Source organism: Duganella margarita, from assembly GCF_009857535.1.
Classification (GTDB): Bacteria; Pseudomonadota; Gammaproteobacteria; order Burkholderiales; family Burkholderiaceae_D; genus Rugamonas; species Rugamonas margarita.
Window position 1 is genome coordinate 1 of record NZ_WWCS01000005.1, and the last position, 113,489, is coordinate 113,489.

Consider the following 113,489-nt stretch of genomic DNA (forward strand, 5'->3'; position numbering starts at 1 on the left):
ACGCTGGCAGCGGCCGTGCCGACAGCGCTGCCGGCGGCATGACTGGCAACGCTGGCAGCGGCGGCGCATCGTCGGCTACGGCGTGGCGGCGGCGGCCAGCGTCGCCACCGCGCTGCTCACCACGCCGTTGCTGGCCTGGCTGGACCTGGCCAACATCGCCATGCTGTTCCTGCTGGTGGTGGTGCTGGTGGCGGTGCGGTTCGGGCGCGGGCCGTCGGTGCTGGCCACCTGCGTCAGCGTGGCCTGCTTCGACTTCTTCTTCGTGCCGCCGCGCTTCACCATGGCGGTCAGCGACTTCCAGTACCTGATCACCTTTGTGGTGATGCTGGCGGTGGGCCTGATCACCGGCCACCTGACGGCCGACCTGCGCTTCCAGGCGCGCGTGGCCGCGCAGCGCGAACGGCGGGCGCGGGCGCTGTACGAATTCGCCCGTGAACTGTCCGGCGCGCTGCAAACCGACCAAATCTACGACACCACCCGGCGCGTGATCCAGCAGGCGTTCCGCGCGCGCGCCACGCTGCTGCTGCCGGACGAGGCCGGCCGGCTGCAACTGCCGCCGCCGGAACTCGCCAACCCGGCGGCCGAGGCCAGCGTCGACGGCGCAGTAGTCGGCGCCGGTCCCGGTACAGGTCCCGGCGGCCAGCACGGCGTGCACCTGGCGGCGCTCGACACCGGCATCGCCCAGTGGGCCTATGACCGCGCCGAGCCGGCCGGCCTGGGGACCGACACCTTGCCGGCCAGCCGCATCTTCTACCTGCCGCTGGTGGCGCCGATGCGCACCCGCGGCGTGCTGGCGATCGAACCGCAGCAGCGGCGCTGGATGCTGATCCCCGAGCAGCGGCAACAGCTGGACACCTTCGCCGCGCTGGCCGCCATCGCGCTGGAGCGGGTGCACTACATCGAAGTGGCCCAGGGCGCGCTGGTCAGCATGGAAACCGAACGGCTGCGCAACTCGCTGCTGGCGGCGCTGTCGCACGATCTGCGCACGCCATTGACCTCGCTGGTCGGCCTGTCGGAAGCGCTGACCGGCTCGCGTCCGGCGCTCAGCGACGCCCAGCAGGACACCGCGCGCGCGCTGCACGACGAAGCGCTGCGCATGAGCACCATGGTCGCCAATCTGCTGGACATGGCGCGCATCCAGAGCGGCGAAGTGCAATTCAATCTGCAATGGCAGCCGCTGGAAGAAGTGGTCGGCAGCGCGCTGCGCGCGGCCGGCAGCGCGCTCAAAGGGCACCAGCTCAGCACCAAACTGGCGCCCGGGCTGCCGCTGCTGCGCTACGACGCCGTGCTGATCGAACGGGTGCTGGTCAACCTGCTGGAAAACGCCGCCAAATACACGCCGCCCGGGGCCCATATCGAGATCGCCGCCGCCCTGCATGGCGCCTGGCTCAACGTCACCGTGCACGACGACGGCCCCGGCCTGCCGGCCGGCCGCGAAGAAGCGCTGTTTGAAAAATTCACCCGCGGCGAGCGCGAATCGGCCAAGCCGGGCGTCGGCCTGGGGCTGGCGATCTGCCGCGCCATCGTCGAAGCGCACGGCGGCACCATCCGCGCCGGCCGTGGCCCGCTGGGCGGCGCCGCCTTCACCTTTACCCTGCCTCTTGGCACACCCCCGGCCATGCCGGACGAGGAAGTCCATGACTGACACCGCACCGACCGCCTTGCTGGTCGAAGACGAACCGCAAATCCGCCGCTTCGTGCGCGCCGCACTGGAAGAGGAGGGCTGGCAAGTATTCGAAGCGGGCGGCCTGCAACGCGGCCTGATCGACGCCGGCACCCGCAAGCCCGACCTGATCGTGCTCGACCTCGGCCTGCCGGACGGCGACGGCATCGACTTCGTCACCGACCTGCGCAAATGGTCGGCGGTGCCGGTGATCGTGCTGTCGGCGCGCGTCAACGAAGCCGACAAGATCCGCGCGCTGGACGCCGGCGCCGACGACTACCTGAGCAAACCGTTCGGCGTCGGCGAACTGCTGGCGCGGGTGCGGGCCACCTTGCGGCGGCAGCGCCAGCCGGCCGCCGACCAGAGCGGGCTGGTGCAGTTTGGCGAGGTCGCGGTGGATTTGCAGAACCGGCGCGTGACGCGCGGCGGCGCCCACGTGCACCTGACGCCGACCGAATACCGGCTGCTGGCGGTGCTGGTGGCCAACGCCGGCCGCGTGATGACCAACCCGCAGCTGCTGCGCGCCGTGTGGGGGCCGTCGCAGTCGGAGAACGGCCACTACCTGCGCATCTACATGGGCCACCTGCGCCACAAGCTGGAAGCCGACCCCACCCAGCCGCGCTACCTGCTGACCGAAACGGCGGTCGGCTACCGCCTGCAGCTGCCGTAGGCCTTAGTCGCACCTCAGTCGCACCTCAGTCGCGCTTCAGTCGCGCACCATGATGTCGTAGCCCTTGTCGCTGGTGAGCTGCTGGAAGTTGCGGCGCACCAGCATCTGCATCATCTGCGAGCCGGCCTTGGTGGCGACCACCAGACGCCGCTGCTGATAGCGGGTGCAGAAAAAATTCACCATCGCCGACCCGAGGCCGGTGTTGCGGAAGGGGGGCGCCACTGCCAGCGCATGCAGTTCGCGCTCCGGTCCCTTGTTGCCGTCCAGTCCCAGCACCATCATGTAGGCGGCCAGTTGGCCATGCAGCTCGGAGACCCAGAACTCGATCGGCACCACCGTCTGCCCGCCATTCCAGACATCGCGCAGCGCGGCGCCGTCGATAATGCCCTGGCTGAAGGTGGTAGTCAGCGCGGCCTGGCGCACCGCGTCCATCACATTCTGGTCGAACGCGCCGTCCTCGCCGCCGGTACTGGTCAGCGCGATAATGGCGGGCACATCGGCGACCACCGCACGGCGGATGGTGGCCTCCAGCCGGCGCCGGCGCCGTTCGCGGCGCGCCTGGCGCTGGAAATGCCGGGCATGGCGCGCCGTGCGCTCGAACAGCAGGCGGCCCTGCCAGGCCAGCAGCGCCGCCAGCCCGTACCCGGCCGCGCTTTGCAGCAGATCGTAGAGCAGCATCAGGGCGCCGTCGTGATGGCGGTTCAGGTAGAAATCGGCGACGCGGGCGACACTGGCGCCCACAACCGCCAGCACGGTGGCGGCGCGTCCCAGCCGCCACGCCACCAGCACCACCGACAGCGTATAAAACAGCCCGAAGGAAATGGTCGGGCCGCTGCCCAGATCGAGCACGAAAAACCCGGCCAGCAGCAGGGCGGCCGCCGCAGCAATGCTGCGCGGGCTGGCGGTGCGCAGGCGCACGCGCAGGCGACGAAAGGCAAGCAGAATAGACATAGCCGCTAGGCTAAGGGCTGCACCGGCGCGCTACAACTTAAGATTTGTAGCAATTTGTTTCGCAAATTTCAATATATTTAACAAAGTTTCTTTTTGTTAATCACTCATTTGCTCAGCGTGCGCATCGCCTGTTCCAGGCCGTTCATGGTCAGCGGGAACATGCGGTTGTTCATCAGCTGGCGGATGATGTCGATCGACTGGCGGTACTGCCAGATGGTGTCCGGCTCCGGATTGAGCCAGACGAATTTCGGAAACGCCGCCGTGAAGCGCGCCAGCCAAGCGCTGCCGGCTTCCTCGTTGTTGTACTCGACCGAACCGCCCGGCTGCACAATCTCGTACGGACTCATGGTGGCGTCGCCGACGAAGATCAGCTTGGTGTCGGGCGGGTATTTGCGCAGGATATCCCAGGTCGGAAAGCGCTCCGCATGGCGGCGCCGGTTGTTCTTCCACAGGTAATCGTAGACGCAGTTATGGAAGTAAAAAAACTCCATGTTCTTGAACTCCGACTTGGCGGCCGAAAACAGCTCCTCGGTGCGCTCGATATGGTCGTCCATGGTGCCGCCGACATCGAACAGCATCAGCACCTTGATATTGTTCTTGCGCTCCGGCTGCATCTTGATATCGAGGTAGCCGGCGTTGCTGGCGGTGGCGCGGATGGTGGCGTCCAGCGCCAGTTCCTCGGCCGCGCCCTGGCGCGCGAACTTGCGCAGCCGGCGCAGCGCCACCTTGATGTTGCGGGTGCCGATCTCGCGCTCGCCGTCGTAATCCTGGTAGCTGCGCGCCTCCCATACCTTGACGGCCGTGCGGTTGCCGCCTTTGCCGCCAATGCGCACGCCCTCAGGATTGGTGCCGCCATGGCCGAACGGCGAGGTGCCGCCGGTGCCGATCCACTTGTTGCCGCCCTCGTGGCGAGCTTTCTGCTCGTCCAGCAGTTCCTTCAGCCGGTCCATCAGTTTGTCGTAGCCGAATTTTTCCAGCGCGGCGATCTGCTCCGGCGTCAGCTCGCGCTTCATGCGCTGCACCAGCCAGTCCAGCGGCACATTGCCCTGCTGGTCGAAGGCGGCGCTGATGCCCTTGAAGTACAGGCCGAAGGCGCGGTCGAACTTGTCGAAGTGGGCCTCGTCCTTGACCAGCGTCAGCCGGGCCAGGTAGTAGAAATCGTCCAGCGAGTTGCTGATCACCTGCTGCTGCATGGCTTCCAGCAGCGTCAAAAACTCCTTGATCGTGACCGGGATCCTGGCGTCTTTCAGCGTAAAGAAGAAATCGATCAGCATCTCAGCGCACTCCGTGGCGCGCCAGCTTGTCGCGCAGATGGGCCTTGATCTCCGGCCACTCGCCGGCCGTGATGCTGTACATCACGGTATCGCGCACGGTGCCGTCGCGGCGCAGCGCGTGGTGGCGCAGCACGCCGTCCTTTCTGGCGCCGAGGCGCTCGATGGCCGCTTGCGAGGCGTGGTTGAAATTGTCGGTGCGCAGGCCCACCAGCGCTGCGCCCAGCGTCTCGAAGGCGTGCGTCATCAGCAGAAGCTTGCAGGTGGTGTTGACGTGGGTGCGCTGCCAGCGCTTGGCGTACCAGGTGTAGCCGATCTCGGCGCGGCCGATGGCCGGCACGATGTCGTGGTAGCTGGTGGTGCCGATCAAAACGCCGCTGGCGCTGTCGATCACGGCGAACGCCAGCCGGACAGGGCGCTGCTCGATGGCCTTGAAGATATAGGCGTCGACCTCGTGCGGCTCCGGCACCGAGGTCACGCGCAGCTGCCACAGCTCGCCGTCGCTGGCGGCCGCGCGCAGGCCGTCGGCGTGGTGCGGGGCCAACGGTTCCAGCCGCACGCCGTGCAACTCCAGCGTGACCGGCAGCGGCGTGTCGAACTGCGTGCTCATCGGTTATGGCGCGCCATGGCGATCAGGCGTTCGAACAGGTGGATGTCCTGCTCGTTCTTCAGCAGCGCGCCGTGCAGCGGCGGCACGATGGCCTTCTGGTCCTGGCTGCGCAGCGCTGCCGGCGGGATGTCTTCCGCCATCAAGAGCTTGAGCCAGTCGAGGAATTCCGACGTGGACGGCTTCTTCTTCAGGCCCTGGACCTCGCGCACCTCGTAGAAAGTCTGCAGCGCCTGCGCCAGCAGTTCCTGCTTCAGGTGCGGATAGTGCACCTGGACGATCTGCGCCATCGTATCGCGGTCGGGGAACTTGATGTAGTGGAAGAAACAACGGCGCAGGAAGGCGTCCGGAAGCTCCTTCTCGTTGTTGGAGGTGATGATCACCAGCGGCCGGTGGACCGCCTGCACCATTTCGCGGGTTTCGTAGACATAGAACTCCATGCGGTCCAGCTCGCGCAACAAATCGTTGGGGAACTCGATGTCGGCCTTGTCGATTTCATCGATCAGCAGCACCACCGGTTCCGGCGCCGTGAAGGCTTGCCACAGCACACCTTTGACGATGTAGTTGTGGATGTCGCGCACCCGTTCGTCGCCCAGCTGCGAATCGCGCAGGCGCGACACGGCGTCGTACTCGTACAGGCCCTGCTGCGCCTTGGTGGTGGACTTGATGTGCCATTGCAGCAAGGGGCGGTCGAGCGCGGCGGCGACCTCCTCGGCCAGCATGGTCTTGCCGGTGCCGGGCTCGCCCTTGATCAGCAGCGGACGCTGCAAGGTGAGGGCGGCGTTGACGGCCAGTTTCAGGTCGGCGGTGGCGACGTATTGGGCGGAACCTTCAAAGCGAGCGGCGGTCATGCGGATATCCCGGAGAGAAAAGATAAAACAGTATAGAAGGAAACGCTAGAGTGGGGGCTCGGTCCGCATGGCGGCGCGTGTTGTTTCTAAAAAGTACTTGGGTTAGAATCCGTGAGCATATAGAACAAAAGTCAATACACTTGACCCGTGGTAGTAGTATCCGAGATCGCAGTACCGCGCTTGTCCGATTACTTACTTAGAGACACCATGAAAAAACTCACCGCACTCCTCGTGCTCGCTGCGATCATCCCAGTCGCCCACGTCGCCGTCGCAGCGGAAGTTGTGGGCAACGTCCAGAACGCCAAAGCCAAGATCGAAATGTGCATCGGCTGCCACGGCATCCCCGGCTACAAAGCCACCTTCCCTGAAGTGTTTCCGGTGCCGATGATTGGCGGCCAGTCCGCCAAGTACATCGAAAGCGCGCTGCAGGATTATAAAAAAGGGGCGCGCAAGCACCCGTCGATGCGCGGCATCGCCGCCAGCCTGAGCGACCAGGACATCGCCGACGTGGCGGCGTTCTACTCGCAGCAGACCCGTATGGCGGACCCGAAATGAGGAGTGCATTCATGAAAAACACCATTGCTGCGGTCGCCTGCGCCCTGTTCGCCGCCAGCGCCCACGCGGCCGGCAACATCGACGCCGGCAAGGCGTTGACCGAGAAATACGCCTGCTTCAGCTGCCACGGCAAGGACTTCAACACGCCGATCGACCCCAGCTATCCGAAGCTGGCCGGCCAGCACAAGGACTATCTGGTGCACGCGCTGAAAGCCTACCAGCGCGGCGACACCGCCAACGGCCGCAGCAACGCCATCATGACCGGCCAGGTCAAGCCGCTGAGCAACCAGGACATCCAGGACCTGGCGGCCTACCTGCACAGCCTGCCGGGCACCCTGGCCACCCACCGCTAAACCTCCGGGTTTACAGGCGGCGCCGGATGGCTTCGAGGTAGGCGGCGGCGTCCGGCGGGGTGCCGCTGCGCTGGGCGTTCCAGATCATCTCGCCCAGGCATTCCATGATTTCGTGCTGCGCCGCGTGGGCGTCGTCCAGCTTCAGCGTCAGCGCCGTCGCCAGCGCGCGGATGCCGGGCGGCTGGTCGATCGAGATCTGCTCGTCAATCGACAGGTGCATCGACAGGTGCAGGAAGGGGTTGGCCTGCGCGCCTTCGACCTGGTAGTCGCGCGTCAGCGCCGTTTCGACGTCGGCCAGCACGTCGTGGTATTCGGGGTGGTGGCGGATCCAGTCGGCCGCCATGGTCTCGATCGGGCTCAGGATGGCGTTGGCCTGCTGCTTGCGGTAGGCTTCGCAGAAGAAGCGGCGCACATCGTCGGATGAAGGATTGAACATAGACCGTCATTGTACGGAAAAAAAGCGGGACAGTCAGACTGTCCCGCTTTTTTGGCATCATGCGCTGTTGGTGTCGCCTTCCGGCTTGTCGTCGCAGCCGCAGTCGCCCACAGCCGTTTCCAGCGCCGGCTTGGCGCCATTGACCCCGGCCGCGCCCTGGGGAGCGCGCGGCGCGTGCGGCTGGCGCAGGTAGCGCGAGCCGTGTTGACGGCGGTCGTGGCCGTTCGCCGGCCAGGTCAGGAAGCGCGACAGTTCCTGCAAGGCGCGCTGGTAGACGTCGCGCTTGAACTCGATCACCACGTCCAGCGGCACCCAGTAATCGTGCCAGCGCCAGGCGTCGAACTCCGGGTGGTCGGTCAGGCGCAGGTTGACGTCGTTGTCGCGCGCGCACATCCGCAGCAGGAACCAGATCTGCTTCTGGCCGCGGTAATGGCCGCGGATTTCCCGCTTGATGAAATGGTCCGGCACCTCATAGCGCAGCCAGTCGCGGGTGCGACCGACGATCTTGACGTGCTCGGCCCGCAGACCGATTTCCTCCTCCAGCTCGCGGTACATCGCCTGCTCCGGCGTTTCACCGTATTTGATGCCTCCTTGCGGAAACTGCCATGAGTGCTCACGCACCCGCTTGCCCCACCACACCTCGTTCTGGGCGTTCAGCAGGATGATGCCGACGTTGGGCCGGAACCCTTCACGATCGAGCATATTGCACCTCAAACTTTCTGCGACCGTGCTCCCTGTCTTATATTTTTGCCCACAAAACGGCACACCGGCGCGGTTTTCGGGGTACGAAAACGGCCGGAGGGCCCTGATTTGAACGCATTTGTATAAAGTATGGGTGCATCAGCCAGCTAATCCTTTAAAATTAGGTTGATTATAACTCTCTCTTTTTAAAAAGAATTCACCGTATGCGCGCGTCACGTTTTTTTATTTCCACGCTTAAAGAAGCTCCGTCCGATGCCGAAGTCGTCAGCCATCAGTTAATGATGCGCGCCGGCATGATCAAACGCCTCGGTTCCGGTATCTACACCTACATGCCGATCGGCCTCAAAATCATCCGCAAGGTGGAAGCCATCGTGCGTGAAGAAATGAACCAATCGGGCGGCATCGAGCTGCTGATGCCCCTGATCCAGCCGGCCGAGCTGTGGCAGGAAACCGGCCGCTGGGACAAGATGGGCGCCGAACTGCTGCGCATCAAGGACCGTCACGGCCGCGAATTCGCCTTCCAGCCGACCGCCGAGGAAGTGATCACCGATGTGGTGCGGTCGGAAATCAAATCGTACCGTCAACTGCCGTTGAATTTTTACCACATCCAGACCAAATTCCGCGACGAACGCCGCCCACGCTTCGGCCTGATGCGCGGCCGCGAGTTCACCATGAAGGATGCGTACTCGTTCGACCGCGATCTGGCCGGCATGCAGGCTTCGTACAAGATCATGTATGACGCCTACACCCGTATTTTCAACCGGTTCGGTTTGAAGTTCCGTGCGGTAGCAGCCGATAACGGCGCCATCGGCGGCAGCGGCTCGCACGAATTCCACGTCATCGCCAGCACCGGCGAAGACGCGCTGGTGTATTGCCCGACCTCGGACTACGCCGCCAATATGGAAGCGGCCGAAGCCCTGCCGGTCAACGCCACCCGCCCGGCCGCCGCGCAGCCGCTGAGCAAGGTCGAGACGCCCAACGCCACCAAGTGCGAACTGGTGGCCGAGCAGCTCAAGCTGCCGCTGGCGCAGACCGTCAAGACGCTGGCGCTGACCGTCGAGACCGACACCGACGGCAAATTGGCTAAACAGTATTTCATGTTGTTGTTGCGTGGCGACCACGAACTGAACGAGGTCAAGGTCGGCAAAGTGCCGGGTCTGGCCGCGCACCGCTTCTCGACCGAAGCCGAGATCCTGGAAGTCTACGGCTGCGTGCCGGGCTACCTGGGGCCGATCGGCACCAAGGCGCCGGTCACCGTGGTGGCCGACCGCACGGTGGCCAACATGGCCGACTTCGTCTGCGGCGCGAACGACGCCGGCTACCACTACACCGGCGCCAACTGGGGCCGCGACTGTGCCGAGCCGGACCTGGTGCTGGACCTGCGCAACGTGGTCGAAGGCGACGCCTCGCCGGACGGCCAGGGCGTGCTGGCGATCGAGCGCGGCATCGAAGTCGGTCACGTGTTCCAGCTGGGCACGGCGTACTCGGAAGCCATGAAAGCCACCTTCCTGGACGAGAACGGCAAGCCGGCGCCGCTGCAGATGGGCTGCTACGGCATTGGCGTAACGCGCATCCTGGGCGCCGCCATCGAGCAGAACTTCGACGACAAGGGCATCATCTGGCCGGCCTCGCTGGCGCCGTTCGAGCTGGTGCTGTGCCCGATGGGCATGGACCGCAGCGAAGCGGTCAAGCAAGCGGCCGAGCAGCTGTACGCCGACGCGGTGGCGGCCGGCATCGACGTCATCATCGACGACCGCGGCCAGCGTCCGGGGCAGATGTTCGCCGACTGGGAACTGATCGGCGTGCCGCACCGCGTGGTGATCGGCGACCGTGGCCTGAAGGAAGGCAACCTGGAATACCAGGGCCGCCGCGACACCGAAGCGACCGCCGTGCCGGTGGCCGAGGTGCTGGCCTTCATCAAAGGCAAAATGGCGCAGTGATGTACCGCAGCCGTCATTCCCGCGCAGGCGGGAATCCATGCGGCGCCACTGCGGCCGCCCGGCATGGGCTCCCGCGTGCGCGGGCGCGACGGTGGTGGCTGGCGCTGGTGCTGGCATGCGCCGCACCGCTGGCGCTGGCCGGCAACCAGAAGGAAGAAGCGCTGGCCGACTCGGTGCGGCTGGCGCTGTCGAACGCGATCAAGGATGCGACGCCGCCGACCCCGAGTTTCCGCAACCCGTCGGACGAGGCGCGCTACCGCAACTGGCTCGACACCATGTCCTACCGTCTCCAGCGCAAGCTGGCCGACCAGCAGACCCGCACCGAATTCCTCGCCACCGTCTGGTATGAAGCGCGCCGCGCCGGGCTTGATCCGGGCATGGTGCTGGGCCTGATCCAGGTGGAGTCGGCCTACCGCAAGTACGCGGTGTCGATCGTCGGCGCGCGCGGCTACATGCAGGTGATGCCGTTCTGGACCAATGTGATCGGCGACCGCAACCGCAGCGCGCTGTTCAATATGCAGACCAACCTGCGCTACGGCTGCTCGATCCTGCGCATGTACCTCGACATGGAAGCCGGCAATGTCTACCTGGCGCTGGGCCGCTACAACGGCAGCCGCGGCAAGCCGGAATACCCGAACGCGGTGCTGGCCGCGTGGAATAACTGGAAATAAAAAAACCGGGGTCAGTTCTGCCAAACGTACACGAGCTCATGTACAAATGGCAGAACTGACCCCGGGTTTTACGCGCGGGCGCGCGGTGCTTATTTCAGGTGATCGGAAATGAGCTTGGTCATTTCGAACATGGAAACCTGGGCTTTGCCGCCGAAAACGGCTTTCAGCTTGTCGTCCGCATTGATGTTGCGACGGTTGGCCGGGTCTTGCAGATCGAGCTTCTTAATGTAATCCCACACTTTTTTGGTCACTTCGGTGCGCGGCAGAGGCTCGGCGCCGACGATCGCGGCCAGCGATGCGGATGGGGTCAACGCTTTCATGAAGGCGGCGTTTGGCTTGCGTGCTGCCGGTGCTGCTTTTTTCACTGCTGGCTTCGCTGCAGGTTTCGCTGCGGCTGGTGCTGCTGCTTTCTTTGCGGCCGGTTTGGCCGCAGGCTTCTTAGCGGGTGCTGCTGGGGTTTTTTTGGCTGTTGCCATATTCGAGCCTCCTTAACGAACACATGGAAAATTGCGCAATTGATCGCACCGGCTAATATTGGTGGGGATTTAACCTGCACGCAAGTGTTTTTCGCGTTTTTTCCCGGAAACACCACGTAAACACGGGGCGTACGCCCGGTTTACGTGGGGCAGCGCGCTTTCGGCGCGGCTGTGTCGCCCTTAAGGGAGGGCTTAGCGCATGCCCGGCATCATGCCCTTCATCGAGCGCATCATCTTCATCATGCCGCCGCCGGACAGTTTTTTCATCATGGTCTGCATCTGTTCGAACTGGTTCAGCATGCGGTTGACCTCTTGCACCTGCACCCCGGCGCCGGCCGCGATGCGGCGTTTGCGGGTGGCCTTGATCAGTTCCGGCTTGGCGCGTTCAGCCTTGGTCATCGAGTCGATGATGCCGACCATGCGCCGCACCTGCTTGTCGGCCTGGTCCATGTTGGCGTTGCCGGCGGCCTGCTGGAACTGCGCCGGCAGCTTGTCGACCAGGCTGGCCATGCCGCCCATTTTCTTCATCTGGCCCAGCTGCGCCTTGAAGTCGTTCATGTCAAATTTGCCACCCGATTTGACCTTGGCGGCCAGGTCGGCGGCGGCCTTGGCGTCGACGCCCTTGCGCGCTTCTTCCACCAGCGCCAGGATGTCGCCCATGCCCAGCACGCGGTTGGCCATGCGGGTCGGGTCGAAGGCTTCCAGCCCGTCCAGCTTTTCCGAGACGCCGGCAAACTTGATCGGCTTGCCGGTAATGTGACGCACCGACAGCGCCGCACCGCCGCGCGAGTCGCCGTCCAGCTTGGTCAGCACGATGCCGGTCAGCGGCAGCGCGTCGTTGAAGGCCTTGGCGGTGTTGATGGCGTCCTGGCCCAGCATGGCGTCGACCACGAACAGGGTTTCGATCGGCTTGACCGCGCTGTGCACGGCGGCGATCTCTTTCATCATCTCTTCATCGATACCCAGGCGGCCGGCGGTGTCGATGATCAGTACGTCGTGGTAGTGCTTCTTGGCCCAGTCCAGCGCCGCCAGCGCGATGTCGACCGGCTTGTCCTGCGCGGTGGACGGGAAGAAGTCGGCGCCCACTTGCGCGGTCACCGATTGCAGCTGGGCGATCGCGGCCGGACGATACACGTCGGCCGAGACGGTCAGCACTTTCTTTTTCTTTTCTTCCTTCAGGTACTTGGCCAGCTTGCCGACGGTGGTGGTTTTACCCACACCTTGCAGACCGGCCATCAGGATGATGGCGGGCGGCTGCTGGGCAAAGCTCAGCTGCGCCGCTTCCGGACCGAGGTCGGCGCCCATCAGGGCGGCCAGCTCGCGCTGTACCACGCCGACCAGCGCCTGGCCGGGCGACAGCGAGGACAGCACTTCCTCGCCGAGGGCTTTTTCCTTGACGCGGGCGATGAAGTCGCGCACGGCCGGCAGGGCGACGTCGGCCTCCAGCAGCGCCATGCGCACTTCGCGCAGCATTTCGGCGGTGTTGGTTTCGGTCAGGCGGGCCTCGCCGCGCATGGTCTTGACGACCTTGGCGAGGCGTTGAGTCAGATTATCTAGCATGGTGATCGATCGCTTGGTGATGGCGCCGGCCGCAGGGCCGGACAATGGTCGCCATTTTACCGCATCGTCCGGCCGCCGGTCGATTTGCGGGATTGCAAAAAAAGTACGGTTTCCCGTTGACAATAAAAGTCGGCTGGCGCATGGTGTTGCTTTCTATTTAATGAGCCGGGAGAGGTGTATGGAGCAGTTACTGGAGCCGGCCGCGCCGGCCGCAGGCCGTGTGGCGCTGGACGTTCCGCAGCGCATCAAGTTTCACGCCAGCGGCAGCGAGTATTTCCGCATCTGGATCGTCAATTTGCTGCTGACGATCGCCACGCTGGGTATTTATTCGGCCTGGGCCAAAGTGCGGCGCAACCAGTATATGTACTCGTGCACCGAGCTGGCCGGCGCCAGCTTCGAGTACCACGGCCGGCCGATGGCCATCCTTAAGGGGCGCATCATCGCGCTGCTACTGATCGGCGGCTACAACCTGGCGCTGCGGGTGTCGCCGCTGGCCGGGCTGGTGATGTTCGTGCTGCTGGCGGCGGTGATGCCGTGGCTGGTCTGGAACAGCCTGAAGTTCCGCCTGTTCTACACCAGCTACCGCGGTATTCGCTTCGGTTTCGGCGGCTCCACCAAGGCGGCGTACTTCCACTTCCTGGTGCTGCCGCTGCTGTACCTGGTGACGCTGACGCTGGCGCTGCCGTTCGTGCACCAGCGCATCAAGCGCTTCCAGCACACCGAAAGCCGTTACGGCACCCAGCACTTCGGCTTCGACGCCACGGTGGGCAGCTTCTACAAGCGCTACGGCATTCTGCTGGCGCTGATCGCCGGCGGCGGCGTGCTGTCCGCCGTGGTCGGCGCGCTGTTGCGCGGCGCGGGCCAGCCGGCGCCGGTAACCATTGTGGCCTCAATCGCGGTCGGCTACGTGTGGCTGTTCCTGCTGATTCCGCTGTTCATGAATATGATCCAGAACCTGATCTGGAACCACACCAGCCTGGGAGTACACCGCTTCAGCTCGGACATGAAGTGGGGCAAGGTGGTGGCGATCACGCTGAACAACGTGCTGGCCATCGTCGTCACGCTAGGCCTGTTTACGCCGTTCGCGGTGGTGCGCTGGCAGCGCTATCACCTGGAGTCGATCGCGCTGCTGCCGGGCGGCAGCCTGGACGAATTCGTCTCCGGCCAGGATGACGCAGTGTCGGCTACCGGCATCGGCGCCACCGACATGCTGGACTTCGACCTGTCGATGTGATGGACGAACGTCTTCTGAGCCCGGCCGTGGAAGCGAGCTACTTCGACGGCCGCACGTCGCGCCTGTACCGGGTGACGCTGGCGGTGCACGACGGCGTGGCGCAAGTGCGCGGCGAAGCCAGGCGCGACAGCCCGCTGGGCGAGTTACGCGTCTCCGAACGCAGCCAGCGCGCGCTGCGCAAGGTGACGTTCCCGGACGGCGCCTACCTGGAAGTGCGTGACCTGGCCGGCATGACGGCGCTGCTGCATACCACCGGCCACAGCGACAGCTGGGTGGTGCGCATCCAGCACAGCTGGCGCGGCGCGCTGGCCGCCGCCGCCGGCACGCTGGCGCTGGTGGGACTCGGTTATGTCTACGTGCTGCCGGTGGCGGCCGACTGGCTGGCGCGCATCATGCCGCCCAGCATGGAGCACCAGCTGGGGCAGGGCGTGCTGGCCTTGCTGGACCAGCGCGTGTTCCAGCCGTCGCGCTTTTCCGATCAGCGCATGGCGGAGCTGACCGCACGTTTCCGCCAGCTGCAACCGCCAACTGGCGGCGCCCCCGACTGGCGGCTGGTGTTTCGCCACAGCCGCATCGGCCCCAACGCTTTCGCGCTGCCGTCGGGCGACATCGTGCTGACCGACGAAATGGTGCGCCTGCTGAAGGACGACGAGGCGGTGATGGGCGTGCTGGCGCACGAGCTGGGCCATCTGCACCAGCACCACATGACGCGCCGCGTCATCCAGGGCGCGGTGGTGACGGCCGGCGCGGCGATGCTGTTCGGCGACGTGTCGTCGCTGCTGACGACGGCGCCGGCCGCGCTGCTGGACATGAAGTATTCGCGCGACGCCGAACGCGAGGCCGACGACTACGCGATCGCCATGCTGCGCCACAACGGCATTCCACTGGCACACCTGGCGGCCGTGTTCGAGCAGTTCCAGAAGCTGGAGCACGAGCACGGTGTGCAGATGAACGCCTACCTGTCCAGCCATCCGGCCACCGACGAGCGCATCGCCCATGTGCGCGCCGCCATGCGGCAGTAGCGAGGCGCTGCGGCGATAGGCAAGACCGGTTGACCTTGGTATGATTTCCGAACAACACATACAGGAGAGACGGATGAACCTCAAAGCAATCTGCATCGCGGCGGCCATCGCTGCCGCGTCGGCCCCGGCCTCGGCCCAGGAAGTGGTCCGGCTGGGCAACCTGAAATTCGCCCACTACGGCGCCGTCTCCTATATCAAGGAAATCGCCCCCAAGTGCGGCATCAAGGTCGAGGAGCGGGTGTTTGCCAAGGGCCTGGACGTGATGCAGGCGATTATCGCTGGCGAACTCGATGTCGGCACCACCGCGTCCGAGGCGGCGATTTCCGGCCGCGCCGGCGGCGCACCGATCTACGTGGTAGCCGGCTTCGCCAAGGGCGGCGCCATGCTGGTCGGGCGCGCCGACCTGAAGCTCAAGGCTGTCAAGGACCTGAAAGGGAAGAAGGTCGGCGTCACCCGCGGCGGTATTCAGGAAGTGCTGCTGCTGGCCGAACTGCAGCAGAACGGCCTGACCTTTTCCGATCAGCCCGGCAAGGATGTGCAGCTGGTGTTTCTGGCCTACGCCGATCTGAACCAGGCGCTGCTGGGCAAGCAGATCGACGCCATGATGCAGTCCGAACCGCAATCATCGCAGGCTATCAACAAGGGCTTCGGCAGCGAGATCATCAAGCCCTACGACACGCCGATCGGCGAGCCGGTGCGCACCATGGTGATGACCGAGAAGTTCTATAAAGAGAAGCGGCCGCTGGCCGAGAAGTTCATGAACTGCTTCGTCCAGGCCACCAAGACCTTCATCGACAACAAGGCCGTCGCCGAAAAGTATGTGCGCGAGGTGGTGTTCAAGGGCCAGATCACCAAGGACGATTTTGACGATGCCATCGGCAACTCGCCATACAGCTACGACATCACGCCGGAGCACATCCAGACCACCACCGACGTCATGGTCAAGACCGGCGTCGGCCGCATGAGCAAGCCGCCGGTGGCCAAGGATTGGGTCAAGACCGATTTGCTGGAAGCGGCCAAGAAGTCGCTGGGCGTTAAATAATGGCAGCCGCTTCTTCGTCGTGGCGGCAGCTCGCCATCGGCCTGGTGCTGCCGGCCGTGGTGGTGGCCTTGTGGCAGACGGTGGCGGTGATGGGCTGGGTCAATCCGCAGGTGCTGCCGTCGCCGCTGGCGGTGGCGGAGAAGTGGGTCGCCTATCTGCTGCCGTTGCAGCCTTACGATGCGGCGGCCGGCAGCTGGCTGCACTGGGCCGTCTCCGGCGAGCTGATCACCGACTCCATCAGCAGCCTGTACCGGGTAGTGGTCGGCTTCCTGATCGGCGGCGGGCTGGCGCTGCCGCTCGGTCTGGCCATGGGCATGAGCAACCGCGTCTACGACTGGTTCAACGTGTTGGTGCAGATGGTGCGGCCGATTCCGCCGATTGCCTATATTCCGCTGTCGATGCTGTGGTTCGGGCTGGGCAATCCGCCGGCGGTGTTTTTGATCGCGCTGGGGGCGTTCTTCCCGGTGCTGATGAATACCATTGCCGGTGTGCGCCAGGTCGACGGTATTTATATCCGCGCTGCCCGTAACCTGGGCGCGTCCGGCTTCACCATGTTTACCCGGGTGATTCTGCCGGCAGCCGTGCCCTACATCCTGTCCGGCGTGCGGATCGGCATCGGCACCGCCTTCATCGTGGTGATCGTGGCCGAGATGGTGGCGGTGAATAACGGCCTCGGCTTCCGCATCCTGGAGGCGCGCGAATACTTCTGGTCCGACAAAATCATCGCCGGCATGATCACCATCGGCCTGATCGGCCTGGCGATCGACGTCGCCATGAACAAGCTGAATAACCATCTGCTGCGCTGGCACCGCGGCCTGGAGAACTGATGAACGCGCACATCGTGGTTTCGCAAGTCAACAAGGTGTTCCAGACCGCCGAGCGCGAGGTGGTGGCGCTCAAGGACATCAACCTGGAGATTCCGCAGGGCCAGTTCGTCTGCCTGCTGGGGCCGTCCGGCTGCGGCAAGTCGACCTTGCTGAACGCGGTGGCCGGCTTTGCGCCGCCGTCGTCCGGCAGCATCACCGCCGATGGCAAGCTGGTCACCGCGCCGGGTCCCGAGCGCGGCATGGTGTTCCAGGAATACGCGCTGTTTCCGTGGATGACGGTGGCCGACAACGTCGCCTTCGGCTTGCAGATCAAGGGCCAGCGCAGGGAGCAGATCGACACCACGGTCGACAAGCTGCTGACCATGCTGTCGCTGCAGGATTTCCGCAACCGCTATCCGAAAGACCTGTCCGGCGGCATGCGGCAGCGGGTGGCGATCGCCCGCGTGCTGGCGCTCGATTCGCCGATCATGCTGATGGACGAACCGTTCGGCGCGCTCGACGCGCTCACGCGCCGCAACCTGCAGGACGAGCTGCTGCGCATCTGGGCCGAGCTGAAAAAGACCATCATCTTCGTCACCCACTCGATCGAGGAGGCGATTTACCTGGCCGACCGCATCGTGGTGATGACCTACCGCCCCGGCACCGTCAAGCGCGACCTGCTGGTGGAGCTGCCGCGCCTGCGCGACCCGGCCGCCGCCGAATTCAATGCGCTGAAACGCGAGCTGGGCCAGCTGGTGATGGAAGAACAGCAACGCCATCACCGCGACGAGCTGCGCCTGGCCGCCGTGGACTGAGGCGATAGTGTAAACTGCGGGGATGCAGATCTATTCCTTTATCGCAGCCATTGCGCTGTACATCCTGTGCGCCGCGCTGCCATCGCGCCGTGGCGGTCTGATTTCAGCCGTTACCCTGGCCGCCTGGCTGCTGCACGGGGTCGGCCTGTGGGCCGACATTGCCGGCGGCGGCGAGCTGCGCTTCGGCTTTGCCGCCATGCTGTCGTCGGCGCTGTGGGTGTCGGTGGCCGCGTATTGGGTGGAAAACCGCAATTTCAGCCTGGACGGCATGCGCCGGCTGGTGATGCCGTTCGCCGCCGGCGCCGCCGCGCTGCAGCTGGTCTTCCCCGGCAACCTGGTGCCGCTGGAGGGCAAGTCGCCGCTGTTCGGCTGGCATATCGCCATCGCCACCATGGCTTACAGCACCTTGACCATCGCCGCCTTCCACGCCGTGCTGATGGCCTTGCAGGAGTCGCGCCTGCATGCGCGCAGCGACAAGAAATCCTTCCTGTCCGGCGCGCTGGACCAGCTGCCGGCGCTGCTGACCATGGAAAAGCTGTTGTTCCGCATGATCGGCTTCGGCTTTACTTTGCTGAGCCTGACCGTATTGTCTGGTATCGTGTTCTCGGAGCAGTTGTTCGGCCAGGCGCTGAAGTGGGATCACAAGTCGGTGTTTACGCTGCTGTCATGGGTGCTGTTCGCCGCGCTGCTGGCCGGCCGCCGGTTCCGCGGCTGGCGCGGCAAGACCGCGCTGAGCTTCACGCTGGCCGGGTTTGCGACGTTGTTGCTGGCGTATGTCGGCAGCCGTTTTGTGTTTGAAGTGGTTTTGCATAAAGGTTGGGCATGAGCCGTATTATTTTTTGGCTGGGACTGGTTTTTCTGGTGATTTTCGCGGTCCGCTCGAAGATCCGCGCGGCGCAGAAGCGCCATCAACAACAGTTCCGCCAGCCGCCGCAGCAGCAGGCGCAGCCGCAACCGGCGCCCACCTACAAGGCGCGCGCCGCCACCCAGGCCGCCAATGACGCCGAGGTGATGCTGCAATGCGCGCATTGCGGCGTGTTCTATCCTGCCTCGGAAACGGTGCAGGCCAACGGCCGCGACTATTGCAGCGCGGCCCATGCCGCACTGCCGTCCGCTTAGCGCGGCCTGTCCCCAGCACCCCATGTTCGCGCGCCTGCAAGCCCTGACGGCCGACTCGCGCGCCACCTTCTGGCGTTCGCTGCAGACGCTCAGCGCCACCCGCGTGGTGATCGCGCTGGTGCTGCTGGTCTACCTGAGTTTCGACAGCCGCGGCCTGCACGCGGCCAGCCAGTACTTCTACCTGCAAATCTGCCTGGCCTACCTTGGACTGGCGCTCGGCTTCGCGCTGGCGGCGGTGTATGTGCAGCGCCGCTTCGTGGTGCAGCTGCTGGCGCAGATCGCCTGCGACCTGGCCATCATCTCGGTGCTGTACCTGGCCGGCGGCGGCATGCGCAGCGGGCTGGCGATCCTGTACCTGTTCCCGCTGGCCGGGCTGGCCATCCTGGCGCCGCTGGTGATCGCGCTGTTCTGCGCCTCGCTGGTGACCCTGTTCCTGCTGGGCGACAGCACCTGGCAAATCTTCCTGACCGATAACGACCGTGATGTGATGCAGGCCGGCCTGTACGGCGCCGCCTTCCTGTCGGCGGTGCTGGTGGTCAACCGCATGGCGGCCAAGCTGATCGGCCAGGAAGAACTGGCCAGCCGGCGCGGCGTTGAAATCAATGTGCAGCAGGCCGTCAACCGGCTGGTGATGGCGAACATCGGCGACGGCATCCTGGTGGTGGATGCGAATGGGCAGGTATTTGCCGGCAATCCGGCCGCGCAGCAGATGCTGGGGCTGGTCGGGCCGGAATTGACATTCAAGCTGTCGGCGGCCGCCTCGCTGTCGCCGCTGACGCAAGCGTACGAAGAGTGGCGCGCCGACGCCACCCGCTCGACCGCCTTCGTCACCATCAAGCCGTTCAATGACGCCGCGCTGGAGGGCCTGACCGCCGCCTGGAGCGCGCGCCGCGACCTGGCCGCGCATCTGAAGGTGCGCTTCGCCGCCGCCGACACCGACGGCCTGGGGGCCGAACGCAGCGTGATCTTCCTGCAGGACGTGACCGCCATCGAGAACCAGGCGCAGCAGCTCAAGCTGGCGTCGATGGGGCGCCTGACCGCCAGCATCGCGCACGAGGTGCGCAATCCGTTGTCGGCGATCGGCCACGCCACCGCGCTGCTGGGCGAGGACCTGAGCGACCCGGTGCATCAGCGCCTGCTGAAGATCGTCGGCGACAACGTGGCGCGCGTCAACCGCATGGTGGAGGACATCCTGCAACTGTCGCGCAAGGTGCAGCCGCACAGCGAGCCGCTGGCGCTGGATGGCTTTCTGGCCGAGCTGCGCAGCGAATTCATCGAGACCCACGGCCTGGCGCCGGACATCCTCGGTCTGACGGCGGCACCGGGCACGCAGGTGCGCTTCGATGCGCTGCACCTGCGCGAAGTGGTGCTCAACCTGCTCAACAACGCGGTGCGCTACGCCAGCGGCGGCCCGGACTCGATCCGGCTCAACGTGGTGCGCGACAGCGCGCAGCGGCTGGAACTGCACGTGCAGGACGACGGCCCCGGCATTTCGCCGGAAGTGCGGGCGCACTTGTTCGAGCCGTTTTACACCACCTCCAGCAAGGGCACCGGGCTGGGGCTGTATCTGGCGCGGGAATTGTGCTTGAATAACGAGGCGCGGCTGGACTATGAGTATCGTTTCGACAACCACACCGGCGCCGAGGGCAGCCCGTCGTTGAGCGGGCGCTTTGTCATCACCTTCGCCTGGCCGGGGCGCAAGCAAGGAAAGGCTGTCTGATGAGTGCTCATACGCCACGCTCGCCGCGTGTTCTGGTGGTCGACGACGAGGCCGACCTGCGCGAACTGCTGGAATTGACCTTGCTGAAAATGGGACTGGACGTCGACAGCGCCGCCACCCTGGGCGAAGCCCGCGCGCTGCTGGCGGGCACCGAGTACCAGCTGGTGCTGACCGATATGCGCTTGCCGGACGGCCTCGGACTGGAGCTGGTGCGCGAGATCGCGGCCGCCTGCAAGAACACGCCGGTGGCGGTGGTCACCGCCTTTGGCAGCGCCGACAACGCGGTGGTGGCGCTGAAGGCCGGCGCCTTCGATTACATCTCCAAGCCGGTGGCGCTGGACCAGTTGCGGCTGATGGTGCAGTCGGCGCTGCGGCTGAACGCCGCGCCGGCCGCGGGGCAGGCGCCGGCCGCGTCGCCGACGGCCAGCCGGTTGCGCGGCGAGTCGGCGGTGATCCAGGCGCTGCGCGCGCAGATCGCCCGGCTGGCGCGCTCGATGGCGCCGATCGCCATCAATGGCGAATCGGGCAGCGGCAAGGAGCTGGCGGCGCGCGAAATCCACGCGCAAAGTTCGCGCGCGGCGCAGCCTTTCATCGCCGTCAACTGCGGCGCGATTCCGGAAGCACTGATGGAGGCCGAGTTCTTCGGCTACCGCAAAGGCGCTTTCACCGGCGCGGCCGACGAGCGCGAAGGCTTTTTCCAGGCCGCCAACGGCGGCACCTTGATGCTGGACGAAGTGGCCGATTTGCCGCTGGCGATGCAGGTCAAGCTGCTGCGCGCCATCCAGGAACGGCGCGTGCGCAAGATCGGCGCCACCGCCGAGGAGCCGGTCGATGTGCGTATTATTAGTGCGACGCATAAAAACCTGGCGCAGTGCGTGGAGCAGGGCAGCTTCCGCCAGGATCTGTTTTACCGTCTGAACGTGATCGAGCTGAGCCTGCCGCCGCTGCGCGAACGGCTGGACGACCTGGGCGTGCTGACCGACGCCATCCTGGCCCGGCTGGGCACGTTTGAAAACCGGGTGGTGCTGGGGCAGGGCGTGCTGGACGCGCTGCGCGGCTATTCCTTCCCCGGCAATGTACGCGAGCTGGAAAACATCCTGGAAAGGGCGCTGGCCTTTGCCGACGATGGCGTGATCGAAGTCGGCGACCTGTCGCTCAAAGGCGCGCGCCTGACCGAACCGACGCCGGTGCTGGAACCACAGCCGTCGCTGGCCACGGCCGCAGCGGCAGTGCCGCCGCAACCGGACGCGCTACCGGCCAACCTGCCTGACTACCTGATCCAGGTCGAACGCGACATCATCCTGCGGGCGCTTGCGCAGACCCAGTTCAACCGCACCCAGGCGGCGCAGCTGCTGGGCATCAGCTTCCGCCAGCTGCGCTACCAGATGCAGAAGCTGAATATCCAGGAGCCGGAGGCGTGAGCGGGTTCGACGGCTGGCTGCCGCAGGCCACCCGCTACGACAGCCCCCACTTCGACGCCCGCCCGGGCCTGGTGCCGGCCGACATCACGCTGCTGGTGGTGCACAACATCTCGCTGCCGGGCGGCCAGTTCGGCGGCCCGCACGTGTCCGACCTGCTGACCGGCCGGATGGACTATAATGCTGACCCCTCGTTCGCCGACCTGCGCGGATTGAAGGTCTCCAGCCACTTTTTTATCCGCCGCGATGGCCGCGTCATGCAGTATGTTTCTGCCAACGACCGCGCCTGGCACGCGGGCCGCTCCTGTTTTCGCGGCCGCGAAAAATGCAATGACTTTTCAATCGGCGTGGAGCTGGAAGGCAGCGATGTGGTGGCGTTTGAAGCGGCGCAGTATGCGGCGCTGGCCGACCTGACGGTGGCGCTGAAGCGGCACTATCCGTTGACGGATATACAAGGCCACGAACACATCGCACCGGGTCGAAAAACCGACCCCGGGCCATTATTCGATTGGGAATATTATCAAAATCTGCTTAAGAAAGAAGCAATGTTAGTAGCCGCTAGCGCTGAACTTGGCTTGCTGATAGGGCTTCCTTAAAGTCAAGAGCAAAATTGCTGGAAACATCAAAATTTCTCACTTGCCGTGCTCCGGTGTGACCACTACAATCAGTGGATAGGTTCTGGCCTGTCACTAGATCTAGTGGTTCGCAAGACACTGAATCTTAAACTGGTGGCAACTATGCCTGGTCGGTTTAACACGGTTTTTTTACACTACACACGCGGCGCAGCACTGACTGCACGTTGTTATCGGGGAGCTTAAATGCAATCTACTCAAGACATCACCATCAACCCAGCGGTGGTACCAGCCGCCGCTGCGAGCACCGCCAGCAGCCCAGCCGTCGCTGCCAGCGCGCTCGGTGATTACCGCATCATCCGCCGTAACGGCGCGGTCGTCGCGTTTGAACCGTCGAAAATTGCAGTGGCCGTGACCAAGGCCTTCCTGGCCGTCAACGGTGGCCAGGGCGCCGCCTCGGCCCGTATCCGCGAACTGGTGGAAGAGCTGACCGCCAGCGTGGTCGCCGCCCTGGTGCGCCGCCAGCCATCCGGCGGCACCTTCCATATCGAAGACGTGCAGGACCAGGTGGAACTGGCGCTGATGCGCTCGGGTGAACATGACGTCGCCCGCGCTTACGTGCTGTATCGCGCCAAGCACATGGAAGAGCGCCGCGCCGCCAAGGAAGCCCAGGGCGCCGCCGCCACCGTCAATGCGCCACAAATCAGCGTGCTGGAAAACGGCGAGCGCAAGCCGCTGGAACTGTCGCGCGTTACCGGCCTGATCAATGCTGCCTGCATCGGCCTGGAAAAACACGTGGATGCCGACGCCATCGTCGCTGAAACCCTGAAAAACCTGTACGACGGCGTGCCGGTCGAAGAGCTGCACAAATCCGCCATCCTGGCTGCCCGCGCGCTGATGGAAAAGGACCCGGCTTATTCGCAAGTGACCGCCCGCATCCTGCTGCACACGATTCGTAAAGAAGTCTTCGGCAAGGAAGTGGCGCAAGCCAACGCCGCCGCCGAGTACGTGACCTACTTCCCGCAATATATCGCCAAAGGTATCGCCGCCGAGCTGCTGGACACCAAACTGGGCGAGTTCGACCTGGCGCGCCTGTCGAAAGCCCTGGTGGCCGACCGCGACCTGCAATTCGGCTACATCGGCCTGCAAACCCTGTACGACCGCTACTTCCTGCACATCCGCGACACCCGCATCGAAATGCCGCAGGCGTTCTACATGCGCGTCGCCATGGGCCTGGCCCTGAACGAAAGCGACCGCGAAGCACGCGCCATCGAGTTCTACAACCTGCTGTCGACCTTCGACTTCATGTCGTCGACGCCGACCCTGTTCAACTCGGGCACCCTGCGTTCGCAGCTGTCGTCGTGCTACCTGACCACCGTCTCGGACGACCTGGAAGGCATCTACGACGCGATTAAAGAAAACGCGCTGCTGGCGAAATTCGCCGGCGGTCTGGGCAACGACTGGACGCCAGTCCGTGCACTGGGCGCCCACATCAAGGGCACCAACGGCAAGTCGCAAGGTGTGGTGCCGTTCCTGAAAGTGGTCAATGACACCGCCGTGGCGGTCAACCAGGGCGGCAAGCGCAAGGGCGCGGTCTGCGCCTACCTGGAAACCTGGCACATGGACATCGAAGAGTTCCTGGACCTGCGTAAAAACACCGGCGACGACCGCCGCCGCACCCACGACATGAACACCGCCAACTGGATTCCGGACATGTTCATGAAGCGCGTGATGGAAAAAGGCGAGTGGACCCTGTTCTCGCCATCCGACACCCCGGACCTGCACGACCTGGTCGGCAAGGCTTTCGAGAAAGCCTACCTGGGCTATGAAGCCAAGGCCGCCGCCGGCGAAATCCGCGTGTTCAAGAAAATCCAGGCGCTGGACCTGTGGCGCAAGATGCTGTCGATGCTGTTTGAAACCGGCCACCCATGGATCACCTTCAAAGACCCATGCAACATCCGTTCGCCGCAGTCGCACGTGGGCATGGTGCACAGCTCGAACCTGTGCACCGAGATCACGCTGAACACCGGTCCGGACGAAATCGCGGTCTGCAACCTGGGCTCGGTCAACCTGCCGGCGCACATGAAAGAAGGCAAGCTGGACCACGTCAAGCTGCAGAAGACCATCCGCACCGCCATGCGCATGCTGGATAACGTCATCGATATCAACTACTACGCCGTCGAAAAAGCACGTAACGCCAATATGCGTCACCGTCCGGTCGGCCTGGGCGTGATGGGCTTCCAGGACTGCCTGCACATGATGCGCGTGCCGTTCTCGTCGATGGAATCGGTGCAGTTCGCCGATACCTCGATGGAAGCCGTCTGCTACTACGCCTATCTGGCGTCGACCGAACTGGCGGAAGAACGCGGCCACTACGCGTCGTACAAGGGTTCGCTGTGGGATCGCGGCATCCTGCCGCAGGACTCGATCAAGCTGCTGGCCGAAGAGCGCGGCGGCTATCTGGAGCAAGACCTGTCGTCGGCCATGGACTGGACCCCGGTGCGCGAGCGCATCGCCAAGTTCGGCATGCGTAACTCGAACTGCGTGGCAATCGCGCCGACCGCGACCATTTCGAACATCATCGGCGTGTCGGCTTGCATCGAACCGACCTTCCAGAACCTGTACGTGAAATCGAACCTGTCGGGCGAGTTCACCGAAATCAACGCCTACCTGGTGCGCGACCTGAAGGCGCGTGACCTGTGGGACGAAGTGATGATCGCCGACCTGAAATACTTCGACGGCTCGCTGGCCAAGATCGACCGCATCCCGAACGACCTGCGCGACATCTACGCCACCGCCTTTGAAGTGTCGCCAAGCTGGCTGGTGGAAGCGGCTTCGCGCCGTCAGAAGTGGATCGATCAGGCCCAATCGCTGAACATCTACATGGCTGGCGCTTCGGGCAAGAAACTGGACGAGACCTACAAGCTGGCCTGGCTGCGTGGCCTGAAAACCACCTACTACCTGCGCACCACCTCGGCCACCCATACCGAGAAGTCGACTTCCAAGACCGGCGCGCTGAACGCGGTGGCGGTGGACGGCGGCATGTCGGCCAGCGCCAAAGCGGCCGCCCCGGCGCCAGTCGCTCCGGTTGCAGCCGCAGCCGTGACGGCCGAAGCCGATGGCGAAGCCTGCTACCTGCGTCCAGGCGACGACGGTTTCGAGGAATGCGAAGCCTGCCAATAAATCCCACCGTCGTCCCCGCGCAGGCGGGGATCCATGCTAAGTATGGATTCCCGCCTGCGCGGGAATGACGGAGGTACTAATATATACAGATAGAATTTAGAAGGAATTAACTATGTCGCTGTCCTGGGACGAAGAGGCCGCACCGGCCAAAAAAGCCATCAACCAAGCCGCGCTGGAAAGCGAAGGCACGGCTGAGCAAGTCGCGCTGCGCGTCAACGCCGACGACAAGCGCATCATCAACGGCAAAACCGACGTCAACCAGCTGGTGCCGTTCAAGTACAAATGGGCCTGGGACAAATACCTGGCCGGCTGCGCCAACCACTGGATGCCGCAGGAAGTCAACATGCAGCGCGACATCGAGCTGTGGAAGAACCCGAACGGCCTGACCGACGACGAGCGTCGTCTGGTGAAGCGCAACCTGGGCTTCTTCGTCACCGCCGACTCGCTGGCCGCCAACAACATCGTGCTGGGCACCTATCGCCACATCACCGCGCCGGAGTGCCGCCAGTACCTGCTGCGCCAGGCATTCGAGGAAGCGATCCACACCCACGCCTACCAGTACATCGTCGAATCGCTGGGCCTGGACGAGCAGGAGATCTTCAACGCCTACAACGAAGTCAAATCGATCCGTGACAAGGACGAGTTCCTGATCCCGTTCATCGACACGCTGACCGACCCGGCCTTCACCACCGGCACCGTGGAAAACGACCAGAAACTGCTGAAATCGCTGATCGTGTTCGCCTGCCTGATGGAAGGCTTGTTCTTCTACGTCGGCTTCACCCAGATCCTGGCGCTGGGCCGCCAGAACAAGATGATGGGCGCCGCCGAGCAGTACCAGTACATCCTGCGCGACGAATCGATGCACTGCAACTTCGGCATCGACCTGATCAACACCATCAAGATGGAAAACCCGCTGCTGTGGACGCCTGCGTTCAAGGAAGAGATCAAGCAGCTGTTCCTGCAGGCGGTGGATCTGGAGTACGCCTACGCCGAAGACACCATGCCACGCGGCGTGCTGGGCCTGAACGCCACCATGTTCAAAGGCTACCTGCGCTTCATCGCCAACCGCCGCGCTACCCAGATCGGCCTGGAAACGCTGTTCGATCAGGAAGAAAATCCATTCCCATGGATGAGCGAGATGATCGATCTGAAGAAAGAGCGTAACTTCTTCGAAACCCGCGTCATCGAATACCAGACCGGCGGCGCGCTAAACTGGGATTAATCCCCAGTCGCACCTCCTCAAGCCCCGCATTGCGGGGCTTTTTCATTTGGGGTAGATCAATATCGGTTTTGCGGCTGGGCGTAAGAGTGATCTCTGGTGTAGCCACCGGGGAGAACGACTATGGATAACTCTGAAGGGGTACTGGCAAAAGAGCTGGAGTCTTTGCATGCGGAGCTGCGCGCGCTGATTGCCTCCAGCCGGCAGCGCTTGGCCGTAACGGTTAATGCAGAGCTGAGCCAGCTTTATTGGAGCGTAGGGCGGCGGTTGTCTGTAGAGGTGCTTGCAGGAGAGCGGGCCCGGTATGGCGTGCAACTGATGAAGCGATTGGGCGAGCGGCTTGAGCGGGAGTTTGGCCGGGGTTTTGAGGTGCAGAATCTGCGGCGGATGGTGCAGTTTTCACAGGCGTTTTCCAGAGCGGAAATTGTCGCACCACTGATGCGACAATTGAGCTGGAGCCATTTTGTACTGCTGATTCCCATGAAGTCGGAAGCGGCTCGTATGTATTATGCTCAGCAAAGTGCTGCCGACTACTGGGGCGTGATGGAGCTGCGTCGCCAGATTGAGCGGAAGCCGTACGAGCTAACGCACTAGGCGATCGATGTATTCCTTCAGCACGGGACTGTGTTCGTCGTGGGAGAGGGCGGCGAGGTAGCCGTCGGGGCGGAGCAGGGCGATGTCGCCGGGGGTGAAAGCGTAGGCGGTGCGCAGGTGGTTCTCTTGGTCGCGCAGTTCGGCGTGCTGGCCGACGGTCACGATGCGCAGGCTGCGGCGCGGCGCGATCGACGGCGTGACGTTTGCGTCCGGCTCATAGCGCAGCATTATCCAATCTCCCGATTTCAATAGCGAAAACAAACGCAGCGGCTGGCCACCGGCGCCGACGCATGGCGCGTCCGGTGCGCGGTAGCCGGCGCGCAGTGGTGCGTCATCGTTACGTTCGTCGAGCGACAGTGATGAATCTGGATAGCCGAGATCCAGCTGCTGCTGTTCGCGTCCGCGTCGCAGGTCGCCGCGTTGGCGGGCGGCGTCCAGCAGCTGCGTCGACATGCCCAGCATTTCGGCGGCGATCGCTCGACGCTCCGCTTCATAAGTGTCGAGCAGAGCGTCGTCGGCGCCGTGCAGCACCGCCGCCAGTTTCCAGCCGAGGTTCCACGCATCCTGCACGCTGGTGTTCAGTCCCTGGCCGCCGGTTGGCGGATGCACGTGCGCCGCATCGCCGGCGAGGAGCACGCGGCCGACTCGGTAGCGCTCTGCTAGCCGCGCGCTCATCGCGTAGTCGGAGCGCCAATGCACCGCATGCACTTGGATATCCGGACGGCCGGTGCGCTCGGCGATGACGGCGGCGAGACCGGCGTCCGACAGATCGAACGCGCCGTCGAGCGGGATCGGCATCTGCAATTGGAACAACTCGGTGCCCTGCAAAGGACAGAGGCTGATCTGCTTCGAGCCGCTTCCCCAGCGATGCCACACGTCGCGCGTCAGACCGCTGAGCGACAGGTCGGCCACTACCGCGCGCGCATTCAGCGACTCGCCAGGAAAGTCGATGGCCAGCGTTTTGCGCACCAAGCTGCGGCCACCATCGGCGCCGATCAGGTAGCGCGCCCGCACCACGATCTCGCCGGCCGCCGACGTCACGCGCGCGGTGACTGCGCAGTCACTCTGTTCAAAGCCGGTCAGCGCGTGACCGTAGCGCGGCGCATGGCCCAGCTCCGCCAGCCGCGCGCGCAGTATGCCTTCGGTCAGATGCTGGGGCAGCATCAGCGGCTGGCCGTAAGGTTCGGCCGGCGTGGCGGCGTTGGCGGCGATGCTGGCTTCATCGCGGTAGCTGCCGTCGGCGGCGTAGTGGCGCTGGGCTGGATAGTAGCCGCCGGCGGCGATCATGCGGTCGGCGACGTCCAGCGCTTCGAAGATTTCCAGCGTGCGTGGCTGGATGCCTTTGCCGCGCGAACCGGCGAACGGCGTCTCCGCCTGGTCGATCAGCACGAAAGGAATGTGGCGGCGCGCCAGGTCGATCGCCAGTGTCAGGCCGGCCGCGCCGGCGCCGCAAATCAGAACGTCTGTATTCATCAGGTGCTCCTTGATATGTGTATTTTGCACATAATATTCCGCCCCTAAAATCGTGTCAATAATTATGTGTACAATGCACATATGAATAAAGATATCCGCGAAATGCATGACGCGCTGCTCGACATCATCGGCTTCATGAGCCGCCCCGAGCCCGACGTCACCCTGATGTCCGAGATGGCCATGCCGCTCGAACGCGCGCTGCTTCCTCTGCTGGTGCGCATCGACCGCCGCGGTCCGATCGGCGTGGTGGAGCTGGCCGATGTGGTGGGACGCGACTACACCACCGTCAGCCGCCAGGTGGCGCGGCTGGACGAACTGGGTCTGGTGGTGCGCCGTGCCGGCACGCGCGACAAGCGGGTGCGCGAGGCAGAGGTGACGCAAGCGGGGCGCGAGATGGCCGACGCCATCGACCGCATGCGCGAAGAACTGGTCGGCGAGTTGATGGCCGATTGGACCAACGCCGAGCGCCGCGACCTCGCGCGCCTGCTCAAACGGATGGCTTCCGACATGAACCAATGGATGGTCCACCGTAAGTCGGAAGACGCCGGCTAGGCGTCGCCGCATTTCAAACGCCGCCTGTCGCGGCTTGCCTTAACGCCGATTTACATCGCCACGCGCGCGCATTTCGAGGCGCGATCGGCGTTCGATCACCTCCTCTAAAACGCAGGCGCGATGCGGTGCACCGCTGTATTCCGCTTGCTATTCGCCTTACTCTGTCTCATAATCGCGACGAATTAAAAACAGCGAGTGGTTGCGGCGCGTACGCGATGCGCAAGCGCTCTCGGATTCGGAAGCGGGTGATGCGATTGTTCAGCCAAAAACGGCGGCGTCGAAGAAACCCAGGCAGCATAAGGCTTACTTTGAAGTGCGATTTTTCCGGCGCGACGCGCGCGGCACTTCCCGAACCCGATTGAGCGCGCGTGAAGAGTGCGCGGTGACGCAAACGAGTACGTTGAAGCGGCATGTGAATGTGAGATGGCGAGCGTAAGTCGATAAAAAGCGCGCGAATATCTAACGTGCCGGTTGCGTAACGATGAGGTTTTCGTGTACTTTACGAAATTGAAAATACGTGTTTAAAAGTGCGTTGAAATTTGAGAAGTGCGCACCACGTAGTGAAGACCGAGCAGTGAAGACCGAACACGGGATATAGATTCACACCATATGCACAAGACCACGTCGTCGTTTTTGTTCAACCGTCTTGCCTGATCTGATTCAGGCCGGGCGGTTTTTTGTTTGAAAACGAAAACCGCGACGTGGCTGCGACGCAGGTTCCTGGAGCTGAGTACACGCCCGGACCACCGCAAAACGTCGCGACAAGATTTGTGTCCGCACGCTGTTCCAGCTATGGAGAGCGGGTGGATCGATGGCTGAAGCGCTGCACTTGTGAGGAGATGCAGCAGTTCAGCTAGTGCCGAATTCATTAGCGCAAACCGCGTTGGTTTGCGCCGATGAATAATTCGCCTGGCCCAATTCCGGGTCGGACGGGTTTAAATCTTGTAATGAATTTTTTCCCATCCCCGATGAAGGAGAACTAAACATGGCTACCGCCGCAAAGAAACCAGCAGCTAAGAAAGCTGCCGCACCAGCAAAAAAAACCACCGCCGCTAAAGCAGCTGCGCCTGCAAAAAAACCAGTTGCTGCCAAAGCCGCTGCCAAGCCAGCCGCCAAAGCTGCTGCCAAGCCAGCAGTGAAAAAAGCTGCCGCTAAACCAGCAGTGAAAAAAGCCGCCGCTAAACCAGCAGCTAAAGTCGCCGCTAAACCGGCAGCGAAAAAAGCCGCCGCCAAGCCGGTCGCTAAAAAAGCTGTCGCTAAAGTAGCAGCAAAACCAGCAGCTAAAGCAGCAGCCAAGCCAGCAGCGAAAAAAGTCGCCGCTAAGCCAGCAGCCAAGAAAACCGTCGCTAAAGCCGCCGCTAAACCAGCAGCGAAAAAAGTCGCCGCCAAGCCAGCAGCCAAAAAAGTAGCCGCTAAACCAGCAGCGAAAAAGACCGTTGCCAAAGCCGCCGCCAAGCCAGCCGCTAAAAAAGTCGCCGCTAAACCAGCAGCGAAAAAAGTCGCTGCTAAACCAGCTGCTAAAAAAGTAGCTGCCAAAACTGCCGCCAAGCCAGCAGCTAAAAAAGCCGTTGCCAAGCCAGCTGCTAAAGTCGCTGCCAAAAAACCAGCAGTAAAAGCAGCAGCCAAGCCGGCTGCAAAGGTCGCGGCTAAGCCAGCAGCAAAAAAGCCAGTTAAAGCCTCGACTGCGAAGTCGAGCGCCAAGCCAGCTGCTAAAGTCGCTGCCAAGCCAGCCGCTAAACCAGCTGTCAAGAAAGCTGCTAAACCAGCCGCCAAGCCAGCCGCCGCTCCGGCCGCAGCACCAGCAGCCGCTCCAGCAGCAACTGCTCCAGCCGCCAAGCCAGAAGTGAAAAAAGCTGCGCCGAAAAAAGCTGCTCCAAAAAAGGAAGCCGCTAAACCAGCCGCCGCTCCTGCTCCAGCTGCCGCTCCGGCCGCTGCTGCTCCAGCTGCGAAAACCGTTCTGGCGCCGGCCGCTGCATGGCCGTTCCCAACCAGCACGCGTCCGTCCTAAGCTAACGCTTGGACGCCTGCTAAGGCAAATGGCCGCTGTGTGAGACAATCACACAGCGGCTTTTTTATTGGAGGGGTTCCGTGCTGATTAGTATTCTCAAGTTGATTGTCGACGCCATCGCTGTGCTGCTGGGCGGCGCCTTGCTGCTGCGTTTCTGGATGCAGGCGATCCGCGTGCGGCCACCGTCGTCGGTGGCGCAGTTCACCTTCCAATTGTCGGACTGGCTGGTGCGGCCGCTGCGGCGCATCGTGCCGGGCGTGGGCGGCTATGACTGGGCCAGTTTGATTGGCGCGTTTGTGATCGTGCTGGCGGCGACGTCGGTGATGTTTTTGGCTGGCTGGCCAGCACAGTTGGTGCTGCTGGCGGCGGTGCAGCGCTTCCTGGAATGGATACTGTACGGTTTCATGGCGCTGCTGGTGGTCGAGGCGATCTTCAGCTGGGTCAATCCGCATGCGCCGCTGGCGCCGTTCGTGCGCGCGCTGAATGAACCGCTGCTGCGGCCTATCCGTCGCGTGGTGCCGCTGGTGGGGAATCTGGATCTGTCGCTGCTGGTGGCGATCATCCTGCTGCAGATCGCGCAGCTGCTGCTCGGTGTGGCGTTTAGCGGGCATTGATGATTTACGCCGACGTCAAAAGCAAAGGCAGGTCATTGGCCTGCCTTTTTTTACCCAGGTACAGCGGGGTCTGACCCCGTACGGGGTCAGACCCCAGGCTTGACGCGGTGCGGGTTAGAAGCGGTAGCCGAAGGCTGCTTCGAACTTGTCGGCGATTTCCGCCGCCGTGAAGCTGTGATTCTGCGCGCCGCGATGGGCGATCTTGATCGCGCCCAGCAAACTGGCGAGGCGGCCGGTGGTCTCCCAGCTCCAGCCATTGGTGATGCCGAACAGCAGACCGGCGCGATAGGCGTCGCCGCAACCGGTTGGATCCAGCGCTTCCGCCACCGGCACGGCCGGGATGTCGATGCGCTGGCCCTTGGTGTAAATCTCCGAACCCTGCTCGCCACGCGTGATGATCAGCGCTTCCACGCGGCTGGCGATGTCCGCCTGCGTCAGGCCGGTGCGCTCGGTCAGCAGCTCGATTTCGTAATCGTTGGTGGTCACGTAGGTGGCTTTGTCGATGAATTCAATCAGCTCTTCGCCATTGAACATCGGCAGCTGCTGGCCCGGATCGAAGATGAACGGGATCTGCAGGTCGGCCAGGTCGACGGCGTGCTTCTTCATGCCCAGGTGACCGTCCGGCGAGATGATGGCGATGCGCGCCGGGCCGGCCTTGGCGATGTCATTCTCGTGCGCGTACGACATGGCGCCCGGGTGGAAGGCGTTGATCTGGTTGTTATCCTGGTCGGCGGTGACGAAGCACTGGGCGTTGTAGGCGTCTTCCTTGATCAGGATGTTGTCGGTGGACAGACCCAGTTTGCGGAAGCGCGCCATGTAGGCGGCGTTGTCCTGACCCATGACGCCGACGATGCGCGGCGATCCGCCCAGCAGTTGCAGGTTGTAGGCGATGTTGGGCGCGCAGCCGCCGAATTCCGTGCGCATGGTCGGCGCCAGGAACGACACGTTCACCTTGTGCAGCTGGTCCGCCAGCAGGATGCTGTCGAAGCGGTTCGGGAAGCTCAGGATGGTGTCGATGGCGATCGAGCCGCAAATCAAAGAGGTCTGGGTCATGATAGGTCTTTAAGGGTAGAAGACGGCGATGTGATAGCCGGATGCTTTCAGATCGTGGAGTTCAAAGTAGAGTTTAACGGCTTGTTCGGTATGCGGGGCGAATCCTTTGTCGACGGCCACGTCGGCGCTCAGATAGTCGCGCGGCGTAAACACGCGGCGCAGGATGCGTTTGTCGTTGGCGTCGTCCAGCGTCAGTTCGATCGACGGCCAGGCTTGCGCGGTGGCGCTCTGGTTGCGCAGCAGGGTGGCGAAGGAGAACGCGGTCTCGCTCAGCGTTTGCAGTTCGCCCTGTTCGATGGTGAGGTCGTCGATTTGCGTCGGCAGTTCGATCTTGCAGCCGAGCGCCGTGCAGGCGGCCGTCAGCGCCGGTTTCAGCGGCGGCATGGCGGCGGCCAGCGTGTTGCGGAAGGTGGTGATGGCCTGGCCGAACAGGGCGCCCACCAGCAGCACCGAGCCGAGGCTCATGGCGATGGTGGCGGCTTTGCCGTACTTCCGGCGCTGGCGGTCGCGTTTGACGAAGCCTGGTTCGTCCGGTTCGGCGTGGTCTTCGTGGGCCGGCGATTCGTCGGCGCTGGCGGCGCGCAGGTAGGCGTGTGCGCTGGTGCTTTGCGCTTGCGACATGCCGGCGCTGGACAGCTGAACCAGGGCCTCTTCGTCGACTTCTTCCAGTTCGTCGTCGCGCAGGGAGCGGACGGCGGGTGGCGTCGGCGGCGGCGCAGTTGGCGCATCGTCGTTGTCGTCGGCGGCGCGGCTGTCTTCGGCTTCGGCGGCGAAGACGGCATCGGCGGCGGCTGCGAAGGCGGCGCTGACGCCGGGACCGGCGCCGGCTTGCAGCTCCTCCAGCGGCGGTTCGTCCCAGGTCGGTTCGCGGCGGCCGCCGGGCAGGTTGTCGTGGTCGGCGGAGATGGGCAGGCCGTCGGCGTCGTGCTGGACGTCGCCCAGCGATTGCTCCATCACGGCCAGTTCGGCTTCCAGCGCGGCTTCCAGTTCGGCGTCGCTCAGGGTGTCGGCGCTGATGACGTCATCCAGCAGCGGTTGCGGCGCGAGTTCGGGATCAATGCTCGCTTCCAGGTCCGGCTCGGATTCCATGTCCAGATCGAGGTCGAACAGGGCGTCGCGGTCGGCCGAAAGCATGGCTGGCTCGGCTGGCAGCGGGAAGGGCGTTGGCGTGTCTTCATCCAGCGCGGGCTCAGGTTCGGGCTCCGGCTCCGGCTTGGCTTCAGGCTCTGGCTCTGGCTCAGCTTCGGCCAGTGCTGGCATATCGTCTGGTTCTGCCGGCTCGACCGTATCGAGTTCCAGCAGCGGTTCAGCTTCCTCGGCGGCCAGCACTTCGGCGGCGCGCGTGTCGAGCGCGGCCATTTTCTGGTCGAAGGGAGTCGCTGCCGGGAGAGGGGAAACCGGGAGTGGCGTCGGCGGCTCCAGCAGGGCCGCGTTGCCGTCAAAGACTTCATTACAGGCGCCACAGCGCACTATGCCCCCACGTAATTTCAGCTGGTCATGAGCGACCCGAAATACCGTGTTGCAGTGGGGGCATTTAGTGGCGAGCGCCATTGATGCTGCGCTTATTGTTCCGAGCGTGCAGGCGGAACGGTATCGCTACCCAGGCGGCCATGCAGCGCCACCCAGCCTTCTTGCTCGGCCCACACGCCCAGCTTGATGAACGGCGCATATGCCGCCGCCACTTCTTCCGCCTGGCGCGCCAGCACGCCCGACAGGATCAGCGAACCGCCGTCGGCCACGCGGCCGGACAGCATCGGCGCCATCAGCTTCAGCGGGCTGGACAGGATGTTGGCGACCACGATATCGAAACGCTGGGTCGCGTGCTGCGACTCGGCGAAGCTGTCCGGCAGGAAGAATTCGATCTCGCAATGGTTACGGACGGCATTGTCGGCCGCCGACTCGATCGCTTGCGGATCGATGTCCACACCCACCACTTCGCCGGCGCCAACCTTCTTGGCCACCATGGCCAAAATGCCGGAACCGCAGCCGTAATCCAGCACGGTTTTGCCCGGCGCCGGATTGGCTTCCAGCCACTCCATGCACAGACGGGTGGTCGGATGGCTGCCGGTGCCGAACGCCAGGCCTGGATCGAGTTCCAGGATCAGCGCGTCCGGATTCGGCGCTTCGTGCCACGACGGCACCACCCAGATGTTCTTGCCGATCGGGATAGGCGCAAACTGCGACTGGGTCAGACGCACCCAGTCCTGCTCCTCCACCTTGCGGGTGGTGAACTTCGGCAGGGTGGTCAGGCCGATCTGGCCGGCAGCGGCCGCAACGATCACGGCCTGGTCGTCATCTTCGTCGGTCAGGGCGACCACGCGGCTGTGATCCCACGCCGCTTCGGTCGGCTCCATGCCCGGCTCGCCGAACAGCGGTTTTTCCGCGTCGGTGCCTTCGTCCGCGTCTTCCACGGAAACCGACAGGGCGCCCACGTCCATCAGCGCCTCGGACAGGGCTTCAGCGTGGTCACGCGCGATTTCGATGACGATTTCAGTCCAGCTCATGTTTATTGCGCTTTCAAACTCAGTTTGTGCAGATCCGGCATATCCGCCAGTTTCTGTTCAAGGTAATGGATGTTGGTGCCGCCTTCGATGAAACGGGCGTCGACCATCAGCTCGCGGTGCAGCGGGATGTTGGTCGAGATGCCTTCGACCACCATCTCCGACAGCGCGATCTGCATGCGGCGGATGGCCTGCTCGCGGGTGGCGCCATAGGTGATGACTTTGCCGATCATCGAATCGTAGTGCGGTGGCACATAATAACCTGCGTACGAGTGCGAGTCGACGCGCACGCCCGGACCGCCCGGCACGTGCCAGGACGTGATGCGGCCTGGCGACGGCGTGAACTTGAACGGGTCTTCGGCGTTGATGCGGCACTCGATGGCGTGGCCGGACAGCATCACGTCGCGCTGGCGGAAGCGCAGCTTCTCGCCGCAGGCGATGCGGATCTGTTCCTGCACGATGTCAATGCCGGTGATCATTTCGGTGACCGGGTGTTCGACCTGCACGCGGGTGTTCATCTCGATGAAGTAGAACTCGCCGTTCTCATACAGGAACTCGAAGGTGCCGGCGCCGCGATAGCCGATCTTGCGGCAGGCTTCGGCGCAGCGTTCGCCGACTTTTTCGATCAGCTTGCGTGGAATGCCGGGTGCCGGCGCTTCCTCGATCACCTTCTGGTGGCGGCGCTGCATCGAGCAGTCGCGTTCGCCCAGCCAGACGGCGTTTTTGTGTTCGTCGGCGAGGATCTGGATTTCCACGTGACGCGGATTTTCCAGGTACTTCTCCATGTAGACTTCCGGATTGCCGAAGGCGGTGCCGGCTTCGGTCTTGGTCATCTGCACCGCGTTGATCAGCGCGGCTTCGGTATGCACCACGCGCATGCCGCGACCGCCACCACCACCGGCGGCTTTGATGATGACCGGGTAGCCGACCTTGCGGGCGATCTGCACGATGGCTTTCGGATCGTCCGGCAATGCGCCTTCCGAACCCGGCACGCAGGGCACGCCGGCCTTGATCATGGTCTGCTTGGCGGTGACCTTGTCACCCATGGTGCGGATCGATTCCGAACGCGGGCCGATGAAGACGAAGCCGGATTTTTCCACGCGCTCGGCGAAGTCGGCGTTTTCCGACAGGAAGCCGTAGCCAGGGTGAATCGCTTCGGCGTCGGTCACTTCCGCGGCGCTGATGATGGCTGGCATGTTCAGATAGCTCAGCGACGATGGCGCCGGACCGATACAGACCGATTCATCGGCCAACTTCACGTATTTGGCGTCTTTGTCCGCTTCCGAGTGGACCACGACCGTCTTAATGCCCAGTTCACGGCAAGCGCGCTGGATACGGAGGGCGATTTCGCCGCGGTTGGCAATGAGGATTTTTTCAAACATGATAGGTTCGCTATGTCTGTGAGCGCCGATTGGCTGCGTCAGGTGAGGAGGGATTGCGGACCAAGCAGGCGCGCCCGTCGCCGATGGGGAGGGCGCTGGCCTGTCTTAGCCGATCACAAACAGCGGTTGGCCGTACTCGACCGGCTGGCCGTTTTCGACGAGGATCTGGGTGATGGTGCCGGACTTGTCGGCATCGATTTCGTTCAGCAGCTTCATCGCTTCGATGATGCACAGGGTCTCGCCTTCCTTGACCGACTGGCCCACTTCCACGAATGCTGCCGCGCCTGGCGCCGACGAACGGTAGAAGGTGCCGACCATCGGCGACTTGACGATGTGGCCGGTTGGCTCGGCGGCCGCAGCTGGGGCTGGGGCGGCGGCGGCGGGCGCGGCGGCGCCAGGCGCAGGCGCCTGGCCCACGCTGTATTGCGGGATGGCTTGCGGCTGCATCATGACCATCTGATTTTGCGGCAGGGCCGACGATTTGACGATGCGAACTTTGCTTTCGCCTTCGGTCACTTCGAGTTCGGCGATGTCCGATTCTGCGACCAAATCAATCAAGGTCTTCAGCTTGCGTAGATCCATGTAACCCCCAGAGGAATGTCTTTTAATATAAGTGAGCGGCGCCGTCTTGTGAACGTCACCGCGCTAAAAATGCGCGCAGATCGCGTAGGTTATCGCTTTTTAAGGACGAAGTCGATGGCAAACCGATATCCTTCGATACCCAGTCCGCAGATCGTCCCGCTGGCGATCGCGCTCAGGAACGAATGATGGCGAAACGACTCGCGCTGGTAAATATTCGAAATATGCACTTCCACAAACGGAATGGCCACTCCTGCCAGGGCGTCGCGCAAGGCCACGCTGGTATGGGTCAGGCCGCCCGGATTGATGACGATGGCGTCCACGCCTTCGCTACGGGCGGCATGGATGCGGTCGATCAGTGCGCCTTCGTGGTTGCTTTGGAAACAAGACAAGCTCGCGCCCGCTGCCTGGGCTTGGGCCTGGGCGGCGTGTTCGATGTCGGCCAATGTGCTAGCACCGTAGACCTCGGGCTCCCGCGTCCCCAGCAAATTCAGGTTGGGGCCGTTGAGCAGTAGGAGGTTTTTTGCCATGATTCCTGAGCCTTCTCCGCGAAAGATCCGCATTTTGACGCCAACTGCGGACATTTGGCAAGAGAAAAAAACTTGTGAAACTACTTAAAGAGTTGCCAGATCTTTGCGCAGCTCGTCAAATTTGAGTTTGCCCAGGTAGGTCTTCTTGACCTGGCCGTCGGCGCCGATCAGGACCGTGTAGGGCAGGCCGCCGCCGCTGTTGCCGAACTGGCGCGACAGCTCGGTGCCGCTCATGCCGGCCACCAGCACCGGATAGGTGATTTTATATTTGTCGCTAAATTCCGCGATATTTGACGGCGAATCAATGCCGATGCCGATAACTTGCAGCTTCTTGCCCTCTTCTCCGGCGGCCAGCGCCGACAGTTCCGGCATCTCCTGCACGCACGGACCGCACCACGGGGCCCAGAAATTGACCAGCATGGCCTTGCCTTTATATTGGGCCAGCGGGGTGGCGACGCCCTTGGCGTCCGGCAGCGTTTGCGCGTACAGGGCAGCCACCGGGCCGGCTTCCGCAGCCGATGCGGCTGGCGCGGCCGCAGGTGGTTCTTTGTGCAGCCCGAGGTAAGCGCCGGCGGCGGCAAACACAACGGCGACAGCTATATAAACAGGCAGGTTCTTTTTGCTCATGGTGATGAAGGGTGGGTACTTGGGTGAGTACTCGGGTGAGTACTGTTAACTAATAGGGCGCGCACGGCGGCAATGTCGGCGCGGGCCAGTTTGCCGTCGCTGCGGGTTTTGACGGCGCCACGCAAATCGTCCAGCTCATATAAAGCAGCGTGCACGCCTTCCTTGTGCCACATGAAGCTGACGGTTTCGACCATGCCGTAACGCGGTCCCTTGAAGTGCGGCGTTTCCGAGATGTCGATCTGCAAATTCCGGTTCAGCAGGAAGATCTCCACTTCCTTTGCACTGTCGGCAAACAGCTGCAAATGAATATCGTCGTGCGGGCCGGCCGTGCCATTCAATACGGAGCCGGTCAGGTACGGATGAAATTTTTGCAAGCCTTCCATGATGTCGACTGCCAGCGTGCGCAGCCGGAACAGCCGGGCCGGCTGGGTGTCTGCATGGAACAGCGACTGGTACAGCCGCACCTCGGCCTCGATCTGCGCATTGTCCGGCAGCAGGTTGAGCGGCGGTTGCGTGTCGCCCAGGATCTGCCGCGCGGCCTTGCGCTTGGCCGTGTTGTAGTCGGCGCCATCCTCGGCGATGAGACGCGCGGCAGCCGCCGCGATCTCGGCACGCAGAAGCTGGAGTTCTTCATTCACATTGGCAGTCATGGACGAGATAATACTCTGAACCGGGAAAAGCGCGTCGGCTCAGGTAAAATCCCGTATTCAGCTAGCGCGTCGTTCCCGCGTACGCGGGAATCCATAGAACGGTGGCCCAATGGCTCGGCATGGATTCCCGCTTTCGCGGGAATGACGGAGATCCACTCGTCGTCTTTTTATTATGCACATTCATATCCTTGGTATTTGCGGCACCTTCATGGGCGGCCTGGCGGTCCTGGCGAAAGAAGCGGGCCACCGCGTTACCGGCTGCGACGCCAATGTCTACCCGCCGATGAGCACCCAGCTGGAAGCCCAGGGCATCGAACTGATCACCGGCTACGGCCCGGAGCAGATCAGTCTGAACCCGGACCTGTACGTGATCGGCAATGTGGTCACGCGCGGCAATCCGCTGATCGAGGAAATCATGAATCGCGGCTTGCCATATGTCTCCGGCCCGCAGTGGATCGGCGACCATATATTAAGAGACAAATGGGTGCTGGCCGTGGCCGGCACGCACGGCAAGACCACTACCACCGCCATGCTGACCTGGATTCTGGAAGACGCCGGCTACGCGCCCGGCTTCCTGATCGGCGGCGTGCCGAAGAACTTCGGCGTCTCGGCGCGCATGCAGGGGGACAAGGATTCGATCTTCTTCGTCATCGAAGCGGACGAGTACGACACCGCCTTCTTCGACAAGCGCAGCAAGTTCGTGCACTACCATGCCAAGACCGCCATCCTGAACAACCTGGAATACGATCACGCCGATATCTTCCCCGACCTGCACGCGATCGAAACCCAATTCCACCATCTGGTGCGCACCGTGCCGGGCATCGGCCGGGTCATCTTCAACGCCGACGAAGAAGCGCTGCAGCGCGTGCTCAAGCGCGGTTGCTGGAGCGAACAGGAAAGCTTCGGTCGCAGCAACGGCGCCGATTGGGCGCTGAACGAATACGATGACGGCACGTTCGAGGTTATTTTCAAAGGCGAAGTGCAGGGCCGGGTCGAGTGGTCGCTGACCGGCAAGCATAACCGCGCCAACGCGCTGGCCGCCATTGCCGCCGCCCGCCATGTCGGCGTGCCAATTGCGCAGGCCGCCAAATCGCTGGCCACGTTCGAGAACGTCAAGCGCCGCATGGAAGTGCGCGGCGTGGTCAACAACATCACCGTCTACGACGACTTTGCCCACCATCCGACCGCCATCGCCACTACCGTCGGCGGCCTGCGCCAGAAGATCGGCAAGGCCACCCGCATCCTGGCGGTGCTGGAGCCGCGCTCCAACACCATGAAACTGGGCACGATGAAAGACGCGCTGCCGGGCAGCCTGACCGACGCCGACCTGGTATTCGGCTTCGGCAGCGAACAGGCGCTGGGCTGGAACCTGGGCCAGGCGCTGGCGCCAATCGGCGAGACCGCCAGCGCCTACGAGGACATCGATGCGCTGGTGGCCGCCGTGGCCAGGGCCGCGCAGCCGGGCGACCAGATTATTGTGATGAGCAACGGCGGCTTCGGCGGCGTGCACGACAAAATCCTGAAAGCGCTGGCGGAATGATTCTGTACCTGCATGGTTTTCGCTCCTCGCCGCAGTCCATGAAGGCGCGCGTGGTGGGCGAGCGCATGGCGGCGCTGGGGCTGGCCGACCAGGTCGTATCGCCGCAGTTGCCGGCTTCGCCGAAACTGGCAATGGAACTGGCGCTGTCGTTAATAGAAGGCGTGCCGGCCGATCAATTGAGCATCATCGGTTCGTCGCTGGGCGGCTACTACGCCACCTGGCTGGCCGAGCGCACCGGCTGCCGGGCGGTGCTGCTGAATCCGGCCATCGTGCCGCGCGTGAACCTGGACCAGCACGTCGGCGTGACCACGCAATTCCATTCCGACGAGCCGTTTGAATTCAAGCGCGAATACATCGACGAACTGCACGCGCTGGAAGTGCCGAAGATCAGCAAGCCGGAACGCTATTTCCTGATCGCCGCCAGCGGCGACGAAGTGCTGGACTACCGCGACATGGTGGCCCACTATCAAGGCGCGCGCCAGCATATGATTGACGGCAGCGACCACGCCATCTCCGAGTTTGCGCAGTATGTGGACGAGATATTGGCCTTCTGCGGCGTTGAGGCGCGGGCTTGAGCGCGCCGCCGAGAAGCGCCTCGCTGCGGCAGGCGCAGTGGCAGCCGCACGTGCTGGCCTTGAACGCCCCGTCCGCCTACGTGCCGTGGCTGACCGAGGGCGGCTCGCTGACCGCGCGCCTGAAAGCACACAGTCACAATTTCCGCGTACAGTGCCTGCATCAGCGCGTGGAGCGCTGCCTGAGCGACGAGGCGGTGGCGATCGGCATGCATCGGCCCGGCCGCGTCTGGGAAAGGGAAGTGCTGCTGAGATGTGATAATACGCCTGCGGTGTTCGGCCACACGGTGGTGCCGATGTCGGCCACGGCCACCGATTGGCCGCTGTTTAGCACGCTGGGCGAGCGGTCGCTGGGCACCACGCTGTTTGGCGATCCGCTGGTCGAGCGCAGCGTATTGGAATTTGCAAGATTGCGAGAAGGGCATCCTTTGGCGCAGCGCGCGCGGACGGCATTGATTGCCAACGGCGTCGCGGCCCCGGATGCCCACATATTATATGCACGGCGCTGTCTGTATCGGCGCCGGCAAGGTACGCTGCTGGTAACGGAAGTTTTCCTGCCGTCGGTGCTGGAACTGATTAAAACGAACGACAATAAACGATGAATGTATTTTTTGAAGAATCCGGCGATTTCAAAGTCGGCAGCGTAATGACCCAGGCCGGCGAGGCGTACCAGGTCGAAATGGCCAGCGGCAAACGCACCAAGGTCAAGGCCAAGGACGTGCTGCTGCAATTTGAAAAGCCGTCGCCCGCCGACCTGATGGAGCAAGCCAAGGCCATCGCCGCCGACATCGACCTGGAATTCCTGTGGGAAGTGGCCGGCGAGGAAGAATTCGGCTTTGCCGAGCTGGGCGCCGAATACTTCGGCCACGCGCCGCAGCCGGCCGAAGCGGCTGGCCTGATCCTGAGCCTGCATTCGTCGCCGGTCTACTTCTACAAAAAAGGCCGCGGCCGCTACAAGGCCGCGCCGGAGCAATCGCTGCGCGCCGCGCTGGCCGGCATCGAGAAGAAGAAACAGCAGGCGCTGGTGCAGGCTGCTTATGTCGAAGAACTGAAGGCCAACACGCTGCCGGAAGCGATGCAGAACATCGTGCTGCAACTGCTGTTCAAGCCGGACAAGAATTCGATCGAATACAAGGCGCTCGACGCCGCCTGCACCGAACTGCACACCACGCCGCAGCGGCTGATGCTGGCGGTGGGCGGCGTGGCCTCGGCCAAGGCGCTGCACATGGCCAGGTTCCTGTTCGAGAACTTCCCGAAAGGCGCCGGCTTCCCGGACGTGCCGGTGCCGGTCGCGCCGGGCAATCTGCCGGTAGCCGACGTGCAGGCGTTCTCCATCGATGACGTCACCACCACCGAGATTGACGATGCGTTCTCGGTCACCAAACTGGCCGACGGCAACGTCAAGATCGGTATCCACATTGCCGCGCCGGGCCTGGGCATCAAGCCGGACGACGCGGTGGACAAGCTGGCCCGTGGCCGCATGTCGACCGTCTACATGCCGGGCGATAAGATCACCATGCTGCCGGACAGCATCGTTGAAGCGTTCACGCTGGCCGAGGGCAAGACCTGCCCGGCGCTGTCGCTGTACGCCACCTTGAATCCGGCCGACTGGTCGGTGCTGGCCACCGAAACCCGCGCCGAGCTGGTGCCGATTGCCAACAACCTGCGTCACAACGACCTGGATGACCTGGTCAACGAAGAAACCCTGGCCAGCGGCGAGGGCGACTATCCGCATAAGGAATCGCTGGGCCTGATCTGGCAATGGGCGCAAGTGCTGGAAGCGGCACGCATGGTCAAGCGCGAAGGCTTCGGCCTCAAGCCGGAACAGAACAACCGTGTCGACTACAACTTCTATGTGGAAGACGACGTGGTCAGCGTCACCCGCCGCAAGCGCGGCGCGCCGCTGGACAAGATCGTCGCCGAGCTGATGATCTTCGCCAACAGCACCTGGGGCAAGCTGATGCATGACAATGGCGTGCCGGGTATTTACCGCAGCCAAGGCCGTGGCGTCGGCGGCTGGAACGCCAAGATGCAGGTACGCATGCTGACGCACGCCGCGCCGCACGAAGGTCTGGGCGTGGACCAGTACGCGTGGAGCACCTCGCCGCTGCGCCGCTATACCGACCTGGTCAATCAATGGCAGATCCTGGCCTGCGCCGAGAAGGGCGTGATGGCGCCGCTGGTGGCGCACTTCAAGCACAAGGATGCCGAGCTGTTCGCCATCGTGTCGCAGTTTGATGCGGCGTATGGCGCGTATGCCGATCACCAGGCCAATATGGAACGCTACTGGTGTTTGCGCTGGCTGGGCCAGGAGAATGCCCGTCAGGTGGAGGCGGTGGTGCTGAAGGACGAAGTGCTGCGCCTGAGCGATATTCCGCTGGTGATTCGCCTGCCGGGCATGCCGTCGGTGGCGCGCGGCGCGCAGGTCAAGCTGGACATCCTGCGCTGGGACGAGGTCGACCTGACCATCGAAGCGCGTCTGCTGGAAATCCCGACCGACGTCGCGGCCAGCGATGTCGACTTTGAGGACGACGAGGTGGAAGATGCGCCGGAAGAGGCAGTCGATGCACCGGAAGTGGCGGTAGAAGCCGCTGCCGAGGCGCCGGCCGAACAGCCAGCGGCAGAGTAGTCGCCCGCGCGCAAGCGGGTGCCCATGCTGAGTATGGATTCCCGCCTGCGCGGGAATGACCCGTGTAGAATTTGGACAATCTTCCACCATCCGGCCACCGAGTGAAGTCTTTTAAAGAAAATCGCTTGCTGTACCTTGCCATCGGCTTGTCGCTGGTGGCGCATGCTGCGTTGCTGGCGGTGCGGTTCATCGCACCGTCGCCGGCGCCGGCATTGGCCGCTGATCCCGGGCTGGAAGTGATCCTCGTCAACGCCAAGCACAACAAGGCGCCGCTGAAGGCCGACGCCGTCGCCCAGGCCGACCTGGAAGGCGGCGGCACGGCCAACCAGGGCCGCTCCAAGTCGCCCATGCCGGACATGCGCAAGACCGAAATGGGCGACAGCGTCAAAGCCAACAAGCGCCGCATCGCCGAGCTGGAAGAACGCCAAAAGCAGTTGATGACCCAGGTGCGCTCGCCGTCGCCGGTCAGCGCGCCGCCGGTCACCGAACAACTCAAGCCGGACCCGACGCCCACTGGCGCCGACCTGCTGGAATCGAGCAAGGCCATCGCCCGCCGCGTGGCGGAAATCAGCGAGACCATCGAGGACCAGAACAAACGGCCGAACCGCACGCAGATCACGCCCAGCACGCGCGGCGTCGGTTACGCGATTTATTACAAGACCATGCAGAAGCGCATCGAGGACATCGGCACGCTGAATTTCCCGAACGTCAACGGGCGCAAACTGTATGGCCAGCTGACGCTGTCGATCCCGGTATTCCAGGACGGCACCATCTATGAGAAAGAGGGCGGCATCAAGGTCGAGCGCAGTTCCGGCAACCCGGCGCTGGATGAGGCGGCGATGCGCATCGTGCGCCGCTCGGCGCCGTTTGGCAAATTCCCGCCCAATATGCTGTCCAAAGACAAGGATGATTTGTGGGTGATCATCACCACCTTCAAATTTACCCGAGAAGAGAAATTACAAGCCGACCTGAGCGGCGGAGGAAGATAAGAATATGGACCGCTACTGCGTCTTCGGCAACCCGATCGCCCACAGCAAATCGCCGGAAATTCACGCCGCCTACGCGGCCCAGACCGGCCACGCCATCCAGTACGAACGCCGTCTGGCGCCGCTGGACGGCTTTGCCGATGCCGTGCGCGCCTTCATCGCCGAAGGCGGCAAGGGCGCCAACGTGACGGTGCCGTTCAAGCTGGAAGCGGTCAAGCTGGCGCAGGCGCTGACCATCCGCGCGCGCGCGGCCGGCGCGGTCAACACGCTGGTGTTCAGCGACGAAGGCATCATCGGCGACAACACCGACGGTGCCGGCCTGGTGGCGGACATCGTCAACAACGCCGGCGTAACGATTACCGGCAAGCGCGTGCTGCTGCTGGGCGCGGGCGGCGCGGTGCGCGGCGTGGTGCTGCCGATCCTGGAGCATCGTCCCGCTAAACTGGTGATCGCCAACCGCACCGTGGCCAAAGCCGAGGAACTGGTCGAACAGTTTGCCGCGCTGGGCGGCGAGGGCGTGGTCTCGGCGTGCGGCTTTACCGACATCGAAGGCGCGTACGACATCATCATCAACGGCACCGCAGCCAGCCTGAGCGCGGAAGTGCCGCCGGTGTCGCCATCGATTTTTGCGCCGGGATCTTTGGCTTTGGACATGATGTACGCAGCCTCTCCCACCGTATTTTTGCAGTTCGCAGCCCAGCACGGCGCACAGTTGCGCGACGGCCTGGGCATGCTGGTCGAGCAGGCCGCCGAGGCCTTCCACCTGTGGCGCGGCGTGCAGCCGGCCACGGCCGACGTGTTGCAGACGCTGCGTGACCAGCTATGAGCAAATCGTCCGGTAAATGGCGCTGGGTGAAGTGGCTCTTCATCGTCCCGATCCTGTTGTTCGTGGCGGTGCAGCTGTACTTCCTGCTGCAGATCTGGTGGTGGGTCGGCCATAATCCGGGCATGACCAGCTTTATGCGCGAGCAGCAATCGGCGCTGCGCGAGAAGAATCCCAACGCCAACATCCAGCAGCAGTGGGTGCCGTACAACCGCATCTCCAACAACCTGAAGCGCGCCATCATCGCCTCCGAGGACGCCAACTTTTCCGACCACGACGGCGTCGACTGGGAGGCGCTGCAAAAGGCCTACGAGAAAAATAACAAGAAGCACAAGGTGGTGTCGGGCGGCTCGACCATTACCCAGCAACTGGCCAAGAACCTGTTCCTGTCCGGCTCGCGCAGCTATGTGCGCAAAGGGCAGGAGCTGATCATCACCTTCATGCTGGAAACGCTGATGGACAAGGAGCGCATCTTCGAGATCTACCTCAACGTGGTGGAGTTCGGCACCGGCACCTTTGGCGCCGAGGCGGCGGCGCGGCATTACTACGGCGTCAGCGCGGCCAACCTGAGCGCGCCGCAGGCGGCCAAACTGGCGGTGCTGCTGCCCAATCCGCGCTATTTCGACAAACACCGCGACTCCAATTACCTGGCGCGCCGCACCGGCGTGATTTTGCGCCGCATGGGCTCAGCGGACCTACCTTAAACCAGGCTTTGCGGGTACACTTGCGCTGTTTCCAAAGGCGCGTTTATCCATGATTAATGTTTTCGTTCTCCAGAATGGCCGGCTCAACCAGGTGCCCATCGACAGTCGCGCAGACCTGGAACAGGTCGAGCCGGTCTGGGTCGACCTGACCGACCCGACGGATGACGAACGCGCCTGGGTCCGAACCATCTACGGCGTGATCTTGCCGGGTGAGGACGAGGTCAAGGACATCGAAGCGTCGGCCCGTTATTACGAAGCGGAAAACGGCGACCTGCACCTGCGCACCGACTTCCTGCTGGAAGAAGAGGACGGCCCGTCGCGCATCGTGACCGTGGCGTTTATCCTGGCGCGCAAGATTCTGTTCTCGGTGCATACCGACGATTTGCCGGTATTCCGCCTGGTGCGCATGCGCGCCCGTTCGCGTCCGGGTTCGATCGCCGACTACATGGACGTGCTGCTGGATCTGTACGCCACCGACGCCGAATACTCGGCCGACGCGCTGGAAGGCATCTACCAGCAGCTGGAAGAGGTCAGTGGCCGCGTGCTGCAGGAAACCTTCACCGACCAGGACGCAGCCGCCGCGCTGAACGCCATCGCCCATGAGGAAGACCTGAACGGCCGCATCCGCCGCAACATGATGGACACGCGCCGCGCGGTCAGCTTCCTGATGCGCGGCCGGCTGCTCAATTCCGAGCAGTTCGAGGAAGCGCGCCAGATTTTGCGCGACATCGAATCGCTGGACGGCCACACCTCCTTCCTGTTCGACAAGATCAACTTCCTGATGGACGCCACGGTCGGCTTCATCAACATTAACCAGAACAAGATCATCAAGATCTTCTCGGTGGCCAGCGTCGCCTTCCTGCCGCCGACCCTGATCGCCTCGATCTACGGTATGAACTTCAAGTGGCTGCCGGAACTGGAATGGCAACTCGGCTACCCGTTCGCCATCGTCCTGATGGTGACCAGCGCCATCGCGCCGTTCCTGTACTTCCGCCATCGCGGCTGGCTCAAGTAAGTTAATAGCTCAGGCGCAGCGCCATGCCGCGGTGGGCGCTGCCGGTGGAAGGGCGCGGCGCCGCAGCCGGCTGCTCGGCGCTGACCTTGAACAGGTCGACCACATGCGACAGCGCGGTGGCTTGCTGCTGCATCTCCAGCGCGGCGGCGGAGGCTTCCTCGACCAGCGCCATGTTCTGCTGGGTCATGCCGTCCATGTCGCCGATGGCCACGCTCACTTCTTCGATGCCCGCGCTCTGTTCGGTGCTGGCGATGCTGATCTCGCCCATGATCTCGGTCACGCGTTTGACGCTGGCCACCACTTCATGCATGGTGCTGCCGGCTTTTTGGACCAGCTCCGAGCCGGAGCCGACCTTGGCCACCGAGTCGTCGATCAGGGCCTTGATTTCCTTGGCGGCCGAGGCCGAGCGCTGGGCCAGGCTGCGCACTTCGGAGGCCACCACCGCAAAGCCGCGGCCCTGGTCGCCGGCGCGGGCCGCCTCGACGGCGGCGTTCAGCGCCAGGATGTTGGTCTGGAAGGCGATGCTGTTGATGACCGAAATGATTTCCACGATCTGCTTGGACGAGGCATTGATCGACTCCATGGTCGCCGTCACCTGCTGCATGACCTCACCGCCCTGTTCGGACACCTGCGAGGCCGACCGCGCCAGCGTATTGGCTTGCTGGGCATTGCTGGCGTTCTGCTTGACGGTGGAGGTCAGTTCTTCCATCGCAGTCGCGACTTTTTCCAGCGCCGAGGCCTGCTGCCCGGTGCGGCCGGCCAGGTCTTCGTTGCCCTGGGCGATCTCGGCCGAAGCGGAGTTGATCGCCTCCGTTCCCTCGCGCACCTGGCCGACGATGGACGACAGGCTGTCGCGCATGGTCTTGATGGCAAACAGCAGGCTGCTCTGGTCGCCCGGCGCCACCACCACTTCAGTGGCCAGGTCGCCGTGCGAAATGCGGTTGGCGATATCGGTGGCGTAGGCCGGCTCGCCACCCAGTTGCTTGAGCAGGCCCCGCTTGATCAGGCTGGCGATCAGCAGGCTCAGCAGAAAGGCCGTCACGGTCAGCACCAGCGTCCACAGACGGGCGCTGCTGGCGGCGCTTTCCGACAGTTCGGTGGCGTCCGCCATCTGCCGCTCGGTTTTTTTCAGCACCATCGCGATGTCGGCCACGATCTGCCGGCGCAGCGGGCTGCACTCATTGACCAGGAACTTGCCGAATGCTTCCATGTTGCCGGCTTCGCGCAGCCGGCGCGGCTGCTTGAGCGCGTCGGCCATGGCCAGCAGGCCGGTGCGGACCTTGTCGAACTCCGGATCGCCTGCAAACGCCGGCGTCATTTCGGTCAGCGCCGCCAGATACAGCGCTTTCTGATCGTCGACGATGGTCAGTTCCCGCGCCGCCTGGGTTTCGTCGGTAAAGATGTAGGCGTTGCGCGCCGCCAGGCCAGTCTGCGCCAGGGCTTCACGGGCCTGGTAGAGCGGGTTGAGGCGCTTTTCAGCGATGGCGTTCTGTTGCTGGAAGGCCGAATTGATCGACGTGACGCCGAGCAACGATACGGTTGCCAGCAGCATCATCAGGGCGGTGACCATGCCGAAGCCCAGGGTCAGCTGGGTACCGATTTTTTGCTTGAAGAGGAAGTTCATTTTCTTTGTCCTTAATGAGGTGGCGAGACTGCGAAGGCGCAGCGGGGCGCTTGCAGTCTGGCCCGGGGGCGGACTGCTGCTATATTGGGGGAATGCTCGCTGCCCCGGCTAAGATTGGGGCGGGGCAGCGTGACCGGCCGTTACTGCTCGGCGCGGCGTCTGATTTCTTCGGATGCCAGGTCGGTCAGCTCACGCAAGGCGCGCACTTCGCGCTCCCGGAGTTTGCGTGGCTCGGTGTCCAGCACGCACAAGGTACCCATCGGCTGGTTATCTGCGCCCAGCAGCGGGAACCCGGCGTAAAAACGGATATGCGGCGCCCCCGTTACCAGCGGGTTGTCGCGGAAACGCGGATCGCTCAGCGTGTCTTCCACCATGAACAAGCCCTGCTGCAGGATGACGTGGCTGCAGAAGGCCCAGGCGCGCGGGGTGTCGTTGGCCTCCACGCCGATGCGCGACTTGAACCACTGGCGCTCCGCCGTCAACAGGCTGATCAGCGCCATCGGCGCCTCCGTCACCTGGCTGGCAAGCCAGGTCAGGCGGTCGAACGCCGGCTCGCCTGGAGTATCGACCAGTCCCGAAGCGTCGAGTACCAGCAGGCGTGCCGCTTCGTCGCGCGGGACGGGGTAGGCTGGGGCTTCGGCGGGCAGAAATTCCGGGCTGCTGGCGGTGCCGTACTGCGCCGGGGCGTCGGGCTGTCCACCGTCGCGCTGGCCGATCAGCTGTTGCACCGCGCTCAGACGCACCCGGCGGTGGCCGCCCGGGGTTTTCCACGAGGGGATGGCGCCGTTCTCGATCCACTGCTGGGCAGTACTGACGGCCACGCCGAGCAGTTCGGCGGCGGCCCGGGTGGTCAATACAGTGTCTTCTTCGGCGCGGATCATGGTGGCGGCTTTCATCATTTGTCGTGTCATTGAAGGAAATTATACATAAGTTTCCTTATGGAATTAAATTATTTGATGAAAATGATGTCGGCGTCGGCATTTTGTTGGATTTTGGGGCGCCGCAGCCGGTATTTTCCGGCGGTGGCTTCAGTATCCGTCAATTTCAGCATTTCAAGGCCACTTCCATTAACTTTCACGTCTGTAATATATTGGAAGCAATAATCTATTAGAATGGCGGCCAGCGTGATGCGCTCCCTCCTCTTTGCTCCTCGCGGCCGCCTGCGCCGCCCAGAGAAAGTAATAATATGAACAAGAAACGGCAATTTTTCCCCCGCCAGGTGGTGGAAGCCGGCGGTAATCGCTGGGACTGGGCGCTGCTGCCCATCGTATTGGCGGTCTTCGTGCTGATGGCCTATGGCAGCCAGCAGATGGCGCGTCCGTATGAACTCGGCCAGGCATTGCCGATGTCGCTCGACCCGATCAATCTGCCGTACTACGTGCTGCGCACCACGCTGCGCATGTTCATCGCGCTGGGCGCGTCGGTGATTTTCAGCTGCGTGTTCGCCGCGCTGACCACCAAGTACCGCACTGCTGAAAAAATCATGGTGCCGATGCTCGACATCCTGCAATCGATACCGATTCTCGGCTTCCTGTCGATTACCGTCACGGCGTTCATCGCGCTCTTCCCGGGCAACCTGCTGGGGGTGGAGTGCGCCGCCGTGTTTGCGATTTTCACGTCGCAGGCGTGGAATATGGCGTTCTCGGCCTACCAGGGCTTCCGCACCGTGCCGGCCGAATTGTCGGAGGCGGCGCAGGTGTTCCAGCTGTCCGGCTGGCAGCGCTTCTGGCGCCTGGAGCTGCCGTATGCCATGCCTGGCCTGCTGTGGAATATGATGATGTCGATGTCCGGCGGCTGGTTCTTCGTGGTGGCGTCGGAAGCGATCGTCGTCTCCAACCAGACCATCAAGCTGCCCGGCATGGGTTCCTATATCGCGCTGGCGATCGAGCAGAGTAATTTGGGCGCGATCGGCTGGGCCATCTTCGCCATGCTGATTGCGGTGCTGGCCTACGACCAGCTGTTCTTCCGCCCACTGCTGGCATGGGCCGACAAATTCCGCTTCGAGGAAACCGGCGGCGATACCGCGCAGTCATCTTGGCTGCTCACCTGGCTGCGCCGCACCGAACGCACGCAGCAACTGGTGGAATGGTTTGGCCACCAGCTGTCGCGCTCCATCGCCGTGTTCCGCCTGTCGCACGACGGCACCTCGATCCGCGCGCGCAAGGACAAGCCGTCGCTGGTGCCGCAGCGCGTATGGGATGCGGTGATTGCGGCCGTGGTGTTTTACGCGCTATGGAGCCTGGTGCATTTCATTCGTACCGAAGTCGGTTGGGGTGAAGTGGGCCATGTGCTGATGCTGGGCGTGTACACCATGATCCGCGTGGTGGTGCTGCTGGCGCTGGCGGCCATCGTCTGGGTGCCGGTCGGAATCTGGATCGGCATGAATCCGCGCTGGGCCTCGCGCACGCAGGCGGTGGCGCAGTTCCTGGCGGCCTTCCCGGCCAACCTGGTGTTCCCGGTGGCGGTGATTATCATCGTGCGCTACCACCTTAATCCGGACATCTGGCTGTCGCCGCTGATGATCCTCGGCACCCAGTGGTACCTGCTGTTTAACGTGATTGCCGGCGCGTCGACGATACCGACCGAGCTGCGTCACGCCGCCAAGAACTTCGGTTTGACCGGCTGGCTGAAATGGCGCCGCTACCTGCTGCCGGCCATCTTCCCGAGCTTTGTGACGGGGGCGATCACGGCGTCGGGCGGCTCGTGGAATGCCGCCATTGTCTCGGAGCTGGTGAGCTGGGGGCCGACCACTTTGAAGGCGCACGGTATCGGCAGCTACATCGCCGAGATGACCGCCACCGGCGACTTCCCCCGCATCGCGCTGGGCATCGGCATCATGTGTATTTTCGTGATGGGCTTTAACCACTTCGTGTGGCGCCGTTTGTACACCCTGGCCGAAAGCCGGCTGCATTTCTAGGAACAGAATCATGAGCACTCCTATCGTTGAACTGAAAGCCGTCGGCAAACACTTCCGCGGCGCCGATGGCTCCGCGCGCTCGGTGCTGGAAGGCGTCGACTTTACGCTGCGCGAGGGCGAGATCGTTGCGCTGCTGGGGCAATCCGGCTCTGGCAAATCGACCATGCTGCGGATTATGGCGGGCCTGATCCAGGCCGATGAAGGCCAGGTGCTGTATCGCGGCATGCCGTTGTACGGCACGGCGCGCGGCATCCGCATGGTATTCCAGTCGTTTGCGCTGTTCCCGTGGCTGACGGTGCAGAAGAATGTGGAACTGGGCCTGGAAGCGCAGGGCATGCCGCCGGAAGAACGCGCACGCCGCGCCGAAAAGGTGATCGACCTGATTGGCCTGTCCGGCTTTGAAGGCGCGCTGCCGCGCGAGCTGTCGGGCGGTATGCGTCAGCGGGTCGGCATCGCCCGCGCGCTGGTGATGGAGCCGGAAGTGCTGCTGATGGACGAGGCATTTTCCGCGCTGGACGTGCTGACCGGCGAGCGCCTGCGCGAAGAGATTCTGGAGTTGTGGCAGTCGGGCCAGATTCCGACCAAGGCGATCCTGGTGGTGTCGCACAATATCGAGGAAGCGGTGATGATGGCCGACCGGGTGCTGATCTTCGCCAGCGATCCGGGACGCATTCGCGCCGAGTTGCCGATCTCCCTGCCGCAGCCGCGCAAGGCGGAAAGCGCCGAGGTGCGGCATCTGATCGACAAGGTGTATGAACTGATGACGGCGAGTGCCGGCCGTCGCGGCGGTGGCGGCAGTGGCTTGATCAGCGAGCGGGAAGTCAAGCTGCAATTGGGCGACCGTCTGCCGCAGGCCGGCATCGCACACATGGAAGGGATTCTGGAGTCGCTGGCGGAAGAGCCATTCCACGGCCGCGCCGATTTGCCGAAGATCGCCGAAGAGACGGAACTGACGGACGCCGAATTACTGGAGGTGCTGAACGCGCTGATCCTGCTGGGCTTCGCCTATCTGACCAACGGCGATATTTTGATGACGGAGTTGGGCGAGCGCTATGTCAAGGCGAACAACACCGAGCGCCAGGAGCTATTCGGCAAGCAGCTGCTGGAGCATGTGCCGCTGATTGCTTACATCTGCCACGGCCTGCAACAGGACAAATCGGGCGATTTACCGGAAGACCTGTTCTTGAAACTGCTGCGCTTCACGCTGAGCGAAGAAGAAGCCGAACGCGCGCTGCGGGTGGCGATCGAGTGGGGCCGTTACGGCGACCTGTTCGAATACAACTTCAACACCGGCGTGATTCAGCGCCCGGAAGAAGACGATCCCGCTGCCGACTGAGTCTTGAAGACTTGCGTCAGTGATGTCGCATCCAGCACGGCATCGCTCCAGTCGGTGAGCTGCGCCAGACTGGCTTTCGCCAGCTTCTTCTGGGTTGTTTTCGACACAGGGCCGAAGCGCCGCGTAAGCTGCCGCTCCAATATGGCGGCGGCGCCTTTCTGCATGCCTTCGCCGATAAACATTTCTTCCAGCGGGGTGATCCATTTCATCGGGTCTGTCATTTTGCGCTCCTTTTTCAACTGGGCGGCAGCTTGCCAAAAGTGTTTCTGCTGAGTGTCAGGCAAGGCCATCATCCAGTTAATCACTTTGAACATGGTGATTATGCGCGCTTTGCTCCAGCGATGTTGGTACAGTAGCTTGGTCAAATGCCACTTGGCGGCATACAGCTGATCCGGGTCGTGATGAGCTTGCTGCGTGTGCAGATGGGCCAGCGTCACCAAGGCAAACGGATTTTGCGAGGACTCCAAATCATTGCGGGACGCATAGTTCAGCAGCTTGGCGGTAGTGAACGAAATCATCGCCCAACCTGATCCCAGCCAGCTCCTTGTCACGGAAGCGGGGGCGTTTTGACCAGTCTATCTGACCGCAGAGCTCGCCAAAAAAGAAAGCCATGAAAGCGCGGAAGGCGTGGGTGAGCGCAGCTTTCCAGGGCAGGTCATAGCGGGCGGGGGGAGTGGGGGCGGGCATGCAGCCAGTCTAAGACCAAGCTGCTGGTGCCCGCATTGATGCACTACAAATGAATTACAGCGTGGCGAACACGCGGCGGGCGGCGGCGATGGTTTCGTCGATCACGTCGTCGCTGTGCTGCGCCGAGACGAAGCCCGCTTCAAACGCCGCCGGCGCGAAGTACACGCCTTCGTCGAGCATCTTGTGGAAGAAGACGTTGAAACGCTCGCGGTTACCGGCCATCATTTCGGCGTAGTTGTTGGGCGGCGTTTCGCTGAAATACAGGCCGAACATGCCGCCCACCGCATCGGCGCAGAACGGAATGCCGGCGTCTTGTGCCGCCACCGTCAGGCCATCGGCCAGGCGCCTGGCGGTGGCGCCCAGTTGGTCGTAGAAGCCCGGCTGCTGGATCAGCTTGAGCGTGGTCATGCCCGCCGCCACCGCCACCGGATTGCCCGACAGGGTGCCGGCCTGGTAGACCGCGCCGACTGGCGACATATTGCTCATCAACTTGGCGCTGCCGCCAAACGCCGCCACCGGCAAACCGCCGCCGATGACTTTGCCCAGCGCCGTCAGATCCGGCTGGATGCCATACAGTTCCTGCGCGCCGCCCAGCGCCACGCGGAAGCCGCACATTACTTCGTCGAAGATCAGCAGCGCGCCATGTTTGGTGCACAGCGCGCGCAGCGCTTGCAGGAAGGCTTCCGACGCTTTGATCAGGTTCATATTGCCGGCCACCGGCTCGACGATCACGCAGGCGATTTCATCGCCGAAGTTGGCGAACGCCTCTTCGATCTGCGCCACGTCGTTATAGTCCAGCACCAGCGTGTGTTTGACGAAGTCCTCCGGCACGCCGGCCGACGTTGGATTGCCGAAGGTGAGCAGGCCGCTGCCCGCTTTCACCAGCAGCGAGTCGGCGTGGCCGTGGTAGCAGCCTTCGAACTTGACGATCTTGTCGCGGCCGGTGGCGCCGCGCGCCAGGCGCAGCGCGCTCATGGTCGCTTCGGTCCCCGACGACACCAGGCGCACCTGTTCCAGCGATGGCACCAGGCGCACCAGTTCTTCGGCCATTTCGACTTCGCCTTCGGTCGGCGCGCCGAACGACAGGCCGCGCGTGGCCGCTTCCTGCACCGCCTTCACCACCTGCGGATGCGCGTGGCCGACGATCGCCGGGCCCCACGAGCCGATGTAGTCGATGTAACGCTTGCCGTCCGCGTCCCAGAAGTACGGACCTTCGGCGCGGGTGATGAAGCGCGGCGTGCCGCCCACCGAACGGAAGGCGCGCACCGGCGAGTTGACGCCGCCCGGCGTGGTTTTCTGGGCGCGTTCGAACAGCTGGTCGTTCTTGGAAATCGTGGTCATGATGGCATCTTTCTCTACTACTGCATGTCCGCTGCGGACTGTAAATGGAAAAAACGGTTCGGCACGAACTTGCCCATGCCGTAGCGCTGCGCATGCGCCAGCGCGCCGACAGTGTACTCCTGCGCCGCCGCCACTGCTTCCGGCACGTCGGCGCCGCGCGCCATGAAGGCCGTCAGCGCCGCCGACAGCGTGCCGCCGGCGCCGATGAATGGCCCGGTCAGATGCTGCCAGGCGTCGTGGCTGATGACGCCATCGGCGCCGAACAAGGTGTTGGCCAGGGTGTTCGGGCCGCCGTTTTCGCCGGGCGCGCCGGATGGGGTGCCGGTCACCAGCACGAATTCGCAGCCCAGGGCCAGCAGGTGCTCGACGTCCGATTCCAGCGTGTCTTCAACCATGACGACGTCAGCGTCGGCATCGGCGCTGGATTCGGCGGCTTGGCCAGGCTCGCCGGGTTCGCCGCCATCGCCGGACTCGCGCCAGGTTTCGGCCAGCCGGCCCAGTTCCACCTGCGACAGCATCAGCAGCGTGGCCTGCGGCACCAGCAGCTGGCGGATCGCGGTCAGCAGCTCTTCGGCGTCGTCGTCCGGCAGCGCCGGCAGGCGGGAACTGAAGGGATCGAGGATCAGCGGCGCATCCGGATAGTCGGACAGGATCTCGGCGATCGCCGCCACCTGTTCCAGGTTGGTGATGGCGCCGACCTTGAAGGCGGCCATGGTCATGTCCTCCAGCAGCACGCGGGCCTGGTCGGCCACCCAGTCGGGATCGATGTCCTGCAGGTCTTCGACGCGGGCGCTGTCGCCGATCAGCAACGCGGTGGTCACCGCCAGTCCGGTGCAGGAGAGGGCGGAGAAGGCTGCCAGGTCGGCCTGGACACCCATGGCGCCGGCCGGATCGGCGGCGCCAAAGCTGAGAATAAGGGGAGAAGTTTGGTTTTGCACGGCGGGTAGATTAAGATACCTAATTCAGCATTTTACTTGAGGGTGGCAAAAAGTGAGTAGCAACGAAACAACGCAGGAATTCCAGACCTGGATGTGTCTCATCTGCGGCTGGATCTACGATGAAGCCGCCGGCCTGCCGGACGAAGGCATCGCCCCCGGCACCCGCTGGGCCGACGTGCCGATGAACTGGAGCTGCCCGGAATGCGGCGCCCGCAAGGACGATTTCGAGATGGTCGCCATCTGAATCCCGGGCAGCGTCGCCCTATGCTATGGTGTAGCCTCATCTTAGCGATTCTATTATGACCTCTACGCCCCTGAAAATCATGGTGATCGACGACAGCAGCACGATTCGTCGCTCCGCCGAGATCTTCCTGAGCCAGGCCGGCTACCAGGTGGTGCTGGCCGAAGACGGCTTCGACGCGCTGGCCAAGATCAACGACCATCACCCGGCGCTGGTGTTCTGCGACATCCTGATGCCACGGCTGGATGGCTACCAGACCTGTGCGCTGATTAAAAAGAGTGCAAAATTCCATGCCACGCCGGTGCTGATGCTGTCCTCCAAGGACGGCCTGTTCGACCGCGCGCGCGGCGCCATGGTCGGCGCAGTGGCTTATCTGACCAAACCTTTTACCAAGGACAGCCTGCTGACCGCCGTGCGCGAGCACACCGGCGGCGCTGTCGCTACACCAGAATAAGAAAGCCGCAGGGGGAAATATGGCCATACAACGCATTTTGATCGTCGACGATTCGCCCACCGAGCGTTACTACCTGAGCGATATCCTCTCCAAAAAGGGATACACCGTGACGGTGGCCGAAAGCGGCGAGGAAGCGCTGGTCAAGATCAAGGCCGACAAGCCGGAACTGATCCTGATGGACGTGGTGATGCCGGGCGCGAACGGCTTCCAGGTCACGCGCTCGATCGCCCGCGATCCGGAGCTGAAGGATGTGCCGATCATTATCTGCTCCAGCAAGAGCCAGGAGACGGACCGCATCTGGGCATTGCGGCAGGGCGCGCGCGACTACCTGGTCAAGCCGGTCGATCCGGCCGAGCTGCTGGACAAGATCGCGGCGCTGAGCTGACATGGACAGCCAGGCCCCGACCGAACGCCGCAGCCGCTTGCGCCAGTACCAGGTGCAGCTGCTGGAGCGCATGCAGGCCGCCAAGAGCGGCGCGGCGGTCGGCGGGCGTGCGCTGGGCGTGCTGCTGGGCGGGCGGGCGTGCCTGCTGGACCTGACGCAAATCAGCGAGATCGTGCCGCTGCAAGCCGCCACGCCGGTGCCGCTGACGCAGGAGTGGTATCTGGGCCTGACCAATATTCGCGGCCACCTGACCGGCGTGATCGACCTGGCGCGCTACCAGGGACTGGCCGCTGGCGACAGCGCGCCGGCCGAGCGCCGCCTGATCACCTTCGCGCCGGGCCTTGGCTTCAACTGCGCCTTGCAGGTGGAGCGCGTGCTGGGGCTGCGCAAGCTGGCCGAGATGACGCAGCAGGAAGACAGCCAGCAATTCCTCGACAGCGACGGCCAGCAATGGACCCGCATCGACCTGGCGCTGCTGGTGCAGGAACCGCGTTTCTCGCATGTAGGACTGATCTAGCAGGCAAACACTAATCCGGAGAGGTGTATGGCTTTCAAGTTGGGCTTTTTGTCGCGCGGTAGCCGGAACGCCGCAGAGGATACGGCAGCACATTCAGAGTTTGGCGATTCGCAGTTCCTGCATACCGCCGGCACGCCTGCGCCGGCGGCCCCCAACACGTCCGCTGCGGCGGACGACGGCGACGCGCCGCTGCGCCTGCGCGACGCGCTGGGCCGCCGCCGCACCGCCGCGGTGCCGATCGAAACCGCGCCCGACGTCAAGTTGCCGCTGATCGGCCATTTGCCGGCGCAGCGCCAACTGAGCATTCTGTCGACCGCGCTGGCGCTCTGCCTCGGCGCCAGCGCCGTATTCGTGGCGCTCAATACCATCCATAACGCCAACCGCTCGGCGCAAACCCAGGTCGCCAGCGATGCGCTGATGCACTCGCAGCGCATCGGCAAGGCTGCGCCAAATGCGGTGCAGGGCAGCGCGGAAGGCTTCCGCCAGCTGGAAGAAAGCCGCAAGGAACTCACCAGCGACATCAACCTGATGACGCGCGGCGGCAAATACCAGGGCCGCACCATCGGCGAACCGCCGTCCGACATCGCCACCGTGGTGGCGGCCGCGCGCAAGCAGTGGAACGCCACCGACCTCGCCGCCGGCACCATCCTGATGCTGAAGGCAGACCTCAGCGGCATGGACAAGACGCTGCAAAAGCTGAACGACATGTCGCCCGACCTGCTGGTGCGCACCGAGGACATCATCGCGCTCAAATTGCAGCGCGGCGGCTCCGCGCGCGAGATCGCCGCGCTGGGCAAGCTGACCATGCTGACCCAGCGCATGAGCCGCAGCGCCAGCGAATTCCTCACCGCCGGCGGCATCAGTTCCGAGACCGCCTTCCAGCTGGGGCGCGACACCACGGTGTTCCGCAACACCATCGACGGTTTCCTCAACGGCAGCGCGCCGCTTGGCCTGTACGCCGCGCGCGATCCGGACCTGCGCGCCAAGTTCACCGGCTTGCAGACCGATTTCGAGGAATACCAGAAGCTGGTGGCGGCGGTGCTCAACAAGCTGGATAAATTCAGCGCCGCGCGCGCCGCCGAACAGCTGATCTTCAACGACAACGAGGCGCTGCGCCAGCGTTTGAGCGTGGTGCAGCAGGTGTACCGCGAGAGCCAGGATTCGCTGGGCCTGACCTTCTGGCTGATGGTGGCCGGCGGCATGCTGACGCTGATCAGCGCCGCCGCCATTGGCCGCGTGCTGCTGATGGATTCGCACAACCGCACGCGCGGCGCGGAACGCCGCCGCCAGGAAGCGGACGCCATGCGCCAGCAATCGCAGCGCCAGGAAGAAGAGGCCAAGGCCATGAATGACCAGAATCAGGCGGCCATCCTGCGCCTGATGAACGAGTTGCAGGAAGTGGCGGACGGCGACCTGACGGTGCAGGCCACGGTGTCCGAGGACATTACCGGCGCGATCGCCGATTCGGTCAACTACACGGTGGAAGAGCTGCGCGGCCTGGTGGGCCGGGTGACGGCAACGGCCGAGCAGGTGACCAAGGCGTCCACCCATGCGCAAAGCATCTCCAGCGATTTGCTGTCGGCGTCGCAGCAGCAGTCGCGCGAGATCCAGGAGGCGTCTTCCACCGTGGTGAAGATGGCCAACGAGATTACCGACGTGTCGCGCTCCGCCAGCGAATCGGCCGATGTGGCGCGGCAGTCGGTGGCGGCGGCGCAGCAAGGTTCGACGGCGGTGGAAAACGCCATCAAGGGCATGCACGAGATCCGCGAACAGATTCAGGATACCTCCAAGCGCATCAAGCGGCTGGGCGAGTCGTCGCAGGAGATTGGCGAAATCACCGAACTGATTTCCGACATTACCGAACAGACCAACGTGCTGGCGCTGAACGCCGCCATCCAGGCTGCATCGGCCGGCGAGGCGGGACGTGGATTCTCGGTGGTGGCGGAGGAGGTGCAGCGGCTGGCGGAACGCTCGGCCGGCGCGGCCAAGCAGATCGGTGCGCTGGTGCGGACGATTCAGACCGACACCCATGACGCGGTGGCGGCGATGGAGAAGTCGACGCAAGGCGTGGTGGAAGGCGCGCGCCTGTCCGATGCGGCCGGCGCGGCGCTGCACGATATCTCGCAGGTGTCCAACCGCCTGGCGGAGCTGATCTCCGGGATTTCGCAGGCCACCGGGCAGCAGGCCACGTCGGCATCCGGCGTGGCGCACAATATCCAGCATATTTTGACGGTGACGCAGCAGACGCAGGACGGCACCCAGCAAACCGCGCAATCCATTCACAAGTTATCGGTGCTGGCGCAGGAGCTGAAGAACTCCGTGGCGCGCTTCCGCATCGCTTAAGGCTAAGACAAGCATGACCCATACCGATTTTTCGACCCCGCAGCAACCGCCCTTGGACACCGGCCCCTTATCGTGGGTGATGGTGGAAATCCGCGAGTCGCTGGCCCGTTCGCGCACCGCGCTGTTTGAAGCGGGCGGCCGGGAGCCGGAAGACCAGGCCACGCAGCTGCAGCACGCCAAGTCGCACCTGCATCAGGCGCACGGCGCGTTGCAGATGGTGGATCTGGATGGCGTCAGCCTGATGACCGAGGTGGCCGAGGCGGCGCTGGATCGTTTCAAGGCCGGCACGCTGAAGTGCAGCACCGACAATGCGCAGGCCGTGGCGCAGCTGTATCAGGCGCTGGTGGAATATCTGGAAGAGCTGCTGGCGGGCGCACCGTCGCAGCCGGCCAGGCTGTTCCCGTATTACCGCGATGTGCAGGCGATGATCGGCGTGGAGCGCATCCATCCGGCCGACTTGTTCTTCCCCGATTTGTCGCAGCCGGTGGGCCTGCCGCCTTCCGAAACAGCAGCTGAAGCTCCGTCTGAAGCGCCCGACTACGCGGCCTGCCGCCAGCGCTTCGAGCGCGCGCTGCTGCCTTATCTGAAAAGTGCCGATCCCGCGCAGCAGCAGGAACATGCGGCCGCGCTGCTGGACGCGGTCAAGCAAGTAGCCGATGCGCAGCAGGACGGCGTGGCGCGCGCGTTCTGGCTGGCGATGCAGGGCTTTGCGGAACTGGTGGCCGGCGGCCAACTGACGGCCAGCCTGTACGTCAAGCAGCTGTTCGGCATGATCAATTTGCAGATCCGCCGTCTGAGCCAGGGCACGGCGGCGCAACCGGAAGCGATGCTGCGCGATGCGCTGTTCTTCATCGCCACCGCTGGCGCGGAATCGCCGGCCAGCACGGTGCAGCAGTTGCGCGGTGCTTACGCGCTGGATGGCCTGGCGCCGGCCGATTACGAAACCCGTCGTTATGGCCAGATCAATCTTGAGGCGCTGGCACGCGCCAAGGCCGGCATCGCGCAGGCCAAGTCCAATTGGGACCGGCTGGCCAATGCGGAAATCGATCCGGACCTGGATGCGGCTTTTGAGGCGGCGCTGTCCGACACGGCGGCCGAATGCGAGACGCTGAACCTGCCGGCGCTGAGCGCTCTGCTGCGCCAACTGGCGGACGTGGCGCGCAAGGCGGTGTCGGCCGGCCGCAGCGAGGAACTGGCGCTGGAGATGGCGACGGCGCTGCTGTTTGCGGAACATGGTTTGCAGCATATCCGCCATCTGCCGGACGATTTCGCCGGCCATGCGGACACCATCGGTGCGCGCTTGCAGGCGCTGGTGGCAGGCGACACGCCGCCGGAAGCGGCGCAGTGGAAGCAAGGCCTGGCCAATCAGATGCAGCAGGACGATACGGTGGTGGCGCTGGCCATGGAGATGAAGTCCGGCCTGCGTCAGGTGGAGAAGGTGCTGGACGATTACTACGCCGATCCGTCGAAGCGGTCGTCGTTGCAGGAGCTGGAACCAGTGCTGCATCAGTTGCAGGGCGCCTTGTCGGTACTGGATCAGGAGGATGCCACGCGCGCGGTGCAGCAGGTGAAGTCCGATGTGCAGGCGCTGCTGGACGGCGATGGCGATCCGTCGGTCGAGCCGAAGGCGCTGGATGATATTGCGCAGAACGTCGGCGCGCTGGGCTTCTTCGTCGATATGCTGGCGCAGAACGCCGACGGCGCGCGCGAGCGCTTTGCGTTTGATGCGGAGCAGGGCAGTTTCCGTTCGGTGCCGTTCAAGAAGATCGCGGCGTCGGAGTCGATTCCGGTGCTCGACGAGCAGGTGCCGGCGCCAGCGCCGGTGTCGATGCCGGCCGAAGCGCAGACACCCGTCGCCAGCGATGCGGCGGTCGAGGAGGAGCTGCTCGATATCTTTATCTCCGAGGCGCAGGAGGTGCTGGTGTTTGTCGGCGAGGCTTTGCCGCAGCCGCGCAGCGAGGAGAATCTGAGCATGCTGCGGCGCTCCTTCCATACGCTGAAGGGCAGTGGGCGGATGGTGGGCTTGAACCAGTTTGCGGATGCGGCGTATGCGATTGAGAAGGTGCTCAATGTGTGGCTGGCGGAGCAGCGTCCGGCCACGGATGCGCTGTATGAGTTGTTGGACAGCGCGGCGCGGGCGCTGGAGGTGTGGGTGGCGGAGCTGGTTGCGAGTGGCGTTTCGGAGCGTAATGCCGACGCGTTGGTTGCTGCCGCTGCGCGCGTGCAGGATGGCGGCGATGCCGCGCTGGAGGCGGCGGAGCAGGAGGGGCCTGAGGAGCCGTTCGTGGCTGCGCCTACAGAGCCGGCCACGCCGGCCGATGCTCCGGCCGACGAGCCGCCCGCTGTGGAGGAAGTCGGGGCCATTGCTGCGGACGAGCCGGAGGTGGTTGCGCCGACCGCTCCGCCGGTCGCTAGCCACGGCAACGTGATCGAATTCCCGACCATTACGCCGCCGTCTGTGGAACGTGACGACAACGTCAAACATATCGGCGAGCTGGAAGTCCCTCTGCCGCTGTACAACATCTATCTGCACGAGTCGGATGATCTGGTGCGCAAGCTGGTGCAAGACTTCGGCGAGTGGCGCCATGAGCCGCGTCGGCCGGTTAATCCCGAAGCGTTGCAGGCTGCGCACACGCTGGCAGGCACCTCGGGCACGGTGGGCTTCAAGGCTTTGCGCGAACTGGCGCTGGCGCTGGAGGACACGTTGGAAGTGCTGCTGCCGCCGGCGCCGCATCTGGATCAGGTGCAGCATGATCTGTTGGACTTCACCATGGAGCGGATTCGCCAGATGCTGCACACCTTTGCGGCCGGCGAGCTGCCGGATCCGCAGCGGGAGTTGATCGGCGCTTTGCAAGGCTTGCGTGAAGAGCTGGCGGCGACACCACCGGCGGCTAGCAATGAAATCGAAGCGCGTCTGGACGATTTGGTATCCGAGACCATGGATGGCATCAATACTCCGCCGGTGGCGCAGGAGTCGGCGCTGGATCAGCTGTTCCGCGAGGCTTACAACGCGATCAGCGGCACGGTACCGGAGTCCGCAGCCCCGGTTGCACCGCCGGTGAAGAAAAAGCCGGAAGTGCATGTCGATGACGGCATTGACGATTTGTTCAATGCGGCCTTCGACGATGCTTTCGACGATCCGCCGCTGCAGATCGCCGAGCCAATCGCACCTGTACCACCGCCGGAGCCACCGCCAGAACCCGAACCCGAGCCCGAGCTGCCGCTCGTCGCCGAGGCTCCGTCCGAGCAGGAGGCTATAGCCGACGAGCCTTCTGTCGCCGAGCCGCTGGCCGAGCTGGATGCGGAAGTCATTGCGTTGGCGCCCGCTGCGCCGGAAATCCTCGCTGCCGCTCCCGCCATCTTCAATGATGAACTGGACGCCGATCTGCTGCCGGTCTTCCTGGAAGAAGGCGCGGATCTGCTGCCGCAAGTCGGCGAAGCGCTGCGCACCTGGCAGCACCATCCCGCCGACACCGCGCAAGCCCAAAGCCTGCTGCGTCTCCTGCACACCGTCAAAGGCAGCGCGCGCATGGCCGGCGCGATGCGTCTCGGCCAGCACTGCCACGAGATCGAAACGCACATTGAAAACATGGTGCACGCCGGCTCCGCCACGCCGCAGGCGTTCGATGAACTGCTGGCGCACTACGACCACGCCTTGCTGCTCTTCGAGCAATTACAGAACCCACAAGCGCTGCAAGCCGGGCTGGCCGACAACGTCGCCGCGCTGGCGGACGGCGAGCCGGCAGATGCGCGCCGCGGCGACAGTGCCGCAGGCGCCGCAGCCGGCGCACCAAACGCTGCTGGCGTGCCCGCCCAATCGGCAGCACAATCTGCGGCATCGACCGCCGCGCATCCCGCCGCGCATCCAGCCGCGCATTCAGCCGCGCATTCAGCCGATGACGCACAAACCGGCGTCAAATCGCCGTTGGTCCGCGTGCGCGCTGACATCCTCGACCGCCTGGTCAACCAGGCCGGCGAAGTCTCCATTTCCCGCTCCCGCCTGGAAAATGAAGTCGACACCCTGCGCACCTCGCTGACCGACTTCTCCGACAACCTGGCCCGCCTGCGCCGCCAGTTGCGCGAAGTCGAAATGCAGGCAGAATCGCAAATCGCCTCGCGCATGGCCGTCTCCAGCGATCGTGAATTCGACCCGCTCGAATTCGACCGCTTTACGCGCCTGCAAGAACTCACGCGCATGATGGCCGAAAGCGTCAACGACGTCGCCAGCTTCCACGAAGGCCTGACCCGCAGCGTGGACAACGCCCATAACGACCTGGCGCAGCAGGCTCGCCTCACGCGCGACCTGCAACGTGACCTGATGCGCGTGCGCATGGTGCCGTTCGCCAGCATTTCGGAGCGTCTGTTCCGCGTCGCCCGCCAGAGTGCCAAGGAAGTCGACAAGCGCGTCAACCTCGATATCCGTGGCAGCAGCGTGGAACTGGATCGCAGCGTACTGGAACGCATGGCCGCGCCGTTTGAACACCTGCTGCGCAACGCCATCGCCCACGGCGTGGAAACGCGCGAAGCCCGCATCGCCGCCGGCAAGAACGAAACCGGCGAACTGCTGGTGCAGGTTACGCAGGAAGGCAATGAGATCGTCATTGAATTCAGCGACGATGGCGGCGGCCTCGATCTGGAACGCATCAAGGCCAAGGCGATCAGCACTGGCCTGCTGGCCGAAGAAGATGCCGCCTCCGATGCCCAAATCGCCGACCTGATTTTTGAACCCGGCTTCTCCACCGCCGACACGCTGACCGAATTGTCGGGACGCGGCGTCGGCATGGACGTGGTGCAGTCGGAAGCGCAAGCACTCGGCGGCCGGGTGGACATGCTGTCCGATCCGGGCAAGGGCACGCGCTTCACCATCCGCCTGCCTTTGACGCTGGCCGTCACCCAGGTGGTGCTGCTGGCCGCTGGCGGCAAGACCTACGCGTTGCCGGCGATTCTGGTCGAGCAGGTGTTGCAGATGAAGGATGCGGCACTGGCCGAGGCGCGCGAGAACGGCATGCAGTACCTGCCTACGCTACTCGGCGACAGTGCGCAGCCGCCGGTGCAGCGTTCATCGCCGGTGATGATGCTCAAGAACGGCAATGAGCGTCTGGCCTTGCAGGTGGATGAGGTGCTGGGCAACCGCGAGGTGGTAATCAAGAATATCGGCCCGCAGTTGTCGCGCATGGTGGGGATTGCCGGCGCCACGGTGCTGGGCACCGGCGACATCGTGCTGATCCTGAACCCGGTAGCGCTGGCGCAGCATCTGGCGCATCACCCGGAGGCGCGCCAGGAGTATGCGCAGGCGGCGGCTGAAAGTCCGGCGGTGCTGCCGGCGCTGGGCCGCAGCATCATGGTGGTGGACGATTCGCTGACCGTGCGCCGCGTGACCCAGCGCCTGCTGGAGCGCGAAGGCTATCGCGTGCTGCTGGCCAAGGATGGCGTGGACGCGCTGGAGCAGTTGCAGGAGTCGACGCCGGACCTGATGCTGGTGGATATCGAGATGCCGCGCATGGACGGTTTCGACCTGACGCGCAATGTGCGCGGCGACGAACGCACCAAAGCTATCCCGATCATCATGATCACCTCGCGCAGCGCCGATAAGCACCGCAACGTGGCGCTGGAACTGGGCGTGAACGCCTACTTCGGCAAGCCGTATCAGGAAGCGGTGCTGCTGGAGGCGATCGAGGGCCTGATCGCGGCACCCTTGTAACCCGCACACCGCTGCGGCGCGGGGTCTGACCCCGTACGGGGTCAGACCCCTTCGGTCGGGGCTTTCTTGACTACTTCGTAGCGGTCCAAGGTCCGCTTGCGCGCTTCGTCGTGCATCACCACTGGCGCTGGATAACCCGGCGCCAGCATGCGTGGCGCCAGCCATGGCGCGTGGATTTCCTTGTCGCTCAGTTGTTTCAGCTGCGGCAGGTAGCGGCGGATGAATTTTCCCTGCGCGTCAAACTTCTGCGACTGCGTCACCGGATTGAAGATGCGGAAGTAGGGCTGCGCGTCGCAGCCGGACGACGAGGCCCACTGCCAGCCGCCGTTATTGGACGCCAGGTCGAAGTCGTTCAGGTGCTGCGCGAAGTACGCCTCGCCGCGCCGCCAGTCGATTCCCAGATCCTTGATCAGGAAGCACGCCGTCACCATGCGCAGGCGGTTGTGCATCCACCCGGTCTGGTTCAGTTGCAGCATGGCCGCATCCACCAGCGGATAGCCGGTGCGGCCTTCGCACCAGGCGGCGAACAGTTCGTCGGCCTCCGGGCCGCTCTCCCACTCGATCGCATCGTAGGCCGGCTTGTAGGCGCCGCCCACCACGTGCGGATTGTGATACAGGATCATGGCGTAGAACTCGCGCCAGATCAGCTCCGACAGCCACACCGCCGCGCCTTCGCCGCCGGCGCCGCGCTCCTGCAAGTCCAGCACCGTGCGCACCAGATGGCGCACCGACAGCGTGCCGAAGCGGAAGTGCACCGACAGATACGACGGCCCCTTGACCGCCGGGAAATCGCGCGCCACGTTGTAGTCGGCCATGCGCGGCAGGAAGTCCTCGAACAGCTGCGCCGCGCCGGACATGCCGGTCGGGATCTTGAGTTCGGCCAGGTTGCTGGGCTCGAAGCCCAGCTCGGCCAGGGTCGGCAAAGCCGGCGCAGGCGAGGGCGGCGGCGCCAGGCGCTTGGCGTGCGGCTCGACGTTGTACGGCGCCAGCACCGACGGATCGGCCGCCAGCTTTTTCAGCCACGCATTCTTGTAGGGCGTGAACACCGAAAATACGCCGCCGGTCTGCGACAGCACTTCGCTGCACTCAAAGATCACCTGATCCTTGTAGCTGAAAAACTTGCGGCCGGCCGCTTCCAGGTTCGCCGCCACCGTGGCGTCACGTTCGATCGCTTGCGGTTCATAATCGTGATTGCAAAACACCGCCTGTACGCCCAGTTCGGCGGCCAGCGCCGGGATCTCGGCGACCGGATCGCCATGCCGCACGATCAGGTGGCCGCCCAGCTGCGCCAGTTCGGCCGCCACTTCGGCAATGCTGGCGTGGATGAAGTCGACCCGGCGGTCGCGGCGCGGCAGCTGGTCCAGAATCGTGGTGTCGTAGACAAAAACGCAATACACTTTGTCGCTGCCCAGCAGCGCCTGGTTCAGAGCGGCATGGTCGAAAACCCGCAAATCGCGGCGCAGCCATACGAGGGAGGAAGTCAGTTTCATTCGGTCTGTATCAATATTGTGGTAGACGCAATCATGGCCGCTCACGCAATTCAGTGTAAACTACAGGGTAAACATAGTTGCTAGCCGCGCGAATACTACAGTAATTGTCAGCAGCACAGAAAGCACACGCACCCAGCAGAGAGAGCAACTTGTATGAAGAAGAGCAAAATAGGCACAACTCTACCTGTCCCCGGCATGCACCATGACGGCGGCGAGTCCGCCGGCGTTGCGACCAGCACGCTGAATCTGGCTAATCATTTCCTTATTGCAATGCCATCGATGCAAGACCCGGTCTTTGGCGGCGCCGTGGTGTATGTTTGTGAACACAATGAAAACGGCGTGCTCGGCGTGGTGATCAACAAGCCCACCGACATGACCATGCACACGCTGTTCGAGCGCATCGAGCTGAAGGTGGAGTCCGGCCTGGAAGGCCACGACGACGAGCCGATCATGTTCGGCGGCCCGGTGCAGGACGACCGAGGCTTCGTGCTGCACACGCCTGGCCACCGCTATTCATCGTCGCTGACGGTGACCGACGAAATCGCGTTTACCACCTCGATCGACGTGCTGGAGGCCGTGGCCGCCGGCGAAGGTCCGCCGCGCATGCTGGTGTCGATCGGTTACTCGGGCTGGAGCCCGGGCCAGCTGGAAGAAGAAATCGGCCGCAATGGCTGGCTGACGGTCGGCGCCGATCCCGAGATCCTGTTCAATATGCCGATCGAAGAACGCTACACGGCGGCCATGCGCCTGCTGGGCATCGATCCCCTCATGCTGACCTCCGAGGCAGGCCATGCTTGATGCCTCGACATGAGTAGTATCGACACCATCTTTGCTTTCGACTTCGGCGTGAAAAGAATCGGCGTGGCAATGGGAAATACCATGCTGCGCCAGGCCGAGCCGCTCAAAGTCATCAGCGCCATCGACAACGCCCGCCGCTTCGCCGACATCCAGAAACTGCTGGATGAGTGGAAGCCGGCGCTGCTGGTGGTCGGCCTGCCGATGCACCCGGACGGCAACGAACACGAGATGACGGCGCGCGCGCGCCGGTTTGCCAATCAATTGCACGGCCGCTTCAGCCTGCCGGTGGAGCTGGTCGACGAACGCTATTCCTCGGCCGTCATCTCGGCCAAGCGCGGCGAGGTCATCGACGACCGCGCCGCCGCCATCATTCTGCAACAATACTTCGATACCCTGTGACCATGTCTACCCTCAATCCCCACCAACTCGATGCCGAAGCGCTGTACGCGACGCTGCTGGCCGATGTGAAAGCCGGCCTGGCCGGTGTGCCGGACGTTGCCATTGTCGGCATCCATTCCGGCGGCGCCTGGATCGCCGAACGCCTGGCGGCCGATCTTGGCCTGTCGGCGCGCTGCGGCGTGCTGGACGTGTCCTTCTACCGCGACGACTACGCCAAGAAGGGCTTGCCGGCCGACGTCAAGCCGACCAACATCACCTTCGACGTCGCCGCCGCCAACATCCTGCTGGTCGATGACGTGCTGTACACCGGCCGCACCACGCGCGCCGCCATCAACGAGCTGTTCGACTACGGCCGCCCGGCGCGCATCATGCTGGCGGCGCTGGTCGACCGCGGCGAACGCCAGCTGCCGGTGGCCGCCGACTTCGTCGCCGCCAAGGTGGCGGTGCCGGCCGGCCAGGCGCTGGTCCTGAAGCGCACCGATGATGACAAATTCACGCTAACCATTGAATAACCGCTTAGATCCCACCTATGTTGAATCCGCAACTGAACAAACACGGCGAGTTGCAGCACTTGCTGTCGATCGAGGGCCTGCCCAAGAGCATCCTCAATCACATTCTGGACACCGCCTCGTCCTTCGTCGGCATCTCCGACCGCGACGTGAAAAAAGTGCCGCTGATGCGCGGCAAATCGGTGTTCAACCTGTTCTTCGAGAACTCGACCCGCACCCGCACCACGTTTGAAATCGCCGCCAAGCGCCTGTCGGCCGACGTCATCAACCTGAACATCCAGGCCTCGTCGGCCAGCAAGGGCGAATCGCTGCTGGACACCATCGACAACCTGGCGGCGATGCACGCCGACATGTTCGTGGTGCGCCACGCGCAGTCCGGCGCGCCGTACCTGATCGCCAAGCACCTGATGGAAACCAGGCAGAACCACGTTCACGTGGTCAACGCCGGCGATGGCCGTCACGCGCACCCGACCCAGGGTCTGCTGGACATGTACACCATCCGCCACTACAAGAAAGACTTCACCAACCTGCGGGTGGCGATTGTCGGCGACATCCTGCACAGCCGCGTGGCCCGTTCGGACATCCACGCGCTGACCACGCTGGGCGTGCCGGAAGTGCGCGCCATCGGCCCGCACACCTTGTTGCCGGGCGGCCTGGAGCAGATGGGCGTGCGCACCTTCACCAATATGGATGAAGGCCTGAAGGACGTCGACGTGATCATCATGCTGCGCCTGCAAAACGAGCGTATGAGCGGCGCGTTGCTGCCGTCGGCCGGCGAATACTTCGCCAACTACGGCCTGACGCCGGAACGGCTGGCGCTGGCCAAGCCGGACGCCATCGTCATGCACCCGGGGCCGATGAACCGCGGCGTGGAAATCGATTCCGCCGTGGCGGATGGCGCGCAGGCGGTGATCCTGCCGCAGGTGACGTTTGGTATCGCAGTACGTATGGCGGTGATGAGCATCGTAGCAGGAACGCAAGCATGAACGTGACGAAAACTATCCACATTAAAAACGGCCGCCTGATCGATCCCGCCAATGGCATCGACGGCATTCATGACCTTTACCTTGCCGACGGCAAGGTGCTGACGATCGGCGCGCTTCCGGCTGAAATCGCGGCCGGCTTTACGGTCGACCAGACCATCGACGCCACCGGCCTGATCGTCTCGCCCGGCTTCGTCGACCTGTCGGCGCGGCTGCGCGAGCCGGGCTTTGAATACAAGGCCACGCTGGAATCGGAAATGCAGGCCGCCATGCAAGGCGGCGTCACCTCGCTGGTGTGCCCGCCGGACACCGATCCGGTGCTGGACGAGCCGGGCCTGGTGGAAATGCTGAAGCACCGCGCGCACAAGCTGAACCAGGCGCACGTGCATCCGCTGGGGGCGCTGACCATGGGCTTGAAAGGCGAGTCGCTGACCGAGATGTCGGCGCTGACCGCCTCCGGCTGCATCGGCTTCTCGCATGCCGAGCAACCCATTGAAGACACCAACGTGCTGCTGCGCGCCATGCAGTACGCCAAGACCTTCGGCTACACCGTCTGGCTGCGTCCGCAGGATGCGCATATCGGCCGCGGTGGCGTGGCCGCTTCCGGTCCACTGGCGTCGCGCCTCGGCCTGTCGGGCGTGCCGGTGATGTCGGAAACCATCGCGCTGCACACCATCTTCGAGCTGATGCGTGCTACCGGCGCGCGCGTGCACCTGTGCCGCATTTCGGCCGCCGCCAGCCTGGAGCTGATCCGCAAAGCCAAGGCCGAAGGCCTGCAGGTGACGTGCGACGTCGGCGCCCACCACATTCACATGACCGATGCCGATATCGGCTTCTTCGATTCAAATGCGCGCATGGACCCGCCATTCCGCAGCCAGCGCGACCGCGATGCGATCCGCCTCGGCCTGCTGGACGGCACGGTCGATGCGCTGTGCTCGGACCACACGCCGGTGGATGACGACGAGAAGCTGCTGCCGTTCGGCGAAGCCTCGCCGGGCGCGACCGGGCTGGAACTGCTGCTGTCGCTGACCCTGAAGTGGGCCGACGATTACGCTTCGCAGCAGGACACCGGCGACCATACGGCGCTGTCGCGGGCCCTGTCGCGCATCACGTCGGAAGCGGCGCGGGTGGCGGGGCTGGACGCCGGCACCCTGTCGGTCGGCGCGGTGGCGGACGTGGTGCTGTTCGATGCCGGCGCGCATTGGACGGTGGAAGCGTCGGCGCTGGCCAGCCAGGGCAAACATACGCCGTTCCTGGGGTACAACCTGGCGGGACAAGTCCAGACCACCATCGTGGCCGGCCACGTTGCTTATCAACGCTGATCGCGCTGCATGAAACTGTCGACGATATTCCGCCTGGTGCGGGTGCTGCTGCACGTGTTCAAGGGTATGGCGATCTGTGCCACGGTGTTTCCGTGGATCGGCCAGGAGAAGCGCAATGCGCACATCCGGCGCTGGTCCACGCGCCTGCTGAAAATGTGCAATGTGACGGTGTCGCTGGCGCCGGGCAGCGTGCCGGTGCTGGAGCGCGCCATGGTGGTCGCCAATCACGTCTCGTGGCTGGATATTTTTGTGGTGCACAGCCTGTACCCCAGCCATTTCGTGGCCAAGGCCGAGATTAGGTCGTGGCCGCTGGCCGGGTGGCTGGCGGAGAAGGCCGGCACGGTGTTCATTTCGCGCGGCAACCGGCGCGATCTGCGGCATATCTTCAAAGGGCTGGTGACCAGTCTGCAGAACGGCGAGCGGGTGGCGTTTTTCCCGGAAGGGACCACCTCGGCGCAGGGCAGTCTGCTGCCGTTCCACGCCAATCTGTTTGAGGCGGCCATCGACGCGCAAGTGCCGGTGCAGCCGTTTGCGCTGACCTACCGGGAGGCGGGCGGCGGCCGGCATCCTTCGGTGGATTTCATCGGCGAGACCAGTTTTGCCGAGAGCATTGCGCTGATCCTCAACGGCCCGCCGGTGCAGGCGCAGCTGGCGATTTTGCCGGCGCTGGACACCGCCGGCGCGCACCGCCGCGACCTGGCGGAAGCCGCGCAGCAGGCGGTGGCGACGGCGCTGGGCGTCTGCTAAGCCGTCACTCCCGCGCAGGCGGGAGCCCATAGAACGCCAACTCAGCATGGATTCCCGCTTGCGCGGGAATGACGGCTATTTTTTGCCGGGTTCCTTGAACTGCGGGCACTGCACCTGCAACAGGCTGCGGTCCTCCAAACACACGGCGGACAGCTGGCCGCCCCACACGCAGCCGCTGTCGAGGCCGATTACATTGGCCTCGATCTTCAAGCCCAGCGCCGACCAGTGGCCGAACACCACGGTGTCGCGCTGGCTGCGGCGGCGGGGCACGTCGAACCACGGCATCAGTCCGGTCGACGGATCGACGGTGCCGCTTTCCTTCATCTTGAAATCCATCACGCCGTCGGCGCTGCAAAAGCGCAGCCGCGTCATGGCGTTGATGATGCAGCGCAGCCGGTCGGCGCCCTGCAAATCGTCCGACCACTGCGCCGGCTCGTTGCCGTACATCTCGGCCAGAAACTCCTCGATGCCATCGCCGCGCAGCATCTCCTGCACCTCGCCGGCCAGCGCCATCGCTTGCGCGCCGGTCCATTGCGGCAGCAGGCCGGCGTGCACCAGCACGTGATTGCCGGCGCGGATCGCCAGCGGCCGGCGCCGCAGCCAGTCGATCAGCTCGTTACGGTCGGGCGCGTGCAGGATGTCGGCCAGCGTGTCCGACTTGTGCTCGGGCCGGATGCCATAGGCCACCGCCAGCAAGTGCAGGTCATGATTGCCCAGCACGCTATCGACCAGGCCGCCGCTGGCGATGGCCAGCTGGCGCACCTGCCGCAGCGTGGCCAGCGAATCCGGTCCACGGTTGATCAGGTCGCCCGCAAACAGGATGGCCGGCTCGGTCACGCCGCTCTCGGCCGCGTGGGCGCGTATGCGCTCGAGGATGGCCAGCGCCTGCTCGTGGCAGCCTTGCAAATCCCCGATGACATAGGTTTTCATATTTTTGCTCGCTTGTTTTATTTTTGCCCGGACGCCGGGTACTTCACATAAAATCATAGGTACGACTAATTTAACGCTTGCTGCGGGATACTAAATGATTTTTGTTACGGGTGGTGCTGGGTTCATAGGCTCGAATTTCGTCCTCGATTGGCTGGCGCAGTCGGATGAGCCGGTTCTTAATTTTGACAAGCTGACGTATGCAGGCAATCTGAACAATCTGGCGTCGCTGAAACAGGACGCGCGCCACACCTTCGTGCGCGGCGACATTTGCGACCAGGCCCAGGTGCTGGCGCTGTTCCAGCAGCACAAGCCGCGCGCGGTGGTGCACTTTGCGGCCGAAAGCCATGTCGACCGCTCCATCGTCGGCCCCGGCGAATTCATCAACACCAACATCAACGGCACCTTCAGCCTGCTGGAAGCCGCGCGCGCCTACTGGTCGGCGCTGCCGGACGACGAAAAGGCGGCGTTCCGCTTCCTGCACGTGTCGACCGACGAGGTGTACGGCACGCTCGGTCCGGACGATGCGCCGTTCAGTGAAACCACCGCGTTTGCGCCGAACAGCCCGTACTCGGCGTCGAAAGCCGCGTCGGATCACCTGGTGCGTTCGTACTTCCATACCTATGGCCTGCCGGTGTTGACCACCAACTGCTCGAATAACTACGGTCCGTACCACTTCCCGGAAAAACTGATCCCGCTGATCATCGCCAACGCCCAAGCCGGCAAGCCGCTGCCGATCTATGGCGACGGCCAGCAAGTGCGCGACTGGCTGTACGTCACCGACCACGCCGCCGCCATCCGCCGTGTACTGGAAGCCGGCCGCCTGGGCGAGACCTACAACGTCGGCGGCTGGAACGAAATGGCCAATCTGGATGTCGTCCACACGCTGTGCGACATGCTGGACCAGCTGAAGCCGAAAGCCCAAGGCAGCTACCGCGACCAGATCACCTTCGTCAAAGACCGTCCCGGCCACGACCGCCGCTACGCGATTGACGCGCGCAAGCTGGAGCGCGAACTGGGCTGGAAACCAGCCGAGACCTTCCAGAGCGGCATCGCCAAGACAGTGCAGTGGTATCTGGATAACCAGGCGTGGGTGGCCGACGTGCAGTCGGGCAGCTACGCCAAGTGGGTGGAAACCAATTACTTTAACCGCGAGGGCCAGCAATGAGCACGCTCAAGCGCAAAGGCATTATTCTGGCCGGCGGTTCCGGCACCCGGTTGTATCCGGTGACGATGAGCGTCTCCAAGCAGCTGCTGCCGATCTACGACAAGCCGATGATCTACCACCCGCTGACGGTGCTGATGTTGGCCGGCATGACGGAAATCCTGCTGATCTCGACGCCGCAGGACACGCCGCGCTTCAAGGATTTGCTGGGCGATGGCAGCCAGTGGGGCATCAGCATCAGCTACGCGGTGCAGCCGTCGCCGGACGGCCTGGCACAGGCCTTCATCATCGGCAAGGAGTTTGTCGGCGACGCGCCGTCGGCGCTGATCCTCGGTGATAACATCTATTACGGCAACGACCTGGACGGGCTGCTGCGCCACGCCACCGAACAGACCGACGGCGCCACGGTGTTCGCCTACCACGTACAAGACCCGGAACGCTACGGCGTGGTCGAGTTCAACGAGCAGCGCACCGCCGTGTCGATCGAAGAGAAACCGGCGCAGCCGAAGTCCAACTACGCCGTCACCGGCCTGTACTTCTACGACAGCCAGGTGTGCGACATAGCGGCCAGCATCCAGCCATCGGCGCGCGGCGAGCTGGAAATCACCGACGTCAACAAGGTTTACCTCGACAAGGGCCAGTTGAATGTCGAAGTGATGGGCCGTGGCATGGCCTGGCTGGACACCGGCACCCACGACTCGCTGCTGGAAGCCGGCCAGTTCATCGCCACGATTGAAAAACGCCAGGGGCTAAAAGTGGCGTGCCCGGAAGAGATCGCCTACCGCAAGGGCTATATTGACGCCGACCAGCTGTGCAAGCTGGCCGAGCCGTTGAAGAAAAACAACTACGGCCAGTATCTGCTGCAAATCCTGGAAGACAAGGTCGTACCGCGATAATGCAATTTGCGGAGTTGTATCGATTGGTAAGCATGCTCGGTGGTGCGGGGCGGGGCTGGTATCATCCGGCCGCGTGAATCCTGTACAATCAGCTGTTAGCACGCTGATAATGCCTCGTGTTGCGATACAACGCAGAAATTAAAATAATATGTTTTCCTTCTTACTGAGCTTTATCGCTTCCGCGCTGCTGACATTGCTGGTCATTAAAGAGGCGAGATTGCACGGCCCGGCGCTGGACGCCAATTTCGACGGCGTGCAAAAAGTCCACGTGCATGATGTGGCCCGCATCGGCGGCCTGCCGATTTTTGTGGCCGTGGCGCTCAGTTCCGCCATTTCCATCTGGCGCGTGCCGGTGCTCAGCGACCTGTTGCTGGCGCTGCTGGCCTGCGCTGCCGTGGCCTTCGCCGGCGGCATCCTGGAAGACTATACCGGCCGCGTCAGCCCGACGCGCCGCCTGCTGCTGACCATGGCCGCCGCCACGCTCGGCTATTTCCTGCTGGACGCCCGCATCGACCGCCTGGACCTGCCGTTTGCGTCCTGGGCGCTGCCGTATATGTGGATCACGCTGCCGCTGACGGTGCTGGCGGTGGCCGGCATTGCCAACGCGGTCAATATCATCGACGGTTTTAACGGTTTGGCCAGCGTGGTGTGCATCTGCATGCTGCTGTCGCTCGGTTATGTGGCGTTGCAGGTCAACGATATGTTTGTGCTGATCGCCGCCCTGATGGTGGCCGGCGCCACCGCCGGTTTCCTGATCTGGAACTATCCGGTCGGCCTGATCTTCCTCGGCGACGGCGGCGCCTATTTTATCGGCTTCATGCTGGGTGAGCTGGCGCTGCTGCTGGTGATGCGCAATCCGCAGGTGTCGACCTGGTACGCTGCCTTGCTGCTGATTTATCCGACCTTTGAAACCCTGTTTTCCGTCTATCGCCGCATGTTCGTGCGCGGCAAGTCGCCGGCCATGCCGGACGGCATCCACCTGCACAGCCTGATTTTCCGCCGCATCGTCCAGTGGGCGGTGGGCCGCAAGGAGGCGCGCGCGCTGATCCGCCGTAATTCGCTGACTTCGCCGTATCTGTGGCTGTTTTCGCTGATGGCGGTGATTCCGGCCACGGTATTCTGGCGCCAGACCTGGGTCTTGATGATTTCCTGCCTGCTGTTCATCGGCAGCTACATCTGGATTTACGTGCGCATCGTGCGCTTCAAGGCGCCGCGCTGGATGATACGGCATAAGAAACACTGATTTTGGTGCTGCGCACAATTGCAAGGCTTGCGCGTCGCCATTATCACAATTACTATATGAAAGTTGTGTCTGCTGCAATGCAGGCAAGCTCCTTCCTACTAATCCCGCACGCACATTCCCTACTATGGTCACCTTATCCAAAACTATCTTCAAAGCTTACGATATCCGCGGCATCATCGATAAAACCCTGGACGCCGGCGTGGCGCACCAGATCGGCGCCGCCTTCGGCCGTGCCGCGCTGGCCAAGGGTGAGAAGAAAGTCGTGATCGGCCGTGACGGCCGCCTGTCCGGCCCATCGCTGGCCAAGGCGCTGGCCGAAGGCCTGCAATCGTCCGGCGTCGATGTGATCGACCTGGGCGTGGTGGCCACGCCGATGGTGTACTTCGGCACCAATGTGCTGGGTGCGGCGTCGGGCATCATGGTGACCGGCAGCCACAATCCGCCGGACTACAACGGTTTCAAGATGGTGCTGGCCGGCGAGGCCATCCACGGCGACTCGATCACCGGCCTGTTCGACAGTATCGAGGCGCATGATGGTTCGTCGGCGGCCACGCCGGGCGCCTACAGCACCCACGATATCCGCGCCGAGTACCTGCAGCGCATCATCGGCGACGTGAAGATTTCCCGTCCGATCAAGATTGCGGTGGACTGCGGCAACGGCGTGGCCGGCGCATTCGCCGGCGACCTGTATCGCGGCATGGGTTGCGAAGTGGTCGAGCTGTTCTGCGAAGTGGACGGCAATTTCCCGAACCACCACCCAGATCCGGCCCACCCGGAAAACCTGCAGGACCTGATCCGCGCGCTGCAGGAGACCGACGCTGAAATCGGCCTGGCCTTCGACGGCGACGGCGACCGCCTGGGCCTGGTGACCAAGGATGGCCAGATCATTTATCCGGACCGCCAGATGATGCTGTTCGCCGCCGATGTGCTGTCGCGCAATCCTGGCGCCGAGATCCTGTATGACGTGAAGTGCACCCGCCACCTGGCGCCGTACATCGAGAAAGCGGGCGGCAAGCCGCTGATGTACAAGACCGGCCACTCGCTGGTCAAGGCCAAGCTGAAGGAAACCGGTTCGCCGCTGGGCGGCGAGATGAGCGGCCACATCTTCTTCAAGGACCGCTGGTATGGTTTCGACGACGGCCTGTACGCCGGCGCCCGCATGCTGGAAATCCTGACCAAGGAACAAGACCCGTCGGCGCTGCTGAACGCGCTGCCGCAGTCGGACAGCACGCCTGAGCTGCACCTGCACCTGAAGGAAGGCGAGAACTTCATCGTCATGGACAAGCTGCGCGCCGACGCCAAGTTCCCGGGCAATGAGCGCATCATCACCATCGACGGCCTGCGCGTGGAATATCCGGACGGCTTCGGCCTGGCGCGTTCCTCCAACACCACGCCGGTGATCGTGATGCGCTTCGAGGCGGAAACGCCGGCCGCGCTGGAACGCATCCAGGGCCAGTTCAAGAGCGTGATCCTGGCTGCCAAGCCGGACGCGGAGCTGCCTTTCTAAGCTTGTGATGTCGACGTCAAAGCCGCTGAATATCCTGTTGGTGCGGGTGTCGTCGTTGGGCGACGTGCTGCATAACATGCCGATGGTGGCCGACATTGCCCGCCACTACCCGGACGCGAATATCGACTGGGTGGTGGAGGAGGGCTTTGTCAGCCTGGTGCGGTTGAACGCCCGCGTGCGCAACGTGATTCCGTTCGCGCTGCGGCGCTGGCGCAAGAGCCTCGGCAAGCCGGAAACGCGCGCCGAGATCAAGCAGTTCTTCCGCACGCTGCGCCAGCAGGAATACGATTTCGTGTTCGATACCCAGGGCTTGCTGAAGACCGGCATCATCATGGGCGCTGCGCGCGTGGTGAAAGGCGGCCGCAAGGTCGGCCTGGCCAATGGCAGCGAGGGTTCGGGCTACGAGGGCATCTCGCGCATCTTCCATCATCTGAGCATTCCGACCGATCCGCGTACCCATGCAGTGGCGCGCGGGCGCATCGTCGCCGGCGCGGCGCTCGGCTATCCGGTCGATACGCCGGCCGACTTCGGTCTGCCGTCGGTGCCGGACGATACGCCGCGTCCCGAGTGGATGCCGGAGTCGTATGCGGTGTTCTTCCACGGCACGGCGCGCGACGCCAAGAAGTGGTCGACCGAAAACTGGATTGCACTGGGACGGGAACTATCGCCGTTGCCGGTGCTGCTGCCATGGGGCTCGCCGAAAGAGCTGGCCGAGGCCGAGCGCATCGCCGCCGGCCTGCCGAATGCGCGCGTGCTGCCCAAGCTGTCGATGGCCGATGCGATCATGGTGGCGCGCCGCGCGTCGCTGGTGATCGGCGTCGATACGGGGCTGGTGCACATCGCGGCGGCCTTTGTGCGGCCGACGGTGGAGATTTATGCGGATTCGCCGCGCTGGAAGACTGAGGGTAACTGGTCGCCGCGCATTATTAATTTGGGCGATCAGGGTACGCCGCCAGCGGTGGCGGACGTGCTGGCTGCGGCCCGGAGTTTGCTGGGCTGATTGTATGCGTTTGTTTTATTCCCTGATGTGGTGGCTGGCCTTGCCGCTGGTGCTCACGCGCCTGTGGCTGCGCGGACGCAAGGAGCCGGGCTATCGCCAGCACTGGGGCGAGCGGCTGGGCTTTTACGGCCGCGCCGCCAAGTCTTCGGCCGCGCCTGCTGTCGCTGGCCCTGTGCTGTGGGTCCACGCCGTCTCCGTCGGCGAAACGCGCGCCGCCGAACCGCTGGTGGACGCCTTGCTGGCCGAGTATCCGTCGAGCCGAATCATCCTCACCCATATGACGCCTACCGGCCGGGCTACCGGCAAAGCGTTGTTCGCCAGGCATGGAGAGCGGCTGGCGCAATCCTATCTGCCGTACGACACCGGCAGCATGGTGTCGCGCTTCATCCGCCACTTCAAGCCCAGCGTTTGCATCCTGATGGAGACCGAAGTCTGGCCCAACCTGATCGCCGTCTGCGGCGCCAAGGGCGTGCCGGTGGTGCTGGCCAACGCCCGGCTGTCGGAACGCTCGCTGCGCAAGGCCACGCGCCTCGGCTCCCTGCTGACCAACGCCGCGCGCGGCATCACGCTGGTCGCCGCGCAAACCGAAGCCGACGCGCAGCGCGTGCGCTCGCTCGGCGTGCAGAAGGTCGAAGTCACCGGCAGCATCAAGTTCGACGTGGTGGTGCCGGATGCAGCGCTGGCCACCGGCGTGGCGCTGCGTGCCGCCATCGGCGAACGTCCGGTGCTGCTGTGCGCCTCCACGCGCGAAGGCGAAGAAGAACTGATCCTGCAAGCGTATGTAAGCGCCCGCTCCGCCTTGCCGGCAGACGTGCTGCTGCTGATCGTGCCGCGCCACCCGCAGCGCTTCGACGAAGTGCAGCAGCTGATCGCCGCGCGCGGCCTAGTGGTGGAGCGCCGCAGCAAGCTGGCACTGGACGGCGGCGCCATGCCGCACAGCGTCGAGGTACTGCTGGGCGATTCGATGGGTGAAATGTTCGCCTACTACGCGGCGTGCGACGTCGCGTTTGTCGGCGGCAGCCTGTTGCCGCTGGGTGGCCAGAACCTGATCGAACCGGCGGCCCTGGGCAAGCCGGTGCTGATCGGCCAGCACACCTTCAACTTCGAACTGGTGACCGAAGACGCGCTGGCCGCCGGCGGCGCCCAGCGCGTCACCGACGCCCGCGACATGATCGTCACTGCCGGCCGTCTGCTCGGCGACACGGCTGCCCGCAAAACCATGGGCGACAACGCCCAGTCCTTCGCCAACCAGCACCGCGGCGCCACCCGCCGCACGCTGGCCCTGTTGCCGGCGCTGATACGCCGAGATTAATCGCTAGCCCCTCAACCGCCGCCGATGCCTTCCACGATCACGCCGGTGCCGCCGCAATTGGCGCAGGTTTGCGGGGCGCCTTCGGCTTCCACCTTGCCGCTGCCGTGACAGACGGGACACACATCCTCACCGGTGCCCGGCGTACCTGCTGGGGCGTCGTCGCCGGGATTCATTTCTGGATCGGATTCGTTGTTCATGGCGGCCTCACAAAAAGATCAGGCGCCCATTCTGGCACGCCTGCCTGCGGACCGCTCATTCGTTACGGCGCGACATCTTTATGCCGCGACCGAGCCTTCTTCGGCGTAGCGCAGTAGCGCGCTGTGCTGGCGGCAAAAGCGGGTGGCGGCCTTGTAGCCGACGTCGAACAGCAGCTGCATGTTGGAGGTGGACCAGTCCATGGTGTAGGGCAGGTGCTGGTCCGGCACCGCCGCCATCAATTCCAGCTTCAGCAGGCTGCGCTTGGGAGAGGTGTGCTCCAGTTCGAACAGCCGCAACTGATTCTGCGACACCCGCACCAGCGGCGTGATCATCGAGCCGACCCAGGCGTCGTACAGGTTGCGCGGCTTGCGCAGCAGCCGCTCGTCGCCGAGGATGTCGAGCACCACTAGCGTGTCGACGTCGTGATGCTCGCCGCAGCCTTCGATGAAGGGATCGAAGTTCAGGGTTTCCAGCGCCGCGCCCTCGATGTAATCCTCGCCGTCGATCTCGGTCGGCGCGTACAGGAAGGGGAAGGACAGGGCGGCGCGCACGTGCTGCGCCTGGATCTCGTGCTTGCCCCAGATCCGCATGGTCTGCTGGTTGAGGTTGTAGGCGTTGATGTAGAACGCCGGCTTCATGCCGGCGATGGCGGAGAAGTCCACCGCGCCTTCCAGGAACGGCGCATGCGCACACAGCCCCAGGCTCTTGGCCGACAGATTCGATGGCGACATGGTCGACATCAGCAACTGGGTCCAGTCCGCCCACGGCGCCTGACTGCCGCCCATCATGCCGGCGAACAGCGGATTGCCGGCCGGCGGCGCGAACACGTTGCGGTAGGCATCGGCCTGGTTGCCCGGTTTGTGGAAGATTTTGTAATTGACCGGCATCATCTTGTAGATGCTGTCGGCGACGCCGGCGTCGGCCCAGCGTTTCAGCGCTTCACGCGGCGTGCCTTCCAGCGGCGCCGTGTAAAGCAAACCCATTAGCACACCCGCGCCCGAGGCCGAGATCACATCGAACTCGACCTCCTGGTCGAGGAATGCCGCCAGCGCGCCGGCGATCAGCGGCGAGTTCGGTGCGCCACCGCCCAGCACCAAGCCCGTTTTCTTCGTTGCAGCTGCCTGAGTCATCTACGCCCCCCTTGAGTGGAATGGAACAAAATGCTGTGACAGAAGCTACCACAATAAAATTCCCTAGGGCAATTTTATTAAAAGATAACGGTTATTCAGGCGATGCATAGATGTCAGCGCTGCGGCAGCGGATAGGTGGCGACGCTGACGTTGCCGTCCTTGTCGACCGCCTGTACGCCGAACAGGAAGTTGTCCTTGGAGCGCGGGATCACATACTGCGTGGTATTGCCGACGTAGAGCGCGCCTTGCCACTGCGGCGCGGTGGTCTCGCGCCAGACGATGCGGTAGCCGGCCAGGTCCGGTTCCTTGTTGGCTTGCCATACCAGCTCCGTGTTGTTGTCCAGCTTGGCGGTGCGCACCTTGACTTGCTGCGGCGCGGCCGGCGCCAGCGCCAGCGACGACAGCGCGGCGGCGTTCACGCGCGCCACCTGGGCGATGTAGTTGAAGTCGTCATATTCCGGCAGGTCGCCGATTTTCTTGCCACCTTCTTCGCGCAGATCCTGGTGCTGGTGGTTGAAGTCCTCGTTCGGCTCGGTGAAGCGCACCGCTGCGTAGCCGCGATCAAGGAACGGGCTGTGGTCGCCGCCGCGCAGGTAGCGGTCGCGCCGGTAAATCACGTTGACGCTGAACTTGTCGACATAGCGCTCGCCGGTTTCCTTGATGTGGCGCGCCAGCTGGCGGGTGATGGAGTCGTTCTCGCCGCCGGTGGCCACCAGCGCGCGGTTGGCGTCCGACATCTCCTTGACGGCCGGGATGCCTTCGGCGAACAGGCGCACCTGCGTGTTGTCGACATGGCCGTCGTCGGCGCGCGAGCTGCCGATGATGTCGTTGTTCAGCATGCCGGCGATGTTCCAGTTCTTCTGCCTGGCCAGCTCGGCCCAGTTGGCGGCGCCCAGCAGGCCTTGCTCTTCGGCTGCCACGGTCATGAACACCAGCGTGGCGTCGAACTTGTGGCGCGCCATCACACACGCCATTTCAATCACGGCGGCGGTGCCGGAGGCGTCGTCGTTGGCGCCCGGCGCATCGCTGGTGGCGTTCATGACGTCGGTCACACGCGAATCGTAGTGGCCGCTGACCACGTACATACGGTCCACCGACTCTGCCTGCGTGCCCGGCAGCGTGGCGACCACGTTGACGATCTCGGTCGGCTGGCTCAGGCGCGCCATCACCGGATGGACGTGGCTGTCGTAGCTGACCTGCAGACGGCCGCCGGCCGCCGCGCCGCAACGTTCCAGCTCGCTCTTGATCCAGCGCCGCGCCGCGCCGATGCCGCGCGTGTCGGAGACGGTGTCGGACATGGTGTGGCGGGTGCCGAAGCTGACCAGCTTGCGCACATAACCCTCAATGCGCTGCGGTGAAATCTCTTTGACGATCTGGTCGATCTCGGCCTGATGGGCGGTGACGTTGGGACCGTTATCGGCGGCGATGGCGCTGGTGGCAAAGCACAGCAGCAGCGCCGTCGGCAGGGTGTTGCGGGGAATGAATGGCATGAACTTCTTTCTGGATTTCAGGGGAACAGCACCGGCAGCTCTTGCGAGCGTTTGCGCAGCAGGTTTTTGGCGTCTTCGTATTCGGGATAAATCAGGCCGACGGTGTCCCAGAACTGCTGGCTGTGATTCATTTCCAGGATGTGCGACAGTTCGTGCGCCACCACGTAGTCGATCAGCGGCAGCGAGAAGTGGATCAGTTTCCAGTTCAGGCGGATCTTGCGGTCGGCGGTGCATGAGCCCCAGCGGGTGCCGGCCGATGTCAGGCCGAACGAGTGGTACTGCACGCCCAGCCGGGCGGCATACAGATCCAGGCGCTCTTCAAACAGCGCTTTGGCCTGTTGCTGGTACCAGGCCTTGACGCGTTCCTTCAGCTGGTTCTCGCTGGCGCCCGGCATCATGGTCATCCACAGCTCGCGGGTGCTGGGATTGTAGATGCTGCGATTGCGGCCGCCCACCAGCAGCCGCAGCGTGATGTCCTGACCCAGATACGGAATCTGCGTGCCGTCGATCCATTCCACCGGCGGCTTTTGCAGCCGCGCCGCGCGGCGTTCGCGCCGCTCTTTCAGTTTGCTGAGGATCCAGTGCTGCTTGGTGCGGATCGCTTCGTCGATTTCGGCGATGGTGATGCGTTTGGGCGCGGTCACGCGCAGGCCGTCGTCGTCGATCATGAAGCCGATCGAGCGCCGCGTCGAGCGACGCAGCTCGTATTCGAGGATGAAATCGCCCACCATCAGCTGCCGGCGCGGCGGCAGGTCGGGCGGCGGCGCCACCAGCGGCCGGGTCTTGACCGGCACCGCGGTTTCCGGCGGGGCGACGTAAGGCGATACGGGAGGTGGCTTGGTCGAGGTGGCGGGCGTCGGCGGAACCGACCATACCGGCGTGGTGTACACCGGCTTGGGAGGCGCGGAGGCCTCCCGTCCAAACAGGTCCGGCTGATTCGGATCGGGGGACGCCGGTTTGACCAGCGTCGCCAGATCGTCTAACCAGCGTTGTAGGCGTGGGGCGAAATGACGCGCATTTCTGATTCTATCCAAGTTTCCACCTGTTGCATCATGCTGTCCGGGGTTTGACCCTCCGGCGAGATTGGTTTGCCTATCGATACTGTAACAAGGCCGGGCCGTTTGATGAAAGAGTTTTTTGGCCAGCACTCGCCCGAATTGTGGGCAATCGGCACAACCACCGCGTTGGTCTCGATCGCCAGCCGGGTGCCGCCGCTCTTGTACTTGCCGGTCTGGCCGACCGGAATCCGCGTCCCTTCCGGGAACATGATAATCCACAGGCCCTGTTCCAGCCGGCGCTTGCCGTGACGGACCACGTGCTTGAAGGCGTGCTTGCCCTGTTTGCGGTCGATCGGGATCATGCGCAGCAGCGCCATGGCCCAGCCGAAGAACGGAATGTACAGGATCTCTTTTTTAAACACGAACACCAGTGGACGCGGCATGTTCGGCAGCAGGAAAATGGTTTCCCACGCCGACTGGTGCTTGGACAGCACGATGGCCGGCGCATCCGGGAAGTTCTCCTGGCCGCGGATTTCGTAGCGGATGCCGCAGATGACCTTGAGGCACCAGATCATGAACACGTTCCAGCGCGAGGTGATGAAGAAGCGCTGGCGATACGGCAGCGGCGCCGCCAGGAAGCAGACGCAGGACCAGATAATGGTCGATACCACCATGACGATGGTGAAGATCAGGGAACGCAGAAATAAAACGGGATGACCCAATGCAGACTCCAAAAACAATTAACTGACAACGTGCAGCGCTGGCGGCACGCTGGTTTTCAGCAGGTGCGTGACCATCGCGGCCAGATCCGGGAACACCATGGTGCCGGGCGGCAGGCCGCCGGTGGACTGGGTCTTTTCGCCTTTGCCGGTGAGGACCAGATACGGCACGCAGCCGCTGACGTAACCAGCCTGCAGGTCGCGCAGCGAGTCGCCGACCACCGGCACGCCTTTCAGGCTGATTTTATAGCGCTGCGAGATTTCTGTGAACATGCCCGGCTTGGGCTTGCGGCAGTCGCAGTTGTCGGCCGCCGCGTGCGGGCAGAAGAACACCGCGTCGATGTCCGCGCCGACTTGCTGCGCCAGGTTATGCATCTTCTGGTGGATGGCGTTGAGGATGGTCATGTCGAAGAACTCGCGGGCGATGCCCGACTGGTTCGACGCCACCACCACCCGGTAGCCGGCCTGGTTCAACCTGGCGATCGCCTCCATCGAGCCGGGAATGGGAATCCACTCCGCCGGCGATTTGATGAAGTCCGGCGAATCGTGGTTGATAACGCCGTCGCGATCGAGAATGATCAGTTTCATGGACGGCGTACCCATTTACGCCGCCAGTTTCGAGATGTCGGCCACGCGGTTCATCATCCCGTGCAGGGACGACAGCAGCGCCAGACGGTTGTTGCGCAGAGCGACATCTTCCGCCATCACCATCACGTCGTTGAAGAAGGCGTCGACTTCTTCCTTCAGCTGCGCCAGTGTTTTCAGCGTGCCGGCAAAGTCGCCGCTGTTGAAGGCCGCATCGATTTCCGGCAGCACGCGCACCACGGCGGTGTTGAGGTTTTTCTCGGCGGTGTCCTGCAGCAGCGAGACGTTGACGCCCTGTTCGCCGACGGCGGCCAGCGCGTCCTCGTTCTTCTTCAGGATATTGGTGATACGCTTGTTGGCGGCGGCCAGCGAAGCCGATTCCGGCAGCGCGGCGAAGGCTTGCACGGCTTCCAGACGCTGCACGATGTCGTCCAGGCGGTCCGGGTTCTGGGCCACGACAGCTTCGATCTCGTTGACCGAGAAGCCGCGTTCGCGCAGGATGCCGCGCAGGCGGTCATACATGAAGGTGGCCACATCGGCCGACGGATCTTTGAAGCCTGGCACCGACTGGAACAGCTGAGCGGCTTGCGACAGCAGGCTGCTGATCGACAGGGACAGACGCTTTTCAATCAGCATACGCAGCACGCCCAGCGCGTGGCGGCGCAGCGCGAATGGGTCCTTGTCGCCGGTTGGCGCCAGGCCGATGGCCCAGATGCCGACCAGGGTTTCCAGCTTGTCGGCCAAGGCTACGGCGGTGCCGGTGACGGTGGTCGGCAGGGCGTCGCCGGCAAAGCGCGGCTGATAGTGTTCCGATGCGGCCAGCGCCACGTCTTCAGGTTCGCCGTCGTTGCGGGCGTAGTAGGTGCCCATGATGCCTTGCAGCTCAGGGAATTCGCCCACCATTTCGGTGACCAGATCGGCCTTCGACAGTTTGGCGGCGCGTTGCGCCAGCGTGGCGTCGCCGCCGATGGCGGTGGCGATGAAGCCGGCCAGCGCTGCGACGCGTTCACCGCGCGCGCCTTGTGTGCCAAGTTTGTTGTGGTAGACGATTTTGTCCAGCAGCGGCAGGCGCGATTCCAGGGTTTTCTTCTTGTCTTGCTCGAAGAAGAACTTGGCGTCGGACAGGCGCGGACGCACCACGCGCTCGTTGCCGTCGATGATGGCGTTCGGCGTGTCGGTGGCGATGTTGGAGACGATCAGGAAGCGCGAACGCAGCTTGCCGTTGGTGTCGGTCAGTGCGAAGTATTTCTGGTTGGTCTGCATGGTGAGGATCAGGCATTCCTGCGGCACGGCCAGGAATTCTTCCTCGAAGTTGCACTCGTAGACCACCGGCCATTCGACCAGCGCGGATACTTCGTCCAGCAGCGCTTCCGGCATCAGCACTTTATCGGCGCCGGCCTTGGCCAGCAGTTCGGTGCGGATCTGTTCCTTGCGCTCTTCGACGGAGGCCAGTACTTTGCCGTCGGCTTTCAGCGTGGCGGCGTAGACATCTGCACTGGCGATGGTGACGGCGCGTTTGCCAGGCGCGGTCAGGAAGCGATGGCCCTCGGTGACGTTGGCGGCGGTCAGGCCGAGCAAGGTCAGTGGCAGCACGGTCGCACCATGCAGCGCGACCAGCGCGTGCGCAGGACGCACGAACTGCACGGTGGCGCCGTCCGGACGCTGATAGCTCATCACCTTCGGAATCGGCAGCTTGGAGACCGAGTCTTCCAGTGCGGCTTGCAGGCCGCCTTGCAGCGCGCTACCGGCGGCGGTGTAGGTGTAGAAGAAGCTTTCGGCCTTGCCGTCCTGCGCGCGTTCCAGATCGGCCACGGTCAGGTCAGGAAAGCCCAGGGCGGCCAGTTTCTTGGCCAGCGGCGGTGTGCCGTTGCCGTTGGCGTCCAGCGCGACCGACACCGGCAGCACTTTTTCGCGGATCGATTTATCCGGCGACACGGCGCGCACTTTGGTGATGGACACGGCCAGGCGGCGCGGCGTGGCGTAGGCGGTGGCGACGCTGTCGGCTTCCAGGAAGTCGCGCGATTTCAGGCCGTTGACGATGCCGTCCGCGAAAGCCTTGCCCAGTTTGGCGAGCGCCTTCGGCGGCAGTTCTTCGGTCAGCAGTTCGATGAGCAGAGTTTGAGTCATATCGTTTATATCGTTTATTTTGCAACTGCGTCAGCGGCGACAGCGGCGGTCTTCGGAGCCATAGGGAAGCCCAGACGCTCACGCGAATCGTAGTAAGCCTGCGCCACGAGGCGCGACAAGGTGCGCACGCGGCCGATGTAGGCGGCGCGCTCGGTGACCGAGATGGCGCCGCGCGCGTCCAGCAGGTTGAAGCTGTGCGAGGCCTTCATGATCTGCTCGTAGGCCGGCAGCGTCAGTTGCGCCTCGATCAGGCGCTTGGCTTCCGATTCGTGGTTGTTAAACTGCGAGAACAGCAGCTCGGTGTTCGAATGCTCGAAGTTGTAGGCCGATTGTTCCACTTCATTCTGGTGGAAGACGTCGCCGTACTTCAGCGTTTTCGTTTCACCGTTTTCTTCCCAGGTGGTCCACACCAGGTCATACATATTCTCGACGCCTTGCAGGTACATGGCCAGACGCTCGACGCCGTAGGTAATTTCACCCAGCACAGGTTTGCAATCCAGGCCGCCGACCTGCTGGAAGTAGGTGAACTGCGTCACCTCCATGCCGTTCAGCCAGACTTCCCAACCCAGGCCCCAGGCGCCCAGCGTCGGCGATTCCCAGTCGTCTTCGACGAAACGGACGTCGTTCTGCTTCAAGTCCAGGCCCAGCGCTTCCAGCGAACCCAGATACAGGTCCAGGATATTTTCCGGCGCCGGCTTCATCACCACCTGGTACTGGTAGTAGTGCTGGCCGCGGTTCGGGTTTTCGCCATAGCGGCCGTCTTTCGGGCGGCGCGAAGGCTGCACGTAGGCGGCGCGCCAAGGCTCCGGGCCGATCGCGCGCAGGAACGTACCGGTGTGGAAGGTGCCGGCGCCGACTTCCATGTCGTAGGGCTGGAGCAGGGCGCAGCCTTGCTTGTCCCAGTAGGTTTGCAAGGTCAGGATAATTTGTTGAAATGTCAGCATCTTGTGATCGTCGGTGGCGCGCCCGGGCAGGGGCCGGCGGGCGCGCGGTTGCAGTTTCGCTAAAGGGATGATTTTAGCGGGTTAAGCGGCTTTTGGCTGATTTTTTGCGCGGCGCGTCAAAAACCATGCGGCCGCCACGGACAGCGCGGTCAGCGCCAGGAACAGCTTGTTCCCCCAGAGGATATAGGGCGTGCTGCCTCCCATGCCCTGCACATTGGCAGCCAGGGTGCCGAAGGTGTTGGCCGGCAGCTGCTGCACCACTTTGCCTTCGCCATTGATGATGGCGGTGGCCCCGGTATTGGTCGCCCGCAGCATGGGGCGGCCGGTTTCCAGCGTGCGCATCTGCGAGATCTGCAAATGCTGCGGAATGGCGATGGTGTCGCCAAACCAGGCCAGGTTGGAGATGTTGAGCAGCAGCGTGGCCGGTTTCTGGTCCTGCGCCGGGTGGTTCAGCTGCGCGGCGATTTCCTCGCCAAACAAGTCTTCGTAGCAGATGTTGGGCAGCACGCGCTGGTCCTTGATCGGGAACGCCGGCTGGATATCGCGGCCGCTGGTCTGGTCGCCCAGCGGGATCGACATCAGGTTGACGAACCAGCGGAAGCCGAACGGAATGAACTCTCCATACGGCACCAGGTGGTGCTTGTTGTAGCGGTAGTAGCCGTCGCTCTGGCGCGGCGTGATGCCGATCGCGCTGTTGAAATAGGCGGTCTGGCTGTCGGCCAGCGGAATGCCGAGGATCAGGTTGCTGTTGGTCTTGTTCAGGAACTGGGCGATGCCCGGCAGGTAATCCGGCGGCAGTTGCTGGGGCAGCATGACGATGGCCGTCTCCGGCGTGGCGATCAGGTCGGCCGGCGCGGCGGTGATGGCGTCCTGGTACAGCTTGAGGGTCGACATGACCTTGGCGCCGTTGAATTTCTCATCCTGCGGGATATTCCCTTGCAGCAGGCGCACCGAAATCGGCTTGCCTTCCGGGTAAGTCCAGTGCAGGAAGCTGAGGCCGACGCCGGCCACGCCGATGGCGACCACCAGCCCGGCGGCGCGCAGCCGGGTGCGGTGCAGCAGCAACAGCAGGGCGCCGGCCATGACGGCCGCCAGCCAGCCGAGGCCGTACATGCCGATGATCGGCGCAAAGCCGGCCAGCGGGCTGTGATTATGGGCGTAACCGGACGCCAGCCACGGGAAGCCGGTGAACAGCCAGCCGCGCAGCCATTCGAACAGTGCCCACACGGCCGGGAACACCAGCAGGTTGGCGACCGGCAGCGGCAGCGTCCAGCGGTGGCGCAGCCAGGCGGCGCTGGCCATGGCAGCGGCGCCGTAAATGCCCATGGCGGCGCCCAGCAGCAACACGGCGGCGGCCGCCAGCGGCGCCGGCATGTCGCCGTAGGTGTGCATCGACACGTACAGCCAGTGGACGCCGGCGGCGGTCCAGCCGGTGACGAAGGCCCAGCCGATCAGCGCGGCAGCCTTGATGCTGGAGCTGCGCAGGACCTGGTAGAACAGTGTGGCCAGGCCGAGGATTTCGATCGGCCACCAGCCGAACGGCGCAAAGGCGAACACGCACAATGCGCCGGCCACGCCGGTGATGATCATCCGGCCTCGGGTCGAGCGTTGCGGCTTGGGGGGATCGTTGGGATTGGCGCGGCGAAAGCGCATTATGCGTCGTCGTCGTGGACCGGCGCCGGCGGCAGTTTTTCCACCGTCAGCACGTGGATCTGGCGGGCGTCGGCGCGCAGCACTTCAAAGCGCAGGCCTTCGAAGTCGAAGGTGTCGCCCTTGTGCGGCATGCGGCCGAGGTGCTTGGCGACCAGGCCGCCGATGGTGTCGACGTCGTCGTCCGGCAGCGCCGTGTCGAGCTCTTCGTTGAACTGTTCGATCTCGGTCAGCGCCTTGACGCGCCAGCGCGGGCCGTGCTGGCCTTCGCGGATCGACAGGATGTTGTCTTCTTCCTCGTCGAAATCGTACTCGTCCTCGATGTCGCCGACGATTTGCTCCAGCACGTCCTCGATGGTGATCAGGCCGGCCACGCCGCTGTACTCGTCGACCACGATGGCCATGTGGTTGTGATTGGCGCGGAAGTCGCGCAGCAGCACGTTCAGGCGTTTCGATTCCGGGATGAAGATGGCCGGCCGCAGCATGTCGCGCACGTCGAACGATTCTTCGGCGTAGTAGCGCAGCAGGTCTTTGGCCAGCAGGATGCCGATCACCTTGTCGCGTTCGCCTTCGATGGCCGGGAAGCGCGAGTGGGCCGTTTCCAGCACCAGCGGCATCCATTCTTCGATCGGCTTGGAGATATCGATGACGTCCATCTGCGAGCGCGGGATCATGATGTCGCGGGCGGACAGATCCGACACCTGGAACACGCCTTCGATCATCGACAGGGCGTCGGCGTCGATCAGGTTGCGTTCGTGGGCGTCGTGCAGAACTTCGAGCAGCTCCGATCGGTTCTCGGGCTCGGGGGAAATCAGTGCGGTCAGCCGTTCAAACAGCGACCTGTGGGGTTTAGCGTCAGTCTTGACGCTACTAGAGTGCTCTTGCATAGGAGGCGTGAGCCATTGTTTTGAAGAGGCATAGGATACACCAAAAGCTCAAGATAGCAGGTTTTTGTCAAAAAAACAGCCATGCTAAAGGGGAGATAGCTGCACTTTTGGTTGAGTTTTATCAGCGTCTAGGTGTATGAGCGGGGCATGCTGAAGAGATTCATCCAGTGGATGCCTTTATGCTTAGCGATATCAAGGCCGGAGCGATCAGAAATTAATCCGGGCGGTGGTACAAAAAATTGCGTCAATTGCGTGGTCGCAACTGATGCACTTTTAGCTGGCTGCCCTGCGTGTGCGCTGCCCGGTGGACTATATGAAATTGATGTACTGGAGCGGATATTCGGCGCAGAATTTAAAGACGTTGAAAATATAAAGGATGTGATTGAATCGCTGGAGTTGGCGGGTCCAGGTAGCCGTGGCATTGTGTATGGAATGAGAAAGAGCGGCATCGGGCACGTTCTTAACGCCGCTAATCAACATGGCGTGTGATTCGAATTCTCGACGGTCAGACTGGGAAAACCGCTGATCTCAGTCCATATATCAAATTCAGATTTTTGAGGACTTACTGATGGATGCTATCAACCAAAATGAAGCTTTGGATATTGCACTAGCCGAGATCAATGAACTTGGACACTCATCTGGAGGTGAGTTAGAGATTCTTTTAGAAGAAACCCAGACAATCGAATTAGGCTGGGTATTTTTCTATAACTCATCAGATTTCATCCGCACCGGAGATTTCAAGTTCGCCTTGGCTGGCAACGGGCCCCTGCTGGTGATGAAGGACGGTCAGATATCGTGGTTGCCGACTGCAGTTCCTTGGCAGGACGATGTCACTAAAATAGCCCGCCCTGCCAGTGGGCGTGCAGTCTGATCATTCAGCGTAAGGATCGGCGTAGCCCAGTTCCGCCAGGATCTCGGTTTCGATGCCTTCCATTTCGGTGGCTTCCTCGTCGTCCATGTGGTCGTAGCCTTGGGCGTGCAGCACGCCGTGGACGATCAGGTGGGCGGTGTGCTCTTCCACGGTTTTCTTCTGCTCGGCCGCTTCCTTTTCCAGCACGTCGGTGCAGAGGATGATGTCGGCCTGGGTCGGGGCGTCGTCCGGCAGTGCTTCTTCGCCTTCGTTGTAGGCGAAGGTCAGCACGTTGGTGGCGTAGTCCTTGCCGCGGTATTCGCGGTTCAGGGTCTGGCCTTCGGCGGCGTCGACAAAGCGGATGGTCAGTTCGGCCGGCGCGAACAGCGCGGCCTGCACCCACTTGCGGATTTTCGGACGGGTAATGCTTTCTTGCAGGCGCGGATCGGCGTACTGCACCGACAGCGTCAGTTTATTTTTTGCGGACATTTTTCAGGGCGGTGGCTTTGAGGAGAGGGGCGATTTCCGCCTCGTGGTTATGGGCGGTTTCGTAGGCGTCGACGATGCGCGCCACCAGCGGGTGACGCACCACGTCTTCGCTGTTGAAATGGCTGAAGGCGATGCCGCGCACTTCCTTCAGCACCTGGATGGCGTCCACCAGGCCGCTCTTCTGGCTCTTGTGCAGGTCGACCTGGGTGACGTCGCCGGTGATCACCGCCTTGCTGCCGAAGCCGATGCGGGTCAGGAACATTTTCATCTGCTCGACCGTGGTGTTCTGCGCTTCGTCCAGGATCACAAAGGCGTGGTTCAGCGTGCGGCCGCGCATGTAGGCCAGCGGGGCGATTTCAATCACCTGCTTCTCGAACATTTTCTGCGTGCGGTCGAAGCCCAGCAGGTCGTACAGCGCGTCGTACAGCGGACGCAGATACGGATCGACTTTCTGCGACAGGTCGCCCGGCAGGAAGCCGAGGCGCTCGCCCGCTTCCACCGCCGGCCGGGTCAGGATGATGCGTTTGACGGCGTCGCGCTCCAGTGCATCGACCGCGCAGGCCACTGCCAGGTAGGTCTTGCCGGTGCCGGCCGGACCGACGCCGAAGCTGATGTCGTGTTCGAGGATGTTGCGCAGGTAGCGGATCTGGTGCGGCGTGCGGCCGCGCAGGTCGGCGCGGCGGGTTTTCAGCACCGGGCTGTTGATGTCGATGTCGATGGCCGGCACCACTTCGACCTTGCGCGGCTTGGCGGCCGGCGCGTCGGCCGTGGCGGCATCCGGCACCAGTTCGGCGAGGTTACCGGCATGCATGCTGGCGCGCTGTTCGACCAGCGCCAGTTGCACTTCTTCGATCGGTACGATCTTGTTGGCGATGGCGTAAAAATGTTCGAGGATCTCGACCGCGCGTTCGGCGTTGTGGCCGCTGACGATGAACTTCTCGCCGCGGCGGAAAATGGTGACGTCCAGCGCGGCAGAAATCTGGCGCAGGTTTTCGTCGAGCGGGCCGCACAAATGGGCCAGCCGCGCGTTATCGAGCGGCTCGGGGACGAAGTAGTGCGGCTGGACTGGAGTTTTGGTTTTCAATGGGTGCTTTAACGAGAAAAGGCCGTGAAAACGGCACAGGCGCTAGTTTATCGTATTTGCTGCAAGCAGCACTTGATTTTGCTTGCCGTTGCGCTACAGTGGAGCTATGGCAATTAATGTTACTTCCACCTCCAACGCGAATCCCGTGCAGCTGAACCTGCGCGAGACCCGCGCCAACCGTGCCGAGCAGCGTAGCGAGCAGGCGGGGGAGACCCGTCGCACTGAACAGAGCAACCGCACCCAGAAGGATGACGCGGTGCTCAAGCAGCGCGTCAAGGAAAATACCGAAGCCACCCGCAGCGCCTCCCGCAACAATGATCAAGCCGCCGCCGCCGACCGCCGCGCGGTCCAGCAGGCCGACAAACAAGCCGACGCCCAGCGCCGCGACAGCGACAAAACGCTGGGCCGCAACATCGATACCACCGCCTGATTTTCTCTGCCTTTGCCGCCGTAAAGCCGAACTTGCTTTGTGTAACAGTTTCCTACAAGTTCTTGTGTGCGACAGTCTTCGTTCCCATGTGATGAAATAGCATTGTTGCTAAGGTTTCTAGCCACTGATTGATGTCGAACAATCTTAGCCCGGTGTGCGCTGGTATCTTGTGCAAATAGCAATTCTGTATTCTAAGTTTTGCTTAAGTTCAAACCAGCACTATCTGTTCACCCCAACTCACGAGGAAATTCATCATGGCACATCATGCTCTCGCTTCGCAGGAAAGCTACAACCCCAACCACCTGCTGGATATCTTGCTCGGCAAGATGCAGCTGAAGAACGATGCCGCGCTGTCGCGTCTGCTGGAAGTCGCGCCACCGGTGATCAGCAAAATCCGTCACCACCGCCTGCCAGTCGGCGCGTCGCTGCTGATCCGCATGCACGAAGTGACCGGCATGAGCATCCGCGACCTGCGCGACCTGATGGGCGATCGCCGCACCAAGTACCGCCTGTCCGACGCCCAGGGCCGTCCGAAGCCAGAAGATCGTCCAGCAGCTGACAAGGCCCAGGCCGGAAACGCGGCTCATCACTGATGCGCCCCCAGCGCATGCCCCTGCCGGTGCGGGCTTGACCCGTCCCGGCAGGACGCCACTTCAGGTTTTCAGGTTAGCAGCACCATAGAGATTTCTTCATACTGCAACTCCGTTTCGCGGAAGATCTGCAGATATATTTCCTCATCGAGGCCCAGCGCAGTCCAGGCCACGGTGGACACAGGCGGCACCAGGTCGTCCTGTACCTGCGTCAGATCGAGCGCATGCACGATCGCGTCGGCCACGTGAATGATGGCCGCCAAAAATCCCGCCCCCGGTGCTTCCGGGTCGTGATGGCCGCCGATGGCGAGGCGCATCGTATCCGAAAAATTCCAGTGTTCCGCCAGTGCCAGGCCGGCGTCGACGTGATCGACGCCCAGCACGGTGCGCTCGGCATCCAGCATGTAGGCGTCATGCTGCTCGCGCCAGGCGATGGCTTCCGCGTAGTGGTTCGGGAAGCACGACACCAGCACCAGCCGGCCGATATCGTGCAGCAGCCCGGCGGTGAAGGCGTAGTCCTGATTGAAACGCATCTGCCGCGCCAGCACTTTGGCGCAGGCGGCGGTGGCGATCGAGTGGCGCCAGAAGGCCTTGTGGTCGAAACCGGGGCAGTGGCCTTCGGCAAAGCAGCCGGTGACGGCGGCGGCCGTGATCAGGTTGCGCGTGGTCTGGAAACCCAGGTAGGTAATCGCCTGCTGGATGGTGGTGACCTTGACCTGCAAGCCATACAGCGACGAGTTGGCCAGGCGCAGCGTCTTGGCCGTCAGCGCCTGGTCGTAGCTGACCTTCTTGGCCAGCACGGAAATATCGACGTCGTCCTGGTCGATGCTGTTGAGCAGCTCCATCACCACCGCCGGCAGCGACGGCAGGTCGTCCAGCGTGCGCACCACGTCGTCGTAGCTTAATGTGTTACTCATGTTCCGGCGTCTCCTCTACACCCAGGCGGAAGTCGGTGACGAAGCGGCGCAGCGTGGCCGTGGCCCAGTCGCTGCCGCTGTCCGGATCGGTCTTGCGGAACAGCCGGGCGATGCGCGCCTCGTGATGCTGCAGGGTGGCGGCCACCATTTCCGGCGTCACCTCATCCTTGGCGATGGGCAGCACGGCGATGCCATGGCGCGGCATCAGCGCCAGCATGGCGTCGGTCAGCACGGTGCCCTGCGGCAGCAGCACATGGCCCTGCACATCCAGCAGCACGTCGGACAAGACCATGCCCGGCCGCACCTCCGCCAGCGTCAGTTGATGGTAATTGCCTGTCATGCCGCCTCCCCGGTTGCTGCTTGCACTATATTTCCCGATCTTACCATTGTCTTGCCAAGATGCAGCCCATACCGTACATTGGGACGTTGCCGTCAAATCCGTGTTGTCGGGAGATTGCTCGATGTTTGGTATTAAAGGCCGCTTGACGCTGCTTTTTGTGGTCATTGTTACCCTGGTGCTGGGCGTCTCGGGCACCTACGCCCAGTACAGTCTGGGCCATGAATTGGAGGTCAGCAGCCAGCGCCTGCGCCAGGGCGTGCTGACGCGCCTGCAAACCAGTCTGCCGTCCGCCCTGTGGGATCTCGATAAAGCCAAGGTCGACAACATCGTTGCGGCCGAGATGATGCCGCCGGAGCTGGTCTCGATCCGTGTCTATGATACGTCGGTCGGGCTGTTTTCGGGCAAGCTGCGCAATGAGAACGGCAGCATTTCATCGATTGAAAACGACGCTTCGGTGCCGGGTACGCCGGTGGTGGCCGATCTGGCGTACCGCGATTCCGGCGCGGCCGGGGCGGCGCTCAAGCCGGTGATCGTCGGCCGCGTGGTGGTCAACTTCAGCCGCGCGCAGATCGACGCCACCTTGGCCGCCGAGGTGCGCCGCAAGGTGACCGAGGTGCTGCTGCTGGACCTGATTCTGGTGGCGGCGCTGGCGTGGTCACTGCGCATCGTGTTCGATCCGCTCAAGCAGTTGCGCGACGGCCTGTTCGACCTGGCCACGCGCGGCAGCGACGAAGTGGAAGAGCTGCCGGACAATCGGCAGGATGAGCTCGGCGAGGTGATCCGCGGCTTCAACGCCATCCAGCGCAAGATCAAATCGAATATCCAGCGCATCCGCGAGGCGGAGGATGAGGCGCGCACCTCGGCGCAGGTCACCACCAAGGCGCTGGCGGATTTGCGCCGCACGCAGGAGTCGCTGTTACAGGCCGAACGGCTGGCGTCGCTGGGCGGGCTGGTGGCCGGCGTCGCGCACGAGATCAATACGCCGGTGGGCATCGCGCTGACCAGCGCGTCGGTGCTGATGGAGGCCACCGAGAAGGTGCAGGCCTCGGTCGATGGCGGCAACATCAAGAAATCCGACATCACGCGTTATCTGGAGACGGCGGCCGAGAGTACCCGGCTGATCATGAACAATGCGTATCGGGCCGCGCACCTGATCCACAGCTTCAAGCAGATCGCGGTCGACCAGGTGAGCGAGGCGCGCCGGCGTTTCGAGCTGCGCGACTATATCAACGAGGTGGTGTCCAGCCTGCAGCCCAAGCTGAAGAAGACGCGCATCACGGTCAGCATCGCCTGCCCGCCGGACATCATGCTCGATAGTTACCCGGGCGCGCTGGCGCAGGTCATCACCAATTTGACCCTGAACTGCGTCGATCACGCCTTTGGGCCGGACGATGAGGGCCGCATTGTGATCGGCGTGGCGCAGCAGGGCGACTGGATCGAGATGCAGGTGACCGACAACGGCAAGGGCATTGCGCCGGATATGCTGGACAAGGTGTTCGACCCGTTTGTGACCACCCGGCGCGGTCAGGGCGGGACGGGGCTGGGGTTGAACATTGTGTTCAACCTGATGGCCAAGCAGTTTGGCGGCAGTGTCACCGTGTCGAGTGTGCTGGGGCAGGGCGCCAGCTTTGTGCTGCGCATGCCATGCGTGACGCCGGTCGATGAGACCGCGCTGCACGCGGACGCCCGCCTGCACGCGTAAAGCCGCGTCAGGCGGGGTGCGGCTTAGTCGGAGAATTTATCAGTCGACTGGCGGCGGCGCGAAGCCACGCCCAACACAACCAGGCCCAGCATCATCATCACAAAAGTCTGTGGCTCCGGCACCGGCGTCGCCGGCACTTCCTGCTGGCGCTGTTTCGGATCATTGGATGGCAGGACGGTATGATCGGCGTCGTCCACCCTGTCAGTCGGTACGTCGGTCCGGCACGGCACAGTCTCGCCGGCTTCGCAGTGAGGCAGGACGATTGTTGCAGGTGCAACATTGCTAGTAACCGGAGCGGCAGGCTGAGCCTGTACGGCGCCGGCGAGGCTTAAAGCTAATAAAGCAGTCGAAATCAAGGACAGTACTTTCACGATGACACTCCTGGCGTTGCTGCATGAACAGGAAGTTAAGATCAGTCTAATGCACAAACTGTAAAATCTGCGAGGGCAGGTTTGACACTCGCTACCGTTCTGCTATTAAACCATGTCCAATAACAAATTGCCATCAGTTTTTCTTTTGATATAACGAATTTTTGCGCCGCAACAACACCCGCCGGCCGCTTGCCTGTGGCGCAGACAAATATCACTTTTTCAACAAACTATTTTGAAGCATATGGGTGTTCATCAGATGATTTCTACATATACAGGCAAAATTCGATTGACTTCGGCCCTGGCGGCGGCGGTGTTGATGGCTGGCTGCGCCAGCGGGGGCAAGCCCGCCAGCGCCCCGGCAGCGGGCTTGCTGGAAGCCACTAATCCGCAGGTGTTGCTGCTGGGCGAGGTGCATGACAATGCGCAAGGGCACAAGCTGCGCTATGAGCTGCTGCGCCAGCGGGTGGAAGCGGGCTGGCAGCCGGCCATTGTCATGGAGCAGTTCGACCGCGAGAACCAGGATCTGGTCGACAAGGCGCAAAAAGGCTGCGCCGACGCCGCGTGCGTGATCCAGGTGGTGGGCGGTGCGCGCTGGGATTGGCAATTGTATTATCCTGTGATCCAGCTGGCACTGACGTATCACCTGCCGCTGGTGGCGGGCAATCTGTCGCGCGCCGATGCGTCGCGCGTGGTGCGCGATGGCGTGGCGTCCAGCTTCGATCCGAAGAGCGTCAAGGAGTATAAGCTGGAGCAGCCGCTGCCGCCGGCGGTGGTCAGCGCGCAGCAGCAGGAAATCGTCACCGGCCATTGCAATATGCTGCCGGAGATGATGATCGGCGGCATGGTCAACGCCCAGGTGGCGCGCGATATCTGGATGGCCAAGATCATCCGCGACCAGCAGCCGCGCGATGTGGTGCTCATCGCCGGCAACGGCCATGTGCGCAAGGACATTGGCGTCGGCTACTGGATCAATCAGGTGGCGCCGGCACTGAGCGTGCGCAGCGTCGGCTTTATCGAGGACCGCGAGAACGGCGGCCGTTATGACAGCATCCAGACACTGGCGCCGCAGCAACGCGACGACCCGTGCAAACAAGTGAAAAAGGCACGATGAAAACAAGCTACCTTGCCGAGGCGCCGCAGCGCGCCGAGATCGACGCCAGCAAAGGTCCGGTATTGCTGGAGTTCGGCGCCAATTGGTGCGGCCACTGCATGGCGGCGCAGCCGCCGCTGGAGCAGGCGTTTGCCGGCGCCGGCAGTGTGACGCATTACAAGGTCGAGGACGGGCCCGGCCGGCCGTTGGGGCGTTCGTTCCGCGTCAAGCTGTGGCCCACCTTCATCTTCCTGCTGGACGGCGAGGAAAAGGCGCGCGTGGTGCGGCCGCTACGGGCCGAGGAGCTGTCCGTGGGATTTGCGCAAATCGACCCATAGCCAAGCTTGGCAATCCTGCAATGTGGTGTGTATGATGGCCCGCACACCACACTGCAGGAGCGTCACGTATGAGTCAGCCTCACCAGGGAGCGCCGAAGACCAATTCGCCAGCCACCGTGCTGTTTGCCAGCCTGATCGGCACCACGATTGAGTTCTTCGATTTCTACATCTACGCCACGGCCGCGGTGCTGGTGTTCCCCAAGCTCTTCTTCCCCGCCAGCGACCCGGCCGCCGCCACGCTGCAATCGCTGGCCACCTTCGCCATTGCCTTCTTTGCGCGGCCGGTCGGCTCGGCCGTGTTCGGCCACTTCGGCGACCGCATCGGCCGCAAGGCCACGCTGGTGGCGGCGCTGCTGACCATGGGCGTGTCCACCGTGGTGATCGGCCTGCTGCCGACCTACGCCAGCATCGGCACGCTGGCGCCGGCGCTGCTGGCGCTGTGCCGCTTTGGCCAGGGGCTCGGGCTGGGCGGCGAGTGGGGCGGGGCGGTGCTGCTGGCCACCGAGAACGCGCCGCCGGGCAAACGCGCCTGGTATGGCATGTTCCCGCAGCTAGGGGCGCCGATCGGCTTCTTCCTGTCGGGCGGCATCTTCCTGCTGCTGAGCCAGGTGCTGAGCGACGCCGAATTCTTCAGCTACGGCTGGCGCATTCCTTTCCTGGCCAGTTCGCTGCTGGTGATCGTTGGCCTGTATATTCGCCTGAAAATTCACGAAACGCCGGACTTCCAGAAGGTGCTCGACAAGAACGAGCGCGTCAAGGTGCCGGTGCTGACGGTGTGGCGCGACCATCGCCGCGTGCTGGTGCTGGGCACGCTGATCGCGCTGTGCACCTTCGTGCTGTTCTATCTGATGACGGTGTTTGCGCTCAGCTGGGGCACCAGCGCGCTGAAGTTCACGCGCCAGAATTTCCTGATCCTGCAACTGTTCGCCGTGCTGTTCTTCGCGCTGACGATCCCGCTGTCGGCCGTCTGGGCCGACCGCAAGGGCCGCCGCGCCACGCTGATCTGGGTGTCGGCGGCGATCGCCATCTTCGGCCTGGTGCTGGGGCCGATGTTCGGCTCGGGCGACCCGACCGAAGTCACCATTTTCCTGTCACTGGGCCTGGGCCTGATGGGACTGACCTACGGCCCGCTGGGCACCATGCTGTCGGAACTGTTCCCGGCCGAGGTGCGCTACACCGGCGCGTCGCTGACCTTCAATCTGGCCGGCATCCTGGGCGCCTCGCTGGCGCCGTACGCGGCCACCTGGCTGGCGACCCACTATGGCTTGCATTATGTCGGCTACTATCTGTCGGTGGCGGCGGTGATCAGTCTGGTGGCATTGCTCATGGTGAAAACACGCTAAGTCATCGTACAACATTTGACGGCAAGCGCATCTTTCCGCTTGCCTCGGGTTCTAAGTGGTTGTACGATGACATACGACTAAGGATGATCTCGTGGAGACCGAGAGATCATCACCATAAACATAAAATAAGTGATGCCATGAACCTGAGCGAGCCTGTCAATGCGCAAGCTGTGGCGCAATCCGTCGGTAAATACCGCTGGACTATCTGCGCCCTGTTGTTTTTCGCCACCACCGTCAATTACCTGGACCGCCAGGTATTGAGCCTGCTGGCCCCGTCCCTGTCGACCGAATTTGGCTGGAGCAATACCGACTACGCCAACATCGCCGCCGCCTTCCAGTTTGTCTACGCCATCTCGATGCTGTTTGCCGGCCGCGTGGTCGACAAGATCGGCACCAAGGCCGCCTACGTGGTGGCCATCACCATCTGGTCGCTGGGCGCGCTGATGCACGCGTTCTCGGTGCCGATGGGCCATGCGGCAGTGGCGGTGCTGGGGGTGTTCGGCGTGGCGGCCGCGCCGTCCATCGTCGGCTTCATGATTTCGCGCGCGGTGCTGGCGGTGGGCGAGGCCGGTAACTTCCCGGCCGCCATCAAGGCCACCGCCGAATACTTCCCGAAGAAAGAACGCTCCTTCGCCACCGGTATCTTCAACTCCGGCGCCAACGTTGGCGCCATCCTGGCGCCGATCACCGTGCCGGTCCTGGCCGCCATCTGGGGCTGGCAGGCTGCCTTCATCATGATCGGCATGCTGGGCTTTATCTGGATGAGTGTCTGGCTGTGGCTGTACGAAAAGCCGGAACAGCAAAAGCGCCTGTCGGCCGCCGAGCTGGCCTACATCCGCAGCGACACGGTGGCGCCGGTGGAAAAGACCGAGGAAGCATCGATCGCTGCCGCGAAAAAAGTTTCTTGGTTCCAGCTGCTGAAGTATCGCCAGACCTGGGCCTTCGCCTTCGGCAAATTCATGACCGACGGCGTGTGGTGGTTCTTCCTGTTCTGGCTGCCCACCTATCTGTCGGCCCAATACGGCATGAAGGGCGAGGCCATCGTGCTGCCGCTGGCCGTGTTGTACAGCATGACCATGATCGGTTCGATCGGCGGCGGCTGGTTCCCGAGCTACTTCATGGCGCGCGGTTATGCGCCGTATGACGGCCGCATGAAAGCCATGCTGGTGATCGCCTTCTTCCCGCTGGTGGTGCTGCTGGCGCAGCCGCTGGGCGCGATCAGCTACTGGATTCCGGTGCTGCTGATCGGCGTGGGCGCATCGGCGCACCAGGCCTGGTCGGCGAATATCTTCACCACCGTGTCCGACATGTTCCCGCAAAAATCGGTGGCGTCGGTGATCGGCATCGGCGGCATGGCCGGCGGCCTTGGCGGCGTGCTGCTGACCAAGCTGGGTGGCTGGGTGTTCGACTACTACAAGACCATCAACGATATCCACACCGGCTACATGATCATGTTCGGCATCTGCGCGCTGGCGTACCTGGCGGCGTGGGTGGTGATGAAGGCGCTGGTCCCGCGCCACAAGGAAATCACGGACCTGTGATGCGGCGCCTGCCGGCAGCCCTGCTGGCCACTGTCGCCGCCATCACGGCGCCGGCGGTGGCGGCCATCCACGCCGAGGCCTATGGCGTCACGGCGGCCGGCCAGCCGGTCGAAAAAGTCGTGCTTGAAAATGAGCGCGGTATGCGGCTGGCCTACATCGACTACGGCGCCACGCTGGTGGCGGCGGAGGTGGCGGACCGCCACGGCAAACGCACCAACGTCATTCTCAGCCTGCCCGACCTGGCAGCGTTTGAGCGCACGCGCGGCCGCTATGGCGCCGTGATCGGCCGCTACGCCGGCCGCATCGCCAACGCGCGCTACACGCTGGACGGCAAGACCGTGCAGTTGGTCCCCAACAGCAAAGGCATGGCGCTGCACGGCGATCCTCAGCCCTACGACAAGCGCGTATGGCGGCGCCAGGACTTCGCCGACAAGGAATCGATCGGCTCCATCTACCGCCTGCACAGCCCGGACGGCGACCAGAATTTGCCCGGCGCGATGGACATCACGGTGACCTACCGCCTGCTGCGCAAGCGCGACGAATTCCGCATCGAGTACCAGGCCACGACCACCGCGCCGACGGTGCTCAACCTGACCAATCACGTCTACCTCAACCTGGCCGGCGCGGCCGCCAACACGCTGGCCGGGCACCGCTTCCAGATCGACGCCGACCGCTATCTGGAGACCGACGCCTTGCGCATTCCCACCGGCGCGCTGCTGGACGTGGCAGGCATGCCGTTCGACTTCCGCCAAGCGGCCAGCGTCAGCGCGCGGCTGCCGTCGGTACCAGGCGGTTATGACCACACGCTGGTGCTGGCCAAGCCGATCGGCGCTTACGCCCGCGTGGCCACCATCACCGCCGCCGGACGCCGGCTGGTGGTCAGCACCAGCGAGCCGTCGGTGCAGCTGTACACCGTCAACGGCTTTGACGGCACCGAGACTGGCAGCGAAGGCGTCGCCTATCAGCGCCACGGCGCGTTTGCGTTTGAAACGCAGCACCTGCCGGATAGCCCGAACCATGCCAGCTTCCCAAGCACCGCGTTGTATCCGGGTCAGGTGTTTCGTTCGCAGACCAGCTTCCGCTTCGGCGACGACTGAAGAATCATGCCGTCATGATAAGATCGTCCCTTTGGTGCAGTACGCGCCATGCTTTCCGACAGTCTGATCATGAAAAAAAACGTAGCCACCATCCGTGACGTCGCCGCTGCCGCCGGCGTCTCGACTGCCACCGTCTCCAAGTTCGTCAACGGCGCGCAGCGGTTCTCGCCGGCGGTGGAAGCGACCATCACGGAGGTGATTGCCAAACTGGGCTACCGTTCCAATCCACTGGCGGCCTCCATGATCACCGGCCGTACCAAGAGTATCGGGCTGTCGGTGCTGGATGTCAGCAATCCGCACTTCACCAGCATCGTCAAGGGCGCCAACCGCGTGGCGCTGGCCCACGGCTACACACTGCTGCTGGTCGACACCGAAGAGAATCCCGGCCGCGAACGCCCGCTGCTGGAGGCGCTGAGCCGGCGCGTGGACGGCATGATCGTCTTCTCGCGCATGCTGGAATCGGAAATGGACTGGATGACGGAACTGGGCAAGCCGCTGGTGTTCTTCGGCCGCCTGAACCGCCTGGAGATCCCGTGGGTGATCAGCGACGACCATCGCGGCGCGTACATGCTGACGCGCCACCTGGTGTCGCTGGGACACAAGCGGATCGCCTACCTGAGTTTCCCCCGCTCGCGCCGCGACGAAGAACGCCTGGGCGGGATTCGCGAATGCCTGGCCGCACATGGCCTGGAGCTGACCATGCACGAAGCCAGCGCGCCGACGGCGGCCGAAGGCGAGCGCGTATGCTCGGCCATCATGCTGGGCGCGGAACATCCGGATGCGCTAATCTGCTACAACGATCTGATGGCGCTGGGCTTTATGAAAGCGGCGCAGTCGCTGGGCTTCAAGCTGCCGGAGGACATGTCGGTGGCCGGCTTCGACAACATCCACTACGGCTTGTACACCTCGCCGCCATTGACCACGGTGGACCTGCAAAGTGAACGCATGGGCGCCATCGCGATGGAAAAACTGATCGCCACCATCGACGGCAAGGAAGCGCCGTCCACCACCATGGTCGAACCTCAGCTGATCCTGCGCAGCTCGACCATCAAGCGTAACTAAAAAGCCTACTCGATAATGCTGGCAATGCGTGCCGGCGAAATCGGCAGGCGCACCGCGTCGGGACGCCAGCCGTACAGCACTTCGGTCGCGCCGCCGCAGATGCGACCCTGGCATGGCCCCATGCCGCAACGGGTTTGCAGCTTGGCGCTGCGCCAGCCGGTATGCGTGCGCAGGTCGCCGTGGCAGACGTCTTCGCAGCGGCAGACGATGGTGTCGTCGCCGGCCAGCGTGCGCAGTTCCGAACGCAGCGCAAACGCGCGCGCCAGGCGGTCGGCGAATTTCTTCCAGTGCGCGCGGCGCCCCATGGCTTCCTGCGCTTGGTTGGCGTGACCGCTGGCGGCCAGTCCGGCGATGTGGCCTTCGGCCAGCGCCAGGTCAACGCCGCCAATGCCGGTGCCTTCGCCGGCGCAGTAGATGTCCGGCACGGTGGTGCGCTGCATGTCATCCACCTTGACCACGGTCTGACCGTTGTGCGACGCGGTGGCGCAGCCAAGCGCCTGCGCCAGTTCCACATTCGGCAGCAGGCCGTAGCCGCAGGCCAGGTAATCGCATTGCAGGGTTTCCACTTCCGGCACGCCGGTGCGCTGGATCTGCACCGATTGCAGCGTGCCGTCGCCTTGCGCCGACAGCACGTAGCTGTTGCGCAGATACGGCACGCCGCGCAGCTGCCTAGCCAAGTGCAGCCCCTGCGTGATTTTAGACGGTGTCGCCAGCAGGCCGATACCGAAGCGCAGCAGCACCGGCGTGGACGCCTGCTCGACGATGGCGACGACAAGCGCGCCTTTGCTGCGCAAGGTGGCGGCGGCAGCCAGCAGCAGCGGGCCGCTGCCCGCCACCACCACGCGTTTGCCTTGCAGCGGATAGCCGCCCTTGGACAACGCCTGCAAACCACCGGCGCCGGTCACGCCGGGCAGTGTCCAGCCGGGGAAGGGGAGCAGCCGCTCGCGGGCGCCGGTCGCCAATATCAGCTTGTTGTAATGCAGCGTGGCCGATGCTTCCGGCGTCTGCACCTGCAGGTGGCCGGGCTGCGGTGCAAACAGCACCCGCACCTGCGGCAGGAAAATCATGCGCCCCGAGTCACGCAATTCGCTCCACAGCTGCTGCCCGCGCGGGTCGGCTTGCACGTCGGCGCCGCCGCGCCAGATCTGGCCCCCGGCCAGCGGATTGTCATCGACAATGCCGACCTGCGCGCCTTGCTTCATGGCCGCATGCGCCGCCGCCAGCCCGGCCGGGCCGGCGCCTACCACCAGCACGTCGAAGCGCTTCATGCCATTGCTCCGGTAACCACGTGCATGCCGTCGGCGCACAGCGTCTGGCAAGACAGCTGGTGCGCGCGACCGTCGATGGTGACGCGGCATTCCTGGCAAACGCCCATGCCGCACAAGGGCGCGCGCGCCGCGCCGGTGACGGAGCGGCGGGTAATGGCGTTGCCCGCCATGGCAATGGCGGCGGCCACGGTCACGCCCTGGGCGACGCTGATATCGTGGGCGTTGATGCTGAGGGTGATCTGGGCGTCAGGCATGGAAGCGTCCCGGCAGATAAGGCGCAAACGGGATGCGCGTGCGTTCGTTTTGTATCTGGCCGGCCAGCAGCTGCGCCGTCGCCAGGGAAGTAGTAATGCCGAGGCCTTCGTGGCCGGTGGCCAGCCATAAACCGCGCCTTGCACTGCAAGGGCCGATCAATGGCAGGCCGTCCGGCGTGGCGGCGCGGAAGCCGGTCCAGGTGCGCAGCACGTTCAGTTCCGCCAGTCGCGGCGTGAAGGTGGTGGCGTGGCGCAGCATGCGCTGTAACATGGCCGGTTCCACCGCCGGATCGGTGGTGTCGAACTGGCGCGAAGAGCCGATGAGGATCTGGCCGGTGGGACGTGGCTGCAGATTGAAGGCGACCGAATCGCCGCTGGCGGCATGGGCGCTCTTGATGTAGCCCAGTTCCACCAGCTGATGCTTTATAAAGCCGGGATAGCGGTCGGTGATGGCCAGATGGCCTTTCTTCGGCTGGATCGGCAGCTCCGGCAACAGCGCGCTGGAACGCGCGCCGGCCGCCAGCACGATGTGCTGCGCCTGATGGCGGGTGCCGTCGCTCAGCACCACGCCGTGGTCTTCAATCGCCGTAACAGTGGCGCGCTTGGTGATGGTGCCGCGACGCATGGCGCGGTCCAGCAGGATGCGCGTGGTCTTGGGCGGATAGACCAGGCCGTCGCCGCGTACCAGCAGGCCGCCCGCCAGGCCGGCGCGCAATTGCGGTTCGCGCGCATACAGCGCGGCAGGCGTCAGCACTTCGCATGGCAGGCCGTGGCTGGAGAGCGTGTGCGCCTTCTGCAGCGCGGCGTCCATTTCTTCTTCATCGGCGGCCACCCATATCGTGCCGCAGCCGCTGTATTCGTGGCGCTGCGGGCGGTCGCCCACCAGATCCTTCCACAACGCGACAGAGTAGGCCGACAGCGCCAGTTCGGCCGCGTTGTCGTCCATGACCACCAGGTGGCCCATACCCGCCGCCGTGGCGCCACCGCCGGCGATATCCTGCTCGATGACCGCCACGCGCAGCCCGCGCTCACTGAGCGCATCCGCACACGCGGCGCCGACGATGCCGGCGCCGATGACGATCACTTCGGCATTGTTCACCGTATGCCCCAGACGAATGGATCGCTCGGATCGAGGATCAGCTGCGCCTGCGCATTGACCCATGCTTTGCCGCGTATGCTCGGCAACAGCCGGCCGTCGCGCAGGCGGTAGGATGCTTCGAACACGCTGCCAATCACGCTTTCCTGTTTCCACAACGCGCCTTGTGCCAGCTTGCCGTCGGCCGCCAGGCAGGCCAACTTGGCGCTGGTGCCGGTGCCGCATGGCGAACGGTCGTAGGCCTTTCCGGGACAGAGCACGAAGTTCTGGCTGTCGGCGCCGGTGCGCGAATCGGCAAACAGTTCGATGTGGTCGATCAGTGCGCCGTCGTCGCCGGTGATGCCCTGGTCGGCCAGTGCGGTGGCGACGGCCACGGTGTAGCTGGTCAGGGCCTCCACATTGGCCGCGTTGAGTTCCTGGCCATGTTCGGCCACCAGGAAGAACCAGTTGCCACCATAGGCGACGTCGCCGGTGACCGGACCGATGCCCGGCACCTCGACGGTGACGGCGGCGCGGCTGCGCCAGGACGCCACGTTATCGACAGTGACGCTGCCGTCGGCATGCAGTTCCGCCTCCACCACGCCGACCGGCGTATCGATGCGATGGCGTCCGGGTCCGATGCGGCCCATGAAGGCCAGCGAGGCCACCAGGCCGATGGTGCCGTGACCGCACATGCCGAGGTAGCCGACGTTGTTAAAGAAGATCACGCCCGCCACGCAGTCCGGCGCGTGCGGTGCGCACAGCAAGGCGCCGACCAGCACGTCCGAACCGCGGGGTTCGCAGACGACGGCGGAACGGAAGTTGTCATGGGCGGCGCGCAGGCGCGCCACGCGTTCGCTGAGCGGGCCATGGCCCAGATCCGGGCCGCCGTCGATGACCAGGCGGGTAGGTTCGCCGCCCGTATGGGAGTCGATAATCGAGATTGTTTTCATGCTCAAATCTTAGGCTGGCCGCCATTGCCTGTCTTGCACCGCTTGCGCACAATGGGTGACGAAATCTGCACAATGGTGCAGAATGAAGTCCATGCACACTGCCAACCATGAAACCACGCGTGCCGCGCTGGGCCTCGCCGTCGCTGATCCCTTCTTTGCGGAAGGGCTGTTTGATGCGCTGCCGGACGTGGTGTTTTTCGTCAAGGATGGCGAGGGGCGCTACGTGGTGGTCAACCAGACCTTGGTGCAGCGTTGCGGCCAGCGGCACAAGTCGGCGCTGATCGGCCGCACGCCGGCCGAGGTATTTGCCCACCCCTTCGGCCAGACCTACTATGCGCAGGATTTGCTGGTGCTGGCCGGCGATAACGATATCGAAGACCAACTGGAACTGCACCTGTATCCCAACCGCGATCCCGGCTGGTGCCTTACGCGCAAGGCGGCGCTGCGCGACGCGCAAGGCCGCATCGTCGGCCTGACCGGCATCTCGCGCGACCTGGCGATGGCGGACAAGAAGAACCCCGCCTACCGCAAAGTGGCGGCGGCGGTGACCGTGATACACGAGCAATATGGCCAGCCCTTGCAACTGGCGGAGCTGGCGCGCATCGCCAACATGTCGATCGCGCAGATCGAGCGCTACTTCCTGCGCATCTTCCACCTGACGCCGCGCCAGATGATTATCCAGACCCGCGTGGACGCCGCGTCGCGCATGCTGAACGGCGACGCCAGCGTGGCGGAGATCGCACAAGCCTGCGGCTACGGCGACCATTCCGCCTTTACCCGCCAGTTCAAGGCCACCACCGGACTGACGCCCAGCCAGTACCGGCAGATCGCTGCCGGACGTTCAGGCGACTGACGTCACGTCGGCCTGCTCGACGCGGTTGCGGCCGAGCTGCTTGGCGCGATACAGCGCCACGTCGGCGGTCTTGATCAGGGACGGGATGGAATGCTGTTCGCCGGGTGTGATCAGCGCCACGCCGATGCTGGCGGTGAGCACGTTGAAAGGCGAGGTGGCGTGCGGCAGATTGAGCGCGGCGATCGCGGCACAAATCGATTCAGCCATCGCCAGCGCATCTTCTTCATTGGCCGATTGCGCGATCACGGCAAACTCCTCGCCGCCGTAGCGGGCCACAAAATCACTACCGCGACGCATCTGCCTAGCCAGCTCGTTCGCCACTGCGCGTAACGCATCATCGCCGCTCTGGTGGCCGTAGCAGTCGTTGTATTGCTTGAACAGGTCGACATCCAGCAACGCCAGCATCAGTGGCTGCTTGTTGCGGCGCGCGCGGCTCCACTCCGCCGCCAGCGTCTCGTCGAAGCGACGGCGGTTGGCAATGCCCGTCAGGCCATCGGTGGCGCTGATGTCGGCCAGCCGCGAATTGGATTGTTCCAGCTCGCGCGTGCGTTCGCGTACCCGGCTCTCCAGTTCTCGCTCGCGCGTTTGCAACTCGCTGAGCACCACCGCAAAACCGATGCCGATGATGCACAACGTGAGAATGAATTCCTGCGCGCGCACCACTTCCAGATGGATAGGCACGTCGCCGAACGGTTTCAGGCCGGTGGTCATCATCATCGCGGTGCTGAGCGAAATCAGCGCCACCAGCAGGGTAGTGAGACGCACGCCGAAACGGAAGGCGATCACCGCCACCGCCGGCAGCAGCAACGTCGGCGTGACGGAGACCCCGTCGATTTCGCCGCCATGCGCCGACAGCACGGCCACCGCCAGCAGCAGCGTGGTGGCCAGCGCCGCGTCGTCCCAGCGCGTCAGCTTGGGGCGCTGGTGCTGCGACTGCGTGTAGGCCAGCAGCAGCGGCGTGTAGATCAGCAGTCCCAGACCGTCGCCAAACCACCACACGCGCGCCAGCGTCAGGTAGGACGTGGTGGCGCCACCCACCTGCTGCAGCACCGCCGCCGCCAGCAGGCCGGCCAGCATCGCGCCGAACACCGGCCCGGCGAGGATGAATTGGCCCAGGTCTTTCAGGCGGTGCAGGCGCGGCGAAGCGCCACTGCGCCGCATCAGCTGGTAGGTGATGGTCACTTCCAGCAGATTGACGGCGCTGAGCAGCACCGCCTCGTACCACGGAAACGCGTTCAGGTTGGCCAGCACGTCGGACGTGAAAGTGAGCGCGGCCAGCAACGGCGCGCGCTGGCCGCGAAAGCGCAGCAGTGCCGCCAGCAGCACGGCATTCGGCAGCCAGACCACGACCGCGTTTTCCGGCGTAACGGCGCAGAAGAAAGTCAGCTTGACGCTGGCAAAATGGAACAGCGGCAGCAGCAGACAAAACAGCCAGCCCGGCTGTCGCCAGAATTTTTCACGTTTGATCATTACCAGCATGATTGTCCGGCGGCCTGTCTGCTGTCAACGATTGCCATAAGGAAATCTTGGCGCCGGTCTGAGCGAGAGTTGCTTAACATCAAAATCCTGTCTATTCAGCCTGACATCATCGGAGACTCGCGCGGCTAACGGGAGGCAGTGTGGAAAGCGACAGCGATTTTTTCAGCTTCATGACGGCGGCCAAGGAGCTGGTCACCGATAACCGGCCGTTGCGGTTGCGGTTAGACCTGCCCGGCGGATTCAATGACGACATGCTGCTGCCGCAGCGCGTGTTCGGCTCCGAGAGTATCTGCGGCGGGATTGAATACCGCGTGCTGTGCGTGTCGGCCAATGCGCAACTACCGCTGAAGAAGATGATCGCCGTGGCGGCCCAGCTGGATTTCGTCACCGATCGCGGCGACTTGCGCAGCGTGTGCGGCATCGTCACCGAAGCCAGTTCGGGCGACAGCGATGGAGGGTTGGCCAGCTACCAGTTGGTGCTGCGCGACGCGCTGGCGATACTGGAAAAGCGCACCAACACCCGCGTGTTCCGCAATATGGACGAAGTAGAGATCGTCCAGCGCATCCTCAACGAGTGGCGGCAGAAAAGCCCGGTGCTTGGTGTCTGCTTCAACCACGAGAAGGATGAGGCCTTCGACCTGCGTACCTATCCCAAGCGCGAATTCACCATGCAGCACAACGAGTCAGATGCGGCCTTCATCCGCCGCCTGCTCAAACGGCGCGGCATCGGCTGGTACATCCGCGCCGGCGAAATGATGCACACGCTGGTGTTGTTCAACAATGCTGACAGCCTGCGTCAGAACGCCGCCGGCACCATTCGCTACCACCGCGACGCCGCTACCGAAGAACGCGACACCATCACCGCCTGGAGCGCGGTGCGCAGCCTGCAGCCCGGCACGGTCACGCGGCATAGCTGGGATTACATGAATCCGCAGGGCCGGGACTTCATGCTGGTATCGACCAACAGCAGCAACAACCAAGGCGTCAACGGCAACGAGCTGGCCGCCACGCTGGACGACTACCAGATCCTGCCACCGCACGCCGGCGACGACAACGAAGACCTGTTCAACCTCGGTCAGCTGCGCATGAAACGGCATGACTACGAATCCAAATGCTTCCACGGCGAAGGCAGCGTGCGCGATATGTGCGCCGGCGAATACTTCACGCTGGCCGAGCATCCCGAAGTGGACCAACACGACCCTGCGGAACGCGACTTCATCGTCACCGACTTGCAGGTGACGGCGCAAAACAATCTGCCGAAAGCACTGGCCACGCGCGTGGAACGCCTGTTCGCCCGCAGCCGCTGGATGCACGGCGTCAGCGATGTGCAGATGCAGCGCGATGTCGCTGACAAAGTGGCCAGCGGCCCGCTACGCATGCAGATCCAGTTCACGGCCGTCCGTCGTGGCGTAAGCATTGTTCCCGCCTTCGACCCGCGCGTGGACGTGCCACAAGTACAAATGCAAAGCGCCATCGTGGTCGGTCCGAAAGGTGAGGAGGTCCACTGCGACCAACTAGGCCGCGTAAAAATCCGCTTCCCCGGTACCCGCCCGGAAGACCACGAAGAAGCCGCCGGCGCCGGCGCATCAGATACCACCACCGACTCCGCCTGGGTACGTGTTGCATCCAACTGGGCGGGCAACGGCCCCGGGGCACTCCAACAATGCGGCGCGCTTGGCTTGCCGCGGATCGGAACCGAAGTATTGGTCACCTTCCTCGGTGGTGACCCTGACAAGCCCATTATCGTGGCCCAACTCTATAACCAGCAAGGCCAGCCAGTAGCTCTCAACGATGGTGGCAACTTGCCGGGCAACCGTTATCTTTCCGGAATAAGAAGCCGTGAAGTTCTAGGTGTCAGCGCCAATCAACTGCGATTTGACGATACAAATGGCAAAATCAGCGCGCAACTGGCAAGCGATTACGGCGCGAGCCAGCTGAATTTGGGATGGTTATCCCAATCACGAGTCGAAGGTCATTGCGAACAGCGTGGGGTTGGCGCCGAATTGCGCAGCGATATGAACATCGCTGTACGTGGCTTGCAAGGCGTTCTGGTCACCGCCGAGCCAAGCGATCACAAGACGGGGCAACACCTCGAACGCGCTGAACTCCTTAATATTGCGGACAGCTTACAGAAACTTGTGTGCCAACTAGCTGAGCAGGCCGAACTGCACGCCGGTGACAAGGCTTCCGGTAAAGATCTTCCAGAGCTAATTGAAAAGCTGAAAAATCTTGAAATTAGCGGAGCGCCTATTGTAGCTGTCAGTGGCCCCGCTGGTTTAATTTGTGGAAGCACTAGAAATATCGCCATCGGAGCGGCGACCACGGTTGATATCGTTAGTGCAAGTACGACTTCTCTGGCTGCGGGAGACTGTGCCTCATTCCGCTCGGTGCAATCGATGAGTTTGTTCGCGAACGAAGGGGGCATAAAGCTGACGGCAGCAAGTGGGAAGATTGATGTACAAGCGCAGGATGACCAATTGCAGCTACTGGCCAAGAAAGTAGTGGAGATCATTAGCAATACTGATTGGATCACTATAAAAGCCAAAAAAGGGGTACGCATCAACGGCGGTGGGACAGAACTGGAACTGAGTGCTGGCGGTATTAAAGGCTACACCGCAGGGAAGCATGAGATGTACGCAGCCAGCCATCAAACTTTCCCGGGGCAGAGCCGTAACGTCTCGTTCGCTGGAGACAAGGCGGTACACAAGATTTGTATTCCCTGCCTGATGATCGCCGCAGATGCTCATAGTCCTTTCGCCAAGTCTGGAGCCGGAACATGAGTCGCTCGTATATTCTTATCGATACCACCCTACTTGGCTACCCGGTTGACAAGCCGTGGATAAAGAGGCGCCGCAAGCCAACCTGGGTTGCCGCGATTTATGGGCGAGATGCAATAGTCGTCAGTCCGATCTTGATCGATGTGGAACGTGCATGGCATTGCAATCGAATCGATGCGGTGATGGCGCTTGTTAATGCAACTTCTCCGCAATTGGGAATTTCATTTATCGAGACAGAGCTAACGTTGAATGAAGTGCTGCTTCATCTTCGCCAATTCATTTGCATCCAAACAGAAGAAGGCATTGAGTTAACGCTGAGGTTTGCCGACTGCATTGTGTTAGCCAACCTCGCCGTCCTCCTGACGAGCAAACAATGGAGTTGGCTCGT

At 63.5% G+C, this 113,489-nt stretch carries 109 protein-coding genes (1 of these 109 running past the window's edge); 64 read left to right on the forward strand and 45 right to left on the reverse strand.

What is annotated here, in order from left to right; all coding sequences use genetic code 11:
- Positions 1-1,645 (forward strand): DUF4118 domain-containing protein (locus GTP55_RS09130; RefSeq protein WP_161044638.1); only part of this gene is annotated, 1,645 nt, incomplete at its 5' end.
- Entirely contained in the window at positions 1,638-2,333 is a 696-nt protein-coding gene (kdpE, locus tag GTP55_RS09135; RefSeq protein WP_161044639.1) for a two-component system response regulator KdpE, read from the forward strand. The genes GTP55_RS09130 and kdpE, both read left to right, overlap by 8 nt.
- Before the next feature lie 36 nt (positions 2,334-2,369).
- Here kdpE and GTP55_RS09140 read toward each other — a convergent pair whose 3' ends face one another.
- The 4 genes from GTP55_RS09140 to GTP55_RS09155 form a co-directional block, all read right to left on the reverse strand.
- Positions 2,370-3,284: a GNAT family N-acetyltransferase gene (locus tag GTP55_RS09140; RefSeq protein WP_161044640.1), complete on the reverse strand. Its 915-nt coding sequence runs from the start codon at positions 3,282-3,284 to the stop codon at positions 2,370-2,372.
- A gap of 104 nt (positions 3,285-3,388) precedes the next feature.
- Positions 3,389-4,558 carry a vWA domain-containing protein gene (locus GTP55_RS09145; RefSeq protein ID WP_161044641.1) on the reverse strand — a complete coding sequence of 390 codons (1,170 nt, stop codon included), beginning with the start codon at positions 4,556-4,558 and terminating at the stop codon, positions 3,389-3,391.
- 1 nt (position 4,559) lies between these two features.
- On the reverse strand, positions 4,560-5,165 hold the full coding sequence (locus GTP55_RS09150; RefSeq protein WP_161044642.1) for a GNAT family N-acetyltransferase: 606 nt from the start codon (positions 5,163-5,165) through the stop codon (positions 4,560-4,562).
- Positions 5,162-6,013 (reverse strand): AAA family ATPase, encoded by an 852-nt coding sequence (locus GTP55_RS09155; RefSeq protein ID WP_161044643.1) that lies wholly within the window; start codon positions 6,011-6,013, stop codon positions 5,162-5,164. The genes GTP55_RS09150 and GTP55_RS09155 overlap by 4 nt, the downstream gene beginning before the upstream one ends.
- Positions 6,014-6,220: 207 nt before the next feature.
- Here GTP55_RS09155 and GTP55_RS09160 point away from each other — a divergent pair, with 207 nt between their 5' ends.
- Positions 6,221-6,568, forward strand: a complete 348-nt coding sequence (locus GTP55_RS09160) for a c-type cytochrome (protein ID WP_161044644.1) — start codon at positions 6,221-6,223, stop codon at positions 6,566-6,568.
- 11 nt (positions 6,569-6,579) lie between these two features.
- Positions 6,580-6,921 carry a c-type cytochrome gene (locus tag GTP55_RS09165; RefSeq protein WP_161044645.1) on the forward strand — a complete coding sequence of 114 codons (342 nt, stop codon included), beginning with the start codon at positions 6,580-6,582 and terminating at the stop codon, positions 6,919-6,921.
- A gap of 10 nt (positions 6,922-6,931) precedes the next feature.
- Here the strand turns inward: GTP55_RS09165 and GTP55_RS09170 are convergent, their stop codons facing one another.
- Complete coding sequence (locus tag GTP55_RS09170) at positions 6,932-7,357, reverse strand: DUF1841 family protein (RefSeq protein ID WP_161044646.1); 426 nt, start codon at positions 7,355-7,357, stop codon at positions 6,932-6,934.
- A 57-nt stretch (positions 7,358-7,414) separates the two neighbouring features.
- Complete coding sequence (locus GTP55_RS09175; protein WP_229257841.1) at positions 7,415-8,059, reverse strand: RNA pyrophosphohydrolase; 645 nt, start codon at positions 8,057-8,059, stop codon at positions 7,415-7,417.
- 203 nt (positions 8,060-8,262) lie between these two features.
- Between GTP55_RS09175 and GTP55_RS09180 the strand changes: the two genes are divergently transcribed.
- The gene (locus GTP55_RS09180; RefSeq protein WP_161044647.1) at positions 8,263-9,999 is read left to right on the forward strand and encodes a proline--tRNA ligase; all 1,737 of its coding nucleotides are present in this window, start codon (positions 8,263-8,265) and stop codon (positions 9,997-9,999) included.
- A complete protein-coding gene (locus GTP55_RS09185; protein WP_161044648.1) occupies positions 9,999-10,670 on the forward strand; it encodes a lytic transglycosylase domain-containing protein in 672 nt (223 codons plus the stop codon). Before GTP55_RS09180 ends, GTP55_RS09185 begins: the two co-directional genes overlap by 1 nt.
- Positions 10,671-10,759: 89 nt before the next feature.
- Here the strand turns inward: GTP55_RS09185 and GTP55_RS09190 are convergent, their stop codons facing one another.
- Positions 10,760-11,146 carry an SWIB/MDM2 domain-containing protein gene (locus GTP55_RS09190; RefSeq protein ID WP_110845198.1) on the reverse strand — a complete coding sequence of 129 codons (387 nt, stop codon included), beginning with the start codon at positions 11,144-11,146 and terminating at the stop codon, positions 10,760-10,762.
- A 192-nt stretch (positions 11,147-11,338) separates the two neighbouring features.
- A complete protein-coding gene (gene ffh / locus GTP55_RS09195) occupies positions 11,339-12,706 on the reverse strand; it encodes a signal recognition particle protein (protein ID WP_161044649.1) in 1,368 nt (455 codons plus the stop codon).
- Positions 12,707-12,884: 178 nt separating this feature from the next.
- On the opposite strand from ffh, the gene GTP55_RS09200 reads away from it, so the two are divergent.
- The 13 genes from GTP55_RS09200 (at position 12,885) to GTP55_RS09260 (ending at position 27,450) form a co-directional block, all read left to right on the forward strand.
- Complete coding sequence (locus tag GTP55_RS09200; protein WP_229257842.1) at positions 12,885-13,940, forward strand: YjgN family protein; 1,056 nt, start codon at positions 12,885-12,887, stop codon at positions 13,938-13,940.
- Complete coding sequence (locus tag GTP55_RS09205) at positions 13,940-14,962, forward strand: M48 family metallopeptidase (RefSeq protein WP_161044650.1); 1,023 nt, start codon at positions 13,940-13,942, stop codon at positions 14,960-14,962. Before GTP55_RS09200 ends, GTP55_RS09205 begins: the two co-directional genes overlap by 1 nt.
- Positions 14,963-15,035: 73 nt before the next feature.
- The gene (locus GTP55_RS09210; protein ID WP_161044651.1) at positions 15,036-16,004 is read left to right on the forward strand and encodes an ABC transporter substrate-binding protein; all 969 of its coding nucleotides are present in this window, start codon (positions 15,036-15,038) and stop codon (positions 16,002-16,004) included.
- Positions 16,004-16,831 (forward strand): ABC transporter permease, encoded by an 828-nt coding sequence (locus GTP55_RS09215; protein ID WP_161044652.1) that lies wholly within the window; start codon positions 16,004-16,006, stop codon positions 16,829-16,831. The genes GTP55_RS09210 and GTP55_RS09215 overlap by 1 nt, the downstream gene beginning before the upstream one ends.
- A complete protein-coding gene (locus tag GTP55_RS09220; RefSeq protein ID WP_202423640.1) occupies positions 16,831-17,625 on the forward strand; it encodes an ABC transporter ATP-binding protein in 795 nt (264 codons plus the stop codon). The genes GTP55_RS09215 and GTP55_RS09220 overlap by 1 nt, the downstream gene beginning before the upstream one ends.
- Before the next feature lie 22 nt (positions 17,626-17,647).
- Positions 17,648-18,451, forward strand: a complete 804-nt coding sequence (locus tag GTP55_RS09225) for a cytochrome C assembly family protein (RefSeq protein WP_161044653.1) — start codon at positions 17,648-17,650, stop codon at positions 18,449-18,451.
- Entirely contained in the window at positions 18,448-18,744 is a 297-nt protein-coding gene (locus tag GTP55_RS09230) for a PP0621 family protein (RefSeq protein WP_161044654.1), read from the forward strand. Before GTP55_RS09225 ends, GTP55_RS09230 begins: the two co-directional genes overlap by 4 nt.
- 22 nt (positions 18,745-18,766) lie before the next feature.
- Positions 18,767-20,464 (forward strand): sensor histidine kinase, encoded by a 1,698-nt coding sequence (locus tag GTP55_RS09235; protein WP_161044655.1) that lies wholly within the window; start codon positions 18,767-18,769, stop codon positions 20,462-20,464.
- Positions 20,464-21,885, forward strand: coding sequence for a sigma-54-dependent transcriptional regulator (locus tag GTP55_RS09240; RefSeq protein WP_161044656.1), 1,422 nt, complete (start codon positions 20,464-20,466; stop codon positions 21,883-21,885). Before GTP55_RS09235 ends, GTP55_RS09240 begins: the two co-directional genes overlap by 1 nt.
- Positions 21,882-22,478 (forward strand): 1,6-anhydro-N-acetylmuramyl-L-alanine amidase AmpD, encoded by a 597-nt coding sequence (ampD, locus tag GTP55_RS09245; protein ID WP_161044657.1) that lies wholly within the window; start codon positions 21,882-21,884, stop codon positions 22,476-22,478. The genes GTP55_RS09240 and ampD overlap by 4 nt, the downstream gene beginning before the upstream one ends.
- A 222-nt stretch (positions 22,479-22,700) precedes the next feature.
- Complete coding sequence (locus GTP55_RS09250) at positions 22,701-25,637, forward strand: ribonucleoside-diphosphate reductase subunit alpha (protein WP_161044658.1); 2,937 nt, start codon at positions 22,701-22,703, stop codon at positions 25,635-25,637.
- 112 nt (positions 25,638-25,749) lie between these two features.
- Positions 25,750-26,859: a ribonucleotide-diphosphate reductase subunit beta gene (locus GTP55_RS09255; RefSeq protein WP_161044659.1), complete on the forward strand. Its 1,110-nt coding sequence runs from the start codon at positions 25,750-25,752 to the stop codon at positions 26,857-26,859.
- Between the two features lie 120 nt (positions 26,860-26,979).
- Positions 26,980-27,450 carry a DUF1016 N-terminal domain-containing protein gene (locus tag GTP55_RS09260; RefSeq protein WP_161044660.1) on the forward strand — a complete coding sequence of 157 codons (471 nt, stop codon included), beginning with the start codon at positions 26,980-26,982 and terminating at the stop codon, positions 27,448-27,450.
- On the opposite strand, the gene GTP55_RS09265 is transcribed toward GTP55_RS09260, so the two are convergent.
- The gene (locus tag GTP55_RS09265; RefSeq protein WP_161044661.1) at positions 27,439-28,923 is read right to left on the reverse strand and encodes an FAD-dependent oxidoreductase; all 1,485 of its coding nucleotides are present in this window, start codon (positions 28,921-28,923) and stop codon (positions 27,439-27,441) included. The two genes, GTP55_RS09260 and GTP55_RS09265, sit on opposite strands and share 12 nt — an antisense overlap.
- Before the next feature lie 81 nt (positions 28,924-29,004).
- On the opposite strand from GTP55_RS09265, the gene GTP55_RS09270 reads away from it, so the two are divergent.
- The 3 genes from GTP55_RS09270 (at position 29,005) to GTP55_RS09280 (ending at position 32,097) form a co-directional block, all read left to right on the forward strand.
- Complete coding sequence (locus GTP55_RS09270; protein ID WP_229257843.1) at positions 29,005-29,475, forward strand: MarR family winged helix-turn-helix transcriptional regulator; 471 nt, start codon at positions 29,005-29,007, stop codon at positions 29,473-29,475.
- A gap of 985 nt (positions 29,476-30,460) precedes the next feature.
- Complete coding sequence (locus GTP55_RS09275) at positions 30,461-31,483, forward strand: transcriptional regulator (protein WP_161044662.1); 1,023 nt, start codon at positions 30,461-30,463, stop codon at positions 31,481-31,483.
- Positions 31,484-31,563: 80 nt separating this feature from the next.
- Positions 31,564-32,097, forward strand: coding sequence for a YggT family protein (locus GTP55_RS09280; RefSeq protein ID WP_371868311.1), 534 nt, complete (start codon positions 31,564-31,566; stop codon positions 32,095-32,097).
- 114 nt (positions 32,098-32,211) lie between these two features.
- Here GTP55_RS09280 and GTP55_RS09285 read toward each other — a convergent pair whose 3' ends face one another.
- The 8 genes from GTP55_RS09285 to GTP55_RS09320 form a co-directional block, all read right to left on the reverse strand.
- On the reverse strand, positions 32,212-33,150 hold the full coding sequence (locus GTP55_RS09285; protein WP_161044663.1) for a carbohydrate kinase family protein: 939 nt from the start codon (positions 33,148-33,150) through the stop codon (positions 32,212-32,214).
- 9 nt (positions 33,151-33,159) lie between these two features.
- A complete protein-coding gene (locus GTP55_RS09290; RefSeq protein WP_161044664.1) occupies positions 33,160-34,701 on the reverse strand; it encodes a DUF3426 domain-containing protein in 1,542 nt (513 codons plus the stop codon).
- An 11-nt stretch (positions 34,702-34,712) separates the two neighbouring features.
- Positions 34,713-35,654 (reverse strand): 50S ribosomal protein L11 methyltransferase, encoded by a 942-nt coding sequence (gene prmA / locus GTP55_RS09295; RefSeq protein WP_110845182.1) that lies wholly within the window; start codon positions 35,652-35,654, stop codon positions 34,713-34,715.
- Between the two features lie 2 nt (positions 35,655-35,656).
- Positions 35,657-37,033 (reverse strand): acetyl-CoA carboxylase biotin carboxylase subunit, encoded by a 1,377-nt coding sequence (gene accC / locus GTP55_RS09300; RefSeq protein WP_110845181.1) that lies wholly within the window; start codon positions 37,031-37,033, stop codon positions 35,657-35,659.
- Positions 37,034-37,138: 105 nt separating this feature from the next.
- Complete coding sequence (gene accB / locus GTP55_RS09305) at positions 37,139-37,615, reverse strand: acetyl-CoA carboxylase biotin carboxyl carrier protein (protein WP_161044665.1); 477 nt, start codon at positions 37,613-37,615, stop codon at positions 37,139-37,141.
- 89 nt (positions 37,616-37,704) lie between these two features.
- Entirely contained in the window at positions 37,705-38,142 is a 438-nt protein-coding gene (gene aroQ, locus GTP55_RS09310) for a type II 3-dehydroquinate dehydratase (protein WP_161044666.1), read from the reverse strand.
- 84 nt (positions 38,143-38,226) lie between these two features.
- The gene (locus GTP55_RS09315; protein ID WP_161044667.1) at positions 38,227-38,769 is read right to left on the reverse strand and encodes a TlpA family protein disulfide reductase; all 543 of its coding nucleotides are present in this window, start codon (positions 38,767-38,769) and stop codon (positions 38,227-38,229) included.
- Complete coding sequence (locus tag GTP55_RS09320) at positions 38,766-39,419, reverse strand: hypothetical protein (protein ID WP_161044668.1); 654 nt, start codon at positions 39,417-39,419, stop codon at positions 38,766-38,768. The genes GTP55_RS09315 and GTP55_RS09320 overlap by 4 nt, the downstream gene beginning before the upstream one ends.
- A gap of 172 nt (positions 39,420-39,591) precedes the next feature.
- Here GTP55_RS09320 and mpl point away from each other — a divergent pair, with 172 nt between their 5' ends.
- The 8 genes from mpl to corA all read left to right on the forward strand — a co-directional run bounded on the left by mpl (position 39,592) and on the right by corA (position 47,688).
- Entirely contained in the window at positions 39,592-40,959 is a 1,368-nt protein-coding gene (mpl, locus tag GTP55_RS09325; protein ID WP_161044669.1) for a UDP-N-acetylmuramate:L-alanyl-gamma-D-glutamyl-meso-diaminopimelate ligase, read from the forward strand.
- On the forward strand, positions 40,956-41,534 hold the full coding sequence (locus tag GTP55_RS09330) for a YqiA/YcfP family alpha/beta fold hydrolase (RefSeq protein ID WP_161044670.1): 579 nt from the start codon (positions 40,956-40,958) through the stop codon (positions 41,532-41,534). Before mpl ends, GTP55_RS09330 begins: the two co-directional genes overlap by 4 nt.
- Positions 41,531-42,133, forward strand: a complete 603-nt coding sequence (locus GTP55_RS09335) for a chorismate--pyruvate lyase family protein (RefSeq protein WP_161044671.1) — start codon at positions 41,531-41,533, stop codon at positions 42,131-42,133. The genes GTP55_RS09330 and GTP55_RS09335 overlap by 4 nt, the downstream gene beginning before the upstream one ends.
- The gene (locus GTP55_RS09340; RefSeq protein ID WP_161044672.1) at positions 42,130-44,160 is read left to right on the forward strand and encodes a ribonuclease catalytic domain-containing protein; all 2,031 of its coding nucleotides are present in this window, start codon (positions 42,130-42,132) and stop codon (positions 44,158-44,160) included. Before GTP55_RS09335 ends, GTP55_RS09340 begins: the two co-directional genes overlap by 4 nt.
- A 125-nt stretch (positions 44,161-44,285) precedes the next feature.
- Positions 44,286-45,149, forward strand: a complete 864-nt coding sequence (locus tag GTP55_RS09345) for a TonB family protein (RefSeq protein ID WP_202423641.1) — start codon at positions 44,286-44,288, stop codon at positions 45,147-45,149.
- Positions 45,150-45,153: 4 nt separating this feature from the next.
- Positions 45,154-45,972: a shikimate dehydrogenase gene (aroE, locus tag GTP55_RS09350; protein WP_161044674.1), complete on the forward strand. Its 819-nt coding sequence runs from the start codon at positions 45,154-45,156 to the stop codon at positions 45,970-45,972.
- Entirely contained in the window at positions 45,969-46,673 is a 705-nt protein-coding gene (gene mtgA / locus GTP55_RS09355) for a monofunctional biosynthetic peptidoglycan transglycosylase (RefSeq protein WP_161044675.1), read from the forward strand. Before aroE ends, mtgA begins: the two co-directional genes overlap by 4 nt.
- Before the next feature lie 49 nt (positions 46,674-46,722).
- Positions 46,723-47,688, forward strand: coding sequence for a magnesium/cobalt transporter CorA (corA, locus tag GTP55_RS09360; RefSeq protein ID WP_110845169.1), 966 nt, complete (start codon positions 46,723-46,725; stop codon positions 47,686-47,688).
- Between the two features lies 1 nt (position 47,689).
- On the opposite strand, the gene GTP55_RS09365 is transcribed toward corA, so the two are convergent.
- The 3 genes from GTP55_RS09365 to GTP55_RS09375 all read right to left on the reverse strand — a co-directional run bounded on the left by GTP55_RS09365 (position 47,690) and on the right by GTP55_RS09375 (position 50,516).
- Complete coding sequence (locus GTP55_RS09365; RefSeq protein WP_161044676.1) at positions 47,690-49,312, reverse strand: methyl-accepting chemotaxis protein; 1,623 nt, start codon at positions 49,310-49,312, stop codon at positions 47,690-47,692.
- Between the two features lie 140 nt (positions 49,313-49,452).
- Entirely contained in the window at positions 49,453-50,211 is a 759-nt protein-coding gene (locus tag GTP55_RS09370; protein WP_229257844.1) for a GAF domain-containing protein, read from the reverse strand.
- 50 nt (positions 50,212-50,261) lie between these two features.
- On the reverse strand, positions 50,262-50,516 hold the full coding sequence (locus GTP55_RS09375; protein WP_161044677.1) for a hypothetical protein: 255 nt from the start codon (positions 50,514-50,516) through the stop codon (positions 50,262-50,264).
- On the opposite strand from GTP55_RS09375, the gene GTP55_RS09380 reads away from it, so the two are divergent.
- A complete protein-coding gene (locus GTP55_RS09380; RefSeq protein ID WP_110845168.1) occupies positions 50,499-52,229 on the forward strand; it encodes an ABC transporter permease in 1,731 nt (576 codons plus the stop codon). The two genes, GTP55_RS09375 and GTP55_RS09380, sit on opposite strands and share 18 nt — an antisense overlap.
- Before the next feature lie 10 nt (positions 52,230-52,239).
- Complete coding sequence (locus GTP55_RS09385) at positions 52,240-53,565, forward strand: ABC transporter ATP-binding protein (RefSeq protein ID WP_161044678.1); 1,326 nt, start codon at positions 52,240-52,242, stop codon at positions 53,563-53,565.
- Here the strand turns inward: GTP55_RS09385 and GTP55_RS09390 are convergent.
- From GTP55_RS09390 to thiD, 3 genes are all read right to left on the reverse strand, one after another.
- On the reverse strand, positions 53,529-54,083 hold the full coding sequence (locus GTP55_RS09390; RefSeq protein WP_161044679.1) for a DUF4351 domain-containing protein: 555 nt from the start codon (positions 54,081-54,083) through the stop codon (positions 53,529-53,531). The two genes, GTP55_RS09385 and GTP55_RS09390, sit on opposite strands and share 37 nt — an antisense overlap.
- A gap of 223 nt (positions 54,084-54,306) precedes the next feature.
- Positions 54,307-55,593, reverse strand: a complete 1,287-nt coding sequence (hemL, locus tag GTP55_RS09395) for a glutamate-1-semialdehyde 2,1-aminomutase (protein ID WP_161044680.1) — start codon at positions 55,591-55,593, stop codon at positions 54,307-54,309.
- Between the two features lie 17 nt (positions 55,594-55,610).
- Positions 55,611-56,531, reverse strand: a complete 921-nt coding sequence (thiD, locus tag GTP55_RS09400; protein WP_161044681.1) for a bifunctional hydroxymethylpyrimidine kinase/phosphomethylpyrimidine kinase — start codon at positions 56,529-56,531, stop codon at positions 55,611-55,613.
- A 91-nt stretch (positions 56,532-56,622) separates the two neighbouring features.
- Here thiD and GTP55_RS09405 point away from each other — a divergent pair, with 91 nt between their 5' ends.
- The 6 genes from GTP55_RS09405 to GTP55_RS09430 are packed head-to-tail and all read left to right on the forward strand — an operon-like array spanning position 56,623 to position 66,172.
- A complete protein-coding gene (locus GTP55_RS09405) occupies positions 56,623-56,775 on the forward strand; it encodes a rubredoxin (protein WP_110845658.1) in 153 nt (50 codons plus the stop codon).
- A 55-nt stretch (positions 56,776-56,830) separates the two neighbouring features.
- Positions 56,831-57,226 (forward strand): response regulator, encoded by a 396-nt coding sequence (locus GTP55_RS09410; RefSeq protein ID WP_110845163.1) that lies wholly within the window; start codon positions 56,831-56,833, stop codon positions 57,224-57,226.
- Between the two features lie 19 nt (positions 57,227-57,245).
- On the forward strand, positions 57,246-57,611 hold the full coding sequence (locus GTP55_RS09415) for a response regulator (RefSeq protein WP_110845162.1): 366 nt from the start codon (positions 57,246-57,248) through the stop codon (positions 57,609-57,611).
- Position 57,612: 1 nt separating this feature from the next.
- Positions 57,613-58,128, forward strand: coding sequence for a chemotaxis protein CheW (locus GTP55_RS09420; protein WP_161044682.1), 516 nt, complete (start codon positions 57,613-57,615; stop codon positions 58,126-58,128).
- A 27-nt stretch (positions 58,129-58,155) separates the two neighbouring features.
- Complete coding sequence (locus GTP55_RS09425) at positions 58,156-60,471, forward strand: methyl-accepting chemotaxis protein (protein WP_161044683.1); 2,316 nt, start codon at positions 58,156-58,158, stop codon at positions 60,469-60,471.
- 13 nt (positions 60,472-60,484) lie between these two features.
- A complete protein-coding gene (locus tag GTP55_RS09430; protein ID WP_229257845.1) occupies positions 60,485-66,172 on the forward strand; it encodes a hybrid sensor histidine kinase/response regulator in 5,688 nt (1,895 codons plus the stop codon).
- A 41-nt stretch (positions 66,173-66,213) separates the two neighbouring features.
- On the opposite strand, the gene GTP55_RS09435 is transcribed toward GTP55_RS09430, so the two are convergent.
- The gene (locus tag GTP55_RS09435) at positions 66,214-67,662 is read right to left on the reverse strand and encodes a cryptochrome/photolyase family protein (RefSeq protein WP_161044684.1); all 1,449 of its coding nucleotides are present in this window, start codon (positions 67,660-67,662) and stop codon (positions 66,214-66,216) included.
- A 153-nt stretch (positions 67,663-67,815) separates the two neighbouring features.
- On the opposite strand from GTP55_RS09435, the gene GTP55_RS09440 reads away from it, so the two are divergent.
- Genes GTP55_RS09440 through GTP55_RS09465 form a run of 6 tightly spaced genes read left to right on the forward strand, consistent with a single transcriptional unit; the run spans position 67,816 to position 72,420 of the window.
- Entirely contained in the window at positions 67,816-68,460 is a 645-nt protein-coding gene (locus GTP55_RS09440) for a YqgE/AlgH family protein (RefSeq protein WP_161044685.1), read from the forward strand.
- A gap of 9 nt (positions 68,461-68,469) precedes the next feature.
- Positions 68,470-68,859 carry a Holliday junction resolvase RuvX gene (ruvX, locus tag GTP55_RS09445; protein WP_161044686.1) on the forward strand — a complete coding sequence of 130 codons (390 nt, stop codon included), beginning with the start codon at positions 68,470-68,472 and terminating at the stop codon, positions 68,857-68,859.
- Between the two features lie 2 nt (positions 68,860-68,861).
- Complete coding sequence (pyrR, locus tag GTP55_RS09450; protein ID WP_161044957.1) at positions 68,862-69,371, forward strand: bifunctional pyr operon transcriptional regulator/uracil phosphoribosyltransferase PyrR; 510 nt, start codon at positions 68,862-68,864, stop codon at positions 69,369-69,371.
- Positions 69,372-69,388: 17 nt separating this feature from the next.
- Positions 69,389-70,354 (forward strand): aspartate carbamoyltransferase catalytic subunit, encoded by a 966-nt coding sequence (locus GTP55_RS09455; protein WP_161044687.1) that lies wholly within the window; start codon positions 69,389-69,391, stop codon positions 70,352-70,354.
- A complete protein-coding gene (locus GTP55_RS09460; RefSeq protein ID WP_161044688.1) occupies positions 70,351-71,673 on the forward strand; it encodes a dihydroorotase in 1,323 nt (440 codons plus the stop codon). The genes GTP55_RS09455 and GTP55_RS09460 overlap by 4 nt, the downstream gene beginning before the upstream one ends.
- A 9-nt stretch (positions 71,674-71,682) precedes the next feature.
- The gene (locus GTP55_RS09465; protein ID WP_161044689.1) at positions 71,683-72,420 is read left to right on the forward strand and encodes a lysophospholipid acyltransferase family protein; all 738 of its coding nucleotides are present in this window, start codon (positions 71,683-71,685) and stop codon (positions 72,418-72,420) included.
- Between the two features lie 75 nt (positions 72,421-72,495).
- On the opposite strand, the gene GTP55_RS09470 is transcribed toward GTP55_RS09465, so the two are convergent.
- The gene (locus tag GTP55_RS09470) at positions 72,496-73,350 is read right to left on the reverse strand and encodes a symmetrical bis(5'-nucleosyl)-tetraphosphatase (protein ID WP_161044690.1); all 855 of its coding nucleotides are present in this window, start codon (positions 73,348-73,350) and stop codon (positions 72,496-72,498) included.
- Positions 73,351-73,444: 94 nt separating this feature from the next.
- Between GTP55_RS09470 and rfbB the strand changes: the two genes are divergently transcribed.
- The 6 genes from rfbB (at position 73,445) to waaA (ending at position 80,470) form a co-directional block, all read left to right on the forward strand.
- Positions 73,445-74,515, forward strand: coding sequence for a dTDP-glucose 4,6-dehydratase (gene rfbB / locus GTP55_RS09475; RefSeq protein ID WP_161044691.1), 1,071 nt, complete (start codon positions 73,445-73,447; stop codon positions 74,513-74,515).
- Positions 74,512-75,408 carry a glucose-1-phosphate thymidylyltransferase RfbA gene (gene rfbA, locus GTP55_RS09480; protein ID WP_161044692.1) on the forward strand — a complete coding sequence of 299 codons (897 nt, stop codon included), beginning with the start codon at positions 74,512-74,514 and terminating at the stop codon, positions 75,406-75,408. The genes rfbB and rfbA overlap by 4 nt, the downstream gene beginning before the upstream one ends.
- Before the next feature lie 148 nt (positions 75,409-75,556).
- The gene (locus GTP55_RS09485) at positions 75,557-76,651 is read left to right on the forward strand and encodes an MraY family glycosyltransferase (RefSeq protein WP_161044693.1); all 1,095 of its coding nucleotides are present in this window, start codon (positions 75,557-75,559) and stop codon (positions 76,649-76,651) included.
- Positions 76,652-76,775: 124 nt separating this feature from the next.
- Positions 76,776-78,158, forward strand: coding sequence for a phosphomannomutase/phosphoglucomutase (locus GTP55_RS09490; RefSeq protein WP_161044694.1), 1,383 nt, complete (start codon positions 76,776-76,778; stop codon positions 78,156-78,158).
- Between the two features lie 7 nt (positions 78,159-78,165).
- Positions 78,166-79,158 carry a lipopolysaccharide heptosyltransferase I gene (gene waaC / locus GTP55_RS09495; RefSeq protein ID WP_161044695.1) on the forward strand — a complete coding sequence of 331 codons (993 nt, stop codon included), beginning with the start codon at positions 78,166-78,168 and terminating at the stop codon, positions 79,156-79,158.
- 4 nt (positions 79,159-79,162) lie between these two features.
- On the forward strand, positions 79,163-80,470 hold the full coding sequence (gene waaA / locus GTP55_RS09500; protein ID WP_161044696.1) for a lipid IV(A) 3-deoxy-D-manno-octulosonic acid transferase: 1,308 nt from the start codon (positions 79,163-79,165) through the stop codon (positions 80,468-80,470).
- Between the two features lie 11 nt (positions 80,471-80,481).
- On the opposite strand, the gene GTP55_RS09505 is transcribed toward waaA, so the two are convergent.
- The 10 genes from GTP55_RS09505 to GTP55_RS09550 form a co-directional block, all read right to left on the reverse strand.
- A complete protein-coding gene (locus tag GTP55_RS09505; protein ID WP_161044697.1) occupies positions 80,482-80,667 on the reverse strand; it encodes a hypothetical protein in 186 nt (61 codons plus the stop codon).
- Positions 80,668-80,745: 78 nt separating this feature from the next.
- Entirely contained in the window at positions 80,746-81,798 is a 1,053-nt protein-coding gene (locus tag GTP55_RS09510) for a patatin-like phospholipase family protein (RefSeq protein WP_161044698.1), read from the reverse strand.
- Between the two features lie 113 nt (positions 81,799-81,911).
- Positions 81,912-83,288 carry a M28 family peptidase gene (locus GTP55_RS09515; protein WP_161044699.1) on the reverse strand — a complete coding sequence of 459 codons (1,377 nt, stop codon included), beginning with the start codon at positions 83,286-83,288 and terminating at the stop codon, positions 81,912-81,914.
- 17 nt (positions 83,289-83,305) lie between these two features.
- Positions 83,306-84,262, reverse strand: coding sequence for a M48 family metallopeptidase (locus tag GTP55_RS09520; protein WP_371868319.1), 957 nt, complete (start codon positions 84,260-84,262; stop codon positions 83,306-83,308).
- Between the two features lie 5 nt (positions 84,263-84,267).
- A complete protein-coding gene (locus GTP55_RS09525; RefSeq protein WP_371868320.1) occupies positions 84,268-84,960 on the reverse strand; it encodes a lysophospholipid acyltransferase family protein in 693 nt (230 codons plus the stop codon).
- Positions 84,961-85,026: 66 nt separating this feature from the next.
- The gene (gene gmhB / locus GTP55_RS09530) at positions 85,027-85,593 is read right to left on the reverse strand and encodes a D-glycero-beta-D-manno-heptose 1,7-bisphosphate 7-phosphatase (protein WP_161044701.1); all 567 of its coding nucleotides are present in this window, start codon (positions 85,591-85,593) and stop codon (positions 85,027-85,029) included.
- A 15-nt stretch (positions 85,594-85,608) separates the two neighbouring features.
- Positions 85,609-87,717 carry a glycine--tRNA ligase subunit beta gene (gene glyS / locus GTP55_RS09535; protein WP_161044702.1) on the reverse strand — a complete coding sequence of 703 codons (2,109 nt, stop codon included), beginning with the start codon at positions 87,715-87,717 and terminating at the stop codon, positions 85,609-85,611.
- Positions 87,718-87,731: 14 nt separating this feature from the next.
- A complete protein-coding gene (gene glyQ, locus GTP55_RS09540) occupies positions 87,732-88,661 on the reverse strand; it encodes a glycine--tRNA ligase subunit alpha (protein WP_161044703.1) in 930 nt (309 codons plus the stop codon).
- Between the two features lie 81 nt (positions 88,662-88,742).
- Positions 88,743-90,314, reverse strand: coding sequence for an apolipoprotein N-acyltransferase (gene lnt, locus GTP55_RS09545; protein ID WP_161044704.1), 1,572 nt, complete (start codon positions 90,312-90,314; stop codon positions 88,743-88,745).
- Positions 90,314-91,198, reverse strand: a complete 885-nt coding sequence (locus GTP55_RS09550) for a CorC family transporter (RefSeq protein WP_161044705.1) — start codon at positions 91,196-91,198, stop codon at positions 90,314-90,316. Before GTP55_RS09550 ends, lnt begins: the two co-directional genes overlap by 1 nt.
- Positions 91,199-91,345: 147 nt before the next feature.
- On the opposite strand from GTP55_RS09550, the gene GTP55_RS09555 reads away from it, so the two are divergent.
- Both GTP55_RS09555 and GTP55_RS09560 read left to right on the forward strand, forming a co-directional pair.
- On the forward strand, positions 91,346-91,687 hold the full coding sequence (locus GTP55_RS09555) for a toxin glutamine deamidase domain-containing protein (RefSeq protein WP_161044706.1): 342 nt from the start codon (positions 91,346-91,348) through the stop codon (positions 91,685-91,687).
- 79 nt (positions 91,688-91,766) lie between these two features.
- On the forward strand, positions 91,767-92,069 hold the full coding sequence (locus GTP55_RS09560) for a YrhB domain-containing protein (RefSeq protein ID WP_161044707.1): 303 nt from the start codon (positions 91,767-91,769) through the stop codon (positions 92,067-92,069).
- On the opposite strand, the gene ybeY is transcribed toward GTP55_RS09560, so the two are convergent.
- The gene (gene ybeY, locus GTP55_RS09565) at positions 92,070-92,537 is read right to left on the reverse strand and encodes an rRNA maturation RNase YbeY (protein WP_161044708.1); all 468 of its coding nucleotides are present in this window, start codon (positions 92,535-92,537) and stop codon (positions 92,070-92,072) included.
- A complete protein-coding gene (locus GTP55_RS09570; RefSeq protein WP_161044709.1) occupies positions 92,521-93,621 on the reverse strand; it encodes a PhoH family protein in 1,101 nt (366 codons plus the stop codon). The genes ybeY and GTP55_RS09570 overlap by 17 nt, the downstream gene beginning before the upstream one ends.
- Positions 93,622-93,727: 106 nt before the next feature.
- Here GTP55_RS09570 and GTP55_RS09575 point away from each other — a divergent pair, with 106 nt between their 5' ends.
- Positions 93,728-94,051 (forward strand): hypothetical protein, encoded by a 324-nt coding sequence (locus GTP55_RS09575; RefSeq protein ID WP_161044710.1) that lies wholly within the window; start codon positions 93,728-93,730, stop codon positions 94,049-94,051.
- A gap of 254 nt (positions 94,052-94,305) precedes the next feature.
- Positions 94,306-94,644, forward strand: a complete 339-nt coding sequence (locus GTP55_RS09580) for a hypothetical protein (protein WP_154366540.1) — start codon at positions 94,306-94,308, stop codon at positions 94,642-94,644.
- A gap of 68 nt (positions 94,645-94,712) precedes the next feature.
- Here GTP55_RS09580 and GTP55_RS09585 read toward each other — a convergent pair whose 3' ends face one another.
- The gene (locus tag GTP55_RS09585) at positions 94,713-95,558 is read right to left on the reverse strand and encodes an HDOD domain-containing protein (protein WP_161044711.1); all 846 of its coding nucleotides are present in this window, start codon (positions 95,556-95,558) and stop codon (positions 94,713-94,715) included.
- Positions 95,551-95,898, reverse strand: a complete 348-nt coding sequence (locus GTP55_RS09590) for a hypothetical protein (protein WP_161044712.1) — start codon at positions 95,896-95,898, stop codon at positions 95,551-95,553. The genes GTP55_RS09585 and GTP55_RS09590 overlap by 8 nt, the downstream gene beginning before the upstream one ends.
- 121 nt (positions 95,899-96,019) lie before the next feature.
- Between GTP55_RS09590 and GTP55_RS09595 the strand changes: the two genes are divergently transcribed.
- Complete coding sequence (locus tag GTP55_RS09595; protein ID WP_161044713.1) at positions 96,020-97,600, forward strand: sensor histidine kinase; 1,581 nt, start codon at positions 96,020-96,022, stop codon at positions 97,598-97,600.
- A gap of 23 nt (positions 97,601-97,623) precedes the next feature.
- Here the strand turns inward: GTP55_RS09595 and GTP55_RS09600 are convergent, their stop codons facing one another.
- Entirely contained in the window at positions 97,624-97,971 is a 348-nt protein-coding gene (locus GTP55_RS09600; RefSeq protein WP_161044714.1) for a PEP-CTERM sorting domain-containing protein, read from the reverse strand.
- Between the two features lie 286 nt (positions 97,972-98,257).
- Between GTP55_RS09600 and GTP55_RS09605 the strand changes: the two genes are divergently transcribed.
- From GTP55_RS09605 to GTP55_RS09630, 6 genes are all read left to right on the forward strand, one after another.
- Complete coding sequence (locus GTP55_RS09605; RefSeq protein ID WP_229257847.1) at positions 98,258-99,082, forward strand: ChaN family lipoprotein; 825 nt, start codon at positions 98,258-98,260, stop codon at positions 99,080-99,082.
- Positions 99,079-99,399: a thioredoxin family protein gene (locus GTP55_RS09610; RefSeq protein ID WP_161044716.1), complete on the forward strand. Its 321-nt coding sequence runs from the start codon at positions 99,079-99,081 to the stop codon at positions 99,397-99,399. The genes GTP55_RS09605 and GTP55_RS09610 overlap by 4 nt, the downstream gene beginning before the upstream one ends.
- A gap of 68 nt (positions 99,400-99,467) precedes the next feature.
- Positions 99,468-100,742: an MFS transporter gene (locus tag GTP55_RS09615; RefSeq protein ID WP_161044717.1), complete on the forward strand. Its 1,275-nt coding sequence runs from the start codon at positions 99,468-99,470 to the stop codon at positions 100,740-100,742.
- Positions 100,743-100,879: 137 nt separating this feature from the next.
- Positions 100,880-102,283, forward strand: coding sequence for an MFS transporter (locus tag GTP55_RS09620; RefSeq protein WP_161044718.1), 1,404 nt, complete (start codon positions 100,880-100,882; stop codon positions 102,281-102,283).
- Positions 102,283-103,380, forward strand: coding sequence for an aldose epimerase family protein (locus GTP55_RS09625; RefSeq protein ID WP_161044719.1), 1,098 nt, complete (start codon positions 102,283-102,285; stop codon positions 103,378-103,380). The genes GTP55_RS09620 and GTP55_RS09625 overlap by 1 nt, the downstream gene beginning before the upstream one ends.
- Before the next feature lie 69 nt (positions 103,381-103,449).
- Entirely contained in the window at positions 103,450-104,442 is a 993-nt protein-coding gene (locus GTP55_RS09630) for a LacI family DNA-binding transcriptional regulator (RefSeq protein ID WP_161044720.1), read from the forward strand.
- Positions 104,443-104,447: 5 nt separating this feature from the next.
- On the opposite strand, the gene GTP55_RS09635 is transcribed toward GTP55_RS09630, so the two are convergent.
- Genes GTP55_RS09635 through GTP55_RS09650 form a run of 4 tightly spaced genes read right to left on the reverse strand, consistent with a single transcriptional unit; the run spans position 104,448 to position 107,992 of the window.
- Positions 104,448-105,710, reverse strand: coding sequence for an NAD(P)/FAD-dependent oxidoreductase (locus tag GTP55_RS09635; RefSeq protein ID WP_161044721.1), 1,263 nt, complete (start codon positions 105,708-105,710; stop codon positions 104,448-104,450).
- Positions 105,707-105,964: a 2Fe-2S iron-sulfur cluster-binding protein gene (locus GTP55_RS09640; protein ID WP_161044722.1), complete on the reverse strand. Its 258-nt coding sequence runs from the start codon at positions 105,962-105,964 to the stop codon at positions 105,707-105,709. The genes GTP55_RS09635 and GTP55_RS09640 overlap by 4 nt, the downstream gene beginning before the upstream one ends.
- A complete protein-coding gene (locus tag GTP55_RS09645; RefSeq protein ID WP_371868314.1) occupies positions 105,957-107,063 on the reverse strand; it encodes an NAD(P)/FAD-dependent oxidoreductase in 1,107 nt (368 codons plus the stop codon). The genes GTP55_RS09640 and GTP55_RS09645 overlap by 8 nt, the downstream gene beginning before the upstream one ends.
- Positions 107,060-107,992 (reverse strand): 4-hydroxyproline epimerase, encoded by a 933-nt coding sequence (locus tag GTP55_RS09650; RefSeq protein WP_161044724.1) that lies wholly within the window; start codon positions 107,990-107,992, stop codon positions 107,060-107,062. Before GTP55_RS09650 ends, GTP55_RS09645 begins: the two co-directional genes overlap by 4 nt.
- An 82-nt stretch (positions 107,993-108,074) precedes the next feature.
- Here GTP55_RS09650 and GTP55_RS09655 point away from each other — a divergent pair, with 82 nt between their 5' ends.
- Positions 108,075-108,845: an AraC family transcriptional regulator gene (locus GTP55_RS09655; protein WP_161044725.1), complete on the forward strand. Its 771-nt coding sequence runs from the start codon at positions 108,075-108,077 to the stop codon at positions 108,843-108,845.
- Here the strand turns inward: GTP55_RS09655 and GTP55_RS09660 are convergent.
- A complete protein-coding gene (locus tag GTP55_RS09660; protein WP_229257849.1) occupies positions 108,834-110,324 on the reverse strand; it encodes a sensor domain-containing diguanylate cyclase in 1,491 nt (496 codons plus the stop codon). The two genes, GTP55_RS09655 and GTP55_RS09660, sit on opposite strands and share 12 nt — an antisense overlap.
- Before the next feature lie 140 nt (positions 110,325-110,464).
- On the opposite strand from GTP55_RS09660, the gene GTP55_RS09665 reads away from it, so the two are divergent.
- Together GTP55_RS09665 and GTP55_RS09670 are read left to right on the forward strand one after the other, a co-directional pair.
- Entirely contained in the window at positions 110,465-113,104 is a 2,640-nt protein-coding gene (locus tag GTP55_RS09665) for a type VI secretion system Vgr family protein (RefSeq protein ID WP_371868315.1), read from the forward strand.
- Positions 113,101-113,489, forward strand: partial view of a DUF4123 domain-containing protein gene (locus GTP55_RS09670; protein ID WP_161044726.1) — the beginning only. Its footprint extends 427 nt past the window's final position; 389 of the gene's 816 nt are visible here — the first part of the coding sequence; the start codon lies at positions 113,101-113,103; its stop codon lies off the right edge, out of view. The genes GTP55_RS09665 and GTP55_RS09670 overlap by 4 nt, the downstream gene beginning before the upstream one ends.

Coding starts and splice junctions, on each gene's coding strand:
- kdpE (WP_161044639.1), top strand. CDS start 1,638: ATGACTGACACCGCACCGACCGCCTTGCTGGTCGAAGACGAACCGCAA.
- GTP55_RS09140 (WP_161044640.1), bottom strand. CDS start 3,284: ATGTCTATTCTGCTTGCCTTTCGTCGCCTGCGCGTGCGCCTGCGCACC.
- GTP55_RS09145 (WP_161044641.1), bottom strand. CDS start 4,558: ATGCTGATCGATTTCTTCTTTACGCTGAAAGACGCCAGGATCCCGGTC.
- GTP55_RS09150 (WP_161044642.1), bottom strand. CDS start 5,165: ATGAGCACGCAGTTCGACACGCCGCTGCCGGTCACGCTGGAGTTGCAC.
- GTP55_RS09155 (WP_161044643.1), bottom strand. CDS start 6,013: ATGACCGCCGCTCGCTTTGAAGGTTCCGCCCAATACGTCGCCACCGCC.
- GTP55_RS09160 (WP_161044644.1), top strand. CDS start 6,221: ATGAAAAAACTCACCGCACTCCTCGTGCTCGCTGCGATCATCCCAGTC.
- GTP55_RS09165 (WP_161044645.1), top strand. CDS start 6,580: ATGAAAAACACCATTGCTGCGGTCGCCTGCGCCCTGTTCGCCGCCAGC.
- GTP55_RS09170 (WP_161044646.1), bottom strand. CDS start 7,357: ATGTTCAATCCTTCATCCGACGATGTGCGCCGCTTCTTCTGCGAAGCC.
- GTP55_RS09175 (WP_229257841.1), bottom strand. CDS start 8,059: ATGCTCGATCGTGAAGGGTTCCGGCCCAACGTCGGCATCATCCTGCTG.
- GTP55_RS09180 (WP_161044647.1), top strand. CDS start 8,263: ATGCGCGCGTCACGTTTTTTTATTTCCACGCTTAAAGAAGCTCCGTCC.
- GTP55_RS09185 (WP_161044648.1), top strand. CDS start 9,999: ATGTACCGCAGCCGTCATTCCCGCGCAGGCGGGAATCCATGCGGCGCC.
- GTP55_RS09190 (WP_110845198.1), bottom strand. CDS start 11,146: ATGGCAACAGCCAAAAAAACCCCAGCAGCACCCGCTAAGAAGCCTGCG.
- ffh (WP_161044649.1), bottom strand. CDS start 12,706: ATGCTAGATAATCTGACTCAACGCCTCGCCAAGGTCGTCAAGACCATG.
- GTP55_RS09200 (WP_229257842.1), top strand. CDS start 12,885: ATGGAGCAGTTACTGGAGCCGGCCGCGCCGGCCGCAGGCCGTGTGGCG.
- GTP55_RS09205 (WP_161044650.1), top strand. CDS start 13,940: ATGGACGAACGTCTTCTGAGCCCGGCCGTGGAAGCGAGCTACTTCGAC.
- GTP55_RS09210 (WP_161044651.1), top strand. CDS start 15,036: ATGAACCTCAAAGCAATCTGCATCGCGGCGGCCATCGCTGCCGCGTCG.
- GTP55_RS09215 (WP_161044652.1), top strand. CDS start 16,004: ATGGCAGCCGCTTCTTCGTCGTGGCGGCAGCTCGCCATCGGCCTGGTG.
- GTP55_RS09220 (WP_202423640.1), top strand. CDS start 16,831: ATGAACGCGCACATCGTGGTTTCGCAAGTCAACAAGGTGTTCCAGACC.
- GTP55_RS09225 (WP_161044653.1), top strand. CDS start 17,648: ATGCAGATCTATTCCTTTATCGCAGCCATTGCGCTGTACATCCTGTGC.
- GTP55_RS09230 (WP_161044654.1), top strand. CDS start 18,448: ATGAGCCGTATTATTTTTTGGCTGGGACTGGTTTTTCTGGTGATTTTC.
- GTP55_RS09235 (WP_161044655.1), top strand. CDS start 18,767: ATGTTCGCGCGCCTGCAAGCCCTGACGGCCGACTCGCGCGCCACCTTC.
- GTP55_RS09240 (WP_161044656.1), top strand. CDS start 20,464: ATGAGTGCTCATACGCCACGCTCGCCGCGTGTTCTGGTGGTCGACGAC.
- GTP55_RS09250 (WP_161044658.1), top strand. CDS start 22,701: ATGCAATCTACTCAAGACATCACCATCAACCCAGCGGTGGTACCAGCC.
- GTP55_RS09255 (WP_161044659.1), top strand. CDS start 25,750: ATGTCGCTGTCCTGGGACGAAGAGGCCGCACCGGCCAAAAAAGCCATC.
- GTP55_RS09260 (WP_161044660.1), top strand. CDS start 26,980: ATGGATAACTCTGAAGGGGTACTGGCAAAAGAGCTGGAGTCTTTGCAT.
- GTP55_RS09265 (WP_161044661.1), bottom strand. CDS start 28,923: ATGAATACAGACGTTCTGATTTGCGGCGCCGGCGCGGCCGGCCTGACA.
- GTP55_RS09270 (WP_229257843.1), top strand. CDS start 29,005: ATGAATAAAGATATCCGCGAAATGCATGACGCGCTGCTCGACATCATC.
- GTP55_RS09275 (WP_161044662.1), top strand. CDS start 30,461: ATGGCTACCGCCGCAAAGAAACCAGCAGCTAAGAAAGCTGCCGCACCA.
- GTP55_RS09285 (WP_161044663.1), bottom strand. CDS start 33,150: ATGACCCAGACCTCTTTGATTTGCGGCTCGATCGCCATCGACACCATC.
- GTP55_RS09290 (WP_161044664.1), bottom strand. CDS start 34,701: ATGGCGCTCGCCACTAAATGCCCCCACTGCAACACGGTATTTCGGGTC.
- prmA (WP_110845182.1), bottom strand. CDS start 35,654: ATGAGCTGGACTGAAATCGTCATCGAAATCGCGCGTGACCACGCTGAA.
- accC (WP_110845181.1), bottom strand. CDS start 37,033: ATGTTTGAAAAAATCCTCATTGCCAACCGCGGCGAAATCGCCCTCCGT.
- accB (WP_161044665.1), bottom strand. CDS start 37,615: ATGGATCTACGCAAGCTGAAGACCTTGATTGATTTGGTCGCAGAATCG.
- aroQ (WP_161044666.1), bottom strand. CDS start 38,142: ATGGCAAAAAACCTCCTACTGCTCAACGGCCCCAACCTGAATTTGCTG.
- GTP55_RS09315 (WP_161044667.1), bottom strand. CDS start 38,769: ATGAGCAAAAAGAACCTGCCTGTTTATATAGCTGTCGCCGTTGTGTTT.
- GTP55_RS09320 (WP_161044668.1), bottom strand. CDS start 39,419: ATGACTGCCAATGTGAATGAAGAACTCCAGCTTCTGCGTGCCGAGATC.
- mpl (WP_161044669.1), top strand. CDS start 39,592: ATGCACATTCATATCCTTGGTATTTGCGGCACCTTCATGGGCGGCCTG.
- GTP55_RS09330 (WP_161044670.1), top strand. CDS start 40,956: ATGATTCTGTACCTGCATGGTTTTCGCTCCTCGCCGCAGTCCATGAAG.
- GTP55_RS09340 (WP_161044672.1), top strand. CDS start 42,130: ATGAATGTATTTTTTGAAGAATCCGGCGATTTCAAAGTCGGCAGCGTA.
- aroE (WP_161044674.1), top strand. CDS start 45,154: ATGGACCGCTACTGCGTCTTCGGCAACCCGATCGCCCACAGCAAATCG.
- mtgA (WP_161044675.1), top strand. CDS start 45,969: ATGAGCAAATCGTCCGGTAAATGGCGCTGGGTGAAGTGGCTCTTCATC.
- corA (WP_110845169.1), top strand. CDS start 46,723: ATGATTAATGTTTTCGTTCTCCAGAATGGCCGGCTCAACCAGGTGCCC.
- GTP55_RS09365 (WP_161044676.1), bottom strand. CDS start 49,312: ATGAACTTCCTCTTCAAGCAAAAAATCGGTACCCAGCTGACCCTGGGC.
- GTP55_RS09370 (WP_229257844.1), bottom strand. CDS start 50,211: ATGATGAAAGCCGCCACCATGATCCGCGCCGAAGAAGACACTGTATTG.
- GTP55_RS09380 (WP_110845168.1), top strand. CDS start 50,499: ATGAACAAGAAACGGCAATTTTTCCCCCGCCAGGTGGTGGAAGCCGGC.
- GTP55_RS09385 (WP_161044678.1), top strand. CDS start 52,240: ATGAGCACTCCTATCGTTGAACTGAAAGCCGTCGGCAAACACTTCCGC.
- GTP55_RS09390 (WP_161044679.1), bottom strand. CDS start 54,083: ATGATTTCGTTCACTACCGCCAAGCTGCTGAACTATGCGTCCCGCAAT.
- hemL (WP_161044680.1), bottom strand. CDS start 55,593: ATGACCACGATTTCCAAGAACGACCAGCTGTTCGAACGCGCCCAGAAA.
- GTP55_RS09405 (WP_110845658.1), top strand. CDS start 56,623: ATGTGTCTCATCTGCGGCTGGATCTACGATGAAGCCGCCGGCCTGCCG.
- GTP55_RS09410 (WP_110845163.1), top strand. CDS start 56,831: ATGACCTCTACGCCCCTGAAAATCATGGTGATCGACGACAGCAGCACG.
- GTP55_RS09415 (WP_110845162.1), top strand. CDS start 57,246: ATGGCCATACAACGCATTTTGATCGTCGACGATTCGCCCACCGAGCGT.
- GTP55_RS09420 (WP_161044682.1), top strand. CDS start 57,613: ATGGACAGCCAGGCCCCGACCGAACGCCGCAGCCGCTTGCGCCAGTAC.
- GTP55_RS09425 (WP_161044683.1), top strand. CDS start 58,156: ATGGCTTTCAAGTTGGGCTTTTTGTCGCGCGGTAGCCGGAACGCCGCA.
- GTP55_RS09430 (WP_229257845.1), top strand. CDS start 60,485: ATGACCCATACCGATTTTTCGACCCCGCAGCAACCGCCCTTGGACACC.
- GTP55_RS09435 (WP_161044684.1), bottom strand. CDS start 67,662: ATGAAACTGACTTCCTCCCTCGTATGGCTGCGCCGCGATTTGCGGGTT.
- GTP55_RS09440 (WP_161044685.1), top strand. CDS start 67,816: ATGAAGAAGAGCAAAATAGGCACAACTCTACCTGTCCCCGGCATGCAC.
- ruvX (WP_161044686.1), top strand. CDS start 68,470: ATGAGTAGTATCGACACCATCTTTGCTTTCGACTTCGGCGTGAAAAGA.
- pyrR (WP_161044957.1), top strand. CDS start 68,862: ATGTCTACCCTCAATCCCCACCAACTCGATGCCGAAGCGCTGTACGCG.
- GTP55_RS09455 (WP_161044687.1), top strand. CDS start 69,389: ATGTTGAATCCGCAACTGAACAAACACGGCGAGTTGCAGCACTTGCTG.
- GTP55_RS09460 (WP_161044688.1), top strand. CDS start 70,351: ATGAACGTGACGAAAACTATCCACATTAAAAACGGCCGCCTGATCGAT.
- GTP55_RS09465 (WP_161044689.1), top strand. CDS start 71,683: ATGAAACTGTCGACGATATTCCGCCTGGTGCGGGTGCTGCTGCACGTG.
- GTP55_RS09470 (WP_161044690.1), bottom strand. CDS start 73,350: ATGAAAACCTATGTCATCGGGGATTTGCAAGGCTGCCACGAGCAGGCG.
- rfbB (WP_161044691.1), top strand. CDS start 73,445: ATGATTTTTGTTACGGGTGGTGCTGGGTTCATAGGCTCGAATTTCGTC.
- rfbA (WP_161044692.1), top strand. CDS start 74,512: ATGAGCACGCTCAAGCGCAAAGGCATTATTCTGGCCGGCGGTTCCGGC.
- GTP55_RS09485 (WP_161044693.1), top strand. CDS start 75,557: ATGTTTTCCTTCTTACTGAGCTTTATCGCTTCCGCGCTGCTGACATTG.
- GTP55_RS09490 (WP_161044694.1), top strand. CDS start 76,776: ATGGTCACCTTATCCAAAACTATCTTCAAAGCTTACGATATCCGCGGC.
- waaC (WP_161044695.1), top strand. CDS start 78,166: ATGTCGACGTCAAAGCCGCTGAATATCCTGTTGGTGCGGGTGTCGTCG.
- waaA (WP_161044696.1), top strand. CDS start 79,163: ATGCGTTTGTTTTATTCCCTGATGTGGTGGCTGGCCTTGCCGCTGGTG.
- GTP55_RS09505 (WP_161044697.1), bottom strand. CDS start 80,667: ATGAACAACGAATCCGATCCAGAAATGAATCCCGGCGACGACGCCCCA.
- GTP55_RS09510 (WP_161044698.1), bottom strand. CDS start 81,798: ATGACTCAGGCAGCTGCAACGAAGAAAACGGGCTTGGTGCTGGGCGGT.
- GTP55_RS09515 (WP_161044699.1), bottom strand. CDS start 83,288: ATGCCATTCATTCCCCGCAACACCCTGCCGACGGCGCTGCTGCTGTGC.
- GTP55_RS09525 (WP_371868320.1), bottom strand. CDS start 84,960: ATGGTGGTATCGACCATTATCTGGTCCTGCGTCTGCTTCCTGGCGGCG.
- gmhB (WP_161044701.1), bottom strand. CDS start 85,593: ATGAAACTGATCATTCTCGATCGCGACGGCGTTATCAACCACGATTCG.
- glyS (WP_161044702.1), bottom strand. CDS start 87,717: ATGACTCAAACTCTGCTCATCGAACTGCTGACCGAAGAACTGCCGCCG.
- glyQ (WP_161044703.1), bottom strand. CDS start 88,661: ATGCTGACATTTCAACAAATTATCCTGACCTTGCAAACCTACTGGGAC.
- lnt (WP_161044704.1), bottom strand. CDS start 90,314: ATGCGCTTTCGCCGCGCCAATCCCAACGATCCCCCCAAGCCGCAACGC.
- GTP55_RS09550 (WP_161044705.1), bottom strand. CDS start 91,198: ATGCAAGAGCACTCTAGTAGCGTCAAGACTGACGCTAAACCCCACAGG.
- GTP55_RS09555 (WP_161044706.1), top strand. CDS start 91,346: ATGCTGAAGAGATTCATCCAGTGGATGCCTTTATGCTTAGCGATATCA.
- GTP55_RS09560 (WP_161044707.1), top strand. CDS start 91,767: ATGGATGCTATCAACCAAAATGAAGCTTTGGATATTGCACTAGCCGAG.
- ybeY (WP_161044708.1), bottom strand. CDS start 92,537: ATGTCCGCAAAAAATAAACTGACGCTGTCGGTGCAGTACGCCGATCCG.
- GTP55_RS09575 (WP_161044710.1), top strand. CDS start 93,728: ATGGCAATTAATGTTACTTCCACCTCCAACGCGAATCCCGTGCAGCTG.
- GTP55_RS09580 (WP_154366540.1), top strand. CDS start 94,306: ATGGCACATCATGCTCTCGCTTCGCAGGAAAGCTACAACCCCAACCAC.
- GTP55_RS09585 (WP_161044711.1), bottom strand. CDS start 95,558: ATGAGTAACACATTAAGCTACGACGACGTGGTGCGCACGCTGGACGAC.
- GTP55_RS09590 (WP_161044712.1), bottom strand. CDS start 95,898: ATGACAGGCAATTACCATCAACTGACGCTGGCGGAGGTGCGGCCGGGC.
- GTP55_RS09595 (WP_161044713.1), top strand. CDS start 96,020: ATGTTTGGTATTAAAGGCCGCTTGACGCTGCTTTTTGTGGTCATTGTT.
- GTP55_RS09610 (WP_161044716.1), top strand. CDS start 99,079: ATGAAAACAAGCTACCTTGCCGAGGCGCCGCAGCGCGCCGAGATCGAC.
- GTP55_RS09615 (WP_161044717.1), top strand. CDS start 99,468: ATGAGTCAGCCTCACCAGGGAGCGCCGAAGACCAATTCGCCAGCCACC.
- GTP55_RS09620 (WP_161044718.1), top strand. CDS start 100,880: ATGAACCTGAGCGAGCCTGTCAATGCGCAAGCTGTGGCGCAATCCGTC.
- GTP55_RS09625 (WP_161044719.1), top strand. CDS start 102,283: ATGCGGCGCCTGCCGGCAGCCCTGCTGGCCACTGTCGCCGCCATCACG.
- GTP55_RS09630 (WP_161044720.1), top strand. CDS start 103,450: ATGAAAAAAAACGTAGCCACCATCCGTGACGTCGCCGCTGCCGCCGGC.
- GTP55_RS09635 (WP_161044721.1), bottom strand. CDS start 105,710: ATGAAGCGCTTCGACGTGCTGGTGGTAGGCGCCGGCCCGGCCGGGCTG.
- GTP55_RS09640 (WP_161044722.1), bottom strand. CDS start 105,964: ATGCCTGACGCCCAGATCACCCTCAGCATCAACGCCCACGATATCAGC.
- GTP55_RS09650 (WP_161044724.1), bottom strand. CDS start 107,992: ATGAAAACAATCTCGATTATCGACTCCCATACGGGCGGCGAACCTACC.
- GTP55_RS09655 (WP_161044725.1), top strand. CDS start 108,075: ATGAAGTCCATGCACACTGCCAACCATGAAACCACGCGTGCCGCGCTG.
- GTP55_RS09660 (WP_229257849.1), bottom strand. CDS start 110,324: ATGCTGGTAATGATCAAACGTGAAAAATTCTGGCGACAGCCGGGCTGG.